Here is a 112587-nt window from a genome sequence, read left to right on the forward strand (position 1 = left end):
TTTTTGTGACCCTTCTATTTCTTGATGCAGATCAAGATACCCATGCGAAACCATTCATCCTTTTTACGCTGTTGATCTAGATCATAACCACAGCTCCCGCACTCCCATAAACTTCAACTATAGATTTTTTATTCACGTGCTTGTTTACGTGCTAATTTTTCGTACTTGTGGAGAGAACAATTATGTTGTGGACAATGATTAAAGATCCGGTGGTGTGGGGTTCGCTGTTAGGTATAGGTATTATTGTTGGAATGATGGTGTACTACACCTATTTGTTTATGCACAACAGCGCGGCTGGAAAATAAAGCTGGTTGCTTTAAAAGGCAGAGGCAGTCAGGCCTCTATCTTCAAAAAATAGAGTGCAGCTACTGTTTACCAGCCATTACCGGCACATCAAGCAGTACCAGTAAAGCAGCTTTACCGCCATACTCTAATGGGGCCTGGTGAAACGCTTTAACGTGGGGATGTTGAACCAAGTAATGGGGCAGGGCGGCTTTCAGTACGCCTTGACCAAAGCCGTGCATAATACAGGCGCAGTCTACAAGGTCTTTTCTCGCGGCGTAAATGAGCGCGGCAATTTCATCTTTTGCCATTTCTCTGGTCAGTCCGTGAAGATCTAAATGTAGCTCTGGCGAAAAATCACCTCGTCGCAATTGCTTTAACACGTGGGTGGGCACATCACTGCGGCAATAACGCATCGGGCCTTCTTGTGGCAATACGGCTTGGTACATGTCTGAAAAGTTAAACGACGCAGCAAGTTGTTTACTGTGTTTAAGATTTTTAGCCGACGACTGTTGTTTCTTTTTAAACAGCTCTACTTGCTTATTTGGCTCTACTTTATCTTGAGCCAACGGCTTTACGCCAGCCATGGCGTCGGTAAACGAAAAGGTCTCTTCTTGAACAGCAGGCGCGTGCGTACTTTGCTGCTTTTTCAACGCTTTCAATTCTTTTTTAAACACTTTCATAATGAATCTAATCTGCATTGGGCTTTCAAAGAAGTAAGAAGCTTCTATCAAAAGCGAGCGTTAATAAAATACCTTTCGACGCTGCTGCACCCACAGTTAATTATGTGAATTAGCATGAAGTTTGGGTATGATACCAGCTTTCAAAATATTGATGTACCCAAACGCTATGACCGATAAGTTTTACCTAGAAGAAGCCATTGACGATCTGCATACATTGCTAGATATGACCCGATGGGCAACAAGCCGTTTTAATGACGCTGAACTCTACTTTGGTCACGGCACTGACAATGCGTGGGACGAAGCCACAAGCTTGGTATTGCAAGCCCTTCACCTTCCACACCCTATCTTATCGTCAGTGGGAGAACATATATTGTCTTCTCGCCTTACAAAAAGTGAGCGTGAGAAAATAGCAGAGCTTGTATTAAAGCGTGTACAAACACGCATGCCTTTGCCCTACATTACTAACGAAGCATGGTTTTGCGGCATGCCGTTTTATGTTGACGAACGAGTGCTAATTCCTCGTTCACCCTTTGCTGAGTTAATTCAAAACCACTTCTCGCCGTTTGTAGAAAACGAACCGTCGAACATTCTTGATATGTGTACTGGGGGAGCCTGCATTGCAATAGCACTTGCACATGCTTATCCAGAAGCGCAAGTAGATGCGGTGGACATTAGCTCAGACGCACTTGAAGTGGCAGATATCAACATACAAGAGCATGGCCTTAGTCATCGCGTTTATCCCATTCAGTCTGATTTATTCACAAGCCTTGAAGGGCAAAAGTACGATTTAATTATTTCAAACCCGCCGTATGTTGATGCACAAGATATGGCAGATCTCCCAGAAGAGTATCATCATGAGCCAGAACTCGCGCTAGCCGCAGGAGAAGATGGCCTTGATTTGGTAGATACCATGTTGCGTCAGGCCCCTTCGTATTTAAATGATGGTGGTTGGCTATTTATCGAAGTGGGTAATAGCGAAGTGCACATGAATGAGAGATTTCCTGGCTTAGAAGTTATTTGGTTAGAATTTGAAAACGGCGGCCAAGGCATCTTTGCTGTGAATAAAGACACACTGGTTCAGTATTTTAGTAGTAAGGATTAATGGTTAATTATGTCAGGTAACAGCTTCGGAAAACTTTTTACTGTAACCACGTTTGGAGAAAGCCACGGTATTGCCATTGGCGGTGTTGTAGACGGATGTCCTCCAGGGTTGGAAATTACTGAAGAAGACCTTCAGGTTGATTTAGACAGAAGAAAGCCGGGAACCTCTCGCTATACTACTGCTCGTAGAGAAGATGATGAGGTACAAATCCTTTCAGGCGTTTTTGAGGGCAAAACAACGGGAACCAGTATTGGCCTGTTAATTAAAAACAAAGACCAACGAAGCCAAGATTACGGCAATATTGCCGACCGGTTTCGTCCAGGCCACGCCGACTATACCTACGATCAAAAATATGGCAGCCGCGATTATCGCGGAGGTGGTCGCTCATCTGCTCGCGAGACAGCTATTCGCGTAGCCGCGGGTGGTATTGCAAAAAAATACCTTAAAGAAGTTCATGGTATCGAAGTGTTGGGTTACCTATCTCAATTAGGCCCCATTGCCGTAGAGAACGTTGACCACTCTATTACCAATACCAATCCTTTTTTCTGTCCAGACGAGAGCAAACTAGACGCTCTCGACGAATACATGCGCGATTTAAAGAAGTCTGGTGACAGTATTGGCGCGAAAGTGTCAGTGGTCGCTAAGAACGTGCCTGTAGGACTTGGTGAGCCAGTGTTTGACAGACTAGATGCAGAAATTGCTCATGCCATGATGGGTATCAATGCGGTTAAAGGCGTTGAAATTGGCGACGGATTTGACGTTATCAATCAAAAGGGCAGTGAGCATCGCGATACGCTGACTCCCGACGGCTTCGCGTCTAATCATGCCGGTGGTGTACTTGGTGGTATTTCTACGGGGCAAGACATTGAAGTTCACATGGCCTTAAAGCCAACGTCGAGTATTTCTGTGCCAGGTACGACCATCAATAAGCAAAACGAAGAAATTGATATTGTGACAAAAGGCCGCCATGATCCCTGCGTTGGCATTCGCGCAGTGCCTATTGCTGAGGCAATGATGGCGCTAGTGTTGATGGACCATCTATTGCGCCACCGCGCACAAAATATGGGCGTTGTATCAACGACAGCACCTATTTCTGGCAGCCGTTAAACGCTACTGTCTATCGTTTAAAACACTTGGCTTCCAATCTTACATTGTTGGCGCCCTAATATTACGTTAGTGGCGCTTTTTTATATGGTCGGTGTAAATGGAACTTATACATATGGAGATACGCATTGACGCTTTCTAACCATTCTTCGGTTACCAGTAAAAAGTCTCTCATTATTTTAGCATTAACCTATTGGCTCTACTTTGGTCAACTAGGTGTACTTGTTCCCTATTTAGGTATTTTTTTAGACGGTCGAGGCTTTTCGTCGCAGGACATTGGTGAGCTATTTGCTGTTATTACGTTAGCGCGTATTTTAGGGCCCGGACTGTGGGCAGGTGTGGCAGATAAAACGGGCAATGCGGTTGGCATCATGCGACTTGGCTGCCTGCTAACAGTGCTCACCTTTAGCTCGGTGTTTTACTTTTCCAGCTTTTGGGGGCTCACTCTTGCCTTCGGTCTTATGATGATGTTTTGGACTGCAGTATTGCCTCAGCTGGAGGTGATCACAATGAACGCAGTCTCTACGAGTACCGCTAACTACGGGCAAATAAGACTGTGGGGCAGCATTGGTTTTATCTGCTTGACCGTGACTGCGGGTAAAGCCCTCGATATGTTTTCCACCGAAACTCCGGTGTATGTCAGTGTTGGGGTGCTATCGCTACTATTCGTTAGTACATTATTTATTACCGCGCCGGCTAAGAAATCAGAAACTGAAAGTGAGCCTGGAAGTATTTGGACGTTCGTTAAGCAAAAACCGTTTGCGGTATTTATTTTTGCCTCTGCATGTCTACAAATTAGCTTTGGTGCTTTCTATGGCTTCTTTGCATTGTACATGCGAGATCTCGGATACTCTGGTCAGCAAACCGGCGTGTTTATCGCACTTGGTGTGCTGGCTGAGGTGGGCATATTCTTGGTTGCCAGACATCTTATTAGCCGTTTTGGCGTGTGGAATTTGCTGTTTGCGAGTATCGCGTTGACGGCTCTGCGATGGTACTTGCTTGCCGACTTTGCCCAACATATATCGGTGATTGTGCTTAGCCAAGTTATTCACGCATTAAGCTTTGGATTGACTCACGCGGTGTCTGTGCACTTTATTCATCAGTATTTACCCGCAGCATTTCACAGCCGCGGGCAAGCCGTGTATATCAGTATTGCCTTTGGTTTAGGGGGCGCGTCTGGTAATTACCTTGCAGGTCAGCAGTGGTCACAAGGCACCAATGCCTATGAAACCTTTTTAACTGCAGCCGTTTTCGCTGCAGTGGGGGCCCTGTCTCTCTTCTTGTGCTCTAAAAAAGTGATGGATGGTAAGGCACCTCAACAAGCCAAATCAACCCATTAAATTGAATGCCAAGCTTCAGAAGTCCAAGTTTTCACAAGGCCAAGTTTCAGAAGGCCAAGTTTCAAAAGACTAAGTATCAGAAGAAGCGGGGCTAGGGCATTGTGAAATCACGTCGACTTCACCGCTTTTTTGCTCTTGCTCTAACCTGACATCAAATTTCCACAGTCGATGCAAATGACGCATAACTTCCTCTTTTGACTCGGCAAGAGGGATATCGTGTTGAGGGATGTAGCGTAATGTTAAGGAACGGTCGCCGCTTATATCTACGTTGTATACCTGAATATTAGGCTCTAAATTGCTCAAGTTATACTGCGCCGAGAGCTTTTCTTTGATTGTGTGGTACCCCTTTTCATTGTGAATAGCACTTACGCTTATAAACGATTTTGAGGTGTCGTCTTCAAGAGCGAATAGCTTGAAGTCTCGAATAATTTTTGGAGATAAGAACTGACTAATAAAACTTTCGTCTTTAAAGTTCTGCATGGCAAAGTGTACCGTTTCTAACCAGTCCTTCCCTGCGATGCAGGGAAGATAGTAATAATCTTCTTCAGTGGGAGATTGGCATACCCGTTTAATATCCATAAACATAGAAAAGCCCAACGCGTAGGGATTGATGCCGGAATAATACGGACTGTTGTATTCCGGCTGCATGACCACGCTTGAGTGACTGTGCAGAAACTCCATCATAAACCTGTCGCTTACCAGTTTGTCGTCGTACATCTTATTTAGAATGTGATAATGCCAAAAACAGGCCCATCCCTCATTCATTACTTGGGTTTGCTTTTGCGGATAAAAATATTGCGACACCTTGCGCACTATTCTTACAATTTCGCGCTGCCAAGGCTCTAATAACGGTGCATTCTTTTCAATAAAGTAGAGCAGATTCTCTTGTGGTTCACTAGGAAAACGACGGGGGTGTGTATTATGTTTTTGTGCGTTCTCCGGCAGTGTTCGCCATAGCTCATTTACCTGTGATTGTAGGTATGTCTCGCGCTCTTGCTGACGGTTCTTTTCTTCCTGAAGGGATATTTTCTGAGGTCGCTTATACCTGTCTACGCCAAAGTTCATCAACGCGTGGCACGAATCAAGAATATTTTCCACATCCTCAAAGCCAAATTTTTGTTCGCATTCGGCAATATAGTTTTTAGCAAACACTAGGTAGTCGATGATTGAGCCAGCGTCGGTCCAGGTTTTAAACAGATAGTTGCCTTTAAAAAAGGAGTTGTGGCCGTAGCATGCATGGGCCATAACTAACGCCTGCATGGTAATGGTATTTTCTTCCATTAAATAAGCAATACAGGGGCTTGAATTAATGACTATTTCATACGCTAACCCCATTTGTCCTCGTTTATACTGCTGCTCAGTCTGAATAAACTTTTTACCAAACGACCAGTGGGTGTAGTTGAGCGGCATGCCGATGCTGGCGTAGGCATCCATCATTTGTTCTGCGGTAATAACTTCAATTTGGTTGGGGTAGGTGTCGAGTTTGAATGCTTTTGCTATTCGGTCAATATGTTCCTCGTACTCACCAAGCAAGTCAAAGTTCCAATCAGGTCCATCACTAAGCTTATAAAATTGATGGGATAAGGGGGGAGTCGACATAGAATGCTCCTTAACTTGCGTCAGCATCTGCGCGCTTAAATATCTCTCTAAACACGGGATAGATATCAGCTTGAGATTCAATATGCTTACACATGAAGTTGTCGTGGGACGCGCTTACTTGCTCAAACCCTTTCCATAAGCTTTGATGGGGCCGTTCAGTAATCTCAATGTAAGTGTAGTAGCGGCAAACGGGTAATAAATGGTGGGCAAGCAACGCACTGCATTTTGGCGAGTCGTCGGCCCAATTATCACCATCAGAAGCTTGAGCCCCGTAAATATTCCAAAGGCCGTCGCTGTATCGTTCTTCTATGATGTCTTTCATCAGCTTCAATGCGCTTGAAACAATGGTGCCCCCGGTCTCCTGTGAATAAAAGAACTCTTGTTCGTCTACTTCTTTAGCCTGTGTATGGTGGCGAATATACACCACGTCCACATTTTCATAAGTACGACTGAGAAAAAGATAAAGCAGAATATAAAATCGCTTCGCCGTCTCTTTTGTAGCTTGATCCATTGAGCCAGATACGTCCATTAAACAGAACATCACGGCCTTACTGCTAGGAAGCGGTCGTTTGTCATAATTTTTAAAGCGCAGGTCAAAGGTATCAATAAAGGGCACTTTGGCGATTTTGGCTTTTAATGCGGCAATATCCGCCTCTAGAGCGATTCGCTCTTCCGTTACTAAATGCGAATTAGCATGCATGCCTTCATCTATGCTGTCAGTATTATTGCCTTCGTTGCCTTTTAATTGCTCATAGCGTTCCTCTAATTCTCTAAGCTTGCGTTTGTCTGCTGCAGTTAACGCAATGCGCCTGGCCACAGAGCCTTTTAGCGAACGCACAATATCTAAATTAGAGGGAATGCCATCGGTCTGATAACCTGCTCGATACGTTTCGTACTGTGTAACGTGATTGAATTGGTTTTTTTGTAGGTTAGGCAATTCAAGATCTTCAAACAGAATGCTTAAATACTCGTCTTTAGAAATAGAGAAGACAAATTCGTCTTGCCCCTCGCCGTCGTTGCTGGCGTCTCCGTCTCCATTGCCCCGGCCAGCTCCTTGAGGGGGACGTTCAATTCTATCTCCCTCTGAAAACTGGTCGTTGCCGGGATGGACCATATCCCGCCGCCCGCCTTTACCAGTGTGAAATACAGGTTCTGAAATATCCCGTGTAGGAATACTAATTTGTTCACCAGATTCCACATCGGTTACCGAACGCTTACCCACTGCGTCTGACACCGCCCGCTTTATTTGCTGCTTATAGCGTTTAATAAAGCGCTGCCGGTTTATCGTGCTTTTGCCTTTGCTGTTGAGCCTTCGGTCAATAAAATGGGCCATAAACACCTACTTACATAATGATACTCATGTATTAAACTTCGACCTCATACAGAGGAAACTAATACAATGAAAATCCACATGAGTGAGAATTCGATAGGCAGAGAGAAAGCGCGTCTTTATGACGCTTTTCTCACTCGGAGATACCATTCGCAGAGTAATCTTACTTGCTTTTGCGTATAGCCTTTTTCGGTCATGCGGTTAACAAAGTCGTCATGCTTCTTTTGCTCTTCAGTGGAGCCTTTTGTGTTAAACGAAATGACGGGCAACAAATCTTCAGTATTTGAAAACATTTTCTTTTCAATTACGGTGCGCAATTTTTCATAGCTGGTCCACGAAGGATTGTTGCCGTTGTTATTCGCTCTGGCGCGAAGCACAAAGTTTACGATTTCATTTCTAAAATCTTTTGGGTTGCTTATTCCCGCTGGCTTTTCCGTTTTTTCAAGCTCTGCATTTAGCGCCTCACGGTCGAATAATTGACCAGTTTCGGGGTCTCGATACTCTTGGTCCTGGATCCAAAAGTCAGCATACGTGACATAACGGTCAAATAAATTTTGACCGTATTCCGAGTAGCTTTCTAAATAGGCCGTTTGTATCTCTTTTCCAATAAATTCTACATAGCGTGGCGTAAGGTATCCTTTCAAAAATTCGAGGTATCTGTCTGCAACTTCTTGATTAAACTGTTCGCGCTCAATTTGTCGCTCTAAAACGTAGAATAGGTGCACAGGGTTTGCTGCCACTTCTTGGCTGTCGAAATTAAACACCCTAGATAAAATTTTAAACGCAAAGCGAGTTGAAAGGCCTTCCATGCCCTCATCAACTCCCGCGTAGTCTCTATACTCTTGATAAGACTTCGCTTTTGGATCTGTGTCTTTTAGGCTTTCTCCGTCATACACCCGCATCTTAGAAAATAAACTTGAGTTTTCAGGCTCTTTAAGACGGGAGAGAACAATAAATTGAGCCAAACATTCCAATGTGTAGGGGGCACAGGGCGCACCGTGTAACTCACTGGTGTCCAACAGCTTTTTATAAATCTTAATTTCTTCACTCACTCGCAGGCAGTAAGGCACTTTGACAATGTACACCCTGTCTAGAAACGCCTCGTTGTTTTTGTTATTGCGAAAGGATTGCCATTCAGATTCATTAGAGTGAGCCAGTATCAGACCATCAAACGGCAATGCCGAAAATCCCTCTGTCGGATTGTAATTACCTTCTTGCGTTGCTGTAAGCAGAGGATGTAACACCTTGATAGGTGCTTTAAACATTTCTACAAATTCCATCAGCCCCTGATTGGCTTTGCATAGAGAGCCGGAATAGCTGTAAGCGTCTGGATCATTTTGAGCGTATTGCTCTAAGCGGCGAATATCTACTTTTCCTACTAGCGCAGAAATGTCTTGGTTATTTTCATCACCAGGCTCGGTTTTTGCGATACCAGTTTGGTCGAGTATTGAAGGATAAACCCGAACAACTTTGAACTGGGTAATATCGCCATTAAATTCATGTAGACGCTTGCGCGCCCATGGCGACATGATGGTTTTAAGGTAGCGCTTGGGAATACCGTATTCTCGTCTTAAAATGTCACCATCTTCATTTTCATCAAATAGACAGAAAGGGTGATCATTAACTGGCGAGCCCTTGAGCATATAGATTGGAACATTTTGCATTAACTCTTTCAGTCGTTCGGCCAACGACGATTTACCGCCGCCAACAGGACCTAGCAAATATAAGATTTGTTTACGCTCTTCTAATCCCTGTGCGGCATGTTTTAAATATGACACGATTTGTTCAATCGCCTCTTCCATACCATAAAATTCTGAAAAAGCTGGATAGCGAGAAATGACGCGGTTAGAAAAAATGCGACTGAGTAGTGGATCGCTGGCGGTATCAATCCGCTCAGGTTCACCAATGGCTATTAAGAGACGTTCGGCGGCGTTGGCATATGCCAGAGAATCTTCCTTGCAGATTTCAAGGAATTCTCCAATGGTAAACTCTTCCTGTTTACGCTCCTCATAGCGACTTTGATAGTGCTCAAAGATACCCATAAATACCCCTTAGAAAACGGAACCCCGTACTTTCATGTTAGTAGGTATTCTTAAAAAGGTAAGGTTTTGTAGGTTAACTTTTTTAGAGAGTGTTTGTCGCTGAACACAAAAAAGCCTCGCTAGTGCGAGGCTTTCATATTCAGCTATTTGTAGCGATTTATTTCTATTCAGAGAACGCTCTGTGTAGCGCTCACCCTGTCTAGAAAGAAAGGTCGCTTACGCTAGGTTGCTGTTCGCAAATTCCCAGTTTACCAGTGCCCAGAAGTTTTCTAGGTACTTAGGACGAGCATTACGGTAATCGATGTAATACGCGTGTTCCCAAAGGTCAACAGTTAGGATTGGCGTTAGCGAGTCGCCTGAAATAGGTGTTTCAGCATTGCTTGTATTAACAATGTCTAGGCTGCCGTCAGCTGTTTTTACTAGCCACGTCCAGCTTGAACCGAAGTTGTTCACTGCTTTGTCATTAAACGCTGCTTGGAAGTCAGCGAATGAGCCCCATTTTGCATTGATTGCGTCAGCTACTGCACCTGTTGGCTCGCCGCCGCCATTTGGGCTTAGGCAATTCCAGTAGAAAGTATGGTTCCAAACTTGAGCTGCGTTATTGAATACACCGCCTTCAGAAGCCTTAATGATTTCTTCTAGGCTCTTGCTCGCCATATCAGTACCTTCCACTAGGCCGTTAAGCTTAGTTACGTAGGTAGCGTGATGCTTGCCATAGTGGTACTCAAGTGTTTCAGCAGAAATATGCGGTTCTAGTGCATTTTGTTCGTATGGTAATGCTGGTAATTCAAAAGCCATGTCGGTCTCCATGATTAGTTTATAGATATAACGCTATTAACCCTCTAAAGCCTGCAAATAGAGGACAACGTGCTAATTTAGCTCACTAATATCGTTATGTGTATTGTTTCGAAATAAAGGGTTTCGAAATAAAGCATAACGTAGAAGTGGGGATAAAGTCTTATAACTCAATGACAAAATTATGAATTTTTTGTCTATGCTTGAGAGAAGTAAATAACAATATAATAGATAGCCACGTGACCTTTCAACAGATCACTTTATAACGCGTGTTTTATTGGCGCTGTTAAAGCGACTGCCGCGTTACTTTATTCATTAGTAAGCATATTGGCGGTTATGTTAGACACCGGATAACGTCACAATAAGATAATTTGTGTTATTCTGCCCTTGATAAATGTAATGAGCATTCCCACTTCCTGAGTATTAACTATTCCGCTGAGAGGATCCAATGGACAATACTGAAAGCCAATCGACGATTGACAGAATTAAGCAACAAATTGAAGAGAACCCAATCCTACTTTATATGAAGGGCTCACCTAAGCTTCCAAGCTGTGGATTTTCTTCACAAGCTTCACAGGCGCTCATGTCATGTGGTGAGGCCTTTGCTTATGTTGATATTCTGCAGAACCCAGACATCCGTGCAGAGTTGCCTAAGTATGCAAACTGGCCAACGTTTCCACAACTTTGGGTTGATGGCGAGCTAGTAGGCGGGTGTGACATCATTATTGAAATGTTCCAGCAAAACGAGCTGCAGCCTTTAGTCAAAGAAACGGCTGAAAAACACAAAACTGAAGAGTAATTAGAAAATCTTAATTCTCTATTGAAAAGCCGGCTTTAAGTCGGCTTTTTTGATTAAAACCACCCAAAAACACACCGCTTTCAATTCCGCTAAAACTATATAGACAAGCCAGAAAAATAAATCCTCTACGCCTTGAAAAAATATTTTTATTTTATCGAAAAAGGTTTGTTTTTTAACACGTTACCCTCTATAAAAAACCTGTGCTGACACAGCAGTCGTCAGTGTTGAAGGTCTAATAAAAAAATACTTTATCGTAATCACTCTGGTTATGGTTTAAGGCGCAAAAGCGCCAAAGCTGATAAAGAAAACTCCGGGAAAACACCATGAAAACACACTTGTCTTTATTGACTAAAAACGTACGCAGCGTACTAGCTGCTTCTGCTGCGTTTTCCGTTATTGCTGCCGCGCCTGTTTATGCGCAAGAAGCAGATGACGAAAAGAAAGCGGAAGATTACGAACAAATTGCGGTTGTTGGTTCACGTGCAGCACCACGCTCAATTGGCGATTCAGCAGTGCCAATTGACATCATATCCAGTGAGGATTTTAAGCAACAGGGTGCCACTGATATGGTATCTATGATGCAAACGGTGGTTCCTTCATTTAACGTGAACGACCAGCCAATCAACGATGCATCAACATTAGTACGCCCAGCAAACTTACGCGGCATGGCAGCGGACCATACTCTTGTTTTGGTCAATGGTAAGCGTCGTCACCGCTCAGCAGTTATTACTTTCCTTGGTGGCGGCCTTTCTGACGGTGCACAAGGTCCAGATATTTCAGTTATTCCAGCATCTGCATTAAAGCAGGTAGAAGTACTTCGTGACGGCGCCGCTGCACAGTACGGCTCAGATGCCATCGCAGGTGTTATCAACTTCGTCCTTAACGATGCATCAGAAGGCGGCACGTTTGAAGCCCGTTACGGCTCGTTTTATGAAGGCGATGGTGACATGATCCAGCTTTCAGGCAACATTGGTCTTCCACTGTCTGATGCGGGCTTCATCAACCTTTCTGCAGAATATCGTACTGCAGACGATACCTCTCGCAGTGTGCAGCGTGATGACGCAGCAGCACTTGTTGCTGCTGGCAACACCTTTGTCGCAGACCCTGCACAAATATGGGGTTCGCCTGAAATTAAGCACGACATTAAGCTGTTCGCGAATGCGGGACTAGAGCTATCAGACTCTTCAGAAGCCTACATGTTTGGTAACTATGCGGTGCGCGAAGTTGAAGGTGGCTTCTACTACCGTAACCCACACACTCGCGGCGGTGTTTTCGCTAATGACGGCTCGCTTCTTGTGGGTGACTTAACTGGTGATATGTCGGGCAACTGTCCAACAGACATAGCCCCGGGCGCAAACGTGTTGACGAACGACCGTTATATCAATGAAGTGGCGAACAATCCTGATTGCTTTGCGTTCAACGAAATTCTTCCTGGCGGCTTCACACCACGCTTCGGCGGTGAAGTAACTGATATGTCTTTGGTATTCGGTACGAAAGGCGAATTAGACAACGACGTGACGTATGACGTTAGCGTTAACTTAGGCCAGAACGAAGTTGATTTCAAAATCAGCAACACAATCAACCCGTCGCTTGGTCCAGATACACCGTTTGAATTCAGCCCAGGTCGTTACACGCAATCTGAACAAACGTTAGATATAGATTTCACTAAACCTTTCGATGTTGGCCTATACGAGCCACTTTTCGTTGCAACGGGTTTCCAATACCGTCACGAAAGCTACGAAAGTTTTGCAGGTGATACCGCGTCCTATGAAATAGGTCCATTGGCGTCACAAGGTTTTGGCATTGGTTCAAATGGTTTCCCTGGCTTAGCAGCTAATAGCCAAGGCCTTGTGTCTCGTCATAACATTGCATTTTATATTGATGCAGAAGCATACATCACTGAAAACTTCATGTTGGCAGGTGCGCTTCGTTATGAAGATTTCTCAGACTTCGGTGACACCACAAAAGGTAAAATTGCGTTCCGTTGGCAAGCTCTTGAGAACATCGCGTTTCGTGGTGCTTACTCAACTGGCTTTAAAGCGCCAACACTTGGACAAAGTAACGTTCGTAACGTAACAACAGCGTTCGGTACTGGCGGCGAGCTTATCGACCGTGCGACACTTCCACCAACGGATCCAGTATCGCAGCTTAAAGGCGGTGAACAGCTCACTCCTGAAGAATCAGAAAGCATTACTTTTGGTATTGTTGCACAGTTTGACAGCGGGTTATTTATCACAGCTGATTACTACAATATCGAACTTACAGACCGTTTAAGTACTGCTTCGGGCATTGCGCTTACTGATGAAGATATTGCGACCTTGATTTCTCAAGGTATCAATGACGCGTCTAGCTTCTCTGAAATTAGCTTCTTTACCAATGACTTTGATACCACAACGGAAGGTGTTGACGTAGTGGCAAATTACAGCATGGAAATGCTGGGTGGAGACACTAAGTTCTCACTTGCTTATAACTGGACATCAACAGTAGTTGACCGCGCGTCTGATAATATTTCAGATTTCCGTATTCGCATGCTAGAAGACAACCTTCCAGCGGTACGTTACAGCGCAACGGCTAACCACACAAACGGTGACTGGCGTTTCCTTACTCGTCTTAACTATTTTGGCAGCATCTTTGAAGATCACTTAGACTCAGCCCTTCCTATTAATAAGGTGGGTTCTGAATTTACCGTTGATTTAGAAGTAGCGTATAGCTTTACAGAAGACTTTACGCTTACTGTTGGCGCCAAAAACGCGTTGGATGAATACCCAGACGAAAATACGCAATATGCAGGCATTGCTGGGTCGTTATACCCAACAACAGCACCTATTGGTATTAATGGTGGATTCTACTACCTACGAGGCATGTACACGTTCTAACTTGTACGTCTAATAAAGGGAGCTTTTGCTCCCTTTTTACTTACCAAAAATCCGTATTTAAAGCGTGAAAAGCCTGACAAACACAGGCATGATTAGGGACTATAGATTTTAGGTGTTATCCCAAAATCTATATTTCTTGAACATCTGTAAGCAATTCGAAACACATTCATTAGAGATTTATGACCAGAAAGTCGACAGTAGCTGAAACCTTCTTAAAATACCGCAGCAAGTTAATGCGCGCGGTAGGCACTATTGTTGGTACTGATGATATTGAAGATATAGTGCAAGAAGCATTTATTAAGAGCTACGAGGCCGAACTAAAACAAGAAATACAGTATGAACGGACCTACATGCTTAAAACTGCGCGTAATTTAGCGCTTAACCATGTGTCAAAAGCTGAAAATAAAAACAAACAGCATTTAGACGATATGGATATGTTGCCTTATGAGTTGATAGGCCACAGCTTAGAAAAAAATGTAGAAAGTAAAGAGCGTTTCATTCACTTTTGCCGAGCCACAGACACGCTGTCTGCGGATGTGAAACGCGTATTTTTATTGAAAAAAGTCTATGGCATGCGACAGAAAGAAATTGCCGAACTCGTGGGGTTGAGTGAAAGCACTGTGGAAAAGCATGTCGCCAAAGGTCTTTTAATGTGCTCTCGGTATTTGGCCGACCTGTCAAAAGATACTTCGTCACCCCAAGCACCTTTAAGTGCGACTCAGGACATAAGCAGTAGTTGATATGAATAACATTCGCCAATTTTCGAGTAAAGAAGATATCCAAGAGCATGCCTGCTTATGGGTAAGCCGCTTAGACCGCGGTTTGAGAGATGAAGAGCTCGTGGAACTTGATAGCTGGCTTAGCGAGAGTAACGCGCATCGTCAGTCTCTTATTGAAGCGGCTAGCCTCTGGGACGATATGTCTGTGCTCAACGAGTTAAGTGGCTTGTTTCCCGAGTCTCACATGCGGAAAAGTGATGGAAACAGAGCAAAGCGCCAAAACGCTTCTCAACATCGTGGTAAGTGGAGTATTGCCGCAGCCTTCTTGGTAATGACGTTAGCGATTGGGGCGATTGTTCAGCAAGTGTGGTTAGACAATACACCTGAGTTTGCCGCCATAAGCGAAAAAGTAGAGACGAGTATCGGTGAGCAAAAAAATATTATTTTGGCTGACGGGTCGGTGCTGCATTTAAATACGAATTCCATCGTAACGGTAGACTTCTCCCAAAACGCTCGCTCTATTGTATTACTTAAGGGTGAAGCTCACTTTGAAGTGGCCCACGACACATCTCGCCCCTTCTCAGTAACTGCAGGTAACAACACGGTTACCGCGGTAGGAACAGCATTTAATATGCAGTACGTTAACGATAACGCCTTCGAATTGGTTGTGACAGACGGTAAGGTGTTAGTTAAAGATCGGTTCAGAGATTCCACGTCTGCCGAATCTTTGTTTGGTAAGAAGCCTGTTACCGAGGAAGGTCTGCTTATGTTCGCGGGTGAGAAAGCCACGGTGCAAGGCAAAGTGGAGGCTCGCGAAAGTATGTCGAAAAACGATATCGATGATGATTTAGCTTGGCAGCAGGGCATGATCGTATTTAAAGGCGAGCCTTTAGAAGCGGTACTTGCTGAGATAGGACGCTACACGCCGGTGCGGTTTAACATAACAGATGAACGCCTACGTAAACGCCGGGTTGCTGGCTACTTTAAAGTGGGCGATATCGACGGCTTACTGGCAGCGCTGAAAAGCAGTTTTAATATCAATTATGAAAAAATAACCGATACTAGTATTCAGTTATCTGTCGCATCTTAGGCCGTTTTGATAATTGCTAGTAAGTAGCCTAGCAACGTGAAAAATAAACAAAAAAGAGCGGAATACGCTAGTGCTATATAAAAATAATTAGCGCGGTGCTATTGGCCTATTGGCATCCGCTTATTGAATGTGACAATATACGAAAGAATAACAGCACATCGATATTTTACCTTGCAGTACATGCATTTCGCAGACATTACTCATTTTATGAAACGTCAACTTTTTAGTTGGCGTTTTCGTGCTGTGGATTCTCACCACTGTGCTCACAAAAGCGTCGGTCGCAGCGCTAATCCCGGCGCTCATCCTGGCTCCCATGATAGCGCCGCTCGTAACGCCCATGACAGCAACAAGAAAACAAGCCAAGTGGCGCTGGCGATATGCATAGCCTTTTCAAGCATGGGGTGGCAAAGCGTAAGCCATGCTCAGCAATCTACACCTGCAAGCCGCGATAGTGAGGCCCTATCGCTATCGGAAGCGCCCTCATTTACGTTTTCGGTGCAATCCCAATCGGCAGATGAAGCCCTAACCGAGTTGGCTAAGCAGGCAAATACCACACTCCTTTTTCCTTTCGATTTAGCCAAGCGAGTTAAAACTAACCCGCTCAATGGCACCTACACGCTGAATGAAGCACTAGAGCAGCTACTTGAAGGAACCGAACTAGCGGTAATTGCTGATGATTTAGGTGTGCTAAGCATACGCTCGCGAGCATCTTTAGTGGCTAAAAAGCCCGTTGAGCGCAAAGAAGAAGAGCAAGAGGATAATAGTAACGCCCTAGAACGCATTGCTATTGTTGGTACCAGAAATGCGCCTAGAAGCGCCGTTGATTCGCCGGTACCGCTGGATATTATTGGCGCTAAGTCGTTAAGCTCTCAAGGCAATGCAGACGTACTGTCAATGCTCAGCGTTATGGTGCCATCTCTTAATGTGAACGATCAGCCAATCAACGACGCAAGCAGCTTGGTAAGGCCAGCAAATTTACGCGGCATGTCCTCTGATCATACCTTGCTATTGCTCAACGGTAAGCGCCGGCATCGTTCTGCGGTCATCACCTTTTTAGGTGGCGGGTTGAGCGATGGCGCACAGGGCCCCGATATTTCAGTTATTCCAGCGTATGCGTTAAAGCAGGTGGAAGTATTGCGAGATGGAGCATCAGCGCAGTATGGCTCAGACGCTATTGCCGGTGTCATTAATTTTGTGCTTAAAGATGATAGGGAAGGAGGAAGCTTTGCCTTGAAATCAGGTGCCTATGGCGAGGGAGATGGTGCTTTATTCCAATTTCAGGGTAATCGGGGCTTTGCATTGGGCGACACTGGTTTTATCAATGTCACTGGTGAATATCGTCAACAGGGCGGAACGTCGCGCTCGGTGCAGCGAGACGACGCTATAGCGCTGATGGAACAAGGTAATGGTTTTATTCAAGATCCCGCGCAAATATGGGGAGCGCTTGATGTTGACAACGATATGAAGCTCGCTATTAACGCAGGTTATAGTCCGTCTTCCACCACGGCCTTATACGGTTTTCTCACTGCAGCTACTCGAAAGCTTTCAGGGGGATTTTACTATCGCAACCCCCAAACACGAGAAGGGGTGTTTAGCCGCACTGATACTGAAACCGGAGCACGGCGATTAATTGTTGCCGACTTAGATGGTATCGATTCTGGCATACAGTGCCCTTCAATTACCCTCACGGATAACAATGTGCTACAAAATCCCACCTATCAGCAGATTGCGGATAACAGTACAGAGCTTGGCATAAACTGCTTTGCGTTTAACGAGATTTATCCAGGTGGATTTACGCCAAGCTTTGGCGGCACTATTAAAGACGCTTCGTTGGCAGTGGGGCTTAGAAAAGAGCTTCCCTATGATTGGGCTTTCGATGTGAGTGCGAGTTTGGGTTACAGCAATGTAGACTATGAGATTTCTAATACGGTGAATCCCTCCTTAGGTCCACTTTCTCCTACGTCATTCAACCCCGGCGGCGTGTCTCAAGTCGAACGCACGCTCAATTTGGATTTTTCAAAGTTAATTCAGACTGTATTCGACGACCCTGTGAGTATTGGGCTTGGCATAGAGTGGCGAAAAGAGACCTATTTTCAAAAAGCAGGCGATGAGAGTTCATATATTGCTGGGCCTTATGCATTTGAGCCGCCGCTAGGGTTAAACGAGGGATTTTCAATTGGCTCCAACGGTTTTCCCGGCTATCAGCCTCAGTCTGCTGGAAACTGGAGCCGCAGTAATTGGGCTATGTACGCCGATATTGAATTTTTCGTTACCGAAGCACTACAGTTTGGTGTTGCCTCACGCCTTGAGCACTTTAGTGACTTTGGCACTACATTTGATGGCAAGTTGAGCACGCGCTACAAGCTTACCGATCTTTTTGCTTTAAGAGGCTCAGTGAATACAGGCTTTAAAGCGCCCACTGTAGGGCAGAGCAATGTTATTAACGTGACCACGGCCTACGGCCCCAACGGGCTAGAAGACCAAGCCACACTGCCGCCTACAGATTTAATATCTGTACAGCTTGGCGCAACACCACTGACACCAGAGGAATCGGTCAATTTCAGTGTAGGTGCGGTAATGCACGTGAGTGAATATTTCTTTGCCACCGTCGATTATTTCAATATTCGCTTGGAAGATAGGATCAGCACTACGTCAGCTATCCCGCTCACAGAAGATGACATTAGTGCACTTATTGCCGATGGGCGACCTGATGCGGCTAAATACAACGCTGCAAAATATTTTACTAACGATTTTGATACTAAAACACAGGGTGTTGATGTTGTTGTAAATTATCAATTTGCAGCAGGAGAATGGCAAAACAATCTGCTGTTTGCCTACAACTGGACCGATACGCAGGTAGAGCGAGTGACGTTATACCCAGCATTGGTCGATGGCGCGCTTCAGCTTACGCCAAATTTGACCAATGCGCGGATACGCATGCTGGAGGATAATTTGCCGGCCCACAGGGGAAGCATTACTCTCGAACAAGCTATTTCGTCATTCGCATTTACATGGCGTTTAAACTACTTTGGCTCATTTTATGAAGATCACTTAGATGCATCTGCAGGCTTTGATATATACGGTAGTGCAAGACTGACCATGGATGCGCAGTTTTCGTGGCAAGTGTCAGAGGAAACTCGTTTTACAGTAGGGGCGCAAAACTTATTCAATACGTTGCCAGATACTAATATTTTCAAGGGAGAGGTTGGTGCTTTGTATCCGCCGACTACGCCGGGCGGTATAAACGGAAACTTTTTCTACGCAGGTTTGGAGTTTGAATTTAAGTAGTGAAATGAAAAAAAGCCGGGCTCAATGCTGCTGGCTATGATTTGAAACTCGCTATGGTTTGTAACTAGCTATCGATTGATATCTGCGAAGCGTCGAAGCGATTATTAGCCCACGTTTTTGAATAGGGATTCGTCGATGATTGTTTGGTCAATAATTTGCTGAGCCATGCCGATACATTTGCCGCACTGAGAGCCAAGCTCTAAATGCTCACGTAATTCACGCATGTTGCCTACTCCGTTAGTCTCAACAGCAGCACGAATACTTTTATCGGTTACCCCGTAGCACATACATACAAACATTATCGAATACTCCAAATGAATCTGTAAATGATAATAATTGTTATTCGTGCTTTTGGCAAGGCTAGTTGAGAATAATTTTCATTAAATACGACTAATGGTTTACTGAGTCCTTTCGTTTCCCATACTGCCTTTAACTGCCGTGCTTGATAAGGCGTACTTTTATAGCACGCCCAGATTCATCAATTATTCTTCTTCAGCAAGGGGCCAGCCGCCCAGTGACTGGTAACGATTTACCATATAACAGAATAGCTCTGTGGTTTTTTGTGCATCATATAGCGCGCTGTGTGCTTCGTTTTGGTCAAAGTCTATACCGGCAGCTCTACACGCTTTCACTAGTACCGTTTGGCCAAGCGCTAAACCTGCAAGACTTGTGGTATCAAAAGAGACAAAAGGGTGAAATGGTGTGCGTTTTATATTGCATCGGGCTATGGCTGCATTCACAAAGCCTTGGTCGAAGGCGGCGTTATGAGCCACAATGACCGAGCGCTGACAATCGGCATTCTTTTGCGCCTTGCGAACGCCTTTGCATAACTCTTTCATTGCATCGCTTTCTTCAATAGCACCTCGAAGAGCACAATTTGGATCGATACCATTAAATTCTAACGCGGCAGGTTCAAGGTTTGCGCCTTCGAAGGGCTCAATGTGGTAATGAAAGGTTTCGTCTGGGTGTAACAGGCCATTTTCATCCATTTTTACCGTTACAGCAGCAAGCTCTAACAACGCATCGGTTCCAGCGATGAAACCCGCTGTTTCAACATCAATCACGACGGGAAAATAACCTCTGAAACGCTGAGATAAAGTAGGCATTGCGGTTGAAGACATAGATTCTCTTTTCAAGACAAGTGAATGTGAAGTGTCGTGAGGATAATCGCAGACACGGGTAACAATAGAACGAGATTATCGCAAGGATAATAGGCAAGTGCTAGCACGAATTAGCGCTGCACTTTTTTAAGCAATTTATAAACCTGCGGCGTTAGCATTGTTAAATACCGGTTTTTCACTGCTTGGCAAATCGCAACGCACGGTGTTAGAAAGGGTAATGCGCTCCTATAGAATGTAAATTAACAAATCACGTCTAAACTTTTTTGTGCTTAAGGCGATATACTGTTTATAGTTCGTATTTGCAGGTGCTAAGACAGGTACTCAAGCAAGTATCTAAGCAAGTACCTAATCAAGTACTCAAGCACGCGTGGCTGCGTTGTTAAATTTTCATTTTCTAGGCTTTTGTTATGCTATCGACATCTAAAATAGTGTGGAATTTTAAAAGAAGAGTTTCGTTTACGGGGCTCCCTTATATTTGCATGCTAGTTGTCACCGCGGCCGTTGTGATGAGCTCGACAGCAGCGCATGCGGCCATGCGCCAATACTCAGCAACAGTGGAAACGTCTAACTGGCAAGTCGATACAGAATCTCGTTTGCAGTGTACGTTAAATCATGAGCTGCCTGGATACGGTGATGCCATGTTTACGAGTGTGGCGTCTAAACAGCTGAATATGGAATTTGAGCTTGATATGCATTTGCTGCCCAATCGTTTTGATGTTGCTGCGGTGTACTCTGTGCCGCCAAAGTGGATGCCGGGTGTCGCACCAAAAACAATAGCGGACATGACAATGAGAAAGCAGTACAACGGTGACTTGCCTCAAGATGCGGCATGGACCATGCTTTCAGAGCTCGAAAAAGGGTTCTGGCCCACTATTTATTATCAAGATTGGTATAATAAGTACGACAAAGTGAGCGTGGCGCTTAATGCGAGCAATTTTACCGGCGTTTACAGACAATTCGTGGAGTGTGTTTCTAACCTGCTTCCTTATACCTTCGATGATATAGCCTACACTGTATTATCTTATCAAAATAATAGTACAGAGCTGACTAAGTACTCGCAAAAGCGACTGACAATGATAGGCGAGTATCTGAAAGAAGATGGTGAGTTAGAGCTCGTGCTGCTAGACGGTTATACCGATAGCTATGGCGGTCGTTGGAACAACGAGCAGCTTTCTATTAGAAGGGCGAATGAGGTTAAAAGTTACCTTACTGCTATTGGCGTACCTAGCGATCGTATTCAACTAACAGGCCATGGCGAAAAGCGTTTTGTGGCGCCCAATGATACGAGAGAGTCGCGAGCACAAAATCGACGAGTTGTAGTACGACTTTCTAAGTCATAGCCAGTGGTTTATCGGGCGCCATCGACCTTTGAACGCCTTTGTTCACGCCATGCTATTACAGGAGGTACCTGGTCGGTAAATATGCCGTCTACCTTAACTATGTCGCGCAACGCGTCTAGCAGGTGCGGACCTGTTATTCCAGGTGGCGGTGCATCTTGACGATAGGTATAAGGGTGAATGGTCAAATTATTGCTGTGTGCATGTGTTACCCAGTCTGCAGCTTCAATTTTTTTTCTCTTTGCGTCGTCTTGATTGAAAAGCTGAGGTACCCAAGGCCCAATACCATTTGCGTATTTAGCGACTTCTGCCATTCCTTCTGCACTTCTTATCCACGTGTAGTCAGTACTGCTTTCTTTCCAATCATTTTCGCCAATTAACATAACAACTTTGCCTTTGTAGCCTAACTCATTGCGAATTCTTTTCACTTCACTAAAGTCAAAGCATTGTAAGTAGCTGTTGTCTTGTGCACCGTCTAAATTAAATGCTTGAAGCGCGTCTATAACAATGCGGCTTGCGTCTACTCCTTCAGCCAAGTGAAAAGCCGGTGATTTAACTTCTGGGTATACCCCTATGTTTTTGCCAAGCTGGCGGTTGAGTTCGCTTATTAAATCAAAGTGCTCATAAAGAGTCGCAATGCTAAAGCGAGGCGTCGTGGCGGAAAAACGTGATGGAAACACTCTGTTTTGGCTTTTATCTTCTCGTTCGTGCACGTTAAGCCTGCGTAACTCTGCTAATGTAAAATCCCGAGCATAAAACCTGTCGTCTTCTCGTGCTCTTCCGGGAAAGACAGTTTCCACATTGGTGACTGTCTCTAAATGTATATCGTGAAGCACAATGGGAATGTCATCTTTGGTGATCACAACATCCTGTTCAATAAAATCTGCGTTAAGTGCAAAAGCAAGCGTCGCTGCTTCAAGGGTATGTTCGGGCAAATAGCCAGAGGCGCCCCGATGAGCGATGACAGTAAATTCAAAGGCTTGGCTTTCACCGGATTTTTCTGGGCTTTGCCCTGCTGATAGGGCTTGCGCTTGTGATACTTCAGCAAAAGGCAAAGACATTAAGCAGAAAAATAAAAACAACGAAATTCCGTAGCGATTGTTCATCAATAGACTCAAAAGAATTCTCCAAAAGAATTGTGCGTAGTCGGGGCGCTTCATTTATCAGTTACACAGTCATAAATAGCGCTTTAAAAAAAGCCGGTAACTGTAATTGGATTAAATGGGACTAGCGACCTTCTATTAATTCAATGGCATAGCCATCGGGATCGCGGACAAAGGCAATAACGGTATTGCCGCCTTTTACTGGCCCAGGTTTGCGGTAAACGTCAGCGTCATTTTGCTCAAGGTTTTCGCAAAATGCATAAATATCGTCTACGCCAATAGCGATGTGGCCGTAAGCGTTGCCTTTGTCGTAGGTATTTTCTCCCCAGTTATAGGTGAGCTCTAGTACAGTAGAATCCTCCTCATCGCCGTAACCCACAAAAGCGAGGGTGTATTCGTAGTCTTTATTGTCAGATTGGCGCAACAGGCGCATGCCCATTAGCTCTGTGTAAAAGTGAAGTGATGCGTCTAGGTTTTCAACGCGAAGCATAGTGTGGAGCATTCTCATAGTCGTTCCTTTTATTTATTTTCTATTGATAACTTATTGATACGTTATCGAAACACTTTTGATTAAGGGTAATAGGTAATTGTTAATACTTGAAGACACAGTTTAAATTGCTGGGTTTTAATCGATGGGTTTAAATCGTACGGTCTATATTTGGGCGTGCCCTAATAAGCCGATAAGAAAATGAGCGGTTTATTGACGGCAGGCCTTTATTCATACCCTAATTTTCTCTCAATTTTCGAAAATAAGAGTGTTTTAAACGTAAATCACAGATTTTTTCAAACGAGGAGAAATTAAAATCAAATAAAAATCACATGAAAAAAATCAATAAAGACTATGTAAAACAGTCGCTTGTAATTTAATTTGGCTTTTTTTGGGGTGAGGTTGGTAAATCAATGGTGAAAAGGTTAGACATGCCCATGCTTTGCATGTATCTTACGCGGGCTTTAGATATGTTTTACGCTTTACCTAATACTGCTTTGTACCACTCTTTTATTCCTTCAATTGAAGTTTTATATAGATATACATCTGCTTTACTAGCTCGTTTATGTCTATCGCTATCGGTGATTTCACCACTTAAACATCAATTTTTTAAAAGGTATATATTATGTCTAATTCTGTAAACGGTACAGTAAAATGGTTTAACGAAGAAAAAGGTTTTGGTTTCCTAACTCAAGACGGCGGCGGTAAAGACGTATTCGTACATTTCCGTTCAATCGCTTCTGACGGTTTCAAAACTCTTTCTGAAGGCCAAGCGGTAAGCTTCGAAGTAGAACAAGGTCAAAAAGGCCCACAAGCAGCTAACGTTGTTGTTCGATAAGCTAAAAGACGCTTAGAGTCTTTGAAGTGATTAGGCTCTCTTATGAGAGCCTAATATAAAGTTTTTGAAATTTCTTACTACCAATTGCTGACCACAAAAGGAATACTAAAAACAACAATATAATAATGATAAAAGAAGTAATTAATTTGCACATCCAATCTATAAAAAATTCCCCAGTACAAACTCCAATTTCCAATATTTCAGTCTATAAAAACAGCATTGCTTTTACCGAAGTAAACAGCAAACGTCATATTGAATTCAGTTCTAAGAAAGAAACTAGAGCCTACCTTAATTGGTTGTTGAACTTTTCATAACGCTTTCAGTGTTAATTAAATTCGTATTTGATTAGCTAGCCTAGCTCGAGAAAAGTGCTTAATACACACTCACAAGCCAAATTTCCAAAAAGCCCGTGTTAGAAGCGTGTAAATAAAAGCTCGTAGGAATAACAGCGTAAGAAAAACCGCATAAAAGAAACCACGAAATAGAACAGCCAACGTCCGTGTTAACTGTTATCTCGTGTCTTGATGCTACTTTGCGCCTTTTAAGTCTACGTCTGTATCTGCCAAGAGATAGATACTAGCTGCATAAGCTGCAATATTTTGCGCGAGTTCGTCAGGATTGATTTTATCTAGCGTGTCATCAGGTGTATGGTGTAAGTCAAAGTAATCACGACCATTCTGATTCAGTCTGATAGTGGGTACGCCCTTCGCTGCTAATGGAATAATATCTGGGCCTCCGCCTGCGATGTCAGAGCCGCCTCGAATAATGCCTAATGGTGACAGTATCTTCGCGATATCGTCCACGAGTTGCGTTGCGTCTGAATTAACATTTGAAACTAACTGCCAGACTGTTTGCGCGCCAAAATCTGACTCAGTGGCCACCACGTGATTTGCTAAATTTGACTCGTGCTGTTTTGCATAGGCAAAGGCACCTAATAGACCCACTTCTTCAGCGCCAAACATAACAACGCGTATGGTGCGTTTAGGTCGCTTTGGAAGCTTGGCAATAAGCGCTGCAGCTGCAGTGGTAATGGCAACACCAGCACCGTCATCAACCGCACCTGTGCCCAAATCCCAGCTGTCTAAATGTCCGCCAATGAGTACAATCTCTTCTGGCTTCTCACTACCAATGATATCAAGGATAACATTGCCACTGCTCACTTCACCTTTCCACTTGGATTCACTGTGAAGCGACATGGAAAGCGGTTTATTGGCTTGATGAAGGCGGCGAAGATGGTCTGCATCTGGATTAGAAACAGCAATAACGGGTATGTTTGCCCATTCGTCGCCGTTTTTACTCATCATGCCTGTATGGGGAAAGCGGTGGGAGTCAGAGCCAACAGAACGCACAACAAGCGCACTTGCTCCACCACGCTGGGCATGTTGCCATCCAATGCGTCGACGCTGATTGGCTTGTCCATAGCCCGCACCAGTTTGGCTTTTAACCATGGCGTCGCCATCAACAAAGGCAATTTTTCCTTTTAGCTCGTTGTCTTTAATATCTGTTAAGGCGTGAATGTCGCGAAAATAGACTACATCGGCATTAACTTCACTCTCGCTTGGGGCAGCTCCGCCAAGGGCTGTTCCATAAAGCGGCTGTTGATAAGGAGAGGTGAGCGTAATATGTAAGTGACCACGATCCCAGAAAGGCATTGTGAACTCTTCAATAGATACCCTATCAAAACCTAACTCTTTCCCAAGCTCGGCACCCCAGTTCCTTGCACGAGCCTCAGCCTCTGAACCCCCTAATCGAGGACCGACTTCTGTTGTCAGTGATGTAACTATGTCATAGCCCATATCACTTTTAAGAGCGGTTTGTATGAGTTGTTCTGCGGTTTCTTTTTGTGAATCGGTAATGGGGGAGGGAGCGGCAAGTAAGGATGTGCTAAACACCCCCATTAATGCACTCAGTGTTACTGCTTTAAGTTGTAGCATGACATCTCCAAGTTCTTGTTTGTCAATTTTGTGTTTTTATTTTCGTTATTAGGGCGTATTTATCTTTGCTGTACATTTTTGAATCATGACTCAATCATAGCGACTGCAAAGTGAATGTCGATATTGCATGCTGCAAGAACGTGATTTTAGAGGACAGGTGGCTCCGATTTTTACGATTTGCGCTTAACGGGCTTTGCTTTCTTCTTAGCCGCTAGTGTTTTCTTCTTTTCTTGCTCTTTAATAACTTCATTGATGAAACTTTTTCGCCCAAACTCTCTTGTTATTAGGCATCGGTCTAACGAAAAGCCTCTGGCCGGGCAGTACTCACGGCCGTAAAAAATTATTTGTAGGTGTAAGTCGTTCCATCTTTCTCTAGGGAATAGGCGTTTAGCATCACGCTCTGTTTGCTCCACACTTTTGCCGTTTGATAAACCCCAGCGATACATTAAACGATGAATGTGTGTGTCTACCGGAAAGGCTGGAACGCCGAATGCTTGAGACATGACGACGGATGCGGTTTTGTGACCCACAGCAGGCATAGCTTCAAGAGCCGTAAAATCTTGAGGAACCTTGCCGTCATGCTGCTTAATAATCATGTCAGAGAGGTGCCAAATACCTTTTGACTTCATTGGCGACAGGCCGCAGGGTCTTATAATATTTTGAATTTCTTCAATGCTCATTTTGACCATGTCGAATGGGTTATTTGCTAAGGCAAAAAGCTTCGGTGTTATTTGATTAACACGTTCATCGGTACATTGCGCAGAAAGCAATACGGCGACTAATAGAGTGTATGGGTCGGTATGATCAAGTGGAACGGGAATTTCAGGGTAAAGGTCGTCGAGAATATCCATGATGGCCTGGACTTTTTCGTGTTTCGACAATGTTTTTACAGCTTCACCCATGAATGTACTCTCTTAATAATAATTATAGTTACTTGAACCCTGTTTAAAGGCCGGATCGCCGATGGCAAAGAACGGTCCGCTGATGGCTATGTTTCTGCGGTAATTCTCACCCGTTCAGCTTTCGCTTTCGGTGTTGTCTCTTTTTCAGCGATTTTTCCGTCTATCATGTTTTTGACTGCGATTAATAAGCCCATGGCTAAAAACGCGCCGGGCGGCAAAATGGCCAGTAAAAAAGGGCTGTCTGTTTTAAACAGCGTGATTGTCCAGTTTTGTGCGACCTCACCGAATAGCCTATCGGCACCGGTAAATAAGGTACCCGCACCTAAAATTTCCCTGAGACCGCCTAAAATTACGAGAACTGCGGTAAAACCAAGTCCCATCATTACGCCGTCGTAGGCCGAAGCGAGAGGTTGATTCTTGGAAGCAAATGCTTCTGCTCGGCCAATGATGGCACAGTTAGTAACAATGAGAGGGATGAATATTCCTAGTGCCAAATACAGATCGTAGGTATAGGCGTTCATTAATAGCTGAACAATAGTGACGAATGAGGCGATGATCATTACGAATACGGGAATACGGATTTCGTTGCGCACAATATTACGCACAAGCGACACAGTAACGTTGCTGCCGATAAGAACAAGCATGGTCGCCAAACCTAGCCCTAACCCGTTTATAAAGGTAGAGGTGACTGCAAGTAATGGACATAGCCCGAGAAGTTGGACTAAAGCCGGATTATTCTTCCATAGGCCTTGAAGCGATAAATCGCGAAAATCTGTCATGATGGCTGCTCCTGACTGTCGGCGTTTATATCATTACCGATTCGGCATTGATTGGGGGCGTCAAACAAGCGAGTCTGATTCTCTTCCACGTAAATCAGTGCATTTTTAACGGCATTAACCACCGCTCGAGGGGTAATTGTTGCCCCTGTAAATTGATCGAACTCACCACCGTCTTTTTTTACCTGCCACGGCGCGAGGTTATCACTAGAAAAGTCTTTTCCTGCGAATATTTTTATCCAGTCGCTAACGGCAAGCTCTACCTTATCACCAAGCCCTGGGGTCTCTTTATGCTCAACAACACGAACGCCCAGTACATTGAGATTAACATCAACGCCAATAACCATGTCGATGTTGCCGCTATATCCATCAGGGGCTGTGGCTTGTACAACAAGCCCACTGGGTTGACTGTTTAGGCGCGCTCGATATACAGCATGATTGCCAGGACCAAGGGCCGAAGAATCAATAACCGTACAGTCGGCGTAGAGCGGGTTAGTGTGCAGTGAACTTGGCACCACTTCGTTAAGTACACTCAAAAGTTTGCGTCTTTTTTGCTCTTCAATAGTGTCTTTTGTACCAAAGAAAGTAACGGCAATAAGTGCGGTAGTCACAATCGCGAAGGCACCTAGCATCGCGCCGTTTTTAATCAGGCTATCTTTTATCGGGTTATTTTTAAAAAAGCTGCCTTTTGACATTACTTAGCCCCCCGTTTGCTACTTACATTTTTGCCATAAACGCGTGGGCGTGTGTAGTAGTCAATTAAGGGCACTGCCATGTTCATAATAATAACTGCAAACGCTACGGCGTCGGGGTAACCACCAAACACACGGATAATAACAACCCAAAATCCAATAGCAGCACCAAAAATGATACGGCCCTTTGGGGTAGTGGATGCCGAAACGGGGTCGGTGGCAATAAAAAATGCACCAACAATGACAGCGCCGTTGAGTAAATGAAATAGAGGTGAAGCGTACAGGTCGCCGTTAACTAAGTGCAGTACGGCTGCGCAAACAAACACACTAATTACCATGCTGCCAGGAATATGCCAGCTAATGACGCGGGTTTTCACTAAGGCCAGACCGCCAAGTAGGTAAGCGAGACTAACCCAGCCCCAACCAGCACCTGCTGCATCAAACAGGCTACCGTCAAATGTGGGTTTCGCTAATGACTCTGAGTATGTGAGCCCCTGCGTTAAATCAGTTTTTAATGTATCTAGAGGCGTGGCCATAGTGACTCCGTCAACCATAGATGCGCCGCCGGCTACCGTTCTTAGTTGAGTAACATCATAGCCGCTGGTGGTAAATCCGGTAAAAATAAGTGATGCCGAGTCGAGAAAACTAGGTGTAATGGCGGCATGTGTTGCAGCAGGAAGCCACAAACTCATCGCTGCCGGAAACGAGATAAGTAGCACCACGTAAGCTATCATAGCGGGATTGAATATATTGAAACCAAGCCCACCGTAAACTTGTTTTGCAACGGCAATGGCAAAAAACACCCCAATAATAGTCATCCACCAAGGTAGGGTAGGTGGAATACTGATAGCGATAAGCAGGCCCGTTAGCACCGCACTATAGTCAGTAAGCGTTCTCTCAATAGGGCGCTTTCGCAAATACAATATCACGCCTTCAAATATGAGCGCGCTAGCCACTGCGATGACAGCTTGAATAAGCATGCCCCAACCAAAAAACCACGACTGCGCTATCATGCCAGGGATCATGGCATAAATGACTATGCGCATGACTTGGCCCGTATCTCGTTTTACGCGCTGATGTGGTGAGCTTGATAAACTTAATTTCATTTCAACTCTTTCTCTTTATCAATAGCTGCTTTTTTGGCTTTGGCTTTTGCCACCGCAGCTGCAATACGCGCTATTTTCGCATCTGCGGCACTTTTAGCATCTCCGCCACTGTTAGAATTTGCGGTACTATTCTTTTGTGGATGGTGATTTTGTGAACCGTGCTCTTGCGAACCAGTCTCTTCCTTATTACTCGGTGTGCTGATGCTTTCGTTTTTTGACACCTCAGCGGCTTCATTACTCTCTCTTTTGCTGATATGACGTTCTTCACCGCTGGTTTTGCTTATTGCACCGCTATTAATGCTCTGCTTTGCACTAGCTTTTTTCGCTTTTGCTTTAGCCACCGCAGCTGCAATACGGGCTTTCTTCTCATCAGCCTCACTTAAAGGCGTATCATTTACCCCAGTGTCACCCGTGGTGCTCGCAAGTTCCGCTTCTTTAGCGGGCTCAGCGTTAGAAAGCTCAGATTTAGAAGACTCAGATTTAGAAGGCTCAGCTTCAGAAGGCTTAGCTTCAAAAGACGAGGGCTCATCGCTAGATGGCGCAGATGACTGTTGAGCTGACTTTTTGGCTTTAGCTCTCGCTATGGCAGCAGCAATCTTCGCTTTTTTATCATCAACGTCTGCTGTGCCCGAAGATGACACCTCGGATGCGTTTGCCGCCCGAGCTTCCTTCTTCGCCTTTGCTCTGGCAATTGCTGCAGCAACTTGCGCCTTTTTATCACTACCCGATCCGTCGCTTGAATCGCCGCTTGATTTAGCGCTTGAATCGATGGCTGTTACCTGGGCGCTTTCTTGCGTCTTAGGCTCAGATTGACTTTGATTACTGACATTACTTTGTAGCGCTGCTTTTTTAGCTTTAGCTCGGGCAAGTGCCGCCGCCACTTTGTCTTTGGTGTCACTCGCCGGTTGTGCTGGTACGTCAGTGTTTGCCGGTTTAGCTTGATTTGCTGCCAGTCGCGCCTCTTTTGCTCTGCGATGCTTTTCTTCTCTTTCGCGTTTTTCCCGCTCTAGGCGCTCATTTCTGGCTTCAAAACGCTGCTTAGCTTTTTCAGCTTTATTCTTTTCATCTCGTTGGGTGCGAATGTCAGCTTTAGCCTGTCTGTAGTAGTGCACCAGTGGAATTTCACTAGGGCATACATACGCACATGCACCGCATTCTATGCAGTCGAATAAGTCGTACTCTTCCGCTTTGTCATATTCTTTGGCTTTCGCATGCCAAAACATTTGCTGTGGCAGTAAAGACGCTGGACAAGCATCAGCACAGGCGCTGCATCTAATACAAGGACGCTCAGCATTGTCGTCTACCAATTCTTTTTTGCTGGGTACTAGCAAGCAGTTTGTTGTTTTTATAATAGGAATGGTGGCATCTGATAAAGTGAACCCCATCATAGGGCCGCCCATTACTACTTTCGGTGCTTTTTGTTTTTTTGGATTGTACTGGGCCTGTTCAAGTAAATGAGCAACAGGTGTACCAATAAGTGCTTTGAAATTGCCTGGCTGTTTAACGGCTTCTCCCGTCACCGTCACCACTCTCTCTACGAGAGGCTTTCCCTGCAAAATGGCATCGGCTACTGCGTAGCAAGTACCGACGTTAAACATGACCACGCCGATATCAACAGGTAAGCCGTCGCGGGGAACCTCTCTGCCAGTGAGCACTTGAATAAGCTGCTTTTCACCGCCGGCAGGGTACTTTGTTTCCACACTAACAACTCGGTAAGCATCTTTGTCTTGGCAGGCAATGTTTAATGCCTGAAGTGCTTCCGGCTTGTTGTCTTCTATCGCTACAATAATGGCCTTGGGGTTAATAAGGTGCGCTAATATGTCGAGCCCTTGCCTAATTTGCCAGGCATGCTCTCTCATCAAACGGTCATCTGATGTGATATAGGGCTCACACTCAATGCCGTTTAACACCAAAAACTCTATAGGCTTCGATGTTGATGTTTTTATATGTGTTGGAAACCCTGCGCCGCCCATCCCAGAAATACCTGCTTGGCAGATATGGTTAATTAATTCGTTTTTATTGACCTCTGTGTAATTGGGAATAGGACTTAAATCACACCATGTATCATTTCCATCAGGTTTCAATGTGATACACATCTCAGTTAACCCACTAGGGTGGGCAACAACATGTGGTGCAATTGCGATAATTTCGCCGGATGTGGGCGCGTGCACCGGCACCGCAAACGGCGTTGCGCTTTGCGACAGTATTTGCCCTTTTTGCACCTTATCGCCCACTTCAACGCAGCACGCGCCATCAGAGCCAATATGCTGACGCATAGGGATAATAAGATGCGCTGGTAAAGAAGGCACTTGTATCGTCGTTGTATTGGATAGCGACTTTTTGTCGTCGGGGTGCACGCCACCTGGAAACGAATACAGCTTGTTGTTGTTCAGCGTTTCAATAATGGAATCAAAGCTTGGAGATAACACGATTAAGACACCATTTTTATTGGAATGTCACCTTTCGGTGATGAAGAAAAATCCCAGTTCCAGGTGGACGTTGTTTGAACCAATGGAACCATATCAATGCAGTCTACGGGGCAGGGATCAACACACAAGTCGCAACCGGTACATTCATCGACAATAACGGTGTGCATATGCTTAGCAGCCCCTAAAATAGCGTCTACTGGACAGGCCTGAATGCATTTTGTACATCCAATACATTCGTCTTCGCGAATGAACGCTACTTTTTTTGTATCTTCTTCACCGTGAGCAGCATCAAGGGGTTTAGCTTCAACACCCATTAAATCCGCAAGCTTTTTAATTGTTGATTCACCACCAGGAGGACACTTATTAATATCATCCCCGTTAGCGATGGCTTCGGCGTAGGGTTTACATCCTGGGTAGCCGCATTGACCGCATTGAGTTTGAGGCAGAACTTCGTCAATTTGCTCTACAAGTGGGTCGCCTTCAACATGAAAACGGATACTGGCGTAGCCAAGAATAAGGCCAAAGATAACGGCAAGAACACCAATAGTAATAACAGCAAATGAAATAGACATTACACTTTCACCAATCCGCTGAACCCCATAAAGGCGAGGGACATTAAACCTGCTGTTATCATTGCAATGGAGGCTCCTTTGAAAGAAACGGGCACATCTGCGGCCGCAAGGCGCTCTCGCATTGCGGCGAATAAAATAAGTACTAATGAAAAGCCAAGGGCTGCGCCGAATCCATAAATGAGGCTCTGCATAAAGTTGTGCTGTTCGGTTAGGTTGAGTAACGCCACGCCAAGTACTGCGCAATTAGTGGTGATTAGGGGGAGAAAAATACCCAATAGTCTGTAAAGCGTAGGACTCGTTTTGTGCACTACCATTTCGGTGAATTGAACAACTACTGCAATGACCAAAATAAAGGCAAGGGTGCGAAGATAACTTAGCCCGAGAGGAGCCAATAAATAGGTTTCAACGAGATAGCTTGACGCTGACGCTAACGTGAGCACAAATGTGGTTGCCATAGACATGCCCATAGCCGTTTCTAGCTTGCTTGAAACGCCCATGAACGGACACAAGCCCAAAAACTTCACCAATACGAAGTTGTTTACTAATACTGTGCCAATCAATAGCAGTAAAAAATCAGTCATGAAAAACCCAAATGAATAACCAATAGAAACGCTCAAGAAGGCGAGGGGATCTTTGGTAAATTTTATGCGCGCTCTAATCGCAAATAAATAAGAAAAAATAGCAGCGCTATTATCGCTTTTTACAGCCGTTTTAACAACTTGATTGAATTAGGGTAATTTAATGAATTTGGGTTAAATAATGAAAATATGGAGGAGTAATTCAAGAACTGAATAAAAGAGATGTATAAATACGGCATTGATGATGTGGGAGTTGCTTGGAGCCAATCAAGTGGCTCCCCCTCCCCGACTCGAACGGGGGACCTGCGGATTAACAGTCCGTCGCTCTAACCAACTGAGCTAAGGGGGAATTGACACTTAATTTGCTGCTGAAGTTGGCTCCCCCTCCCCGACTCGAACGGGGGACCTGCGGATTAACAGTCCGTCGCTCTAACCAACTGAGCTAAGGGGGACCTGTGCTTCAACGGGGGCGAATATTAAAGAGGTACTTAGTTGCTGTCAACAATATATCTAAAATATTTGTACTGACTGCACAAAAAATAACTTTTTAACGTCTTGATGCTTAATTTGTCACCAATGGGTTAAAATTAATGATTAATTAGTGAACGAAAGCCTCAATATCACCTTTATTACGTTTTTACGGTCACTTGAACAACACGCTTAGAATGTTTTGTTTTTTATATCCCATTACTTGAAATTACTATAACAAAATAGAATAAAAAAAAGCTTTGATACTGATATTATATACAGTCTTTAATAAAACTGTAACCTGAACGTAAGGATTAAAAGGTTAGTCACTACTTACCTTTTATTTTGCTTTTAGGTCATGAAATCCCGCCAACTATGGTCTTGCGTTAGTTATCCACTAAATCTGTGGATAACTATGTTGATAGATTGATTTGGTGCTAATTCATTGCACGATCCTTGTCCTTTTGATCTCTGTTTTAAATTGCATGTAACTTATAAATAATAAGTAAAAACAATAACCTGAATTCATATTCGCGATCTCAGTATAAGATCGAAATAGATCTCATGGACAAAATTTAGCTTGTGTGTTAATTCAACGACTGACTAAATGCTATGCAGCTAAATTTATGTTTTATCAAAGGTTGTTACATTACTGTAACAAGATTTACGTGTTGCTAAACCTTCGAATTTTGAGTGCAAAGGGCTAAAAAGCCAGTTTTGCTGACGTATAAGGTAGGAATATGCTGCCGGCATCGATAGCTGATAGAAAATAGATGATTAAAAATAGGGTATTTTACTAACAAAGATTAATTTTGGTGGCTAAATATACATTTCGACCAATTCGTCCCCAAATCTAGCTCGAGCTGAAGAAATAATGCTGTTTTGCATATTTGGTACCAGCGAAGTTAGCGTTCTAAAAATTGTTAACATGTGGCTCAGTATCAAAGGAAGGCCAGTATTTACTGAAGCCTAGTATCAAGTAAACAGAAAGGGTCATACTCCTCTTTCACTCTAATAAATTGCAGCAGACGTTTTCAACCCATAGTTCATCGTGTTGACGTGGCGTAACGATGGGTACTCTTTTACACTGATGTGTCGATGGTGCGTTTGCCAAAATCGGTAATGCAAACCCGGCAATGCACGCGCAAACGGCTCGCGTACATAGAACATCATCATTACACGTACCGTCATCGCATTGTGCGGTTTATACACGTAAAATTATCAGTGAGCGCTTAAACACCATGAATCAGGAGCATAAGTGATAAAAAATAAGTCATCCTCAAAAGCGTCTAATCTTTTAGAGGGAAATATAGCGTCCACGTTAAAGCGTATGACCATCCCCATGATTTTGGGCATGATAATGATGATGAGCTTCGGCTTAATTGATACGTTTTTCGTTAGCTTGCTAGGCACTGAGCAATTAGCAGCGATAAGCTTTACATTCCCAGTGACGTTTACGGTGATCAGTTTAACTATCGGCCTGGGTATCGGTACTTCTGCAATAATTGGCCGGCTGCAGGGCAGTAAGGAAATAGAGAAGTCGAAACTTTACGCCACCGGTTCTTTAATGCTGTCAGCAATGTTGGTTGGCGTGTTGGCTACCATAGGTTTCTTTTCTATAACGCCGGTATTTTCTTTATTAAACGCTTCTGAACGACTCATGCCATATATCTCTGACTACATGGGGCTTTGGTACGTGTCGAGCGTATTTCTTGCTCTACCAATGGTTGGAAATAGCGTATTGCGCGCCTGCGGTGATACCAAAACACCGAGCATAGTGATGGCTTCTGTTGGCGGTTTAAACGCTTTGTTAGACCCTTTATTTATCTTTGGCTTTGGTCCAATTCCCGCGATGGGAATTCAGGGCGCGGCACTTGCCACATTTATTGCATGGCTCGTGGGAGCGTGTTGGATAATTTATATACTGGCAGTACGCCGCAAATTAATGCTGCCTCGTTTGCTGACGCTGAGTGAACTTCGCAGCAGCAGCCGAGACATTCTGAAAATTGGTTTACCCGCTGCAGGTGCCAATATGCTCACGCCAATTGCTGGTGGCGTAATGACTGCAATAGTGGCGAGTTATGGCGCAGAAGCGGTTGCCGCGTGGGGAGTGGGGAATCGAATGGAGTCTATTGCAAGTATCGTTGTACTCGCGCTATCAATGACATTGCCTCCTTTTATCAGTCAAAACGTAGGCGCACTGCAAATTGAGCGAGTGAAACGCGCCTATTCCATTACCTTGAAGTTCGTATTGATATGGCAGTTTATTGTCTTTTTGGCTATGTGGGGATTATCAGGGTGGATAGCGCAAGCTTTTGCTCATGAGGCTGAAGTGGGTAGTTTAATACAGTTGTTTTTAATGATTGTACCCCTAGGTTATGGCATGCAGGGAGTTATTGTTCTGACTAATTCATCGTTAAATGCAATGCATCGTCCGATGACCGCACTTGTTCTCAGTGTCATCCGCTTATTCGTTTTTTTCGTACCCATTAGCGTTTTAGGAAGTTATTTGTATGGTCTAAAAGGATTATTCGTCGGTAATGTGATTGCTAATGTGGCAATGGCAGGTGTATCACTCTTTGTATTTAAAAGAGCTGTAGCGCAGGCCGTAACTAAAGAGCATGCTAATTTAGTTGACGCCAACCCAGTTAGCCCAAAATAAAGGTGTAGTAATGAGTAGAGGTTTCGAACTTCATTCGAAATATAAACCCGACGGTGACCAGCCCGCTGCGATTGAGGCGCTAGTCGACGGATTGGAAAGTGGTTTAGCAGGTCAAACACTGCTTGGTGTGACGGGCTCTGGTAAAACTTTCACCATGGCCAATGTGATTAAAGAAGTGCAGCGTCCCACGCTTATTCTTGCTCACAACAAAACATTGGCAGCTCAGCTTTATGGGGAAATGAAAGACTTTTTCCCCAATAATGCAGTTGAATATTTCGTGTCTTACTACGATTATTATCAACCCGAAGCCTATGTGCCGAGCACCGATACATTTATTGAAAAAGATGCGTCGATAAACGATCACATAGAACAGATGCGTTTGTCTGCGACAAAAGCGCTTATGGAGCGTCGCGACGTTGTCATTATTGCAAGTGTTTCCGCCATATACGGCCTAGGCGACCCCGAATCCTACATGAAAATGCTGCTACATCTTCGCCAAGGCGACACGATGGATCAGCGTGACATACTGCGCAGACTTGCTGAACTTCAATACAAACGAAATGATTTGGCGTTTGAGCGAGGCACGTTTCGCGTTCGCGGTGATGTGATTGACATTTTTCCTGCTGACTCTGAAAAGCAAGCCGTTCGCGTAGAGCTGTTTGACGATGAGATAGACAAGATAAGCTTATTTGATCCGTTAACGGGTGCGGTAGACAAATCTGTAGTGCGGGCAACGGTTTTCCCTAAGACTCACTATGTGACGCCAAGAGAAAAAATTCTCAATGCGATTGAGCATATCAAAGTTGAATTGGGCGAGCGCAAAACGCAGTTGCAAGAAGCGAACAAACTTATTGAAGAGCAGAGAATTTCTCAACGTACCCAATTTGATATCGAAATGATGATGGAATTAGGATATTGCTCGGGTATCGAGAACTATTCTCGCTACCTCTCTGGTCGTGCACCAGGTGAGCCACCTCCAACCTTACTCGATTATTTTCCTGCCGACGGGCTCATGTTTATCGATGAGTCTCACGTGACCGTTTCTCAGGTTGGCGCCATGTACCGTGGCGATCGCTCTCGCAAAGAAACATTAGTTGAGTTTGGTTTCAGATTGCCATCGGCCCTTGATAACCGCCCGCTGAAGTTTGAAGAGTTTGAGCAAATTTGTCCTCAGACTATTTATGTTTCTGCCACACCTGGCGATTACGAGCTGAAAAAAACCGAAGGTGACATTGTTGAACAGGTGGTGCGACCTACCGGGCTACTCGATCCAATTATTGAAGTTCGCCCCGTGGCTACGCAGGTGGATGACGTGTTGTCCGAAATCCACAAGCGTGTTGCGCTAGATGAACGGGTGCTTATTACCACGCTAACAAAACGCATGGCTGAAGATTTAAGTGAGTACTTAAACGAGCACGGCGTTAAGGTGCGATACCTCCATTCTGATATCGATACGGTAGAGCGAATTGAAATTATTCGCGACTTACGCCTAGGCAAATTTGATGTGTTGGTGGGCATTAACCTGCTAAGGGAAGGGTTGGACATGCCGGAGGTGTCATTAGTTGCAATCTTAGATGCAGACAAAGAAGGCTTCTTACGTGCAGAGCGCTCGTTAATTCAAACCATAGGTCGTGCCGCCCGCCATTTAAATGGTCGCGCTATTTTGTATGGAGACAAAATAACGAAATCTATGCGCAAAGCGATAGATGAAACTGATAGGCGTCGCGAGAAGCAGTTAGCACACAATAAAGCCAACAACATCACGCCAATGCGCTTGAATAAGCCAATTACGGATATTATGGACTTGGGAGAAGGTGCACATCCTGCGTCTGGTAAGGTTCGACTGCGTAAGGTTGAAGAGAAGAATAAACAGAAAAAAGCGGCGAATGCGACGGATCTTATGGACCAAATCGCAGAGCTTGAAAAACAGATGTTCGAATATGCCAGAGAGTTGGAGTTTGAAAAAGCAGCTTCCCTTCGCGATGATGTAGAGGCTTTAAGAAAGCAAGTCGTTGCTTTGTCTTAAGCACTTTGATTGTCTTAAGCACTGTGCAAGCCGCGTGTTTTTCAGTATAAAGCTGAATAACATGCGGTAGGCGGGCAAGTCGTTAAAATGTACAACATTGCGATGAAAAGACTCAATTTGTCGTTGTAATAGCCTGTGTTGTTTCATATAGTTAGTGAAAGAGTATCAATAACTATACCTAAAACAGGTGCTACTATGTTAAATCGTCTCCAAGAATCGGATATAAAGTTACTGCGCGTTTTTTATGCAGTAGCAAGTTGTAATGGATTTACGGCGGCTGAACCCGTTCTACGAATGCAGCGACCAAATATAAGTGCGGCAATCAAAAAGTTAGAGGAACGGCTAGATCTTGTGCTTTGCCACCGAGGGCGGGGCGGGTTTCAAATGACCAAAGAAGGCGAGGTTGTTTTTCAAGAAACCAAGCGCATTTTTAATGCATTCGATAACTTTGTCTTTAACCTCAAATCGTTACACGATGATTATTCGGGACACATTACCCTTGTATTAATGGCTGGTTTGCCACTTTCAATGCATTTAGCAGTGAGTAAAGCGGTTAAAAGCACCATGAAAAAGTTTGATGATATTCACGTGAATATTCAAACTCGTCTTTACAACGAAGTAGAGCATGTGGCGCTATCAGGTGAGTGTCATTTGGTAGTGTCTACCTACGACATGGTGAAACCTGAATCAGTGACTTTCCACCCGGTAGGCTTGAATGTTGAAGGCCGGTTGTATTGTTCTCCTACCCATGTGCTAGCGAAATATCGAGATACTGAGCTTCCTGATAATGTGAATATTGAAGATTATCCCGCTATCGGAATTTCTGGGCTGTCATCAGCGAACTATATTGAAGATGAGTCGAGGCTAGCCATTCAAACATTCTCAGACTCTTTTGACGCTTCAATGTCGGCGATAATGACAGGAGAGTATGTAGGCCTTTTACCTGATTATATGGCAAAAGAGCAGGGCGCCGCGCTAGGGCTTGTACCTATCGCCAATGGCAGCCTATTTAACTTCAGTCATGAATTGTTTGTGATGAACGGTAAAAATACCCGATTGAACCCCGTGTTACGCCACTGCATTAAAGAGCTAAGCTACTTTATTGCTGAGAGCCAAAAGTAGTCGCATTCTTTCGTCCTCTCAAAAGTGCTTGGATTTGCGTTCTAGCAATGACTAACTTGGCGCTAGCACTGACTAACTTGGAGCCAAGCAGTGCAAGCCATTAAGAAAGTGAGTCTTTTTTACAGTGTAAAACTGCTTTCTTTCTTTTTGGGTTTGTACGGCTGCTTTATGCTTCATCAGTTATTGGAAGTGCCTATTGTGGTGAGTGCCGCCTCAATAGGGCTTATAGGCAGCTTCCTTCCCACGACCACGCAATTTCAACACCATCCACAGGCTGCCATGTATGCAGGCGCGTTTGCGGGCATGTGCTCGTCTGATGTTATTAATTCCCCTTATGAACTTGTTGTTATTAGCCTCATTGGGGCGGCAATTTACACATCGCTAAAAAATCATTTTATTGGCGTTGGGGGAAAGCTAGGTGCAATCGCCTTTGTCTCTGTCGCAAGTGTCGTGCTTTGTACAATGGTGATTAGTAAATGGTGATTAGCAAATGGGTGATTGAATAGTGTTAGTGTTACTCTTTGCTATTTTAGGGGGTGTTATTACGTATAAGCTGTCTATTTTACCTTGGATGAATGCTATTCGAGCAAGCAGTACCTGTACGTTAATATGTTACTTACTGTTGGCTTACACAGCAGGCACAGAGACGGCTAATACGTATACCAGCATCTTTTTTGGCGGAAGCTTTGTAGGAATGACATCATCTCATCGCCTTTCAAGTAAAGGCGTCGTGGCGGCGGCATGTTTATTTGGTGTTATTAGCTCGCTGTTGTTGCCCTTTCTTGAGGGCGTTGGCGGAGCATTAGGTGTTTGCGCGTTCATTTCAGTGTCAGCAGTGCACCTCATTAAAATGATAGCGACACGCCTATCTATTAAAATGAGAAACCCTTGAAAAATAAAGCAGGGGGGGGGCGACTTTGTTCAGCGAGAAGCGCCCAGCTAGAAGCATCCAATTAAAAGCGCTTAGGCCTCTAGTTGGACGCTACATGAATAAATTAACTGTTACTACTCGTACTCTAACGGGTCGGTGGTGTTATTGTCTCTGAAGGCTTCTAGTCGTTCTTCACAAGCACCGCACTTGCCGCAGGCTTTTTCTCGGCCGTTGTAACATGTCCACGTCTTGCCGTAATCAAGCCCCATATTTAACCCATCGGTTAAAATAGCCGTTTTACTTTCATCAATGTAAGGGGTAACAATTTCCACAGGCGTGTAGTTTGCAATACCGCATACATCATTCATTCGATGTACAAATTCTGGTCTGCAATCTGGATAAATTGCATGGTCTCCAGCGTGGGCACCATAATACACTTCTTTTGCTTCTAGGCTTACTGCGTACCCTACTGCAAGAGAAAGCAAGATCATGTTGCGGTTAGGTACAACAGTCTGCTTCATGCTTGGCTCTTCGTAGTGACCCTCAGGAACCTCAATATCAGAAGTCAGTGCAGAGCCACCTACCAGTGAATTAATTGCACTAATATCAACAATCTTATGAGGTACGCCTAGTGAATCACACACACTCGCGGCATAATCGAGCTCTTTCTTATGGCGCTGACCATAATTAAAACTAAGGGCATGTACTTTCTTTCCTTCACGCAGTGCTTTATGCAGCACAGTGAAAGAATCCATACCCCCAGAGTAAATAACAACAACGTTTTCTGACATAGATTTTCACGAATTAAGAAATAATGTCAGAATTTTATGTGATCCTTGGTAAAATCCCAACATACAATCGTTAAAGGACGTCAATTTGTCTGTATTAAGCACATTAAACATCAATGAGATGTTCGAAACTATCCAAGGAGAGGGGGCACACACTGGGATCCCCTCTATTTTTGTTCGTCTTCAAGGTTGCCCTGTGGGTTGTCCGTGGTGCGATACAAAACACACCTGGGAAATTAAAGAAGACCTTATTGTTGCCCCGCGGCAGATCATTGATCAGGCCGAGGAGTCTGAGACCTATTTTGTGGCAGACGATGAATCTTTGCTTTCGCTGTTCAAACAAGAAGGCTACGTAGCGACTCACGTTGTTATAACCGGCGGTGAACCCTGCATGTACGATCTGCGGGGGCTGACAACTATGCTGCACAATAATGGCTTTACCACGCAAATTGAAACTAGCGGTACTTTTGAAGTACTCTGCGATGATCGAACCTATGTAACAGTGTCGCCAAAAATTAACATGCGTGGCGGCTTTGAGGTGCTGACAAGCGCATTAGAGCGCGCTAACGAAATAAAGCATCCTATTGCGATGCAAAAGCATATTGATGAACTTGACGCGCTGCTTGCAAATGTTTCTTTAGAGGGCAAGCAGGTATGTCTGCAGCCCATTAGTCAGCAGGCAAGAGCAACACAGCTCGCTGTTGAGACTTGTATTGCAAGAAACTGGCGGCTATCTTTACAAACACATAAATACATTGGTATTGAGTAAATGGGTATTGGTTGCCTTGAGAATGATTAGAGACTGCAAAAAACAAATAAGAAATTTAGGTTTGTTGAAAGTGTTGATGCTTACGCTCTCGCTAGTAGGACTTAGTGCGCACGGCGCATTGTGGACAATCACTTATCCGCGCCCTATAGATGATACCGATGAACGAACCCAATACCCCATCGCATTGCTTAAACTCGCACTGGATAAAACCGGTGTGAACTATGAATTACTGCCCTCTGACAGAATTTTGCTTACGGGTAAAGCCATGCGACAGCTGCGCGAAAACAGAGAAGTGAGCGTGGTATGGAGTATGACAGACATCCAGCGTGAGAAGGACCTAACCGCCATTAGAATACCCATTGCTAAAGGATTAATTGGGTTACGGGTATTTGCCATTCAAGACCAAAAAAGTGCAAAGTTTGCTCAGGTTGAGTCCATAGCCGATATGCGTGAGCTTATTCCTATTCAGGGTGAGGATTGGCCTGATACAAAAATACTGCAAGCCAGCGGATTCAATGTATTTACCGTTCCAGAATTTGATAAAGCTTACGACTTCCTTAGCCAGGGAAAAGGGGATTTCTTCCCTCGCTCCGTTATCGAAATTACCCCAGAGTTAGACAAACTAGGCAAAAGCGCCAGCGTGTCACTTGAGCCTTCCCTTGCCATTTATTACCCCACGGCCATGTACTATTTTGTGAGCAACAATAACAAAACGCTTGCACATTTAATTGAGACCGGATTGCAACGGGCCATTGAAGACGGTTCTTTCGACACACTTTTCCAGTCGACTTATATGCCCATTCTCGACGAAATAAATATGGATGAGAGAACGATTTTTACTATTGAAAACCCGCTTTTACCCAACGACACACCCTTGTCGAATGAGGCGTTGTGGTATAAAACAGCAGCCGAAAAATAAAAATAATGCATAAAAAACGCGACCATGGGTCGCGTTTTTTGTTACTCGAATATGCTAGCTAAAGAAAAAGCTTACGACTCTCCAGAGTGAACACCTTTCATTGAGCGACCTGACGGATCTGCATTATTCTTGAAGCTTTCATCCCACTCCAATGCTTCTGCGGTGCTACAGGCAATTGATTTACCACCGGGAACACAACGTGCAGCGCTTTCTTGTGGAAAGTAGCTTTCGAAAATAGTGCGGTAGTAGTAGCCCTCTTTTGTATCCGGCGTGTTGTAAGGGAAGCGGAACTCTGCTGTTGCCAACTGCTGGTCGGTTACTTCGCCGTCAACAAACTCGCGAATAGAATCTATCCATGAGTAGCCTACGCCATCACCAAACTGCTCTTTTTGACGCCACAAGACCTCGGCAGGCAAGGTGTCGCCATTGTCAAAAGACTTACGTAAGATCCACTTTTCCATTTTTCCATCAAGACACATTTTGTCTTGTGGGTTTAAACGCATAGCAACATCAATAAAGTTTTTGTCTAAGAAGGGAACACGTGCCTCTACACCCCATGCTGACGTTGCTTTGTTTGCACGAGCACAGTCAAACATATGGAGGCGGTCTAACTTACGCACGGTTTCTTCGTGGAATTCTTTTGCATTTGGCGCTTTGTGGAAATACAGGTAGCCACCAAAAATTTCATCAGCACCTTCACCAGATAAAACCATTTTGATACCCATGGCTTTAATCTTACGCGTCATGAGGTACATAGGCGTGGCTGCGCGAATCGTCGTGGTGTCGTAGGTCTCAAGATGAAAGATAACGTCACGAATGGCGTCTAGGCCTTCTTGAATGGTGAAATGAATCTCGTGATGCACCGTACCAATCATGTCAGCCACTTTTTTGGCTGCTTTTAAATCTGGAGCCCCATCAAGACCAACAGCAAAACTGTGTAGTCTTGGCCACCATGCATCTGTCTTATCTTCATCTTCGACGCGTTTGGCCACGTATTGCGCAGCAACCGCAGACACTAATGAAGAGTCTAAACCGCCCGATAATAGCACTGCATAAGGCACATCTGACATCATGTGTGATTTTACTGCTTTTTCAAAAGCAACGCGAAGCTCGTCTAAATCTGAACTATTGTCTTTAACGTTTTCATAGTCCATCCAATCACGCTTGTAATATTTAGTCAGTTTACCTTCTTTGCTCCACATGTAGTGGCCTGGAGGAAATTCACTAATTGTTTTACATACACTGGCAAGTGCTTTCATTTCAGAAGATACATAAAAGTTGCCGTGTTCATCGTAGCCTGTGTATAGCGGAATAATACCAATATGATCCCGAGCAATCAGGTATGCATCTTGTTCTTCATCGTAAAGAATAAAGGCGAACATGCCTTCTAGTTCATCAATGAAATCAATGCCTTTTTGTTGAAATAAAGGCAGTATCACTTCGCAATCCGAGCGAGTCTTAAATGGATAAGGCTCGTCTAAATCAGCTGCTAGTTGCTTGTGATTATAAATCTCGCCATTCACTGCAAGGATATGTTTGTCGTTCTGGCTGATAAGAGGTTGAGCACCTGTATCCACGTCGACGATGGCTAATCGTTCATGACAAAGAATGGTATTGTCATTATTCCAGATACCCGACCAGTCAGGGCCACGGTGGCGCAATAATTTAGATAAGTCGAGGGCTTGGGTTCTGAGTTCAGACACATCGGTTTTGATATCAAGGATACCGAAAATACCACACATAAAACGGATTCTCTCTGTTCGCTGGTTTAAAAAAATGGGTTATTTCTGTCGGGTACTCGTTGAAGAGCAGCGAAGGATTATTATTTTTGATTTGTCTGATTCGCGTGTCTTGAATGTGCCAGTCTGACAGGAAATTGCAAGTACATTGTGATGATAAAATGGAATTTATTGGTTCTTTTTAGCGAAGTTACAATGATAAATGCAAAAGTGTCCTATTTTGCGTAAAAAACCATCTTTTAGCTTTATGCGTTGAGTTTTCGTTTGCACCAGTAAAGAACTATTATCACCGGACTATAGATAATGGGCAGTGGCAAAAGCGTGCTTATAAAAGCGAACTTACAAAGGCGTAAGTACAAAGGAGTAAGTACAAAGGCGAATCTACGGAAAAGCACCAATAACGATGTGTAAAAAAGAAGTGCCCCGACACGTCGGGGCACTGTAGCTTTACTCGGAGCCACTTATGCCGATTAAATCAGGCTTAAGTTAGCTTCTCTTCGCATATTAGATGTTCTGACGTTTAATGACGACAACGTCGATTAATACTGGCGCTGAAATTCACTACCTTCATTCCATTTTGGCCACATTGGCGCATTCGCCACATTCACACCTACATCGAATAACATTTGAGTGTCTTGAACAATGCCGCCCATATCCCAATTCTCACGATACTCGTCGCACACTTGGTGATAGCAGCCGGTCACAATCACGTTCATTCGCTTTCGGTATTTAGCTGTTTCTTCATCAGCAGGCTCGTTGCCGCCTTCAGCATACAGTGCTGGAACGCCTTGCTTAGCAAAGCTGAAGTGATCTGAGCGGTAGTAATATCCCGCCTCAGGCTTATCTTCTTGGGTTAACACTCTGCCTTGTTTTTTTGCTGCGGCTCTAAGATAGGTTTCAAGTTCTGATTTACCCATACCTACAACGGCAACATTTTTGGTTTTACCCAAAACATTCATGGCATCCATATTTATGTTTGCCACTGTTTTTTCTAGTGGAATAACAGGGTTAGCTGCATAGTATTTACTGCCTAGTAACCCTTGTTCTTCTGCAGTAACCACTAAAAACGATACTGAACGTTTGGGTCTCGGCGTTAGTGATGAATACGCCTTGGCCATCGCTATCATTGCAGCTGAGCCGGTGGCATTGTCATGGGCGCCATTGTAAATTTGATCGCCTTCTTTGCTTTCATCTTTGCCAAGATGATCCCAATGGGCAGTGTAAATAATATGGTCATCAGCAAACGCAGAGCCTGGTAATGTGGCTATGACGTTATTACTTTCTGATTTTTTGAACGTGTTTTTAACGGTTACCGACGCGGTTATGTCCATGGCCTTGTTGTAAGGCCCTGACATTGCCTTTGCTTTTTCAGCATCAAAGTCCAATCCAGCATCGCTAAATACTTGTTTGGCGGCATCTAGAGTCAGCCAGCCTTCAACAGCAACGCGACTTGCGCCTTTGTCTTCACTAACTAGACCATACTGCGGGCCGCTCCAGCTGTTGGCAACAACCGACCATCCATACGATGCGGGGGCCGATTCGTGTACGATAATAGCTGCTGCAGCGCCTTGGCGGCTGGCTTCTTCATATTTATAGCTCCAACGACCATAATACGTCATTGTCGTACCCTGAAACTTTCCACTCTTTGGGTTTTCAAACCCTGGATCGTTTATGAGGATAACAACCGTTTTCCCTTCAACGTCTAGACCTTCGTAGTCATTCCATTTATATTCTGGTGCGTTAACACCATAGCCTACGAACACTAATTCAGAATCCTTCAGCGAGACCGAAGCTTGTTCACGCTTTGATGATGCCACCATATCTTCTTTATAAGCGAAGCGGTTGTCACCAATAGTCATTGTCATATCAGGGTTCGCGGTGATTTCCATTAACGCTACCTTCTGCAAATAGCTATCGCCATTTCCAGGTTCAAGACCTGCTTCTTTAAATTGGCTAACAAGGTAATCAATGGTTTTCTTCTCACCTTCTGTCGTGGGTAGGCGACCTTCAAATTCATCAGATGAGAGTATTTTTAACGGCTCTCGAATATCTGCATCGGAGATACTGTTGTACACCGAGTCGAAGTTTGTCGTTTCTTGTGCTGTGGCTAACGTATCAGTGTCGCTAACCTTCGTTTCACTGTCGTTGGAAGGGGTACATGCACTTACGCTTAATAGCGTAGGAACAAGTAAGGGCAAGAATATTTTTTTCATTATTAGTCTCTATTAACCGTCTTAGTTTGCTCTACAATAGACCCCAGTATAGAGAAATCCACAAAACGAACCAATAGGTGTTATGCAATCAACAGATATTCCTTTTAGTAAAACGTATTTATCGCAATGTGCCTCGTTAAGTGTTACCCGCCTTTTGACAGAAATGAACTTGATAGACCTCAGAGAGTTTCCTTCGGCAAAGCAGTTAAATGCATTAACGCAATACTTTCATTCCAATTGGCAGGGGCCTCACTTTGTAGCGCAAAGCGAGCTTGGCGAGGATGATACGCGATATTACGAAACTATCATTGGCGAAGATAACCGTGTCCCTACACGGGAGGATAGTTGGCACGACTTGTTCAACGCACTTATCTGGATACAGTTTCCTAACACGAAAGGCTTGTTGAATACGCTGCATGTGAACGATATAAATGAGTTTGGAATTAGTCCCCGTACGGCGAGACGCAATCGCATTACTCACTTCGATGAATGTGGCGTAGTGCTGGCAGTGGAAACCCCCAAAGACAATAATACGGCCGATTTAGAAGCGTTTTTAACGTCACTAGCAACGCACAACTGGCATGAAGTGTTTATAAAACAGCGCAACAAGTGGGCAGGAGATGTCACGCCCTTCATTTTTGGCCACGCAAATTTAGAAATGATGCTAAACCCTTTTATTGGATTAACTGGCAAATGGTTAGCGGTTGCAGTTCCTGAGGGCTTTAGTCAGTTGAGTCAGTGGCAACAACGAAGTGAGTTGGATAATGCCATGGTTAAGCGAATCGCCCAATTAGATGACTTTCAGCAAGCACCTATATTAAAACCTATTCCTTTACTTGGCGTGCCAGGATGGCATCACCCGCAGTCTGACAGTTTTTACGATAATGAAGAGTATTTCAGGCCGGCTAGAAAGGGGGCTAAACAAACAATACAGCTACCGCTGTGGAGACATAGCCAATACTGACATTCTAACGCTATACGTGTTGTAAAATGCCTGTTTACTGGCACGACTCATAGAAAACGGTAGGGCCAGTATTTACCGGCCCTGAATGAGCAGACTAAAATGCAAGTATAGCAACAAGCCATATAGAATAAATCACGAGGTATGGAGCTGCGGCTACAATGGCGGCTTTTTGTCTAGAAAACGATGTCCATTGAGCAATACCGACCATCGCAAGATAAATTCCCCAAAACAGCTCCAGCCTTATAGCTTGAGCAAAGGCATACCACTGTGAATCCATAGGAATACTAAGCATAAAGCTAAGAGAAGTGGGAGCGAGTGTCGCTGGAGATATCTGATGATCGCTTGCGAAAAGCAGTAAGGCAACGCCAATCAAACCCGTTACAACATAGGGCATCGCCACCCACCACGAAAAGCCATACCAGTCAGTAAACCCAAAAACGTGGCTGTCGTCTGAACGAGTAGCAAGATTTAGGTATAAAGCATAAATAGCATTAACGATGGTAAGTACAAAAAATGCCCCAATCAGTTGGGACCACATTAGGCTTGTTCTTGTGAAAAAAGCACGCATTTGATCTTCTTCAGCAGGACTCATATCCCCCTGTGCGGCAATGTTTAAATTCGCGAACCATTCAATATCGACAAAATTCACATAAAGATATTGAAGGACTAGAGTAACGCCCATGACCATAAAAAACGGCATCCAGCTCCAGTTGTTATTCTCGCCAACGGCTTTGAACACCCCATTGGGTTTGAAAAATATATCGTTACACGCTTGAAACGGATTTGACACTGTGTGCATTCTAACTCCCTGAAAAAGTTTAGTTATTTTTATTGGTTTGTTGGCCTGTGGGCCGCTTTAAAGGTTTACAAATAAACAATTAAGCACGCATAGATTACTGAGTTGGTGAATTTAAGTACAGAGAAATGGGCACAAATTAGGTGATTATTTGTAAGTGACTATTTGTAAGTGATTAGCAGATCAGCATGCCTCTTGGTCAACACGCTCCTGTTTACCCACTCTTGATTAACGAGCTCTTGGTCAAAAAGCCGGGGTACAGGTTTACTTTTAAAATGCTAGGCAACAAAAAAGGAAGCCTTCGCTTCCTTTTTAGTTAAATTGTATGCCTACCCGTACGTTTCACCCTATATTTAACCGTAATTTCAACGGAGCTTCTAACCGTGATTTCAACGGAGCTTCTAACCGTACTTTTAAACGTATTTCCAACCGTGTTTCCAACCGTACTTTCTACCTTATTTTGAATAAGGCGCGATGCTGTACTCAAAAATAGGTGATGTTTAGCAGGCACAATACAATGGCGCTATAAACCAATGAGATGGGCAACCCAATTTTTATAAAATGAGAAAAACGGTAGTTCGCGGCATTATAAACCAATAAGTTAGTTTGGTAGCCAAAGGGAGATATAAAACTCGCACTTGCCGCAAAGGCGACGGCGAGAGCAAAGGGCATAAGTGGTGCACCTATAATCTCAACCAAGCCATAAGCAAATGGAAACATTAACGCCGCCGCTGCATTGTTGGTGACAAGCTCGGTGAGTAGAAGCGTGATGAGATAAATAGCAATCAATGCAATAAACCAGTCAGTGCTTGATAATAGCGGCAAGAGCGCCTCTGTAGTAACTGCAATCACGCCAGAGGTTTCTAGTGCGGTAGCCAAACTCAATGCACCCACTATGACAACAATCAAATTGAGGGGGAGATTGCGCTTCATTTCACCGTTAGACGTCACTTTCATAAACACTAACACTGCGGCTAAAAATAAGAGACCAATAGCTAAGTGAATAATATTTGATGCAGCAAGGGCGACAGTGGTTAAAAAGCCGCCTAGGGTTATCCACTCTTGCTTGTTCGTTAGCGGCCGCGCTATTTTCTGTTCAGAAAGTATAAAAAAGTTTTTGCTTAGGTTCTGCCGAGTCGCAAAATCAGGGCCGGCAGCGAGCAGTAAAAAATCACCAGATTTTAATTTTATCTCTCCAAGCTTTCCTGATAGCTGTTCGCCGTCTCTGCGGATAGCCACAACTGCCGCATCGAATAACGCTCTAAAGCCCAACTCTTTAATAGTTTGGCCAATAATTTGAGCGCGGTTAGAAACAACCACTTCGGTGAGGCTTTCCCGTAATACACCGTCTGTTTCTGCAAACATACTTAATCCTTTAATGTGGCTTAAGTTTTCTAACTTCTGCACATTTCCGGAAAATATGAGTTTGTCATGCTCGAGAATGATCAGATCAGGGCCAACAGGTGATATTAGATTTTTATCTCGAACAACTTCAACTAAGAACAGTTCAGGTAAGTTTCGCAGGTGGTTTTGCTCAACGGTTTTGCCGATAAGTTCAGAGCCTGCTTCTACTTCAGCCTCGACCATGTACTCAAAGTAGTTACTGTCTTTGTTGCTGATATTCGGCAAAAGTGGCAGCAATACAAACATCAGTAAGCCACAGCTTAATCCTGCTACTGTGCCATACAAGGTAAAGTCAAAGAAGTTGAAACCAGGGTGACCGTGTTCCTGCAAAAAACTGTCTACTATTAGGTTGGTAGAAGTACCGATAAGAGTAACTGTTCCCCCTAAAATAGCGGCATAAGACAGCGGGATTAGTAATCTTGAAGCAGGGTGATGTTGGTTTTGCTTTATCGGACCAATGAGACTGGCCACAATAGCCGTGTTATTTAACAGTGCTGATGAAATAAAGGTGAGCGAAAATAATCGCCAGTACGAGCGCGTGAAGTCAGCGGTAACGAGCTTTCTACCCAACCGTTTAATGAGTGCAGTTTTATCGATGGCACTACTGACCAAAAGTAACAAAACAAGGGTTATTAAGCCCTTGTTCGTTAAATTCGATAGAATGTCATCTAGCGATAATTGCTGCGTAACCAGTAAGCCTAACACCGCACCTGAAAATACGGTAGCTGGGCGCTGATTGGTAAAAATCAGCGCTAAAATCGTACTGGCAAAAATTGCCAGTACGATGAACTGGGTAACATCCATATATGTCCAGTCCTGCTTATAGCTTGGAAATATCCACAGCGTTCCAATGAGGGAAATGCTTGCGCACTAATTCATTGAATTCTAATTCAAACTCAGAGAAGTTTGGAGAAGTGTGCTGTGCATCACCTGAAATGGCATCAATCACCATACCCGCACCCACGGTGCCATTTGTGAGACGATCAATAACGATAAACGACCCCGTTGGGCGGTTGCGTTTGTAAGGGTCACAGGCAATAGGCTGGGTAAATTTAACGTCTACCACACCAATCTCATTGAGATTAAGGTGCATAGCATCAGTTTCTTCCAGTGTGTTCACATCAATTTGATTATCGATATGCGCTACAACGCCAGGCGTTGATTTGGTGGCAAACTTAAACAAATACTGCTTGTTGGGCATTAACGGTTCTTCTGACATCCACACAAGGTGTGTCTTGAACTGGGTAGACAGCAAAGGCAGGTTATCCGACTTCACAATCATGTCACCACGAGAGATATCAATTTCGTCTTCAAGGGTCAGCGTTACAGCTTGTGGCACGTAGGCCTTTTCTTGATCGCCTTCGAAGGTGACCACTTGCTTCACTTTTGACGTTTTACCTGAAGGCAATGCGGTAATTTCGTCACCGGGTGCTACCTGGCCTGAAACCACTGTGCCAGCAAATCCGCGGAAGTCTAGGTTAGGGCGGTTGACATACTGAACCGGGAACCTGAAATCATCGTGATTATCATCTTCACCAATTTCGATATTTTCCAACATTTCCATCAGCGGAATACCGTCAAACCACGGTGTGTTTTTACTGATACTCACTACGTTGTCGCCCTCAAGCGCTGATAAGGGTACAAATTGAATATCAGGAATATCAAGCTGTTCGGCAAACTTAAGGTAATCTGCCTGAATTTGCTCGTAGACTTCTTGTGAGTATTCCATCAAGTCCATTTTGTTAATAGCAACAATAACGTGCTTGATACCTAATAAAGACACTAGGAAAGAATGGCGTTTAGTTTGTACTTTTACACCACCGCGAGCATCTACAAGAATGATGGCAAGGTCACAAGTAGACGCACCGGTTACCATGTTGCGAGTATATTGCTCATGTCCTGGCGTATCTGAAATGATGAACTTACGCTTGTCGGTAGAGAAGTAGCGGTATGCTACATCAATAGTAATACCTTGTTCGCGCTCAGACTGAAGACCGTCTACTAATAATGCAAGGTCTACTTTTTCGCCTGTAGTACCTGATTTTTTACTGTCTTTAGTAATAGCAGCTAGCTGATCTTCATAAATCATTTTTGAATCGTGAAGAAGACGACCAATCAATGTACTTTTACCGTCATCTACGCTTCCGCAAGTTAGGAAACGAAGCATGTCTTTCTCTTCATGTTGTTCTAGGTAAGACAGGATGTCTTGTCTCAATAATTCGTTTTCGTTGTTCATGTTATGCGCTCACAAGGAAAAAGGGGTTTAATACAGATTCTTTCTGATTGTAGGTAAGATCTTCTGCATTGGAATCTAAAGGATTAGCCGGATCAAGGACAGTCACTTTCGCGCCTGCTGCAATCGCCACGGCATGTGCTGCTCCTGTATCCCATTCTGAGGTCGGGCCTAAACGTGGATAAAGATGCGCTTCACCCTCAGCGACTAAACAGAGTTTCAATGAGCTACCCATTGCAACTAATTCAGTCTCACCGTCAAGTTGCGCTAGCAGATTCTGAATTTCAGGGCTTTGATGAGAGCGGCTTCCAACGATTTTCCAAACGTCGTTTCCACTGTGCTTTGTCGCCGAAATAGGTGCAAACTCACCATTTATTTCAGTCCAAGCACCATCACCTACAATACCTACGTAGCTTTTATTTAATGCAGGAGCGTAAACAATACCCATGGTTGGTTTACCATTTTCAATCAGGGCAATGTTTACCGTAAATTCACCATTTTTCTTGATGAACTCTTTTGTGCCGTCAAGAGGGTCAACCAGCCAATATGACTGCCATTGCTTACGCTCGTCCCACGAGATATCAGCCGATTCTTCAGAAAGAATAGGTAAGTCTGACTCTGCGGTAAGTGCATCAACAATCACGTTATGAGCGGCTAAGTCAGCTTCCGTCAGGGGGCTGGTGTCTTGCTTTTCATAAATGGCAAAATCATTTTCATAAATCGCCATTATTTTATCGCCTGCCTCTTTGGCAATGCGCAGCACAGTTTGTGCTAAAGAATTAATTGGCAGTGTCATTTACACTAATCCTTTTTCGTGAAGCAAAGTGTATAACCGTTCAGCGGTTTGCTCTGCAGGTTCTTCCTGATACGTTAGGTGTACTTCCGGCGACTCAGGTGCTTCGTAGGTAGAGTCGATGCCGGTGAAATCTTTGATTTCGCCGCTGCGGGCTTTCTTGTACAAGCCTTTAGGGTCGCGCTGCTCACAAACCTCAAGGGGGGTATCAACGAAAACTTCTACAAACTCCGTACCTTCAAGCAAGCTGCGACAGTAATCACGGTCTGCTTTAAATGGAGAAATAAACGCAGTCAGCACAATGGTGCCCGAGTCTACAAATAACTTGGCCACTTCACTGATGCGACGAATATTTTCAACTCTGTCTTTATCGCTAAAGCCTAAATCGCCACATAATCCGTGGCGCACATTATCGCCATCAAGCAAATAGGTATGCTTTTGCTTTTCGTGAAGCTTTTTCTCAAGCAAATTAGCCAATGTAGATTTGCCAGAGCCACTTAGCCCCGTTAACCAAAACACTCGTGGACGCTGATTCAATTTTTCAGAGCGTGTCACTTTATTCACTTCATGTTTATGCCAAACAACATTGTCGGTGGCCATTAGAAGTACCCTTCCATCTTTTTCTTCTCCATAGACCCAGAGCTATCGTGATCAATAACTCGACCCTGTCGCTCTGAGGTTTTGGTAAGCAGCATTTCTTGAATTACTTCAGGTAAGGTTGCCGCTGTTGACTCAACAGCACCGGTCAATGGATAACAACCTAGCGTACGGAAGCGAACAGAACGCATTTCAGGTACTTCGCCTTCTTCTAACGGCATGCGATCGTCATCTACCATGATTAGCACGCCGTCACGCTCTACTACAGGACGCGGCTTAGACAGGTACAACTGTGGAATATCGATGTTCTCAAGGTAGATATATTGCCAGATATCTAGCTCTGTCCAGTTAGACATTGGAAATACACGAATACTCTCGCCTTTGTTTACCTGTGAATTATAGATGTTCCACAATTCTGGGCGTTGGTTCTTTGGATCCCAGCGATGGTTGCTGTCGCGGAATGAGTAGACACGCTCTTTTGCACGAGATTTTTCTTCGTCGCGACGGGCTCCACCAAACGCTGCATCAAATTGATACTTGTTAAGTGCCTGCTTAAGAGACTGTGTTTTCATGATGTCAGTGTGTTTAGCTGAACCGTGTGAAAACGGACCCACGCCATGCTCAACACCTTCTTCATTAATATGCACTAGTAAATCGAAGCCGTGCTTTTCGGCTTGCTCATCACGAAATTTAATCATTTCTTGAAACTTCCACGTTGTGTCAACGTGAAGAAGTGGGAATGGGATTTTACCAGGTGCAAAGGCTTTACGTGCTAAATGAAGCAGTACCGAAGAGTCTTTTCCTACCGAGTAAAGCATTACTGGGTTGTCAAACTCAGCAGCAACTTCTCGGAAAATTTGGATGCTCTCGGCTTCGAGTTGTTTCAAATGCGTGATAGACGGGATACTTGCAGTCATTTTGAAGTCCGATTTATGTTATATAAAAAAAAGTTATATGCGGGTTGTTTTTCTGCATAGAAAGATAACATATTTAATTTCAAAAGTAGTATGCCATTTTGCTATTTAAAATAGCTTTCTTATGCCGTAGAAAATAATTGCTATACAATTTAGGCATAAGCGCTATTTTCGCCCATCAGAAAGTAAAAAAGCCCCAAACTGTTTTTGCAGTTTGGGGCTTTTTAAAAGTCATAGCATTATCGATTATCTTGCATTGAACTGCTTTTGGAATTCATCGAATGTCTCGGTTACACCTTCACGGGGCTTACCTGATTTGCTGAGTATCATTATGGTTAAGCTTGAAAGCACAAACCCAGGCACAATCTCGTACATCCAAGCACCTAAAGCCTGACCATTAATGGTGACAGGAAGATAAATCCACAGTAACACCGTTACCGCGCCTACAATCATGCCGCCTAGGGCTGCGCGACGAGTCATCTCACGCTTAAACAGACTAAACAGTACTAGCGGGCCAAATGCTGCGCCAAATCCAGCCCACGCATTACTCACCAATGTCAGTATGGTGCTGTCTCTGTCGTAGGCTAAGAATATTGACACCAACGCGACCGCTACTACGCTAAGGCGACCAGCAACCACTAGCTCTTTATCAGAAGCATCTTTTCGTAAAAAGGCTTGATAGAAGTCGCTAGTTAATGAGCTAGACGTTACCAGCAGTTGTGATGAAATTGTACTCATGATCGCCGCTAGAATAGCCGCAAGTAAAAAGCCACCAATCAACGGGTGAAAGAGAATTTGTGATAGGTAGATAAAGACGGTTTCAGGATCAATCTCGTTACCATTGCCCGTGATATAGGCTAACCCAAACAAACCTGTCATTAATGCGCCGATGATAGACACTATCATCCAACTCATACCGATGTTTCGAGCCGCTGGAATATCTTTCACAGAGCGAATAGCCATGAAACGGACAATAATATGAGGCTGTCCAAAATAACCTAATCCCCATGACATTAATGAGACAATGCCAATAAAGGTAATCGTTTGATTAGTAGAGGCATCCATAAATGCATCAAAAAGGGCAGGGTTAATGTTATCTAATGCGTCGATAGACGCACCAATACCGCCTAATTCACTGATGACCACCGCTGGCACCATGATGAGCGAGACAAACATGATACAGCCTTGCACAAAGTCGGTCATGCTTACGGCCATGAACCCGCCTACCAGCGTGTAGGCAACTACAACCCCTGCAGTGACATACAAGCCAGTTTCATAGCTCAGTCCAAAGGATGTTTCAAATAATTTACCGCCGGCTACAACGCCAGAAGAGGTGTAAAGGGTAAAGAAGACAACAATTACTACAGATGCAATAACTCTAAGAAGACGAGAGTTATCAGCGAAGCGATTTTCAAAATAATCTGGAATAGTAATAGAGTTATTTGCAACTTCGGTATAAATGCGCAGTCGAGGAGCCACGAGTAAGTAGTTGGCTAGTGCGCCAAGGGTTAAACCAACAGCTATCCAGCCAGCAGAAAGTCCTGAGACATACATTGCACCAGGAAGACCCATTAGCATCCAGCCACTCATGTCAGATGCACCAGCAGACAAAGCGGTTACTGCGGGACCCAACTGTCGACCACCAAGCATATACCCTTCAACATTGGTATCAGTTTGCCGGTAAGCAAAAAGACCGATACCCAACATTACAACAAAATACAAACCCAACGAAATAATCGTACCAGTAGCCATATATGTTCCCTATGATTTTTCTTCCATGCTATCACCAATATTTAGGAGTCTCCACGTAAGTAGTTACTCACCGGTTATTTTCTGAGCAGCGGGTTTTAGATTGAAGTGTTGATTATGTAAGCTTTCCCCGTATTTTTGGGGAAAAGACAGGCTGGAAAACGATCAGAAACTAGGCCAGTGAGCTAAAACCAATGAGCTAAAACCAATGAGCTATGAATAATGAGCTATAAATAGTCACGCTTTAGGCATGGGCGAGGGTGGTAGATTCAACCCTTGAGCGTCCGCTGTTTTTTGCTTTATACAAAAGCTCGTCGCATATTTTGATGACCGACTCTGAGCTGATAGACCCGTTCAGCGCCACTACACCACTTGAAAACGAAACGGTAAACGCCTTGTCTGTATGCTCCCAATGGGCGACACGAGAAAACGCGTAATTTAACTCATCGAGTACGCTTTTCACTTCTTGCTCACTGGAGTTCTCAAAGTAGATTAAAAACTCTTCGCCACCATAGCGGCAAAGCAGGTCCGATTTGCGGATACGCTTGCGTATGGTTTGGCTAAAGGTATTTAATACTTCATCACCTACGGCATGACCGTATTTGTCGTTGATGCGCTTGAAATGGTCGATATCAATAAGGGCGAGACACGATGCGGGGTGTTTCTTTAGCAAGGATTTTAATTGTTTTAGCATGGCACGGCGAGTTAAGGCGCCAGTGAGTGAGTCGGTATCTGCCTTGGTGTCGCTTTTCCTTTTCGCTATCCATAGCCATGTAGTCAAAATTGAACAAATAATGGTTATAAGAGCGAAAACCGTAGTGCGCAGCTTTTCTTTATCACCTGCCAATCCTGTATTTTCTTTTTGTAAGGTGGCAAGCTCTTTTTGACGGTATTTGGCAAGCTCTATATCTCGGGAAAGCATGTTTAATTTATTGCTGGCTGAAAGTTGAAACTTTTCATCATGATAATTTACTATCATTTCGCGATACTTTTCCTGATACAAAAATGCATTTTCTGCATCTCCCCGAACTTCATATATATGCTTTAGAGCAAGAAATTTGCCTAATAACGCCTTTTTTTTATACGGAACAGTCATTAGCTTTTCATTTATCGCATCTTCATAAGCAAGAATTGCCGCCATGAACTCCTCATCACTACCTTTTATCGCTGTATAAATTGCGGTGGCGGTAGGTATTACATCAAGAGAGAATGATGGAATGTCAGCGCTAGAGTTTATGATGCGGGAGGAGATTTCAAGCAGTCTCTCCCTATCTCCTTCCGCTAATCGCGAAGCATATATACTCATCCTAAGCATATCAATATAGACACTTTTGAAGTTTTTCTGGGATGGTTCAATTGAATTGGCTTCTTTAAGAAGCTCCAGCGCCTCAGTAAATTTACTTAGCCTGTTTAAGGCACTTACCGCTAGAGTAAAGTCACTGGTATCTAAAGTTCCAAGTTTCTTTTTTAAAGAGATCTGCATTCGAGTATGGTAAGCAGCTTTACTGGGTATATTGAGGTCTAGGTAACTGTCTGCAAGCAAATAGTGCACACCCTGTTGGTCAAATTCCATTTCAAGTTTGTTATCGAATTTGTCAATAGGAAGATAGGGCAATGCATTTTCGTATTCTTGAATTGCTCGTATCGGTGATGAGTCAGAATATTCTATGGCCAGCCATAACGTTGCAATTGCTATAGCTTTAGTATCACCTGAGAGTAGTAATTCTTGCTTTAGATCGTCGAGCGCAGGGATTGTTGCACTGAGCCGTTTCAAAGAGCCTTGATAGTCGTTAATACCTTTTATGTAAATGTAATAGCCCCTTAATGCTGCATAAACCCTAATGTTGAACTCTTTTAAAGTCTGCCAGTGCTTTTCCAGAAGAGCTCTTTTAATAACGATAGGAAGGCGAGGTGTGTTTTTATGCTGAACATTAGACAGTGCCATTGTATGACGAAAAACGACACTGATATCGGATTCATCAGACTGAATATCGCTTTGGTGCAGTTTTAGGAGAATTTCTTCATTTGAGTGTTTAGAAGGGTAGTTCCACTCATAAAGAACGGCATGCGCGAGGTTAGCATAAGCATTTACCTGATTTTTCATGCTGGTATCATTGCTAGAAGCTAGGGAAGGGAACGTTATAAAAAGCATGAGTATGCACTTAAGCGCTAGCTTATTTGCACAATGACATAATAACGTTACTGCTGTGCCTTTGATGCTACCAGCGAGTTTTTTTGATCTACGGCTCACTTACTGCTCTTAACTCTATACTGCTTAGGACGAATTGAACTTGTCTCAATAGATAATTATGCACGCTCGCAAAGCTACAATTTGTAGCCTATGTGCGACACTACTTAATTAGTCTAAAGTATAGAGTTTACAGCGCTTGGTTGCACCTTAAATTTTTAAAATGAACATAAGGCTATGTTTGCTACCAAGTCGACGACGTTGGCAGCAAATTAGCGTAAGTAGAAAGAAAAGCTATAAGCGGTTGAAAAGCTAAATACTTTTCTGTTTGCTTAAGCAGAAAACTGAAGTCTATTGGCAACCGCGTCTTTCATAGTAGATAGGTCGCTGCCTTTATTACCCACGACAATTATATTGGCCTGTTGCATTTTGAAGCTCTCGCCGTGAAAGGAGTCATCTTCAAATTCGCTTGGCACTTTAAAATTGTCACGACTTGGCACCACAAAAACTGACATTTTACCCTGCGGTGTATCGACAATAAGGTGCAGGCTCTGTACGGTGCTGAGGTGGCAGTAGTTGGCAACCTCTACACCATCAATCATAGTGTCGAAGCTAGCGCCAAAGCTCGCCAGTTTCGCGTTTACCATATTTAAATCAACGGGTAATAGGGAGTGAGATTCCTCTACATCAGCATATTGCATATGAGCCAGCGCATGGTCGCCCAAACTAATGGACTGCTGCTGAAGCATAGTGAAACTAATCCCCACAGCAAATGCGACAGATGCGGCTATCGCCACATACCAGCGGCTTCTTTTCTTGTAGCGGCTAAATTCATCGGCCGATTGCTGCCAAATAAGTTTACTCGCTAAATCTTCTGGTACATCAACTTTAAGAGTTTGCTTAAGCTTATTGTCGAATGCTTTTTGTTCCTGCCAAAAAGCGCGCTTTTTCTCATCTGCATTCGCAGCAGCGACTAAATCGCTGTCAGTTGTATTAGGATCAGCGTAAATTCTACGTCTAAATTCTAATTCATCCATTAGCTTGACCTCTATGTTGATTCTGTTTCTCCAGCGCCTCTTTTAACTGATTTCGAGCCCGAAAAAGCCGTGTCATTACTGTGTTTTTGTTGAGATCTAATTGAGTCGCTATTTCTTCACCGCTAAAACCAAATAACAGCTGCAGAATAAGCGGCTCTCTATATTCAATGCTTAAGGTACCGAGTAACCTATGCAGTTCTCGTTCTTTAATATCGCCTTCAGCTTGCTGAGTGTCGTCGTGAATGAAAACATCATCGATATCTACGAGCTCTAACTGTTTTCGTTCGAAGCGGCGGGCATTTTCACGGCGCAATATAGTGATTAACCAACCTTTGGCTGCTTTTTCGTCGTTTAAGGCGTCGAGAGAACGCCATGCCCGTAGGAATGTTTCTTGAACAATGTCTTCCGCCACACTTCTGTCTTTGACTAACCAGTAGGCATAACGAAATATATCGGCGTGAAATGCTTTCACTAGGGCTTCGTATCTTTGATGCTTTGCTTTCATACTCGATAAGACCTGAGTGTTATCGATTTTATTTCGAGCAAACATAAAATAAATTCCAAAAAGGGTTAATTTTTTTAACGTCTCACACCAAATACCGACTTAAAGAAACCTAAAAGACATCTTTTGAGCAAAAAAAAGCGCCATGCTTTAAGCGACGGCGCTTCTTAGAACTCTATTTGGAAAATACAGAACGTTTACATAGCGCTTTGGGTTGCTATCCAGCTATCGATGTTTTCCTCAAGCATTGAAAGCGGGACCGGTCCATACTTTAATACTTCATCATGAAAACCTTTCCAATCGAAGTTGTCGCCGAGCTCGTTCATTGCTTTCTCGCGCAACTCCATAATTTTCAATTTTCCAATCATGTACGCTGTGGCCTGCCCAGGCATAGCAATATAGCGTTCAATAGCCTTTTGTGCATCATATTCTGGGTTCGGCGTATTTTCTACCAAGTAATCGACGGCTTTTTCGCGAGACCATTTTTTTGCATGGATGCCGGTGTCTACGACAAGACGACAAGCACGCCAGAGCTCCATGGCTAACCTACCAAAGTCAGAATAGGGGTCTTCATAAAACCCCATATCTTTAGCAAGCTCTTCAGTGTAGAGTCCCCAGCCCTCGGTGTAAGCGGTAAAGCTTAAGAACTTTTGGAACTGCGGAATACCGTCGAGCTCTTGAGCAATGGTACGCTGCATATGATGGCCTGGAATGCCTTCATGATATGCCAAAGCCTCTAACTGGTAAGTTGGCATCGCTTTCATGTCGTATAGGTTAGCATAGTAAATACCTGGTCTACTGCCATCTTGTGCCGGGCTCTGATAGAAAGCTTTCCCCGCCGACTGCTCTCTAAACGCCTCAACGCGTTTTACTATCATTGGCGCTTCGGGAAGTATTCCAAAATATTCAGGGATCATTTCTCTCATATCATCGATAGCTTGCTTAGCATCGTCTAGATATTGCTGTCTGCCCTCGGGAGTAGAGGGAAGGTAGAACTGGTCGTCTTCGCGCATAAATACGAAAAACTCTTGCAGCGTACCTTCAAATCCTACTTCTTTCATAATGCCGCGCATGGCGTTGTGAATACGTTCCACATTTTCTAAACCTATGTCATGCACTTCTCGGGCAGTAAGGTCGGTGGTAGTGAACCAGTTTAGACGGTTTTGGTACCACTTATCGCCATCAGGCAAACGCCATACACCATCGCCTTCAGGTGATAATGTTTTTTGGTGCTCAAGCTCATTGATAAAACGGGTATAGGCTGGTTTAACTGAAGCCGTAAGTGCGCGTTTAGCGTCTGTGAGCAGCGTTGTCTTTTCACTGTCACCAATGTCCAATGCATTCACTTTGTTTTGGAAGTCGTTCAATAATGTTGAAGGGGTGTCTGAGTCATCAAATGGCGCCCCCTTTATTACATTTTCAGAGGCATCCACCATTTGGTCATAAGCCCATTTTGGCGGAAATACGCCTACTTTCTCTCTTATCTTCATTTGGTCGATAACTTGATCAAAGTAGGTACTTACATTAGTTAGTCGGCCGATATACGCCACTGCATCTTCTTTGCTCTTCACACTATGAATGTTAATTAGGAAGCTTGGGACTTGGGTATGAGCCGCTCTGAATTGATGGACAATATATCTATGATGACGAAACTCGTCATTGGCCAAGTCTCTCTCAATTCCAAGCTTGTATAAACGCAAGCTTAAATTTTCTTGGTCACTCAGTTTTAGCGTGTCGAAACTCTCTAGTGTCTTAAGCCTGTTCTTCGCTATAGCAATACGCGCGTCTTTCTCGTCTTCGCTAATGTCATCCCACTTGTCATAGTCCCACTTTTTTCCTAAGTAGCTTTGAAAAAGTGGTGAGCGTTTAAGGTCATCTTCAAATGAGTTTTCAAAAAAAGTAGCAAGACGTTGGGATTCCGTTTGCCCTGACTCGCTTTGTGATTTTACTTCCGGCGCTTGGGATTGCGGTGTTTCATTGGCAGGTGAACAAGCCGTTAGCGTTAAAAGTGCTAACGCAACTGGTGTTAGTGAAAAGAGTGACGTTTTCATGTTATCTCCCGGTAGTGGTTGGCCGCACTATTGTTGGTGCGGCTATTTTTATTGTTTTGTTATCTTCTGTCGTTTTTACAAATTTACCGTATTCACTCACAGGCGCTATTAACTAGCGCTAGTGCGTGGCACGATTTACTCGCTTACACTGTTTACTGACGATGTAGGGTAAAGCTTAGAAAGTGTAGCGCCTTTACTTTTAGCGTGCATAAAATGCGCTTTTCTAGCCGCCTCAACTTCTGACATCAGTTCAGACAGAATTTGATTAATACTGTCTGTGCTTTTAGCATTATTAGACTTTGAAAAACGGGCTTGTTGTAATTTATCCAGAGGCCCTCTAATCGCTACTGTGTCGCTTGAGTCTTCTGGCATTGGCCGCCCACTCTCATTGCCATTTAAGGCGCGAAGCCATACTTGTAACGCGCTATCAATTTGTGAAATATCTTTTGCTTTCAGTATGCTAATAAGGACGTTATACGCTTTCTTTTCAACGCTAGAATTGTGTTGATGGTTCAATACGGCTGACGTAGACATGCTACTTCTATTCTCACTCATTTGAGAGCCTTGACGACTTCTCTTTATAAACAGTACCAAAACAACAAGGGTAACTAACCAACCCAATGCCAGCACGCTAATGAGTAACCAAAGTGTTGTTGTATCGCTTGATTCTGCAATCTTCGGCTCATTTGGCTTAATGTCAGAAGCGGCATTTGAAGGCGTTTGGGCCACATAGGGCGTTTCATCTTCTGGGGCTGCTTGGGGCGGGGCACTATCGGTTTGCCCAGAGGCCGCGAGCACGTTAATTGAGCGGGGCGGAATAGTCGCATACTCTGTTTGCTCAGTGAGCGTATTGAACCAAGGAATAGTCACCTCTGGCAAAACCATTTTGCCAGGCTCCGTAGGAATAATAGCTAGCGAGCTCTGTCGCTGAGCAATCAGGTTTTGATTTTTTTCAACTGTAGTCGTGTTTGATTGATCTGGGTATAGCTTGAACGTAGGCGGATAGAATTCCGGTATTTCAGGCAATTGCTCTTCAACCACACCGAGTGCGGTGAGAGTGACTATTCGCGTAACAGGCTCGCCAACAACAAAATTGTCACCTTGCGGCCACTCCTCATCAATTCTCACCATTTCCGATGGAAGCCATGCATAATCAATATCACGAGGAATAGGGTTTATATTTACGACAATATCTGGCCCCACACGGTTAATTTGTTGCGTGCGGTTAAAAAAGCCAAACCGTTGATTTGTATTTGCCGCCATCACCTCGCCGGTAAATACAGGGCCTCGTAGCGTGAATTCTCCAGAAGCTTGAGGTACCACTGCAAATTGGCGCTCAATAATTTGATAACGTCTTCCATTTAATATGTCAGCGTATTGCTTATCATCACCTAGTTGCCTTATTTCCGCATTCTCCATTTCCGGCGCCTGCAAACTACCTCTTTCAATATTGCTAGAGAGGTGTAATTTTACGGTGTAGAGTAATTGCTGATTAAGGTACGCCTCGTTCTTGTCTATGTCAGTGGTAACGAAATAATCCCTTGCTACATTACTTTGTTCCTGTACTGGGATCACTGAAACTTCAATGGGTGTTGTCGTTTTATCTTCTATGCGCAAAGAAGGAATGGTAAATGTCCCTTCTTTTCGAGGAAACAGGGTAGTCGTCCAGGTGGTGGTGCGCTTCGCATCAAAATTCACTATAGAGGTTTGACTGCTCACCGACGTTCGCCCCACCACAAAGTCCTTTAACAATGATGAGCTATCGAACGCATCCCGATCGGCGCTGCCGTTTGCCGTAACTGTGAGTCTTATAGCTTCGTCTAACATCACCGGGTTGCGATCGATAGTGACTTCAACTGACTCAATATCAGCCTGCACGTGAAAAGTGACGAAAAAAGTACAAATTAACGTTAATACTGTAGATTTAGATAAAGCTTTCATCTACCAATCTCTCCGGTTTGATGGCATGCGCTGCCTTTTGCGTTTCTCAGCCTCTAGCTGCATTTTTCTTTTTAGCAAAAATGCAGGATCATCGGGTACTCTTCGCATTAGGTTTTCCATGCGTTGCATTTCTTCTTTTTCTGCATCCGTTAGCGGTTGCTCTTGAGCTCCTGCGGCTATATCTTCAGCGTCTGCTTGGTTGTCTTGGGTTTCAGCAACCTCACTATTTTGCTGATTAGACTCAGAAAAATTTTCGCTTTCTGATGGTTCTCTCGCAGCTTCTTGCTCATCATTTTGTTCGTCTGATGGCTGTTGATTGTTTTGCTGCTGAGATTGCTCTGAATCTTGATCTTGTTCCGAGCCTTTGCTTTGGTCTGAATTTTCTTGTTTAGCTTTGTTTTCAGGGCTATTTTCATTTTCAGAGCTGTTCTCGTTTTCAGAGCCTTGAGATTGTTCCCCTTGCTCTCCCTGTTGGTCGCCTTGTTGCTGATCTTGCTCTGACTGATCACCATCCTGTTGCCCGCTCTCTTGATTACCCTGCTCTTGATTCTCCTGCTCTTGTTGCTGTTGATTGAGCAACTCCTCTAGCAGTGATTTATTGGCCTGAGCATCTTCATGATCTGGCTGCTGTTCTAACACCTCATTGTATTTTTGAATAGCTGCCTCAAGTTTTCCGAGCTTGGCAAGGGCATTGCCTTGATTGTACAGACTGGCAATGCCGGGGACGTCTTGATAGGCAGCTAATGCCTCCTCAAATCGGCCAGCTTTATAGAGTGATGATGCTTTCCAGTTATTGTCTTCAAACTGCTCTGCAGCGTCCTTAAACTGCGCTTGCTGGTAACTATTTAACCCTTCTTGGTCTGCATTTAAAAATGGAGTTTGCCACCACGATAGAGGGGTATCTGATGCGGTGTCAGTTTGGGCCTGCGGCTCTGCAGATGCTTTTGCAAATGTTTGCTCAGATGTCTGTGCGTGTGCTACCTGGCTATCAAAGGGAGTTAGCACTCCTACTATGACAAAAAAGAGTAAACCTCGGCGAAACGCAAAGGCAGCGAAAGGCAAGATGAGCAATATAAGGTATGGACCAGCTTCTTTCCATTGGTCGCCCTTTGAATCACTTTCTTCTTCACTCGTGTCGTTAGCGTCACGCTCTAACAATGACACTGTGCTTAGCGCCTCAATATCGTCATCGTTTGAGGTAAAGGATTCAAGCTGGCCGCCACTTGCTCTGATGACGCCACGGATCACATCCTCTTTTAGTTTAGGAACGACGATGCTTCCAGATGTATCTTTAAGCAGTTCGCCATTTAGCTGTCTAATTGGTGCGCCTTCAGCAGTACCCACCGTCAGAGCGTTCACTGTAAATGGAATGCCGCTCACGTATTCCTGAAGCTCTTGTTGCTGACCAAACTCAATACCATCTGTTATCCAGTAAATTGCCCCGTTGTTAAAGCCGGCATTGGTTAGCAGTTCGACGGCCGCTTCTATACCAAGGAGTGGATCGCTACCAGGTACCGGCATGATCTCTGGGGATAAACTGGGAAGTAGACTAGTAATGTTCGCGGCATCTTCAGTTAAAGGGCTTATAACGAAGGCGTCGCCAGCATAGGCCACCAACCCCATTTCGCCCTCGGAGATCGTGTTGACTAAATCGATGGCCTTGTATTTGGCGCGAGTGAGCCTGTCTGGTGTCATATCCGTTGCTCGCATTGACATCGACATATCAATAACTACCACATGACCCATTTTAAGCTGATAAACCGGCTGGGGAAGGCGTTCCCATGTTGGACCTGCAAGCGCTACAACGGCAATACACCATGTGAATGGAAGTAACCAAAGTGGTGGACGTTTTCCTTTTTCCACTTTTCCCACAACCATATGGTTATAGAGGTGAGCGGGAATCACCGATTGCCAGCCCGAATACTTCGCAGAGCGAGTTCTTAGCCACACATAAAGCACTAACAACGGGATTGCACTGTAAAACCACTCAGGTCGAATAAAGTGAAGGTTGTTTAAGAAATCAAAGTTGTTTAAAAAATCCGAGTTGTTTAAAAAGTCAGAGTTGATCACGCCTGCTTCTCCACGCTTTCTTTATCGGTGCTTTTTAAGCTCAGACCACCAAACAGCGACTTTAAAAATGCACATATTACCCATAACATCGAGCCTAATAGAGCGAAGGCTAACGGGTAGTAAAACAATGCCGTAAGCGGGCGCATTTTGCGAGTTTCACCTTCGATAGGCTCAAGAGTATCAAGCTGTTGATAAATGGAATTGAGCTCTTCAGCATTGCGAGCGCGAAAATACTGCCCGCCAGTAGAACTAGCAATATCCGAAAGCATCGTTTCGTCTAGCTCTTGGGAAGGGTTTATTTGTCGGCTGCCGAAAAAGCTTTGGATGAGCATTTTGTCAGCGCCTACACCAATCGTGTATATTTTTACGCCTTTATTGATTGCCAGTTCCTTTGCTTGTTCTGGTGTGATGTTACCTGCTGTGTTTTGACCATCAGTGAGAAGAATGAGCACGTTATTTGATTCATCTTTTGCATCAAACCGTTTTACCGCCAAGCCTATTGCATCGCCAATAGCAGTCTGTTCACCGACTAACCCGATAACGGCTTCACTAAGAAGTGTAGATACGGTTTCTCTATCGTACGTGAGAGGCGCCTGAACATAGGCTGTATCAGCAAATAGAATGAGCCCTAACCTGTCACCCACTCGGCGTTGAATAAAATCGTACACCACAGACTTTGTCATTGTTAGCCGATTAACCTGCCGGCCATTTAACTGCATATCGTCTATTTTCATGCTGCCGGATAAATCAACCGCAAGCATCATTTCTCTGCCTTCATTTGGAATGCTGACGGGCTCACCTAGCCACTGGGGTTGAGCGGCAGCCGTGACTAACGCTAGCCATATAAGCGTTGCTGTTGCCAGCGCTACCTTACTCTTTTTAACCGTTCTGTCTTCATTGTGTTGCTCGGGACGCAGCCTAGGCACTCGAAGAGCAGCCAACGAAGGTTCTGACGCCTTAGGTACTAGAAACCTCACTATCAAGGGCAAAGGCAGTGCAAGAAATGCCCACCACCAATTGAAATCCAGCATTATAATGTTGCCTCTAAATACGACGGAATACGATGTTGCCTTGGAAATTTTGCGTTTTTAATCCACATTTTTACAGCATCATGGGAGACAGCAAAATCAGTATGCTGTGCACTATTTCGATAAAGGTTCGCATGTAACGAAGTCAGGCCTTCATTAAGGGTTTGCGCGTTTTTAGGGCACGAAGCTAACAGAAAATCTCGCCACTGCTGATTATGCAGGCTACTGATGCGTTCTTTAGGAAAGTAGGAAAGGGCGGTTCGCTTTAATAATGTATTTAACTGAACAGGCCAATCATCGGCATGCTCTGATATTGTCCCTAATGCCTTTAATGCTTCCTTGCGAGGTCTGTTAAATGCAATTCGACGTTTTATGAAAACAATGAGGGCAATCAATACAACCACACTCAATAGCATTAAAAGCCACCATCCCCAATCGAGTGGCCACCAATCAACGCCCGTAGGTGTTTTAATGTCTCGCAACTGAGAAAGTGGATCTTGTTCTGGTGATGCTTGTAACGCCATTACACTTTCTCTCTTTGCATACTTTGAAGTTGCTCATCTAATGGATAGGCGCTAGAGACGTGATAGCGTGCAATGCTCATCTGTTTGAGCGTTTGCGTAATTGCTGTGTTTTGTTCTTCGCGCCATTCACTGTAGCTGAGCGTTTCCTTGCTATCGCCAAGTACCCAACGCTGATTCACAACGCCATCAGACACGTTTACGCTTTGCAGCGCGTTGGTTTCTGGCAACTTGTGTTCGAAGGGATCATCGACAACGATAGCTCTCACTTCACAATGACGTGTGAGGTGCGTTAAATGCTGCTGTGCCGCTGTGCTCATGTTTTGAAAATCAGAAACTAAATAAACCAAACTACCTGGCTTAGCCAAACGCCTTGCTCTAGCGCAAGCGTCAGAAAAAGCGTCTCGGTCGCGAGCAGTATTCGGCTGCTCCCCATGAGCACCTTGGCTTAATGCTATTAGCTCATGGCAAACGTGAAGTACGGCTTTTTTTCTACTTAATGGCTTTATTTCTTTGTGACTATTTTGATTAAAAACCAAGGCGCCTACTTTGTCTCCTCGAGCGGCGGCAGACCAACTTATTAGCGAAGAGATATGCGCTGCTTGAACGGCCTTTGTCAGTAGTTTCGTGCCAAACCCCATGGAAGGAAGGTAGTCGCAGAAAATAAAAACAGGACGTTCTCTTTCTTCTCTATAAATTTTGGTATGGGTTTTTCCAGTTCTCGCAGTTACGCGCCAGTCGATGGCTCGAATATCGTCACCAGGCTGGTAGTGGCGGGCCTCATCGAATTCCATGCCTCTACCTTTATGCTTGGTGAGATAGCTCCCGCTTAAGCGCGCTTGTGGCACCTTTTTGGGAGTTAAGTTCATCAGTTTTGCCAGCTGCTGATAGCGCAGTAACTCTGCTGTCGTCAGATTTACCCCATCGCTTTTTAACTTCTCTAATTGCGAGTGAATGTTTGACATGGCTTATGGTACGGCAACGGTAGCGACTATTTTATCGAGTACATCATTGACAGTAACGCCTTCGGCCTCTGCCTGATAAGACAAAATAATTCGGTGTCTCAGTACATTGTGAACAACGGCTTGAATATCATCAGGTCCAACAAAGTCACGGCCGCTAAGCCAGGCGTGGGCGCGAGCACAACGATCTAGCCCGATAGTAGCTCGTGGACTGGTTCCCATAGCAATCCAATGAGCAAGACTGTCGTCGAAAAGCCCGGGTTTGCGCGTAGCCATAATAAGTTGCACTAGGTAATTTTCTAACTCAGGTGCCATGTAAAGAGACAGTGCCTCTTTACGAGACGCGAAGATATCGTCTTGACTCAGTGTTGGCGGTGTCACCGGCGGTTGCGATAGCGCCTCTCCTCGAGTAAGTCGTAAAATCTCTAATTCAGTATCTGCATCGGGATAGTCAATATCAACATGCATTAAAAATCTGTCGAGCTGTGCTTCAGGGAGTGGATAGGTTCCTTCCTGTTCTAGCGGATTCTGCGTTGCCATCACCAAAAATAGAGGAGGCAAAGGGTAAGTTTTACTTCCTACCGTTATCTGGCGCTCTGCCATGGCTTCTAATAACGCAGACTGCACTTTAGCAGGCGCTCGGTTTATCTCATCGGCAAGTACTAAATTGTGGAAAAGAGGGCCTTTCTGAAAAACAAACTCCCCTGTCTCAGGGCGGTAAATGTCTGTTCCCGTTAAATCAGCAGGCAACAAATCCGGTGTAAACTGAACTCGATGAAAGTCGCCATCCACGCCATTGGCCAGGGCATTTATAGCACGGGTTTTAGCAAGACCTGGCGGTCCTTCCACAAGAAGGTGTCCATCGGCGAGTAGCGCTATTAAAATACTTTTTGTTAATGCATGTTGACCGATAATTTGCTGATCAAGGTAAGCATGTAATTGTTTAAATTGCTCTGCTGCCATATTGCCATTTTTCCAATTAAATTCTAGTTATCAGGAAGTGCCCGTGACGCTTATGAGGAAATGTCGACCACTTTGCACAAAAAAAGCGTAGTTTCTGAGGTCATCACCTAGACTTACCTAAACAATGACACAAAACAGACTGTGTTTCTCATATAAGGTTCATTTTGCATTACTTCAAGTCACTTATGTGGATGAAAATAAGAAATGCCATATTAAATTGCGAAGAAATTTTGGTGAGGCTGATAAGAAACACGATCTACACGCCCTAATCTAGCTAAAAGGTAGTCTGCCCATATTCTTTGCTTGATAACCGTTATTCTCTTCGCATTATTTGCTATTTTGTTCATAGTTTGTAAAAATCGATGTTATTACAGGTCAGACCACTTAGGTCAGGTGTCGATAGCACTTGCTGAGGGTCACTAATTTAGGTGCATTATGTCCACAAAACAATCAGTTACAACCCGAGAGGGTGATCGTATCGCTATTGTCGCGGGGTTACGTACTCCTTTCGCAAAGATGGCGACATATTTTCACGGCGTTCCCGCTGTAGACCTAGGCAAGATGGTCGTGAACGAACTTCTTGTTCGCCACGGAATTCAAAAAGAGTGGGTGGATCAGGTTGTCTATGGACAAGTAGTGCAAATGCCTGAAGCGCCAAACATTGCTCGTGAAATTGTATTGGGCACTGGCATGAATGTGCATACTGATGCGTACAGCGTCTCACGAGCGTGTGCCACAAGCTTTCAGTCTACGGTTAATATTGCCGAAAGCATGATGGCGGGACACGTTCAGGTTGGTATTGCAGGTGGCGCCGACTCTACGTCTGTATCTCCAATTGGTGTGTCTAAGAATTTAGCCAGAGCGTTGGTTGATTTGCAAAAAACAAAAACTCTTGGTCAGAAGCTGAATATTTTCAAGCGCCTTGGTCTTAAAGATTTAGCCCCTGTACCGCCTGCAGTTGCAGAGTATTCATCGGGACTGTCCATGGGACAGACTGCAGAGCAAATGGCGAAGTCTCATGGTATTAGCCGTGAAGAGCAAGATAAGTTGGCTCACCGCTCGCACAGCTTCGCAGCGCAAAGTTGGGAGGAAGGCAAGTTATCAAGTGAAGTAATGACTGCTTATGCCGAACCTTATAAAGGTGCTCTTGAGCGCGACAATAATGTGCGTTTCGACTCAAAGTTAGAAAGTTACGCCAAACTACGCCCTGTTTTTGACAAGAAGTACGGCTCTGTGACTGCGGCTAACGCCACGCCACTTACCGACGGTGCATCTGCCGTTATCATGATGACAGAAAGTCGTGCTAAAGAGCTAGGATATACTCCACTTGGTTACATCAAGAGCTATGCATTTTCTGCTATTGATGTGTGGGAAGACATGTTGATGGGACCTTCTTATGCTACACCCATTGCGTTAGATAGAGCCGGCATGACGCTAAACGACCTTACCTTAATAGAAATGCACGAAGCATTTGCTGCGCAAACACTTGCCAATGTAAAAATGTTTGCAAGCGATAAATTCGCCAAAGAAAAGCTAGGGCGAAGCAAAGCCACGGGCGAAATTGATATGGACAAGTTCAATGTAATGGGCAGCTCGATTGCTTACGGCCATCCATTTGCCGCTACGGGAACTCGTATGATTACGCAGATGCTAAATGAGCTAAATCGTCGTGGAGGCGGAAGTGGCCTTCTTACAGCATGCGCAGCCGGTGGTTTAGGCGCAGCTATGATTGTGGAGACAGAATAATATGAGTCAGGAAAATATGAGCCAAAACACAGAAGTGAACGAGGCAGCCACGCCCACCACAGGTGCGTTTACGTTGACTAAGCAGGACAACGGCGTTGCTATTTTAAGCATGGATGTGCCTGGTGAGAGCATGAATACGCTAAAAGCCGAGTTCGGCGATGAAATTAGCGCAATGCTAGATGATATTGAGCAAGACAATAGCATTAAAGGCGTAGTCGTTATTAGCGGTAAGCGTAATTCGTTTGTTGCTGGCGCCGATATCTCTATGCTTGCTGCGTGCAAAACAGCCGAAGATGCAACAGCAATTGCTGCTGGTGGCCAAGCTGTGTTCGACCGAATTGAAAATATGAAAGCCACATTTGTCGCTGCCATCCACGGACCTGCCTTGGGTGGCGGTTTGGAACTGGCGCTTGCTTGTCACTATCGCGTGTGTACCGACGCACCAAGCACGCAAGTTGGCTTACCAGAAGTACAACTTGGCTTATTACCAGGAAGTGGCGGTACCCAACGTCTTCCGCGTCTCATTGGTATACAGCAAGCGATGAAAATGATGCTAACAGGTTCGCCAGCTAGAGCGAAACAAGCTAAGAAGTACGGCATTGTTGACGAAGTTGTACCAGAAAGTGTCTTGCGTAAAGTGGCTGAGCAATTTGCGCTTAAGCGCAAGCCAGAGCGCGAAGCGCCGCAAAAAGGGCTAATGAATAAAGTATTGGAGACTACCGGTCCTGGTCGCAATATGATGTTCAAAAAAGCGCGTGAAGCCACGTTTGCTAAAACTAAGGGCAATTACCCATCACCAGGTTATATTATTGATGTTATTGAAACTGGCATTAATGATGGAATGAAAGCGGGTTTAAAGGCAGAAGCAGAAGCATTTGGTAAATTGGTGATGACGCCAGAGTCATTCCAGCTTCGCCAAATATTCTTTGCTACTACCGAAATGAAAAAAGAAAACGGTGTAGAAGGCGTTACCCCTGCAAAGATGAAGAAAGTGGGCGTTCTAGGCGGTGGCCTGATGGGCGGCGGTATTGCCTTTGTTACATCAACAAAGGCTGGCGTGCCTGTGCGTATTAAAGATGTGCGCGCAGAAGGTATTGCTAATGCAATGAAGTACAGCTATGACATCTTAAATAAAAAGGTGAAGAAGCGTTTTATTCGCAACAGCGAAATGCAGAAGCAATTGGCCTTGCTAACGGGAACATTGGACTATAGCGGTTATAAAGACATTGATATCGTTGTAGAAGCCGTTTTTGAAGATCTGGATTTAAAGCAAAAGATGGTGGCTGACATTGAAGAAAATTGTAAAGAAACAACAATTTTCGCATCAAATACGTCATCTATTCCTATCACGCAAATTGCTGAGAAAGCTGCCCGTCCAGAAAATGTAATTGGTCTGCACTATTTCTCCCCGGTAGATAAAATGCCGTTGGCGGAAGTGATTGCTCATGACAAAACATCAGATGATGTCATTTCATCTACGGTTGAGTTTGCGAAGAAGCAGGGTAAGACACCAGTTGTGGTTAAAGACGGCGCAGGCTTTTATGTGAATCGTATTTTAGCGCCTTACATGAATGAAGCGGCTAACTTAATTTTAGATGGCGAGCCAATTGAGCATATTGACAAGTCTTTAGTGAAATTTGGGTTCCCAGTTGGCCCGGTCAAGCTGCTTGATGAGGTTGGTATAGACGTAGGCACTAAGATTATTCCATTTTTAGTGGAAGCGTTTGGTGAGCGTTTCACCGCGCCTTCTGCATTTGACAAAGTGTTGTCTGATGGACGTAAAGGTAAGAAAAATAAGAAAGGGTTTTACGATTACGAAGGTAAGAAACCTGGTAAAGAAGTAGATGAAAGCATTTATGAATTATTAGGGCTATCGCCGTCGAGCAAACTCAGCGAGAAAGAAGTGGCCGAGCGCTGTGTTCTAATGATGCTAAACGAAGCTGCTCGCTGTTTAGATGAAGGTGTAATTCGCAATGCCCGTGATGGTGATATTGGTGCTATCTTCGGTATTGGATTCCCGCCGTTTTTAGGTGGTCCGTTCCGATACATGGACACGCTTGGCATAAAGCATGTTGTAGCTAGGCTAAATCATTACTCTACAGCTGTTGGTGATAAGTTCGCGCCAGCTGATGTACTGGTGAAGATGGCGGAAAGCGATAAGTCGTTTTACTAACATCTAATGAAGTACGATATAAAACGGGGCATTTAATCAATGCCCCGTTTTTTTTAGTCTTTTTTAAGTAAGAGCTTTTTTAAATAAGAGCTTTTAGTCAGAGGCCTTAGTTGAACCCACAGCAAATTGCTAAAGCACCGGCTTTGCAAGCTTACCCTTAGCTACTTCAAGTAAGTTTGAACCTTAAAATAAAGCAGGGTTAATAATGCTGCGGCAAAAAAATACTTCGATGTGAATACATACTCACCTTTAGACACTGCGAAATACATTACCATCACCCAGCAGTACACAATATTCACAACGATCAATCCTTGGCCAAATCGATAAAGCTTTTTTGTGGGTTTAATGAATTGCATTGTGAAATCTCGATGTAAAGTCTAGACCCGACTTCACAATGGATCTTGAGCCTAAACTTGCATTCGCGGCATTTGCATAAAAAATTTCTTTCATGATTCAGTCTGCTTACTTGTTTAATAAATAGGATGAAACGACCTAGAGTCGTTTTTTAAATTCAAAACTTATTTACTCGTGATGAGTTTAAGAAGGGTAGTGGATTCAATACAATTTATTAACTGTTCGTCAGCCTAGAATTAATATAGAGCCATTTCCGTGCGGAAGGCTTTTTGTTAGTAATTAACGCCAAAAGATAAGTTTTGGTTACTATAGAGTTGCTTAAATGTTGAATGCAGGGCGTTCGTCGATTTTCGTTCATGTAGCTGTAATTTGTGCTGGTTTATTGAGCATTTATGGTTAGAATCGCCCTCGTTTTCTTAAGATATTGCCGGTTTATCAGTCAAAACGAAACTTCATATTGTAATGACAATACTGATGTCAAAAAAATGGCGTCTCATTTAACGGAGACCGTTATTACTGCAACCATCTTGATGGCGATCATTTTTATGGCGATACAATGTTCAAAGTGAATGATGTTACCGTTTTAATAAACAGGCAATGGTTACTTGATATGGTTTAATCAAAACCCTTCGAAATTGTGGAGATGTAGAGTGTTGTCACTTATCCTCGTATGTATGATATTTAGCGCCTATTTTTATGTAGAGGCGTTTAAGTGGGGTATGAATGCCAGACGCTGGGCGGCGGCAGGTTTACTCCTAGGCCCTGTAGTGCTTCCTATGTTCTCTATTTCGCGTCATATCCATTGGCGCAACGCTGTAGGCTACAACAACTTCTTTATTGCCGCATAAGCGCTTACAGGACGCTTTGACTTAATTTAGTGAAATGTGTGGGATGGAGTGAGTAGAGGCCGAGTGATTCGGTAAAAGCTAGGCATAAAAAAGAGAGCCGAGGCTCTCTTTTTAGAATCTGTTTTAGTGGACATTACCAACCAACACCACGGCCACCCATACCAGTGCGAGGCTTTGGAACATAGCTTTCTGTCGCTACTTCTTTTTTAGTCTCAGGAGCCTGTTTGGCGCCGTCTTGCTTGTCAGCAGCAACTGGGGTAGCGGTAGATAGTACTAGTGCAACAGCGTACTCTTTTAACATGTCTTTTCCTCTGATTTTTTAATTTTTTTTAAACGAACAAACAAAGTCTATTTGAATTTTTATTGTCGACTCTTACCGACATTTATATCTTTGCTAAACTTGTGCCAGTTTTTAAAAATCTTTAAAAAACAGAGGTTTGCTTGAGTTTTGTTAGTTTTTTGACGGTTTTTCAATACCAAAGTCTATTAAACTTTTGCCTAATAGGCGGTAAATTGCCGGAATGGATTGTGAGGATGAGGCAGACCTTAGCCTGCCGTAATACGCATTTTCGAAGGTTGAGAATAGTAAGCTGTTATCTACTGTAGGTTTGCGTTGCCAAGGATAGTATTTAGCTGATGATTTTCGGTAAGTAGTTTTTCAAAGCGCTCTGCATTAAGTGGTTTACTGTAGAGAAAACCTTGCAGCATTTCACAATCATAACGGCGCAGGATATTAAGCTGAGCCTCTTCTTCTACGCCTTCAGCAACCACTTTAAGTCCGAGGTTGTGGGCAATATTTATAATGGCTGCTGCCATATGACGGTCAACGCTACTCTTTGCGATATCATCGATAAACGCTTTATCGATTTTAAGGGTGTTTAGTGGGAAGCGCTTGAGATACGCAAGTGACGAGTAACCAGTGCCGAAGTCGTCAAGGGCCAAGTGAATACCTCGCTCTCGCAGGCGGGTCATCATTTGAAGGCCATTTTCCGGGCTCTCCATTAAAGTACCTTCGGTTATCTCGCATTCTAAATGAAGCGGAGATAGCCCCACGTCACTCAATATTCGGTTGATGCGCTCGTCCAAGTCAGGTAATTCAAATTGCTTTGCAGAGATGTTGACCGCTACGCGACCGCTAAATAATCCCTGACTGACCCAGCGCTTTGTATCGGCGCAGGCTTTTCTTAAAACTTGTTCGCCAATCTCAATGATTTGACCAGTCTGCTCAGCAAGGGGAATGAATTGGCCAGGGCTTACAATCCCTTTTTGAGGATGCTCAAACCGCACCAGAGCTTCCATACTGACAAGTCTACCCGACGTTATATCTACCTTAGGCTGATAGTACACGGTGAAGAGGTCGTCTTTGATCCCTTGTCTAATTAGGTTTTCGATTTGAAGTTGTCGTACGGCATTTTGATTCATTTCACCGCTAAAGAACTGATAGCTGTTGCCACCGTTGTTCTTAGCAAAATACATGGCCGTATCGGCATTTTTTAGCATTTCTTGGGGGGACATACCGTCATCAGGGAAAAATGCGATCCCTATACTAGCGCCAAGTACAAATTCCTGCTTGTTAATAATAAACGGCCGCGACAGGGTATCCAACACGTTTTGTGCATAGTGCGTAACGGTGTGAATATCTGCATTATTCTCCATCAAAATACTAAATTCATCGCCGCCGAGGCGATAACAGGTGGCTGTCTTACCGGTAATTCTCTGTAATCGTTTAGCAATTTGTTTGATTAAAATGTCACCGGTTTGATGGCCGAGCGAGTCATTTATTTTCTTGAAATTATCCATGTCCAAACAAAGAAGCGTGTGCTGCTCGCCTTTACGCACTAAGTTTTGATGACTGGCCTGAAAGAACGACCTATTTGGTAACTCAGTAAGTGGGTCGGTGTTGGCAAGTTTAAGCAGTTCTTTCTCGGTGTTTTTACGCGATGTAATATCACTAAAAACGCCCACAAAGTGGCTGATTTTTCCGTCTTCATCATGCACGGCATCTATATTAAGCTCAATCTCAAAACGTTCGCCATTAACGCGCACGCTTTCAACCTCGCCACTCCAGTTGCCTTTGCTCTTTAAGGTTTTCTTAATTTCTTCTGTAAAGGCATCTGGGTATAAATGAAAATGCATGTAGCTGGCTAGCGCTTGGTCTCTAGTTTCACCGGTATAGCCACAGTAAGCATTGTTAACACTAATAAACTTAAATTTAGTGTTTGAAATAAACACCCCTTCAGAGATGTTTTCAATGGAGCGCTTAAATAAATTTAACTGCTCTTCAGCTTCCTTAAGGTGATTAATATTCTTCAGCGTACCCGTCATGCGAATTGGTTGTTGATTGTGATCTCTCTCTACAACCTTCCCTCTATCGAGTATCCAAATCCACTGATTTTTAAACGTTTTCGCTCTGTAGGCAAGTTCGTAGAAGTCGCTTTTCCCTTCTAAGTGCTCTCTCAGTGAGTCTTTAACGCGTTTAAGATCGTTAGGGTGTATGTTGGCATCGTAAGCCCCTGTGGTTCGTATATCATCTTGAGGGAAATCTAGGGTGCCCCAGGTATTCGCCCGATACACTTGACCTCGGTAAACGTCCCAATCCCACAATTCATCCCCTGAACTCCACAGCGTTAACTTTAATCGTTCTTCAGACTCTTTTATCGCTAGCTGATTGGCTTTTCGAATTTGAAATTGTCTAACCAGAAATGCAACAATTACTACCGTGACTAGCGCATAAAATACAAGGGCCACTGCGTGTAACCAAGGCGGGCGTTCAATTTCGATGTTCAAAGAGCGGCTTTCAGACCATTGTTTGCCAGGTTCTTTCGCCTGAACTTCAAAGGTATAGCGACCAAAGCTGATATTGTTGAACTGAGCAACTCTTCCGTCGTCGATATAAATCCAGTTTGCGTCTAAATTACTTAGACGGTAGCGGTAGGATACCTGAGAAGGGTAAACTGGATTTACTAATGCAAAAGAGAGACTGAATCGCGTTTCATCATGCTCTAGGTAAACTCTATCGTTATATCTGACGTCTTGGCTATTCGTATTTCTTTGAGCTTGACTGGCAGCGGAGCTCTGCTGAACATCATCTTCCTTAGACGCCCCAAATACGTTCAATTGGCCGAGTTCCGGAATTAAGGTTTTTTTCTCCATTCTTTCGCCAGTTTCAAGTCGTTTAGAGATTTTGTTGTACCCTCTAATTCCACCGAAATAAATAGCGTCGTCTCTCGAGACAAATACCGATGACTCTCCTAGACTATTGTAGTCTAGTTCGGAGTATGGAACGAGAGACTCTTGGTCGAGCGAAGGCAGTGCAATTTGGTGAACGCCGGCAGCGTCGGCGTACCAAATACTACGACCAACACCTATAGATGAAATAATATATCCATTTCCATCGTCTCTACTTTGTCTTTTGACGATCTTTAACGAATTTTTATCAACCATCAACACACCGTCCGAGCGTGTGGTCAACCAAAATGCTTCCTTCGTCTCATAAATAGAGTACACCTGAGATTTTAGTCCCTCCTTTTGTGATATGTGGCCAATTACCTCTTGAGAGAAAGGTGATACGATTGTGATGCTCTGTTCGTTGCGAAGCCAAAGGCGATTTAAGCTATCTGTGAAGACAGGAACCATTGTATTAGACAACCCGTCGATAGACAGCTGGGTGGGCATAAGTTCTCTATTCGGATCTGAAAGGGCCCGCGTGTCTATTGATTGTGTTGAAAGCTTTTCATGCCATATCCAAATCATATCGTCATGAAAGTGGATATGATCGATAATATCGCCCTCAAATAAGTGTGCAAGCTCAATAATTCGTCCATCTTTTTCTTTATATGCAAATAATCCGTTCGAAGAGGCAGCCCAATAATTTCCCTTGGCGTCAATTGCTAAGTCCCAGTAATTTGTTTGTGTTTCAATGTCATCTGATTGCTCTAAATAGACTATTTTTCCTGACTCTTTCGAAAACTTAGCAAGGCCTCGTTTCTGCGTAACTAGGATAAGTTCGTTATTTTTGTTCTCTGCCAAAGCCCAGACGGTGGCAAAATTATCTTCGGTTTGTCTAGAAGAATTATAAACTGGCTGATAATGCACGCTTGCATACTCAGGGTGATATCTGAATGCGCCTTGGCGGAATGTTCCAGCCCAAACTACACCAGTTCTATCTACAGTCACCTGCATAATTACTGCAGCAGGGAAGCCGGTTGACTCATAATTGTCTGAATTTAAATGAAGGGATTTGAACTGAGTATTGCTAGAAATTTCTTGTGTTGTGGCTCGGCTTAAAACAAAGAGACCAGAGGTAGTGCCCATCCAGACGTCGCTTTTATTAATCGTAATATTCAAAACATTGAGGTCGCCATCAAAGCCTAAGTCAGCACCATTTTTTACAAGGATTGTTTTACCGCGGGCATTGACGATATTTATGCCTTCTTTGGTTGCTAGCCAGTAGTTGCCGTTAATAATCTTAATGTCGTGTAACGCAGCGGAATCAAGGGTAATTCCCCATGGATTTACCTTGTCTAAACTTGATAACTCCCCAGTTTCTTTATCGAGTATTTTTGCACCAAATTCATTCGATCCAATCCAGGTGCGGTTGGCCTCATCCATTATCACTTTTACAAACGTCCGTTCATCAAATACTTGTTTTGCAGAAGTAATATTGTTTTGACTTTTATCAAATTGGTAAAGAAACTTTTCGTCAGCGAAGAGAATTTTGCCAGCCTTTGATTCGCTAATCGCGGTAATTGAATTAGACTTGATTATAGAGTTGTCTTTATTAAACACCTCAAAGTTATCGGTGTCCGGTTTGTATTTCGCGAGACCATTATTCGTCCCAAGCCAAAGTATGCCGTCTGAGTCTAAAAATAATGTCTGGATAAAACCTGATGGAATTGAATTTGCGTCGATATCTGAAGGATGGTACTGCTTAACTTCATATCCAGAATAGCGGTTAAGACCGTTTGAGGTTGCTAGCCATATAAAGCCTTTATTGTCTTCGACTATATCTAGTACAGCAGTGTCAGACAAGCCTTGGCGTTTGCTTATCTCTGTAAATTTAAGATCGGATACTTCTATTGCGTGTGCAGAAGAGCATAACCCTGAAAGCAGCAACAAGAAAACAGACACAGTTTGTAATAGGGTTGAACGCACCTAAACACCTTTGGCTTACGCCGATTGTTTTTATTTTTTATGTTTTATTTTTACAGCGTCCTAGTCGCATCCCTAACAACTAGAGGAATAAATATGCCGAATTAAGGCACTCTCCACAAGGACTTTTTATAAAAGCGAAAACAACGGCTTACTTATTAGCCAGCCACTAAGGTTAGAATAAGTTTGTATCGGCAAGAATAAAGAATTGTTTATCAATGATATGGAATTTTATGTTTAAATTCCGCAATGCTATTAATGGTGCGTTTTTCCCAGGTTGGCATAGGGTCAAATTTGCCGTCTGAATAGAGCACTATTTCGCCACAACGCTCTCTTTTAGCGAGCTGGTCGGCAAAGTCTTGAATATGTTCAAACGTGAGTTTTTTCACACACTCTGCCAGTTTTAAATTTCTGTTGAACTCCAAGTCCTGTGTACCAAGGCTTACCCATAACCTTTGTGACTTCATAGAGAGGGTTAGGTCCCGTTCTTCGAGCTGCTTTAAAAGGTTCTGTTGAATGGTGGGCCAATAAAATCGATAAAACTCTATTTCATGTAGCTGTTGATATAAAAACGTGGTCATGGCGTCAAGCAGAGGTTTTGGACCTTTTTCAGGGCTTTGAATATAAAAGGCAATGCCAGGGTGCTGATTGTGCGGTACGTAACCAGTACCCACGATGTAACCAAGCTGTTGTTCAGTGCGCAGTGAGTTGAAAAACGGGGCTGCCAGCATCTGCTCTAAAACCATACACAAGGCAGTGTCAGATAAGCTTGCTGAAGGTGCTTGTAAGTATAAAACAACTGCACCGTCATCGTGTTTACAGGAAACTTGATGATAAAGAGTTTCACCAACGGGAAGCTTTGATACTGCTCGAGACAGTGGGCTACCCTGTGAATGCTCGCACAAGCGATAAGTCGATGTTGCAAACTGTTCTGCTTCGTTGCTAGTCCAGTTCCCATGCATAAAGGCTTCAGCAAAGAAATGCTTAAACGCGCTTTCTCTAGCTACGAGCATATCGTCATAGCAAGTGTCAGACATCACGTCTAAAAGCTCAATTGGTGCTTGCGTATTGCGCTGAATAAGTACGCTCAACCTCGAAAATAGGCGGTTAGTAGGCTTGTTCAGCAATGAATTATGAAGTGCTTGTTCCTGTAAATATTTGTGGTGCGAGAACGCCCGCTCATCAGGTATGAAATTAACCACCGCGTCCATCAATTGACTAGCGAGCAGGGGCTGTTGATTGGTAAAGCCTCGTGTGTGAAGTGTAAATCCCGCTTGATGCCCGTAAATACGATAATGTAGCCCCGCAATTTCAGCACGGTAATACTTTGCTTGTAAGTGATCGTTAAGCGCCCCCAACCAAATCCGCTTAGCGGCTACTGCCGTGAGAGATTCAGAAAAGCTTGTGGCGTCAAAAGAGATATAAATATCCCCTTTAGGACTGTGAAACTGTTGGTCTTGCGCAAACCAAAACTGATAGCCTTGTTTATCAATAAGTTTATTAGGAATGTGAAAGCCAGACTCTGGAAGCACGAGTTGGTACTCTTCGCCTAGATAAGGATTTGGGGGCGGAAGCTCGAGCTCGCCTAATAACGACGGCGAATCTAATGACGCTTTTACTTCTAGAGGTATGTCTTCAACGCTATACTTTGCCTCGTAAAACGCACACGTTTTATCTACCGGTACATCTTTAGAAATTACTTTTAAGCGAAGGTTTGCCGGTTTGAGGTGAGACAATGCATTAAGTATGACGCTATGGTCAAAGCTGCCTATTGTCGCTCTCAATTTGTTCAGTTCTTTAGGTGAGAAAACAAACTGATGCTGGGCGTACTCTGTGATTAGGTTCAATGGCTTTATATTTTCTTCATACTCTAATGCTAGCGCGTCAAGTTGTGCTTTTTCTTGATATCGCCATCCCTCAGTCGACGCTTGCTTAATCAATTCGATGTAACTAAATAAGGCTTGCAGCACCTTATATTTATTGATTAGTCCTTCATTCGTAAGCTGAAAGCTAACATTGAAGTCCTTAAAACCATCGCCCTCAATACCTGCTCCAGCAATGAGGTTTAACGCCCAGTCACGCTCTTTTAAAAACGCTAAGAGGCTACCTTCACCTTCATCGCCAATTAAGTGGCTTATATAGTTAAGCGGCTTACATTCATAGTCGTTTTGCAACGGTGGGAGAGCAAAGGTCACAATCATTCGCTTTGCCGACTGCAAAGGTTGAATATTAATTTGAATGCCTAATTCACTCTCGCGATAAAGGGGAGGCCATTGGTCGTCAGCGAGCTCACCTGCATTAAAGCTACTAAAACATTGATGTATCAATGCGTTAAGTTGGTCTATCGGCATAGGGCTCGCTATGCATAGGCACAAATTGTTGCCGCAATAGCGCTCATTGTGCATTGCCTTAAGACGTTGCTTAAGTTCGCCCGCGGTATGTTTTGAAAACGTATCGCTATTGCCCACTGAAAACTTTGAGAATGGGTGCTGTGGGTTGCAGGTTTCTTTGTGAATTTGATAGAGACGTCTTAAATCATCCTTTTTCTTGAACTCGAACTCAGCGTGAATGTTTTTTACCTCATTGCTGATAGATAACTCTTCAAATAATGGCTGGCGCAGTATGTCGGCAAAACCGGGTAGGGTTTGAGCAAGAGAGCCTGCACGACAACTGTAATGATAGTTGGCGTATTCAGTGCCTGTCCACGCATTGAGCGTGCCGCCGTGCTGCTCAATAAAGTCGTTAATGGCATTAGGTTTTGGAAAGTGTCGGCTGCCCATAAACAACATGTGTTCAAGTAAGTGCGCAAGTCCCTGACAATCATGTGGGTCGTAAAAATGTCCAGAGCGCACCGCAATTGATACGTGTGCCTCTTCAGCATCGGGAGTATGGCATGCCATAACGCGCAGTCCATTTGGCAGCGTTATGTGATGAGCATTCTCAAACTTGATTGTGTTTTTCATGTCATCTCAGTGCGTTGTTTAACTCCCAACTTCTGGAGAAAGGATTTAAATATACATAGCAATACGAATAGATGATTAAAATAACCATTATTCAACGGTTAGCGCTAGTCGTATTATCATGTCTCTGATATCTTTACGGTATCTTCACTAATACTATGCGCAATGTTATGTCAGGTCAAAGTAGCAACGATGACATTTATATCTTTATTATGCGTCATGGAGAGGCCGAATCACCTCGGTTAGATGATAAAAGTCGCCAACTCACGGAAGTAGGGCAACAACAGTCAAAGTCTGCAGCGCTCTGGTTAGCGCAGCACTACTGCATTGATGGTACTGTCGATTTAGCGTTAGTGAGCCCTTATCGGCGTGCTAGGCAAACTTATGAAAAAGTGTCTTCGACTATCAGTAGCGACAAGCTAGAGATTAATGAAGATATCACCCCAGAAGGCTCACCAAGGCTGGTAAGCGACTATATCAGCGCTAGAATACACGCTTCGGTTAATGCTAAACGTCCCATCAAAAAACTCTTAATTGTAAGTCACATGCCCCTTGTGAGTTATCTAGTAGATGAGGTTTGCAGCTTATACACTACTAGTCTCTTTGCCACAGCGTCTATCGCGGTGGTCAAATACTCACTGAGCAGCATGAAAGGCAGTTTGGTAACTCACTATCAAGGCTTTTAATTCGCACTAATTCCTTTTGCCCACATAGCCTTAGATCAAGGCGCTATATTTTCTTTGACGATTAGTTAAGTTAATTGCGCTACCGCCGATAACTTTTTTGAGAGTGTCAGTGTGTATATTATCGAAGGGTTGGGAAATGGATAGTAAGTCTATTCCTGAGCTCCTCAAGCGTTCACTTCAGTCGCATATGGCTGAGGCTGATTTGCGTGAAGATGAGGAGACGCAGGATATTATTGCAAAGTTGTCTGTATTGTCAGACAAGGTTGCTGCAGCGAAAGCAAAAGCCCTTGAAAAAAGAGCCCAGCGATTAGTGCATGAAAAAATCGCCGATGAAAAGCTTTCCGACTAGGGACGCTTTATTGATAGGCTGCTTATTTTAAGATTAAAGAGTAAAGGAATTTTTGCCAAAAAAAGGATTTGTGTTCAAAGCGCATGGATTGACACACTGGCCAGCACTTTCTCAGACCAGCGCTTTGTCAGAACAGCGCTTTCCCGACCAGAATGATCCGAGGTGGGAGTAACTAGGGCGTGATGCCCTAGATAGAGGTGTTGTTTTTCTCAGCGCTGTAAAATTCCGGCATCACACGCACGGTTTTAATCATGTTTTCTGTAATGTCCACAATTTCCAATGGATAACCAGCAAGCCTGACGCTCACTTTGTTCTCCGGTATTTCTTCTAAGTATTCTAACAACAATCCATTCAACGTTTTAGGGCCTTCAATAGGCAGGTTCCAATTCATCTCTTTGTTCAATTCGCGAACGTTGGCACTGCCATCCACCAACACCGACCCATCCTGCTGTACATGAGCTTCCTTACTGTGATCGGGCACCATGCTGGTGGTGAAATCGCCAATAATCTCCTCAAGAATATCTTCGAGCGTGACTAAGCCCATAATATCGCCGTATTCGTCAACGACTAAGGCTATGCGCTCCTTTTCCGCTTGAAACTTATACATTAGGGTGTGCAGGGGCGTTGACTCTGGAGTGAAATAAATTTCGCGCACAGCGCGCAGCAAGCTCGATTTAGTGAACTGATCTTTAGACAGCAATCGAAGGGCATCTCGCACATGCACAAAGCCTACTGCATCATCCACACTATCGCGATATAGCAGTACGCGGGTATGCTGCGCATGAGTTAGTGCTTTTTGAATTTTTTTCCAATCATCATTGATATCAATCGCAAATATTTCAGCTCTTGGCACCATAATGTCTTCGGCGGTCACACTTTCAAGGTCGAGTATGCTCACCAACATGTCTTGGTGTTTTTTCGGTATCATTGTACCTGCTTCAAACACCACGGTACGCAGTTCTTCTCTGCTTAGTGAGTCATCATTACCATTCGCTGGGCTTATTCGAAGTATGGCTAGAATACCATTTGTAATACCATTGATGGCTGCAACAAAAGGGTACAAAACGGTAAGTAATGGCAAAAGAATTAACGAACTAGGGAAAGCGATTTTTTCAGGGTAGAGCGCAGCGAGGGTCTTTGGTGTGACTTCTGCAAATATGAGCAGTATAAGGGTTAAACCAAACGTAGCCGCCAAAATACCCCAGTAGTCTCCAAACAAGCGAATGCATAAAACCGTGGCTAACGAAGACGCCGCAATATTCACCAGGTTATTGCCGATAAGAATAAGTCCAATGAGTCGGTCTGGCCTGTCGAGTAGTTTTTGTACTCGCATTGCCGCTCTGTTCCCTTCGCTTTGAAGGTGCTTGAGTCGATAGCGATTTATCGACATCATCCCAGTTTCTGAGCTAGAAAAATATGCAGATAATAATATGAGTACGCCGAGCGCAATAAACAGCGTACTCGTTGATATGTCGTCCAAAAAGGTGGCTTCCTATCTAATGCTGGTCTTCAAATGTAATAAGTTGAAGGCTGGGTTTCAAGCAAAAAAAGGGCAATAAAGTATTATTGGCTTCAATCCGCTCGTAAAATTACCGCGCAATGGTATTCCCGATATTAGCTTACAGCAAGAACTCTCGCACTAGCTTGCTACCAAAGTAAGCCAGAGTGAGCAATATCACGCCAGTAATTGTCATTAAAATGACTTGTCTTCCACGCCATCCTCGTAACTTTTGTCCAATCACAAGTACCAAGAAGACAACAAGTGCTGCGGCGGATAACACGGTCTTGTGAGCATAAGTCTTGCTAAACATATCCTCTAAAAAAACAAATCCGCTAAGCAGTGATACGGTAAGCAGTGATGTCCCGGCAAGCAATAACTTGAATAAAATATTTTCTACTAACATAAGGGGAGGGAGTGAGGAGTGTAATAAGGCAGCACCCTTTTGCTTGAGTCGATAGGTGATGTAAGACATTTGAAGCGCGTATAAAAACGCAATGACAAGGGTGCAATAGGCGAATAAGGATAAGCTTATGTGCACGACTAAACCCGGCTGTAATTCAATATGCATGATGTAAGAAACGGGAACAAAAGCAGCAGACAGAACAGCAAGCGCAGCAAACCCAAATACTACGGGTAACAAAATGAGGTTAGGAATGGAGCGAGCAAAAAGCAGCATTGAAACGGTGATGATCCAAGATACCAAAGACAGCACGTTGGTTACGCTCATGTTCTGGCCGGGGGCAATGATGATCACGCTGATAAGAAAAGCGATGTGAGCGATAGCACCTAAGCTGGCCAAAGAAAGGGCGAGGCGTTTATTAGGGCCTTCGTGGTGTACAAATTTGCCAATTAAAACGGCTGCGGCCAAGGTATAGAGTAGCGCAGCGGAAATGGCGAAAAGCGTATTCATTATACTTCCTGTGATACGTGGGTGAATCGTCACCGAATAAGTCGCTATTGATACTGCAACTTTAGGCTAAATTCAACCACCTCCTTGATTTTGTTTGCTTCAATACCACTTATTACGTAATAAAATAGCGGCGGGTGGCCAGGGCGTGTTGACCTTTGATGTCAATTTTTGCAAAGGTCAGACGCTCAAATAATACAGTAAAAACAAGGCGTAAATTTTAACGCATTTGCGGGTACGTTCGCTGTGCCTTTTACGATACAATACGGACATTGCGTCTGAAATCAAAAGAAGTTTCATACTATGTTTGAGAATTTATCTGAACGCCTAGGCCAGACATTACGAAATGTAAGTGGCAAGGGGCGTCTTACAGAAGACAATATTAAAGAGACCTTGCGCGAAGTGCGCATGGCGCTATTGGAAGCAGATGTGGCTCTGCCGGTAGTGAAATCTTTTGTTGCTCAAGTAAAAGAAAGAGCCGTCGGTACCGAGGTAAGTAAAAGCCTCAAGCCCGGTCAGGTGTTTATTAAGATTGTACAATCTGAACTTGAAGCTGTTATGGGGGAAGCGAATGAAAAGCTAAACCTAGCCACCCAGCCTCCCGCCGTTATTCTAATGGCTGGTTTGCAAGGTGCTGGTAAAACCACTTCAGTAGGTAAATTAGCTAAGTACCTCACCGAGCGTGAAAAGAAAAAAGTGATGGTGGTGAGTGCCGACGTTTATCGTCCTGCGGCGATAAAGCAGCTCGAAATGCTAGCGAACGAAGTGAATGTAGGTTTCCACCAGTCGAGCATTCTTCAAAAGCCAATTGATATCGTGGAAAGCGCAATTGATGAAGCCAAGAAAGGCTTTTACGATGTGCTTTTAGTGGATACTGCCGGTCGACTGCACGTCGACAACGACATGATGAGCGAAATACAAGAACTGCATAGCTCTGTAAAGCCCATCGAAACCCTGTTCGTTGTCGATGCAATGACCGGTCAGGATGCTGCCAACACGGCCAAAGCATTCAATGATGCCCTGCCGCTTACCGGCGTTATCTTAACCAAGGCCGATGGTGATGCGCGAGGCGGTGCTGCGCTGTCTGTTCGCCATATAACCGGCAAGCCAATCAAATTTATTGGTATGGGTGAAAAGGTTGATGCCTTAGAGCCATTCCACCCTGAGCGTATAGCGTCTCGTATTTTAGGTATGGGTGACGTACTTAGCTTAATCGAGGAAGTAGAGCGCAAGGTTGATAAGACCAAAGCAGAAAAGCTCGCGAAAAAAGTTCAGAAAGGGAAGGGCTTCGACCTAGCTGACTTTAAAGATCAGCTTGAGCAGATGAAGAACATGGGCGGCATGATGGGAATGCTTGATAAGCTTCCTGGCATGGGTGGCATGTCAGAGAAGATTAAAGATCAGGCCAATGATAAGCAGTTCAATCAAATGGAAGCCATCATTAACTCAATGACACCCGCGGAACGCGCTCGTCCTGACATCATCAAAGGCTCTAGAAAGCGCAGAATAGCGACTGGCTCTGGAACGCAAATTCAAGACGTAAATCGCCTGTTGAAGCAATTCACGCAAATGCAAAAGATGATGAAAAAAATGTCAGGCGGTGGTATGAAGAAGATGATGCGTCAAATGAAAGGCATGACACCGCCAGGTGGTGGTTTTGGTGGTCCGGGAGGGCCAGGCGGTTTTGGCGGTGGTCCAGGCGGATTTCCACCAAGATAACGGCTAACGCGTTTGATGAAATACAAAACCTCAATAATGGCCAATTATTGAGGTTTTTTACTTAAGAAACTGAAACAGGAATTCTATGGCAGGCTTAAAACGAATTATTCTTATCGACACTCATCTTCCGGGTGTCGTTGAACTCAAGCTTGATGGACACACAAATATTTGTGGTACCAATGCGTCAGGTAAAACAACGCTTCAACGACTTATTCCCGTTTTTTACGGTGAGTATCCAAGTCGTGTTGTCCCTGCGACACGAGACAGCTTCGAGCGCTGGTACCTGCCTCGCCTTTCTAGTTTTATTATTTACGAATACGCCCGTGCAGACGGCGATTTATGCCAAGCGGTGTTAAGTTCAAATGGCACCGGAGTGAACTATCGTCTCATCGGTAAGCCCTTTGAAATAAGTGACTATCTGATTGAACAAAAGAGCGGTAAACATGCGAGTGTCAGCAGCGCTGAATTAGCGCGAGCGATGAAGCGCAACAACGTGATGGTAACGAGTTTACTTAACACTAAAGATTTTCGCGCAATTATCCAAAACGACCACGGCGTGCTGAATCAAAGTAATACTGCACGTGAAGTGCTCGGCTACGCCAAACTGTTTAGTTTGTGCGAGTCATCTAAGCATATGCGTCATATCGAAAAACTTGCCAAAGCGGTGCATTCTAAAGAAGGAAAAATGGAAACGATCAAGGCAATGATCGCAGCCATATTAGAAGAAGATGGCGTCACACCGCCTACCTCAGGATTAAGCCGCAACCGCGTAGATGATTGGATTAAAGAATGCCACCTAATTAAGCAGTTCGATAAAATAAGGCCAGAGTTTTCGAGGCTAGAACAAGCGGACATGGCCTTAAGCAACACCGAACTTCAGCTGGCAACGCTTAAGCATACCTTTGAACTGGATAAAACGTATCTATCTGCTCGCGTAGAAACTACAAAAAACGAGCTCGATGAAAATAACTTTCAACGCAAGCAAACCGACAGTGAATGGGGCGATAATCGCGACCATCTCAATCAAGTCATATCATCTGCACGTGCTGACGTGGAAAAATATACGATTGAGCTTGAAAATGTTGAAGGTGAATTTGATAAGTGGCAAGAAGAGGACATCGAGCAACTTAAAGAAGACGTGGGCAATCTACCTCAGTGGTATAGCAAGAAAGAGCTTAGTGTAAGCCGCTATGCGCTGCTTACTGAAAAGCACCAGGACATAGAGTCGGCTTACAACAAGCGGTTAGCCGAACTCGGTGAAAACCTCTCCGCTACTCTAGATGAACTTTCTCAGGCGAGACAAGAAGCTGCAGAGCACAAGTCTTTACAACAGCAAAATGAGCGTGAGGCGCTGGCGAAAATTAGCAACGACTACAGCGAGCAGTTAAATACGCTACAGAGCGATTTTTCAAGCAATGTTAACGAACTTAAAGTATACGAAGCAGAGTTAAAAGCGTCTCTGAGTAATGCTGGGTACAACGAGTTTGAACAATCTCAGCTGGATATTTTAGATGCAGCAATTAAAGAAGCGTCGATTAATGAAGATACTGCACGAGCGGAGCTTCGCCAGTCCCAGCAAACACACACAAAAGCCTGTGAATATCGTAAAACCTGCTCTCAAGCATTAGATAAAGCACGCGCTTCGTTTCAGCAGGAAGAAAAGTCGGTTAATAAAATTAATGGCTTGCTGTATCCAGGCGAAGGGTCTTTGCTCGAATTTTTAAGAGCGAATGTGGACGACTGGGAAGTATCCTTAGGTAAAGTGATTCGCCCAGAATTGTTGGACCGCACTGATTTAGCGCCCCACATGGAAGAACAAGCCGATACGTTCATGGGAGTGAAGTTAGCGCTTAATGAGCTAGATACACCGGATTATGCTTCTACAGAACAAGCATTAAAACAGCAGCTTAAAGATGCTGAGATTCGCCAAGCAGCTGCATTGGCAGCGCAAAACGAATGTGAGCAGCGATTGGCCAAGGCCAACGAAGATGTGCGCAACACAGAGTTATCACTTACACAAAAAGACAATGTGGTTAAAAGTGCCGAAGCTAGCCGAAAGCGTGCTCAACAAGACAGAGATACGGTGCTTAGTGAGTACCAGCAAACCTTGTCAGAGAGAAAGCAGAAGGCGAAAGCAAAGCTCGAGGCTAATCAACAAAGCCAAAAACAAGTAAAAGCGCAATTTGAACAAAGCCGAGACGAAATCAACGACCAGCAAAGAGAAGCTGAGACGGAACATAAGTTTCATTGGCAGCAGCTGATTTCAGATACAGACGCTCGATTATCTCAACTAGACAGCGACATGCGTAAAGCTAGAGAGAGCGCAGCTCAAGATCGCAAAGATATGCAGCACTGGTTAGAGAGTGAATTGAATAATCGAGGTGTTGATGTTGACGAAATTGGCCAGCTTAAAAAGTTGATCAATCAGTTAAAAGAAGATATTGCGCGCACAGAAACTCACCGTCACAAAGTCGCAGACTACGAGCGCTGGTATACCAATGTGTTCACTAAACAAAAAGTGGTGTGGCAAGAAGGGTTGTCTAAAGCTCGCAAATCATTAGGTGAGTCTGAGCGCAGCCTTGCAAGCAAGCAAAGTGCGTATAAAACGAAAAGAGAGCAGTTAAAAGAGCAGCACACACAGCTAGAAAGCACGCTTAAAACCACCACCGAGCACCTTGAGCAAGTTAAAAACTTGAGCAAGTCGTTGGCTAAGCTCACGCTGCAAGCTAGCGATGATACTGCTGAGATTAAGCACGACGAAGTGAGTATTGGCCAGCGCATATCAGAAGTGCAAAGTCAGCTGCAAGAGCGTGACAATCTACTCAGTGATATTCGCGCTTATGTGGAACGATTTGATCAGCTTATTGCGGCGCAGGCCGGCACAGGGCTCTCTGATACGTGGGAACGCGCAAGAGAAGAATGCGCCACAATTAACGCGCATGGCGTCAAAAGTTTTGATCATCGACGCATGGTGTCTCATTTATCACAGCTGCTCAATGTTATTGTGCCTCAAAAGCTGCAAGGGCTCAGAGAGCAGGGCAGGATCTTTGGTGCCGATTTATCTCAGTACTACTTTGTATTGGCAGATATCGATAAGCGCATCGTATCTCAAAGTCGTCGAATTACCCAAGAGGTGGATGGTGAGCTGTTCCTTGATGGTGTGTCAGACTCCGCTGTTAAAATCCGTTCTCGTATCAGTGAACTTGAATTTTGGCCAGAGCTTGAGCAATTCAGAAAGCATTATGAATTCTGGATGGAAGAAGGGGCAAATGAACTGCCTGAAGAAGAGTATGGCCAAAGCATGCGCAGAGTCCTTGATATTCTAGGGCGAGCCGCACTCACAGGTGGTATCAGCAAATTACTCGATATTGAGCTGCATCTGCGGGAAGGAAATAGCGACCTGGTTATTCGAACCGATCGCCAGCTTAATGAGTCGTCCAGTCACGGAATGGCTTATCTTATTTTATGTAAGTTCTTATTGGCATTTACTCGCTTATTGCGTCAAGACGCGGGTGCAACTGTGCATTGGCCTATTGATGAGCTCGGTACGCTACACCAAAGCAACGTGAAAAAGATATTTGATGCGTGTCAGAACAACAACATCAGCGTAGTGGGCGCATTCCCTAATCCAGAGTCAGAAGTACTCACGCTGTTTGAGAATCGGTACCTTATCGACAAAGTGACACGCCAGTTACAAGTGGTTCAACCAAAAGCGAGCAGCATAGCAGCGCGTATAAAAGCCAAAAAGCACAGTGATGCAGTAACACAGGAGCCGTCGTTATGATGACAGAACAAGGTCGCGTGTTAAGCGCATTGTTGCAAGGGACTTTTATTTGCCAAGTTACTGATGAGGAAGCGTGGCGCTTTCTTAAAAGTCGTGACAACGCGGCAAAGCTAGAACCGCATTTAACGCTGCTCAATCGCACTCTCTCAACCACAGCAGAAGGCGAAGTATTTTTTGCCAGCTATTCCACTATTGGTGAGCAAGAGCGCAAAGTGCTTACGCAGCAGTTCCAAGATACGGCGTCTAACCTAGTGCCTCTCATCGAGTGGCTGTTACTAGTTCAGCAGGCCAATGAATCTGATATGCCCATTACTATGGGCAGCGCTATTCGACTCAATGAATTGCAAGGTAGCATTGAAGATACGCCCGCCTACGGCGAGCAATTAGAGAAGATATCTCGTTACCGAATGTTTGGCTCTACCAGCGTTAACGTGGACGGCCAGCTTAAGCAGGTGTTTAAGCGCCTCACTGAGCTAGGCTATTTAATTAAGCCAAACCCAGATAAACAAATTTATTTGGGTACAGGAAAAATTGAACACCTTTATGAAACTTTACGCTTTATTGATGAAACTGAAGCATTGAGCCTGTCTGAGCAAGCGGAGGCTGCGGTATCTCAAGGTAACCTGATATGAGCCAGGTATTACTTCAAGCCGGAACTAAGCTGCTCAATGCATTAGGTCGCCACAGCGACCTGATCATGAAAGCGTATATTAACGGCTCTGTAAAAGAGCAGGATCACAGCAGCAAAGTACTTGAGCAACTTGTTCAACTAGGCGTACTGTGGCGCCCAGAAGCGCAAAGTGAACTGCGTTTAAAAAGTGCTGTACGCACTCTTTTAGAGGGCAGTTTACAAGACGAGAGAAATCGTACGATAAATGCCAACGTTGGGGCATCACTCGCGAGTTTAAAAACCCTGACTGAACACTATAAAGAAGCACTCCATTACAATAAATTCAACGAAGCCGCCGCGCACATGAGCGATCTGACAGAGCACGTTTATCAGCTGTCGGAAACGCTGAGTAATAGTGTAAGAGTAATGTTTAGTCGAATTAATAATGAATTTGGCTATGTCTCTTCGGTAGACGCGAAAATTCGAGAGAATGAGTTAGCACAACAACAAGTTACCGACTTACTTGCGCAACTTGAATGCTTTCGGTTCGATGAGCTCAGTGAAATTGCGGGGTCGAATCGTGAGCTTAGGCATCTGCTGGTGGTATCGCTACAGCAGCGATTTTCGAAAGCCGCCCAAGAGCTCTCGGTTGTGCAAGCACGACTTCTTGATTTACTGGGCCGATTTAGAGAATTTCAAGGCCGAACCCGGCTTCTTAAAGGCTTTCTGTTGCATATGGAGCAACAGCCTGATTTTGCTCCAGGCAATTACGCAAACCTGACCAATGTCCCTGTATTATTTAATCACAGTGCTGCCACAATTTCTCAGGCGGCCGCAGACGTGAACAACGTGGAGCATGAGAGTGATTACCATGACATGGTGGCAACGCTTACGCATATCCACAAAAAACGCGGAACCCAAGATGACGGCAAGCCCGCCGATATTGATGTTACCGAACAAACTACGCTGTCTCTTGAAAAAGAGCCTTTGCAAAAAGCCGTTGAAGCTTATTTTTGTGATGTTATTGACTCTGGGCAAGCAAAGACAGCTTTAGATTATTACGAGCAGCAGCAGCTCGAGTTTGACCCTGAAGTATGGCTTTACCAAGTGATTGGTGGTTATCAGGCGTTAGATGATGAAGAGAAGCAGTTTTTTGCTTTAGAGCCTCACGGCATGAACGATAAGATTTACACCGGTAATTTTTATATTAGTGATATCACATTAGGCTTGCGCTAAACCCTAAAAATATTTGATGGCAAGCGCTTGATATTACTCAGCGGCGTCTCTATTTTAAAAAAATATTTACAAAAAGTTCACGTAGTGAGCTATATAATTTAAGTGGACGTAATCATGCTGTCATCACAGTGTTGTAGCTTTGTACACAGTGATAGCAGCGCCCACGTTAGCTCGGTCAGTGCGACCATATGATGTTCTAAATTATATTTCTACAGGACGTAGAATCGTTGTGGTGCTGGTGCGTACAGTACGAAGAGGAAGATGTTATGCAATTATCAGAACAACAAAGTTTTAACCAAGCCCTTATCCAACTATCTGTTTTGCTTTATCAAGTAGATGGTGTAGTGACATTATCAGAGCAAGACTACCTCAGTGACATTGTGGATACACTTTCATGGGAAAGCCCAATTTGCCCAGAAGCCTTCCTCAATGACACAATTTATCAAACACGAAAGGCCATAGATACGGGAGACGCAGTCTCTTACATGCGCAGCTTGAAAAATGCGCTTTCCTTCGACGCTGATAAAACCCTTGAAGTGGCAATGGCCATAACTGGGGTAGATGGAGAGCGAAGCGAAGCTGAAACCGAGCTTCTTTCACTACTTACTCATAAAGTGCTCGCTAAAGCCCTTGTCTCGGGTAGTGAGACCGTTCAGTAGAAGTGAATCTATACATAAATCGTATCGCTGTGTATTAAAGGCACAGCGGTACAACAACCCCTCCTTTTATGGTGCTTATGCCTCAACATGTTAGCGAAAATAAAATAGGGCAGAGCCTATCAGCATTGGTACTGTTTCCGCTGCTTACGAGCTGTCATTCTTTCGACGATGCTCAAAGCGACGCCAGCTTTAATGCCAGCACTCAACCGTTCCCCACTCAGGTTGCTCCTTTTGATAATTATAAAGAGCAAGTCTTAAACTATTTGAGCGCCAATCGCAGCTTTGTTGGAACAGACAAAAGCGCTGAAATTGCTATGAATATGCCATTTGAGTGCGGGATTTCAGTTAATGATAAAGGCCTGTTTCTCGTACATGGTTTAGGCGACTCTCCGTACTTTTTTAGAGAGCTAGCCGCCACCTTGTGTGAAAAAGGGTTGAGAGTGCGCGTAATGTTATTACCTGGGCATGGTTCAAAGCCTGGCGACATGCTTTCGGTGAGTTACGAGCAATGGCAAGTAGAGACAGATTTTCAGCTTGAACAATTTGCCTCTACGGTTGAGCAGCTTTATGTGGGTGGGTTTTCAACAGGGGCTAACCTCACCACCATTAGCGCCTTTGATAGAAATGATATTAACGGGATGATTCACTTTTCCCCAGCGTTTAAATCTCGTTTTTTCGTATCTAAACTAGCTCCTTATATTGATACGCTTTACCCTTGGCCGAATGTGGAAGCTGAAGACAATCCAAGTCGCTACAATTCTACCGCCATGCCCGGTTTCGCGGCTTACCAAGAAAGCGTGAATGCACTAGCGCGCAGGTTTGATAATGGCAATGGGAATAAAACGTCATTAGATGTTCCCGTGCTAATGGTATTGGCAGAAAAAGACAGTGTTGTAGATACACAACATGTTGCTCAACGCTTTAAAGAAAACTTTACCAATGATAAAAAGTGTCTACTTTGGCAGGGCGAGGAAGCCCCAGACGTATTTATTGATAATCCATCGATGTCTGGGCAGCTGCTTATGCAATCAATGAATTTGCCAGAGGAGCGTATAAGCGCCGCATCGCATATGAGTTCGTTGTTTTCTGCTAGAAACTCGCTGTACGGCACGCAAAGCACATTTAAAATTTGTGATAACGGCCAAGGGAGTGAATCAGAAGCGCGCTGTAAAGAAGGTAAAGCAGGTGAAGACTTATGGTATGGCCCTTGGGGCTATGACGATGAGGATGCCAACCGTGTTTACGCAAGGCTAACCTACAACCCTTACTTTGATGCGATGATAGATAAAATAGTGGCATTTACAAGCGATGAGTCTGCGGGTGATTTTTGCACTCTCTAGAATTTTTGCATTGCCTTTGTTTATCAACACTTCGTTTGTATTGAGTTTTCAGTACACTGCCTAACACCATCCATGGTTGTTGAGCATGGTGTATATTTTGTGCGCTTGATGCATACCCCTGTGCCAATAATCGTATCAGGCTCAAAGTTACCACCTGTTTCTCCCGACCCAGTACCACCACCATTGAATATCGTCTCTTGCGCAATACTTTCAATATTTTTGAGTAAGCAATTCGATACTGCGGATTGCGTCAGATCAACTGGGTGCCCACCACCACCCATGAAAGTAGACAATGGAAAACCATCTACTCTTGATGCTGCTTTATCTAACTCGAATCTAAAGTCCAACTCTCTCTCACCAGATGCGCTTGCATTCCCAACAAATAAGACTTTATAAATGAGTTTGTTATCAGTGCCGCCATATGATTTTTTTACAAAGGAGTCTAAGTTGTTATATTCCCAAGAAATATCGGCACCGCCTGCATCAGCCGATATTTGAACCCCAGCACCGTTAAATCTTACTTCTTCATATACATCGTTCCAGCCTCTTGTGACTATTGTTCGAGCTAAGTTCTTTGTTAGCTCTCGCAGTACATCTTTTTCTGCTGTAGGTTTAAAAATAACGGATGGGTGGTTATTACACGAATTGTCAGCATTAGTGCTATAAGTGTTAGTTTTGTGAGACGGAGAATATCGACTGGATGATAGGTTTTGAGCCGAATTAGAGAACCCATTTATTGCATCACGAAACTCTTTATCTATCTCATAGAATGCTCGAAGGGCAGCTGATTCATTTGCATTGATGCTTTTGTTTTTTACAGTAACTTTTACTGCGTCTGTATATTGGTTGTGATTTGTAGCTTCAATCTCAAACTTGAATGCCTGTGAACTAATAGGGTTAGCCACAATGACAATATTTAATGTCGTGTTGCATTGAAATGTATCATCGAACGTGGGCATACCATTTGACCCTGAAGTACAAGCTATCGGCTTGAACCTCTTTTGGGCTATGTTATACGCGTCGTCGTAATCGCACGTGTCGCAAGAGTACGTTTTTGTCAGTTGGCCAGCAAAAACTTGACTCGATAATAGCCAAACTAGTGATAACAGTATTCTTTTATTGATAACCATTTCCTTATAGGTTTTTACATTTAACAATCATCTGATTAACATTTGGCAATCGTATGATTAACATTGAAGTTATCATGTTTTGCAGATGTTCCGCAAACACTGCGACCACATGACTATAAGATTAACCCTGATGAACTGAAATTTTGTTTTTAAATAAACGAATATAGTGTCTAGGGTTTGTAATGCACATGATTTTTAAAATATTTATCACCATCAAAACAAAAAGGCCGCTCTTCAAGAACGACCTTTCAATTAGCTAAACTTATTTTACTGTTTTATGCTTTTGGGAGTTACGTATGTGGCTGAGCTTCTTCTAATTCCCTTTCAAGCTGGTCACTAGCATCAGCTCTAGGCTTAGTAAATCGGGCTAGAGCAAGATACAGCACAGGAGTGAGGTATAGCGTGAAAACAACCGCAATACCTAGGCCGCCAAATACCACCCAACCAATAGCATTTCTTGCTTCCGCACCAGCGCCAGTGGATAGAATTAATGGAAGCCCACCTAAAATGGTAGACACCAATGTCATCATAATAGGTCTTAAACGTACCGTGCCTGCTTCCACAATAGCATCGTAAACAGAATACCCTTTATCCCGAAGCTGGTCGGCAAACTCAATAAGTAATATGGCGTTTTTCGCCAAAAGGCCAATGAGCATGACTAAGCCAATCTGTGAGTAAACGTTTATTGAAGTACTGGTTAAGAACAATGCATAAACCGCCGCTGCAATACCAAAGGGAACAGTCAGCATGACTACTACTGCACTGTTAACACTCTCAAACTGTGCAGCCAATACCAATAGCACAATAACAAATGCCAGTACGTAGGTAAGTGCGACTTGCTTAGACGTTTCTTCAAAAGTTTGTGCTTCACCTAAAAAGATAAGGCCAATACCATCTGGCAATGTATCTTGAGAAATAGCACGTATTTCTTCAACCACATCACTCAGCGCCTTATCTTCAGGCAGCTCAACTTCAAGCTCAATGGCTCTACGTTGGGCCTGACGCTCCAATTCTGCTGCTACGCCTTCTTCGCTAATGTAGGCCACGCTCGATAGTGGAACTAGGTTGCCATCAGTACTCTTCACGTAGAGGTTAGTCAGATCTGAAGGCGCCATCGTATTTCTATTGCTGGTTTGAAGCATGATGGGAATAGACTGATCGCCTACGTTCAAATCGGCAATGTCATCGCCATTTACCGCGGCGCGTAGTGCACTAGAAATGTCATTTAACGGCACACCAAGCTCTTCAGCACGTCGTCTGTCGATATTCACACGCAGTTGTGGCTGAGTAGGGTCATAACTCACCCGTGGACGGCCTAAATAGGGTAGCTTAGTTTCTATTTCAGTGGCAAAAGTCTGCGCTGCCTGATAAATATTTTCATACGTATCACCGGTTAACGCCATTTCCAAACCGCCGCCTTGTCCGCGAAGATTCAAACTATTTCCGCCAAATGCGTTTCCAGGTGCGCCAGGAATAGCCTGCAGGCCTGGGCGAATTTCATTGACCACATCTTGTAGCGACATATCGCGGTCGTCCCAATGCTTCAGGGGCGCGGTAATAAAGACAATGTTCGGATCCCATTGCCCAACCACGGTGTACATAGAATCTATTGTGCCTTTTTCCACATAAGGAAGCAGCATCTCTTCCATCTTCTCGGCTTGTCTATCCATAAAGTTAAGACCGGCACCGTCAGGACCACGAGCAAAAATGCGTATCGTTCCACGGTCTTCACTAGGCAGTAGTTCATTATCGATATTACCCGATAATATGTAGGCGCCACCGCCGGCTGCTAGACTTAATACACCAACAACCCAACCATATTTTAGCGCTTTTAATAGCGATGATTGATACAGCGAAAGACACGCGTTACCAAATCGGCCAAAGGTGGCGTTAAAAAAGCTTTTGCCGTTTTCTTTTGGCTTTTTGACTGCAAGACGGGCAGTTAGCGCAGGCACCAGTGAAAGGGCAACGAACGAGGAAATGATCACTGCGCCGGCTAATACACCGCCAAATTCTCTAAAGAGTTTACCTGCCGTAGATGGCAAAAACGCAATGGGGATAAATACAGATGCAAGTACTGCGGTTGTTGCCACTACCGCAAAAAACACTTCTCGTGTACCAATCACCGCAGCTGCCCTTGCGCCAAGGCCCATGCTGCGACGGCGCTGAATATTCTCTGACACAACAATAGCGTCATCCACAATCATACCGGTGGCAAGCACAAGCGCTAGCAAGGTCAAAATATTAATGGAAAAGCCCATTGCCCAGATTATTGCAAGCGCACCTGCTAAAGACACTGGAATGGATAGGGCGGGGACGAGCGTTGCGCGCCACGAGCCAATAAAGACAAGTAACGTAACTATCACTAGCGCCACAGTGAGGCTAAGTGAAATAACCACTTCTTTCACCGAGTCACGGATAAATTCGGCGTCGTCTGCGGTGACCACAATATCCATATCAGTAAAGCGTTTGTCTAGTTCACCCACCATTTCAAGCACTTCATCAGAGATTTCAATGGTGTTAGAGCTGGCTTGACGAATAACCCCCAAGCCAATAACCGGCATGCCGTCTAATCGCACCATACTGGTTGAATCTGCTGGGCCAAAATATACGCTTGCTACATCGTTAACCCGTATGTCGCCTGATATAACGATATCGCCAACATCTTGGGCTGATACGGATGTGGCGTCAGCTCGAACAATAAGAGCCTGTTCAGATGATTGAATACTGCCGGCGGGTACATCAAACGGAGCTAAAACAAGCGCGTCGGACACGTCTCTCATCGACAGTCCAAAGCTGGTTAATCGCAGTGGATCGACTGACACTCTAAGCACGCGCTCCCTTTCACCGCGCATGTTAACGTCAGCAACCCCTGGAATACTTAAAAATAAGGGGGCGACATCGGTATTTACTCGTTCGGTGAGTGTTTCCATATCAAGTGTTTTACTCGATATAGCTAAGCTCACAACAGCTTGAGCGTCGTTGTCAGCGCGAATAATGGCAACCTGTTCAACATCTTCAGGAAGCTGTCGCTGTACGCGGCTTACTGACTCACGGGTTTCGTTCGCGGCGTCCTCTAGGTTAACACCAGGGCGGAACTCAACACGAATACGGGCCGAGTTTTCTTCGCTTTGCGCTGAAATGTTTTTTACACCACTTACCCGCGCTACCGCACCTTCAAGGCGACTGGTTACTTCTGCGTCAACCGTTTCAGGTGATGCACCAGGGAATGTCGCTGTAACTGTTACTCGCGGCGTATCTACATCAGGAAGTTCGCGAACCTCAAGACCGCTTAACGCTGCAAACCCAGCAATAGCGATGAGCAAATTTAAAACAACAATAAGTACTGGACGTCTTATCGCTAGCGATGGAAGGTCGTTTGCCTGTGAAGAAAGTTGTTTATCACTCACCGGCTGGCCCCCCGGCTATTTCGGTAGTGATAGATTGGCCAGTTCTCAGGCGCTGTACACCCTCAGCAATAAGTGTGTCACCATTAGTGATATCACCCGATACCAATATTATGCCACGAAGACGTTGATGAACACTTACGTCTAATTTTTGTGCTTTGCCATCTACCGCAAGCCAAATGTAAGCACCAGTGGCACCCCATAATAAAGCTGATTCTGGAACTGCGGCAAATCGGTCGCCCTCAATGGAAAGATTAACTCGAAAACTCATGCCTGGTCTGAATTGATCAGATGAATTGTCCAAAAGAGCTCGTGCTCGTAGTGTTCTGTCGGTTTCATTGATACGCGAATCTACCTGCGCAATCTCTGCTTTCACGCTTTTTTCTTTATCACTCCACGGCTCCAAGGTAACCTGCGGACCATCTAGCAATACTGCTAGGGCTGCTTCGGGGGCCTTAAAGTTAACAAACAGCTTGCTACGATTGTCCAGCGTGGTGATCATCGTCTGCTCATTAATACGGTCGCCCACTTCCACGTCGGTAAAGCCAACAACGCCGTCAAAGGGCGCAACAATACGACGGTCTTCTAAATCTGTCTTTGCATCTTCTAACGCGACTTCTGCTAAATCACGCTGTGTCTTGGCAAGGTCAAGTTCATTTACCGGGATTGCCCCTTTTTTGTAACTCGATGCAAGACGTTCGACGGTACGCTGGGCGTCAGCTAGGGTAAGTTCAGCGCGCTTTAATGCAGTTTTTTGTCTGCGGTCGTCAAGGCGAACAAGTACTTTTCCTTCCTCGACATTTTGACCGGGCACAAAATTAATCTCAGTAACCTCGTCGGCTACAGCGGAATAAAGCACGATAGACTGCACTGCTTCAGCGCTACCTACCGCCTCAACCTTGCGAGTCTCGTTCATGAATTCGATAGGTTTTGTTACAACCAACTTGGCTTGTCGGTCACCCATGTATTGACCGTGTGCGAACGGCATAAACAAAAATAAAGAAAAAAGACCAATCCATGTCTTCATTGTGCGAACCACTGACTTGTTCATTTTGTAACCCATTAGTTATAAGTTTTTTGTCTTTTAATTAGACTTTTGGCTAGTGCAAATTTATACCGTATAGCACCATAGGCGGTTCAGCTAAGCAATTGCAGTTCAGCGTATTCCCTATACAGGGTATCGCTTTTCATCAAAGAGGCATGATCCCCGGTGGCCACTATGCTTCCTTTATCCATTACAACAATGCGGTCGGCGTGTTGAACCGTTGCTAGTCGATGAGCAATCACAATGCTGGTTTTCCCTTCCATTAAGCGGTTAATTGCCTGTTGAACCATTCGCTCACTCATGGCATCGAGGGCACTGGTTGCCTCATCAAGCAGTAAAATAGGTCGGTCGGCTAAAATAGCCCTAGCAATGGCAATACGTTGTTTTTGCCCACCTGATAATTTAATTCCGCGTTCACCAAGCTGGGTGTCGTATCGGTTATCAAGGGCATCAATAAATTCATGGGCGAAAGCGAGCTTTGCCGCTTTAACCACATCCTCATCAGTGGCTTCGGGTTTTCCATAGCGGATGTTGTCCATCACAGAGCGGGCAAATACCACGGGCTCTTGGGTTACTACGGCTATTTGATCACGTAATTGTGCTAATGGCAGGTTGTTGATGTTGGTTTCGTTAAATACAACGCTGCCTGATGAAGGCTCATAAAAACGCATAAGAAGCTGAAATAATGTCGTTTTGCCTGCGCCGCTAGGGCCAACCAGCGCCAGTTTTTCTCCAGCGCGGATATTGAGGTTGAGGTTAGTAAACAGTGCTTTACTACTTGGGTAGCTAAAACTGACGCTGTTGATGTTTATAGCAGGGGATGCGTTTTCCGCTAATGTGACAACCGTTTCTTCATTGTCTGTATTACTTGAAGGGGGCTGAATATCTGATTCAGCTTGGATAAGTTGATAAAGACGCTCGCTGGCGCCCACGCCGCGCTGCACTTCTCCTATAACTTCACTTATTGTAGCGACGCTGCCACCAGCCATTACTGCATAGAACAAAAAGGCGGATAGTTCACCGACGGACATTTGCCCTTCTAGCACTTGGCGTGCGCCAACCCATGCGATAAAAATAATCGCCGTCATGCTTAAACACATTATGCAGCCAATAAGCAGCGAACGATAATGTATTCGGTGTTCAGCGGCACCCATGGCAGCCTCTACTCTTGAGGCAAAATGAGAGCGTTCTTTATTTTCTGCCGTATAAGCCTGCACTGTCATGATTTCATGAAGACTCTCATCTATGTGTGAGCCTAGGTCTGCCACTTTGTCTTGACTAATTTTGGCAAACTTCCTGACTTGTGGAGCAAGTACTTTAATAGGCACTAATACCGCAGGTACTGCCACAATAACGCACAGCGTTAACAAGGGGCTCGATATACCCATTAGAATCAGAGCACCAATGAATGTAATCACAGAACGCAGAGTCATTGACAGGCTCATACCAACGACGGTCTGGATAACCGTGGTATCACTGGTAAATCGAGAGATAACCTCACCGGTTCTCAATTCGGCAAAAAACGACGGGGGCAATGACAGCAAATGAGAATAAACCTGGTTTCTTATATCCGCGCTTACTCTCTCACCTAGCCATGTCATTAAATAGAAACGAGCATAGGTAGCAATACAGGCTACCAAGGTTATACCTAGTACAACAACGGTTGCCTGATTCAGCGTATCAGAAGCGTTGTCCACAAACCCGTTGTCGATAGCATATTTGATCCCTTGGCCAAGCATTAGCCAAGCAACAGCGGCCGTGAGCAAGGCGACAACTGCACCCGCTACTCTTTTTTTGTAATGGCTTAAGTGAGAGCCAATCCAATGCAAAACCTGTTTAGTGGACACTTCATCAAGTGGAGTCGTCAAAATAGCCTCTTTTTAAAAAACTTCGGGGGGTTGTTCACGTTGCTCTGCAGTCGCAACATGCGGCGCAGTAGAATTAAGTATACGTGTTAATGGCCCCAGTTGATTTGCACATGCGACTACATTTGCAGTAAATCAGTTGGATGGGAATTGGCCCCTAGGGCGTGTTGAACTTTGCTGTACGTTTTTGCAGCGGTCTGTGAGCTATTTATCCTGCGTTAAATGGTTTCGATTTAGCCCACTAGACCTTCAACCATTCGCCTTGTCTAAATAGCTCACAGACCGCTGTCCGAAGGGGGCGTTATGGAAGCATTTTACTCTTTGTCGCCGCTTTTAGGAACAAAGTACTTGTTTGCTGCTGTCAGCGTTGTCTCAGGTTTGCTTACATGTTGAATGTAACCCGCGCTAAAACAATCTTGGGTGTGGAAGGTGTTTAGTTTATGCTACAAAAAACAAATAAGGTTGCAGACACTTCTGTGTTAAACCTTTCACTTATGGAGCACCCTGGTGAATTTTATTGAGCCACTATTTCAAAAAGTCCAGCGAATGTGGGTGGGGTTTGTAGAGCTACTTCCGCTACTTGCAATTGCACTCGTGGTTCTCATCATCACATGGCTGATGGCTCGAATTCTCACTGCTGTCCTAAAGCGGTCTTTAAAAAACTCGAAAATCCGCCGTTCATTGTGCGAATTATTCGCCAGTCTTATAAAGGTAACGGTATGGACGGTGGGCTTTCTCATTGCCATTACTATTATATTTCCTAGTCTCACCCCAGCGAAGTTACTTACCGTATTAGGGTTGGGCTCTGTAGCAGTAGGCCTCGCGTTTAAAGATATTTTCGAGAATTTTTTTGCGGGAATATTGATTATGCTACGCAAACCCATGCGTATCGGAGATTTCGTTGAATGCGAGAGCATTAAAGGGAAAGTTGAAAAAATAACGGTTCGAGAAACCTATCTTCGCAAAACGGATGATCAGCTCATCATCGTTCCCAATAGCTTTCTGTTTAAAAACCCGGTCTATGTGCTCACTGACCTGTCACTTCGTCGCTTTGACCTTGTTGTTGGCGTTGCCTATGGTGAAGATGTCGACACTGCCCGTGAAGTTATTCGTAGCGCATTAGAAGGGCTCGACGATATAAATCAACAGCAAGGTGTTGAAGTTTACGCCCGTGAATTCAATTCATCGTCTCTCGATTTCACCGTTCGCTGGTGGGCAAACTCACGACCTATCGATATGCATAAAAGTAGGGATATCGTTGTAACAGCAATTAAGAAAGCGTTAGACGAAGCAGGTATTGAAATTCCATTCCCTTATCGCACGCTTACGTTTAAAGAGCCGCTGCCGCTTAGCAATCACAATGATAATGAACCTGTATGATGGCAGCAGATGCTATTACTCACCTATTTAATCGCTTATATTAAATAGGTGAGTTGACTGTTTCACCTAACCGTAAGGATGCTAAAAGATGACACCAAAGATGAATAGAAAAATAAAAAAGGTGGCTAGCCTAACAATCGCTACAAGTTTTTTGTGCGCAATTAGCTATACCAGTATGGCCGATACCGCAACTGAGAAAAAAATCACGCAGTACATTGACCAATCTCTTGAGCAGTCAAAGACAACGTTAGAAAAGACGGTGAACATCAATAGTGGCACAATGAATTTTGACGGTGTTAAAAAAGTTGGCGCTATTTATCGGTCTGAATTTGATGCAATGGGCTTTGACACCCAGTGGGTTGATGGCGCCGAGTTTAATCGAGCAGGGCACTTGGTAGCCAGCTACGGTAATACAGGGCCGAAAATACTGATGATTGGTCATTTAGACACGGTATTTGCAAAAGATGATGCATTTCAGACTTACCGCCCTGTAGACGAGACTCATATTGCTGGCCCTGGTATTACCGATATGAAGGGTGGGGATGTGATAATTATTGCCGCCTTGCAGGCGCTCAAAGCACTCGACCTGCTAGATAAAGTGAGCATAAAAGTAGTGATGACTGGCGATGAAGAAAGTAGTGGGCGTCCACTTTCATTATCGAAAAAAGCGCTAATTGATGCAGCTGTTTGGGCAGACATCGCATTGGGTTTTGAAGATGCTGATGGCGATATTAAAACCGCAGTAGTTGCTCGGAGGGGGTCAATAGGATGGCAGTTAGATGTGGCGGGTAAACCTGCTCATTCTTCTCAAATATTTACCGACAGCATAGGTTATGGGGCTATTTTTGAAACTGCGCGTATCTTAAACACATTTCGAGAAGAACTAGCCGGTGTTGGCAACATCACCTTTAATCCAGGGTTAATTGCGGGAGGAACCGAAGTAGAGGTTAAGGCCGAAAATTCTATTGTTCAAGGCTTTGGAAAAACAAATGTGGTAGCCAAAGAGGTGACTGTAAAAGGTGGAATTCGCACACTGACCCAAGATGAGCTCACTAAAGCAAAGCGTGTGATGCAAGACATAGTGACTAACAATTTAGCGCACACGTCGGCAACGCTTACCTTCGCTGAAGGGTATCCACCAATGGCGCCAACCGAACAAAATTACGCTCTTTTAAAAATGTATAGCGACGTGAGTGAGTCGTTAGGCTACGGACCGATTGCGCCAGTAAACCCGCGCAATGCAGGGGCGGCTGATATTTCATTTGCCGCAGACCATGTCGACATGGCTATAGATGGCCTCGGATTGATGGGAGATGGCGGCCACACGAAAGATGAAGTTGCCGACATGTCTACATTTGCTCAAAACATTCACAAGGCAGCTGTGCTCATATATCGATTAAGCGAACAAGGCCCCCCAAAACACGTCACCCCAAAACAAGGCCCCCCAAAACAAGGCACCCCAAAATAGGTCGTGCATCTTGTTCAAAAGTGAGTGTAGACCTTTAGTGCACCACATTACTTAACGTGTAAGTTTGACCCAAAATTCAAGCGGGCCGCAAGACCGGCATTACAGGCCCGCTAAATCCCATTTATCCCGCATTATTACTTGCATTCGAACACCACATCCGTATAATTCGCCAGCCTTCTATCAGGCGCTTACTTTTTGCGCGTGATAAGAGGGTTTAAGTTAACGGTAACGCTACAACGAGTTCGAGGCATTTTATGGTTACTATTCGTTTACAGCGTGGTGGCGCGAAAAAGCGTCCATTTTATCAACTAGTGGTTGCTGATAGCAGCCGTGCAAGAAACGGTCGTTTCATTGAAAACATCGGTTTCTTCAACCCAACTGCACAAGGTCAAGCGGAACGTCTTCGCATCGATCTTGAACGTGTAGATTACTGGGTTGGCGTAGGCGCGGGCTTATCAGATCGCGTATCTAGCTTGGTAAAAGAAGCGAAAAAATCTGCAGCGTAAGCTGTTTTAACTGGTGAGTATAGATGAGTCTAGCGTCTGACAAAGTGATTGTTGGCAAAATTGGAGCGCCTTACGGCGTTAAAGGTTGGGTCAAAATCAACAGCTATACAGAAAAGCCAGAGGGCATTTTCGAGTACACGCCTTGGTTTCTTGGTGAAGAAAAAGAATGTTCGATTGATCAATGGCGAACGCACGGCAAAAGCCTAGTTGCAAAGATTGAGGGTGTAGAGAACCGAGATGATGCTGAACGCGTCAAAAACTTGGATATTTACATTAACGCTTCGCAACTTCCCGACTTGGGCGACGATGGCATTTACTGGCGAGAGCTCACCGGCATGAAAGTGGTAACTACGCAAGGTTACGACTTAGGTGTGGTGAAAGAGGTATTTAACACAGGTGCTAACGACGTTATTCACGTTAAAGCTAATGTAGGCGATGCCTTTGGTCAAAAAGAAAGACTTGTGCCTTTTGTATTCGACGAAGTCGTACACGAGGTAGATAAGGAAGCGAAGGTCATTAAAGTTGACTGGGACCCGGGGTTTTAAGTGACACCGGAAAAGTGGTTCGGAGTTATTAGCCTTTTTCCAGATATGTTTTCCCCATTTACCCAACAGGGTGTAATAGGTAGGGCAGTTAAATCTGGTAAGTTATCGGTTGATACCTTCAACCCCCGTGACTTTACTCATGATCGCCATCGTACAGTAGACGATCGCCCCTACGGAGGCGGACCCGGCATGCTTATGATGGTAAAACCGCTAACTGACGCAATACACGCTGCCAAGAATATTGGCGGTGAAAACAGTAAGGTGATCTACTTATCACCCCAAGGAAAACCCCTTGATCAGGCTGGCGTTAAACGCTTGGCCAGTATCGAACGCACAATTTTAATTTGCGGTCGATACGAAGGAATCGACGAACGCGTAATCGAAAGCCACGTAGATGAAGAAGTCTCCATTGGTGATTATGTGTTAAGCGGTGGAGAACTTCCGGCGATGGTCTTAATGGACGCAGTTGCCCGATTGGTTCCCGGCGTGCTAGGGCATAAAGCCTCAGCAGTAGAAGATTCCTTCACAGACGGTCTTTTGGATTGCCCGCACTATACGCGGCCAGAAGTACTAGAAGGTCAAAAGGTGCCCGAGGTGTTATTAAGTGGTGATCACGAAAAAATTAGGCAGTGGCGACTGATGCAGTCTTTAGGTAGAACTATGCAACGTCGCCCTGATTTGTTAAATCACCTAGCTCTGACTGAGGAGCAGATGCGTTTGCTTGAATTATTCCAAGCGCAGCTGCGGCGAGATGACAGTTAACTAGGACGAGAGGATATGATGAGCAAAGTCAGTCAAGATATCATCAAAAAAATTGAGCAAGCACAGCTTAAAACTGATGTACCTGAATTTGGTCCAGGTGACACAGTAATTGTTAAAGTTCGCGTTACCGAAGGTGACAAAGAGCGTCTTCAGGCTTATGAAGGTGTTGTTATCGCTAAGCGTAACCGTGGTCTGCACTCGTCTTTTACCGTACGTAAGATTTCTAGCGGCGAAGGCGTTGAGCGTGTGTTCCAAACACACAGCCCGCAAATCGCTTCTGTTGAAGTTAAACGTCGCGGTGCGGTTCGTCGTGCTAAGCTTTATTATCTACGTGAGCGTTCAGGTAAATCTGCACGTATCAAAGAGAAGCTTAACTAAGATTATTAATTCTTGCGTTATTGTTAACTTCGAAAAAACCCGCCTTGTGCGGGTTTTTTTGTGGCCATTAAAAATTAAGATGTGAGTTTTAGGTTTGACAAGCGGGTAGCCGAGTTATAGCTTCAATATATGGTTAGTTAATTTTTGAAGCACTGAACCATTGTTTAATTTATCAATAAATAGTCTGTATCACTGTTTCGCGAAACCTAGCGTGGTCCTTCGGTTAGGTAAAAGAAGGCACAAAGCATGTTTAGCCATGTTGTTGCTGTTCGCAAATACTTCCCTTTTAAGTGCAACCAACGACATATCCCCAAGCGTTGTCACTGCCTACACCTATCATCTAAAACCTCCTTACATCATCGACGAAAAATTGAAGTCAGGTTTGTATTTCGATTTGCTCTCATTGATAAGTGACGATGAAATCGAATACAGACTCGCCTACATGCCCAGAAAAAGAATAAATAAACTGCTTGAGCGGGGTAATCTAGAGGGCGTCATTTTAGGTGTGAGTCCCCATTGGTTCTCAGACAGTCAGCAAAGTAAATACCTATGGACGTCAGCGTTTATAGAAGACAGGGACGAAATTATATCCCACGTTGATACGCCGTTTGAGTTTCGTATCGATACGCTAAGTGATAAAACCATGGCTGGTGTGAGAGGGTTATTTTATGTTGGGCTTAACAAAGCAGTGGTAAGTGGACGGTTGGAGCGATTTGATACTGAGTCTGCAGAGCAAATAATCGATATGGTCTATCATCAAAGAGTCGATTTTGGTGTAGTTAGTAGAAGCACCTTAGAGTATCTACATGAAAAAACCAAATATATAGATTCGCTTCATATCTCAACTATCCCTCATGAGAGCTATTTAAGACACGTGCTAGTGCCAAAACACTTAAGCCCCGTTGCAGCGCATGTAAATAGAAGGCTAGGCACTCAACTGAAAACCGAGGCATGGCAAAAAATGATGAGTCACTACTCATTGAGTAAAAGAAAGTCCTTGAGTATAGGAAGGTCATTGAGTAAAGGAAAGTCCTTGAGCATGGCAGAGTCGTTGAGTATAAATGAATCACAGAGCTTGGCGGAATCATTGAGCATAAATGAATAATCTACCATGTCTGAAACAGAAACTTACTTTAAAGGACAACACGACCTAAATGCGGTGGAGAAAAGTCACAGCGCCTTTCCCCAGCCACTCTTATTTATTTTGTCATAAGCGATAGCGATTCAATAAGGGGTTTGTTTTCGGTGTCTATGGTATGAACAATATGTTTGTGCAACCGTTTTTTGTGTTCACCGAAAATACCACGCTTTTTATCAAATGTTTTTGCGTATTCCACTGCCCCAAGCATTAACGCCTCTTGGCTGTCATAGGCTTTTTCTATGACATGGTCTTGCTCGAGTTCTAGACCAGACACTCGTCGACCCGACAGTTTCATCTCATTAAAACGGTAATAAGGCATGGCCTTTTTTACAAACTCAATCATGCCGGGTAAAAAGGGGATAGATAAATCAACTTCGGGAAAACAAAAGAACCCTTTGTCTGAACGCATAAAACGAAAGTCACATGCACAAGCAAGAATGGCTCCATTGCCAAAAGCATGACCGTTAATGGCGGCGATCACAGGTAGGGGAAACAACAGTAAGGTTTTAAATACGTCATCCATACTATGCATAAACGCTTTAATTTCATCAAACTGCTGCGCCTTCATTGCAGGCATTAACCAATCGGTATCTATACCTAAACTAAAGCATTTTTCATCATTTGATGTGATGACCAGTGCTTTACAGGAGGTGTTCTCGATAACGCGCTGTAAGCTTTTTAACATGTCCTGAGCATAGGCGGGATTGTGTCGGTTCTCACCATTTTGCATCAATAGAATGGCCACATCACCATCATACGTTAACGCTATATTTTCCATTCGTAGTCTCTTTTACTTTATTGTTTACCATATTCTTCTATAAATATAAGCAAATGAAAAATTTAACCTAATGATATTTACTCATTGATGCACGCAAACCACTGCAGTCTTATTGTAAATTTGCACAACGGGACGCTGGGCAACCACCACGCATAAGAGCGAGCTCACGTTACGGGCTCACGTTACGGGCTCATTTTACGAGCACGAAATACTAGCAAGACGGTTGCCGGTCTGCGGTAGGTGCTAATGAAATGGACGGGTCCCAAATACGCTGCCAAATAGACTGCATGTCGCTTAAGTCGGGCCGTTCACTGAATTTTTCAAATGAACCCACCTCAACGCCTGAATCCGTTTGTTCGGCAACCTTAAAGTTAAACGCATAGGCACATTCTACTCCCATTCTTAAGTCTGAGAGAATGATGTCATCATTTTGTAATCGCACAGAATATAACCCCTTGGTAAACCATTGTAAGCGTTTTATGCCCCATTCAGATTGCACGGGAATAAGTAATTTAGGGGCGGTAGGGTAGGCGTCAATACTGACATCCTCTACCGCATCAAAAACAGAGGTATAGATTTCATAATACTTGTCTTCAGCGACTACCACGATACGCCACAACAGTGTTGTGAGCGGCGCAGGTGTACTCATGTAGTGCTGTGACTGAATACCTTGTTTGGCTAACGCCGATTCAACGTTGTTATCAATAATAAGTTTGCCAATAAGTGACCAACCTAAATAGATGCAACTTACAAGTAAACCGAATGCATTGGCTCGCGCTTTTGTTATGTTTTGAATCTTGGGCAATAACACCATGATTAAGCCAACAAGCAACGGAACAGTGACAAATGGGTCGATAATGAAAATATTCGATATGGCAAAAGGATATTCGGTTATAGGCCACAACAACTGAGTACCATAAACCGTAAAGCTATCCAAAACCGCATGAGTAGACAAACACAGAAACACCAACCAAAACCAACGATGTTTGAATCTTGATGTGTCTTTGTGAATGTGTGTGAGTAACCACACAATTAAGGGGCTGATAAGCAAGTGGACTAACAGCGAGTGGCTAAATCCGCGGTGGTAGGTAAATGCTTCAACAGCACCCTCGTAGGGTAAAAAAACATCTAAGTCCGGAACGGTGCCAAGTATTGCGCCCCATAAAGCGGCCTTTCTACCCACTTTGTTTCCAAGTACCGCATAACCAACTGCGCCACCTAATGCCGCTTGTGTGAGAGAGTCCATATAGCCCACTTAATTTCTAATTTTATACTCATACGACATGAGCCCCTCATCAGGCCAATTTTCTTATAAAGCAGCCAGATCTTTTCGAGTAAGTATCACATTTGGAGCAAGTCTCACATTTTCAATAGCGTTAGGTTTTTATCTTCTTAGCCTGGGCATCTTTGTTTATTGTAACCGCAATATCACCGTTTAACTTAACTAACACATCAGTGCCCTATCAGCCTATATCACTGACATACTAATCTCATACCACAGAAAACCCGTAAGCTCACAGTTGGTTGATTTATACTCGCCGTGGGTAATAAAACACCAGTTTGACCCTTCATTCGCATCCCATCTAACCTAGATCAAAGTATTATGCGTTATTGCTTGCTTCCTTAGTGGTTAATTGTTAAAAAGTCAACGACGTTAAAGAAATATAGAAAAAGCTGGTTGTACAATAAGGTTTACATGCAGGTTGCATACTCTTTTGGCGTTTAATATTTTTTTTCATTTTTTAGTTAAGAGAGCTTTCCATGATAAAGGACACTGTTAATAATGTTCACGTAAGTGCAGAAGATGTGCTTATTACTCCCGATGCGTTAAGTGCTGAACTGCCTGTTTCAGACAAAGCGTTAGCGGCTATCTCAGATTCACGCCAAATTATTTCAGATATTATCCATCGACGTGATCATCGTATGCTTGTGGTATGCGGCCCTTGCTCTATCCATGATGTTGAAGCGGCTAAAGAGTATGCGTTGAAGCTAAAAGAGCTTCACGAATCATGCAAAGACACGCTATTTATTGTGATGCGGGTTTATTTTGAAAAGCCTCGCACTACGACAGGCTGGAAAGGTTTAATTAACGACCCACATATCGATGGCACGTTCGATATTGAAACTGGCTTACGCAAAGCCCGAGAACTTCTAATTTGGTTAGCAGAATTAGAGCTGCCGGTTGCAACCGAAGCACTCGATCCTATAAGCCCTCAGTACCTTGCTGAACTATTTAGCTGGTCAGCCATTGGTGCACGTACTTCAGAGTCGCAAACTCACCGTGAAATGGCGAGTGGCTTATCCATGCCAGTGGGCTTTAAAAACGGTACAGACGGCGGTTTAGGCATTGCTATTAATGCACTCAAATCAGCTGCATCTGGGCATCGTTTCATGGGTATTAATAAGCAAGGCCAGGTAAGTATCATTGGCACTAGCGGAAACCCGGATGGTCATATTATTCTTCGCGGCGGTAAGCAGCCTAATTACGACTCTGTTTGCGTTTCTGAGTGTGAACTTGAGATGCAAGATGCGAATCTTACGGCAGGTTTAGTGGTTGATTGCAGCCACGCCAACTCTTCAAAAGATTACCGTCGTCAGCCTTTAGTGGCGCAAAATGTGGTCAATCAAATTTTGGAAGGTAATCAATCTATTATCGGCATTATGCTTGAGAGTCACTTAAAGCCTGGCAATCAAAAAGCAGAAGGTAAGAAGTACGAGGAGTTAGACTACGGTGTTTCAATTACCGATGGCTGTATTGATTGGGAAAGCACTGAAAACCTCATATCTCAAACCAGAGATAAATTGATAACTGTGCTACCCTTACGTCAAAATAAGCGCACAGTAGCATAACGAATTACTAGGGCGTGTTGATCTTTGCTGTACATTTTTGCAGCGGTCTGTGAGCTATTTAGACAAGGCGAATGGTTGAAGGTCTAGCGGGCTAA

86 protein-coding genes and 2 tRNA genes are annotated in these 112587 nt (G+C 44.2%); 38 read left to right on the plus strand and 50 right to left on the minus strand.

Going from position 1 to position 112587, the window contains the following annotated elements; genetic code table 11:
• Window positions 1–182 precede the first annotated feature (182 nt).
• Window positions 183–305: a DUF3149 domain-containing protein gene (locus JV36_RS19580; RefSeq protein ID WP_152561496.1), complete on the plus strand. Its 123-nt coding sequence runs from the start codon at window positions 183–185 to the stop codon at window positions 303–305.
• 60 nt (window positions 306–365) lie between these two features.
• Here JV36_RS19580 and smrB read toward each other — a convergent pair whose 3' ends face one another.
• Window positions 366–965, minus strand: a complete 600-nt coding sequence (gene smrB / locus JV36_RS0108455; protein ID WP_081926583.1) for an endonuclease SmrB — start codon at window positions 963–965, stop codon at window positions 366–368.
• Window positions 966–1131: 166 nt separating this feature from the next.
• Here smrB and prmB point away from each other — a divergent pair, with 166 nt between their 5' ends.
• From prmB to JV36_RS0108470, 3 genes are all read left to right on the plus strand, one after another.
• Window positions 1132–2067: a 50S ribosomal protein L3 N(5)-glutamine methyltransferase gene (gene prmB / locus JV36_RS0108460; protein WP_032094588.1), complete on the plus strand. Its 936-nt coding sequence runs from the start codon at window positions 1132–1134 to the stop codon at window positions 2065–2067.
• A 9-nt stretch (window positions 2068–2076) separates the two neighbouring features.
• On the plus strand, window positions 2077–3174 hold the full coding sequence (aroC, locus tag JV36_RS0108465; RefSeq protein WP_032094486.1) for a chorismate synthase: 1098 nt from the start codon (window positions 2077–2079) through the stop codon (window positions 3172–3174).
• A gap of 125 nt (window positions 3175–3299) precedes the next feature.
• The gene (locus tag JV36_RS0108470) at window positions 3300–4511 is read left to right on the plus strand and encodes an MFS transporter (protein ID WP_032094487.1); all 1212 of its coding nucleotides are present in this window, start codon (window positions 3300–3302) and stop codon (window positions 4509–4511) included.
• Window positions 4512–4580: 69 nt separating this feature from the next.
• Here the strand turns inward: JV36_RS0108470 and JV36_RS0108475 are convergent, their stop codons facing one another.
• The 4 genes from JV36_RS0108475 to sodB form a co-directional block, all read right to left on the minus strand.
• Window positions 4581–6110, minus strand: a complete 1530-nt coding sequence (locus JV36_RS0108475) for a SpoVR family protein (RefSeq protein ID WP_032094488.1) — start codon at window positions 6108–6110, stop codon at window positions 4581–4583.
• 10 nt (window positions 6111–6120) lie between these two features.
• Window positions 6121–7443 (minus strand): YeaH/YhbH family protein, encoded by a 1323-nt coding sequence (locus JV36_RS0108480; RefSeq protein WP_032094489.1) that lies wholly within the window; start codon window positions 7441–7443, stop codon window positions 6121–6123.
• A gap of 116 nt (window positions 7444–7559) precedes the next feature.
• Window positions 7560–9482 (minus strand): PrkA family serine protein kinase, encoded by a 1923-nt coding sequence (locus JV36_RS0108485; RefSeq protein ID WP_032094490.1) that lies wholly within the window; start codon window positions 9480–9482, stop codon window positions 7560–7562.
• A gap of 216 nt (window positions 9483–9698) precedes the next feature.
• Window positions 9699–10280, minus strand: coding sequence for a superoxide dismutase [Fe] (gene sodB / locus JV36_RS0108490; RefSeq protein WP_032094491.1), 582 nt, complete (start codon window positions 10278–10280; stop codon window positions 9699–9701).
• 445 nt (window positions 10281–10725) lie between these two features.
• Here sodB and JV36_RS0108495 point away from each other — a divergent pair, with 445 nt between their 5' ends.
• From JV36_RS0108495 to JV36_RS0108515, 5 genes are all read left to right on the plus strand, one after another.
• Window positions 10726–11076, plus strand: coding sequence for a Grx4 family monothiol glutaredoxin (locus JV36_RS0108495; RefSeq protein WP_032094492.1), 351 nt, complete (start codon window positions 10726–10728; stop codon window positions 11074–11076).
• Between the two features lie 323 nt (window positions 11077–11399).
• The gene (locus JV36_RS0108500) at window positions 11400–13952 is read left to right on the plus strand and encodes a TonB-dependent receptor plug domain-containing protein (protein ID WP_032094493.1); all 2553 of its coding nucleotides are present in this window, start codon (window positions 11400–11402) and stop codon (window positions 13950–13952) included.
• Between the two features lie 179 nt (window positions 13953–14131).
• The gene (locus JV36_RS0108505; RefSeq protein WP_032094494.1) at window positions 14132–14692 is read left to right on the plus strand and encodes an RNA polymerase sigma factor; all 561 of its coding nucleotides are present in this window, start codon (window positions 14132–14134) and stop codon (window positions 14690–14692) included.
• A 1-nt stretch (window position 14693) separates the two neighbouring features.
• A complete protein-coding gene (locus JV36_RS0108510; protein WP_032094495.1) occupies window positions 14694–15761 on the plus strand; it encodes a FecR family protein in 1068 nt (355 codons plus the stop codon).
• Between the two features lie 396 nt (window positions 15762–16157).
• Window positions 16158–19049 carry a TonB-dependent receptor gene (locus JV36_RS0108515; protein WP_052010022.1) on the plus strand — a complete coding sequence of 964 codons (2892 nt, stop codon included), beginning with the start codon at window positions 16158–16160 and terminating at the stop codon, window positions 19047–19049.
• Window positions 19050–19153: 104 nt separating this feature from the next.
• Here JV36_RS0108515 and JV36_RS0108520 read toward each other — a convergent pair whose 3' ends face one another.
• On the minus strand, window positions 19154–19348 hold the full coding sequence (locus tag JV36_RS0108520) for a bacterioferritin-associated ferredoxin (protein ID WP_032094496.1): 195 nt from the start codon (window positions 19346–19348) through the stop codon (window positions 19154–19156).
• A 183-nt stretch (window positions 19349–19531) separates the two neighbouring features.
• A complete protein-coding gene (gene rnt / locus JV36_RS0108525; protein ID WP_235207799.1) occupies window positions 19532–20170 on the minus strand; it encodes a ribonuclease T in 639 nt (212 codons plus the stop codon).
• Window positions 20171–20649: 479 nt separating this feature from the next.
• On the opposite strand from rnt, the gene JV36_RS0108530 reads away from it, so the two are divergent.
• Window positions 20650–21510 (plus strand): flagellar protein MotY, encoded by an 861-nt coding sequence (locus JV36_RS0108530; protein WP_032094497.1) that lies wholly within the window; start codon window positions 20650–20652, stop codon window positions 21508–21510.
• A gap of 8 nt (window positions 21511–21518) precedes the next feature.
• Here the strand turns inward: JV36_RS0108530 and glpQ are convergent, their stop codons facing one another.
• Complete coding sequence (gene glpQ, locus JV36_RS0108535; protein WP_235207800.1) at window positions 21519–22625, minus strand: glycerophosphodiester phosphodiesterase; 1107 nt, start codon at window positions 22623–22625, stop codon at window positions 21519–21521.
• Window positions 22626–22734: 109 nt separating this feature from the next.
• Window positions 22735–23118, minus strand: coding sequence for a lactoylglutathione lyase (gene gloA / locus JV36_RS0108540; protein WP_032094498.1), 384 nt, complete (start codon window positions 23116–23118; stop codon window positions 22735–22737).
• A 604-nt stretch (window positions 23119–23722) separates the two neighbouring features.
• On the opposite strand from gloA, the gene cspE reads away from it, so the two are divergent.
• Window positions 23723–23935, plus strand: a complete 213-nt coding sequence (cspE, locus tag JV36_RS0108545) for a transcription antiterminator/RNA stability regulator CspE (protein ID WP_032094499.1) — start codon at window positions 23723–23725, stop codon at window positions 23933–23935.
• A 527-nt stretch (window positions 23936–24462) separates the two neighbouring features.
• Here cspE and JV36_RS0108555 read toward each other — a convergent pair.
• From JV36_RS0108555 to JV36_RS0108600, 10 genes are all read right to left on the minus strand, one after another.
• Window positions 24463–25833: a M20/M25/M40 family metallo-hydrolase gene (locus JV36_RS0108555; RefSeq protein ID WP_326938214.1), complete on the minus strand. Its 1371-nt coding sequence runs from the start codon at window positions 25831–25833 to the stop codon at window positions 24463–24465.
• A gap of 206 nt (window positions 25834–26039) precedes the next feature.
• Window positions 26040–26771, minus strand: coding sequence for an endonuclease III domain-containing protein (locus JV36_RS0108560; RefSeq protein WP_032094502.1), 732 nt, complete (start codon window positions 26769–26771; stop codon window positions 26040–26042).
• Window positions 26772–26857: 86 nt separating this feature from the next.
• Entirely contained in the window at window positions 26858–27550 is a 693-nt protein-coding gene (locus tag JV36_RS0108565) for an electron transport complex subunit E (protein WP_032094503.1), read from the minus strand.
• Complete coding sequence (rsxG, locus tag JV36_RS0108570) at window positions 27547–28242, minus strand: electron transport complex subunit RsxG (RefSeq protein WP_052010015.1); 696 nt, start codon at window positions 28240–28242, stop codon at window positions 27547–27549. Before rsxG ends, JV36_RS0108565 begins: the two co-directional genes overlap by 4 nt.
• Window positions 28242–29345 carry an electron transport complex subunit RsxD gene (rsxD, locus tag JV36_RS0108575; protein WP_032094504.1) on the minus strand — a complete coding sequence of 368 codons (1104 nt, stop codon included), beginning with the start codon at window positions 29343–29345 and terminating at the stop codon, window positions 28242–28244. Before rsxD ends, rsxG begins: the two co-directional genes overlap by 1 nt.
• The gene (rsxC, locus tag JV36_RS0108580; RefSeq protein WP_032094505.1) at window positions 29342–31774 is read right to left on the minus strand and encodes an electron transport complex subunit RsxC; all 2433 of its coding nucleotides are present in this window, start codon (window positions 31772–31774) and stop codon (window positions 29342–29344) included. Before rsxC ends, rsxD begins: the two co-directional genes overlap by 4 nt.
• A 2-nt stretch (window positions 31775–31776) precedes the next feature.
• Window positions 31777–32346, minus strand: a complete 570-nt coding sequence (gene rsxB / locus JV36_RS0108585) for an electron transport complex subunit RsxB (protein WP_032094506.1) — start codon at window positions 32344–32346, stop codon at window positions 31777–31779.
• Entirely contained in the window at window positions 32346–32927 is a 582-nt protein-coding gene (gene rsxA, locus JV36_RS0108590) for an electron transport complex subunit RsxA (protein ID WP_032094593.1), read from the minus strand. Before rsxA ends, rsxB begins: the two co-directional genes overlap by 1 nt.
• 269 nt (window positions 32928–33196) lie before the next feature.
• Window positions 33197–33273: transfer RNA gene (locus JV36_RS0108595), tRNA-Asn, on the minus strand.
• A gap of 26 nt (window positions 33274–33299) precedes the next feature.
• Window positions 33300–33376, minus strand: a tRNA-Asn gene (locus JV36_RS0108600).
• A 1346-nt stretch (window positions 33377–34722) separates the two neighbouring features.
• Between JV36_RS0108600 and JV36_RS0108605 the strand changes: the two genes are divergently transcribed.
• The 5 genes from JV36_RS0108605 (at window position 34723) to JV36_RS0108625 (ending at window position 40094) form a co-directional block, all read left to right on the plus strand.
• Entirely contained in the window at window positions 34723–36054 is a 1332-nt protein-coding gene (locus JV36_RS0108605) for an MATE family efflux transporter (RefSeq protein ID WP_442853188.1), read from the plus strand.
• Between the two features lie 10 nt (window positions 36055–36064).
• Window positions 36065–38080 (plus strand): excinuclease ABC subunit UvrB, encoded by a 2016-nt coding sequence (gene uvrB, locus JV36_RS0108610; RefSeq protein ID WP_032094508.1) that lies wholly within the window; start codon window positions 36065–36067, stop codon window positions 38078–38080.
• 195 nt (window positions 38081–38275) lie between these two features.
• Window positions 38276–39202, plus strand: coding sequence for a LysR family transcriptional regulator (locus JV36_RS0108615; RefSeq protein ID WP_032094509.1), 927 nt, complete (start codon window positions 38276–38278; stop codon window positions 39200–39202).
• 90 nt (window positions 39203–39292) lie between these two features.
• Window positions 39293–39685, plus strand: a complete 393-nt coding sequence (locus tag JV36_RS0108620) for a hypothetical protein (protein ID WP_326938213.1) — start codon at window positions 39293–39295, stop codon at window positions 39683–39685.
• Between the two features lie 22 nt (window positions 39686–39707).
• The gene (locus tag JV36_RS0108625; protein WP_032094510.1) at window positions 39708–40094 is read left to right on the plus strand and encodes a hypothetical protein; all 387 of its coding nucleotides are present in this window, start codon (window positions 39708–39710) and stop codon (window positions 40092–40094) included.
• A gap of 113 nt (window positions 40095–40207) precedes the next feature.
• On the opposite strand, the gene queC is transcribed toward JV36_RS0108625, so the two are convergent.
• Window positions 40208–40864, minus strand: a complete 657-nt coding sequence (gene queC, locus JV36_RS0108630; protein ID WP_032094511.1) for a 7-cyano-7-deazaguanine synthase QueC — start codon at window positions 40862–40864, stop codon at window positions 40208–40210.
• 118 nt (window positions 40865–40982) lie between these two features.
• Here queC and queE point away from each other — a divergent pair, with 118 nt between their 5' ends.
• Complete coding sequence (queE, locus tag JV36_RS0108635) at window positions 40983–41630, plus strand: 7-carboxy-7-deazaguanine synthase QueE (protein ID WP_032094595.1); 648 nt, start codon at window positions 40983–40985, stop codon at window positions 41628–41630.
• Between the two features lie 76 nt (window positions 41631–41706).
• On the plus strand, window positions 41707–42549 hold the full coding sequence (locus tag JV36_RS0108640) for an amino acid ABC transporter substrate-binding protein (protein ID WP_235207812.1): 843 nt from the start codon (window positions 41707–41709) through the stop codon (window positions 42547–42549).
• A 71-nt stretch (window positions 42550–42620) separates the two neighbouring features.
• Here JV36_RS0108640 and asnB read toward each other — a convergent pair whose 3' ends face one another.
• Window positions 42621–44291 carry an asparagine synthase B gene (asnB, locus tag JV36_RS0108645; protein WP_032094512.1) on the minus strand — a complete coding sequence of 557 codons (1671 nt, stop codon included), beginning with the start codon at window positions 44289–44291 and terminating at the stop codon, window positions 42621–42623.
• A 536-nt stretch (window positions 44292–44827) separates the two neighbouring features.
• Window positions 44828–46501 (minus strand): M28 family metallopeptidase, encoded by a 1674-nt coding sequence (locus JV36_RS0108650; protein ID WP_032094513.1) that lies wholly within the window; start codon window positions 46499–46501, stop codon window positions 44828–44830.
• Between the two features lie 82 nt (window positions 46502–46583).
• Between JV36_RS0108650 and JV36_RS0108655 the strand changes: the two genes are divergently transcribed.
• Window positions 46584–47465: a DUF3025 domain-containing protein gene (locus JV36_RS0108655; RefSeq protein WP_032094514.1), complete on the plus strand. Its 882-nt coding sequence runs from the start codon at window positions 46584–46586 to the stop codon at window positions 47463–47465.
• Between the two features lie 94 nt (window positions 47466–47559).
• Here the strand turns inward: JV36_RS0108655 and JV36_RS0108660 are convergent, their stop codons facing one another.
• The 17 genes from JV36_RS0108660 to JV36_RS0108740 form a co-directional block, all read right to left on the minus strand.
• On the minus strand, window positions 47560–48264 hold the full coding sequence (locus JV36_RS0108660; protein ID WP_032094515.1) for a YIP1 family protein: 705 nt from the start codon (window positions 48262–48264) through the stop codon (window positions 47560–47562).
• Window positions 48265–48744: 480 nt separating this feature from the next.
• Window positions 48745–50469 (minus strand): SLC13 family permease, encoded by a 1725-nt coding sequence (locus tag JV36_RS0108665; protein WP_032094516.1) that lies wholly within the window; start codon window positions 50467–50469, stop codon window positions 48745–48747.
• Window positions 50470–50485: 16 nt separating this feature from the next.
• On the minus strand, window positions 50486–51901 hold the full coding sequence (gene cysN, locus JV36_RS0108670; protein ID WP_032094517.1) for a sulfate adenylyltransferase subunit CysN: 1416 nt from the start codon (window positions 51899–51901) through the stop codon (window positions 50486–50488).
• Between the two features lies 1 nt (window position 51902).
• On the minus strand, window positions 51903–52694 hold the full coding sequence (cysQ, locus tag JV36_RS0108675; RefSeq protein WP_032094518.1) for a 3'(2'),5'-bisphosphate nucleotidase CysQ: 792 nt from the start codon (window positions 52692–52694) through the stop codon (window positions 51903–51905).
• Complete coding sequence (gene cysC, locus JV36_RS0108680; RefSeq protein ID WP_032094519.1) at window positions 52695–53291, minus strand: adenylyl-sulfate kinase; 597 nt, start codon at window positions 53289–53291, stop codon at window positions 52695–52697. It lies immediately after the preceding gene.
• Entirely contained in the window at window positions 53291–54205 is a 915-nt protein-coding gene (gene cysD / locus JV36_RS0108685) for a sulfate adenylyltransferase subunit CysD (protein WP_032094520.1), read from the minus strand. Before cysD ends, cysC begins: the two co-directional genes overlap by 1 nt.
• 243 nt (window positions 54206–54448) lie before the next feature.
• The gene (gene putP / locus JV36_RS0108690) at window positions 54449–55954 is read right to left on the minus strand and encodes a sodium/proline symporter PutP (protein WP_032094521.1); all 1506 of its coding nucleotides are present in this window, start codon (window positions 55952–55954) and stop codon (window positions 54449–54451) included.
• Window positions 55955–56195: 241 nt separating this feature from the next.
• Complete coding sequence (locus tag JV36_RS0108695; protein ID WP_160173343.1) at window positions 56196–58055, minus strand: GGDEF domain-containing protein; 1860 nt, start codon at window positions 58053–58055, stop codon at window positions 56196–56198.
• Window positions 58056–58471: 416 nt separating this feature from the next.
• Window positions 58472–59176 (minus strand): DUF3379 family protein, encoded by a 705-nt coding sequence (locus JV36_RS0108700; RefSeq protein WP_032094522.1) that lies wholly within the window; start codon window positions 59174–59176, stop codon window positions 58472–58474.
• The gene (locus tag JV36_RS0108705; protein ID WP_032094523.1) at window positions 59169–59726 is read right to left on the minus strand and encodes a sigma-70 family RNA polymerase sigma factor; all 558 of its coding nucleotides are present in this window, start codon (window positions 59724–59726) and stop codon (window positions 59169–59171) included. The genes JV36_RS0108700 and JV36_RS0108705 overlap by 8 nt, the downstream gene beginning before the upstream one ends.
• 149 nt (window positions 59727–59875) lie before the next feature.
• Entirely contained in the window at window positions 59876–61729 is a 1854-nt protein-coding gene (locus tag JV36_RS0108710; protein ID WP_032094524.1) for a DUF885 domain-containing protein, read from the minus strand.
• Between the two features lie 135 nt (window positions 61730–61864).
• Window positions 61865–63670, minus strand: coding sequence for a BatD family protein (locus JV36_RS0108715; RefSeq protein ID WP_032094525.1), 1806 nt, complete (start codon window positions 63668–63670; stop codon window positions 61865–61867).
• Window positions 63671–65740, minus strand: a complete 2070-nt coding sequence (locus JV36_RS0108720; RefSeq protein WP_235207801.1) for a VWA domain-containing protein — start codon at window positions 65738–65740, stop codon at window positions 63671–63673.
• Window positions 65737–66771, minus strand: a complete 1035-nt coding sequence (locus JV36_RS0108725; RefSeq protein ID WP_032094526.1) for a vWA domain-containing protein — start codon at window positions 66769–66771, stop codon at window positions 65737–65739. Before JV36_RS0108725 ends, JV36_RS0108720 begins: the two co-directional genes overlap by 4 nt.
• Window positions 66771–67292 (minus strand): DUF4381 domain-containing protein, encoded by a 522-nt coding sequence (locus tag JV36_RS0108730; RefSeq protein WP_052010017.1) that lies wholly within the window; start codon window positions 67290–67292, stop codon window positions 66771–66773. Before JV36_RS0108730 ends, JV36_RS0108725 begins: the two co-directional genes overlap by 1 nt.
• Window positions 67292–68254, minus strand: coding sequence for a DUF58 domain-containing protein (locus JV36_RS0108735; RefSeq protein ID WP_032094527.1), 963 nt, complete (start codon window positions 68252–68254; stop codon window positions 67292–67294). The genes JV36_RS0108730 and JV36_RS0108735 overlap by 1 nt, the downstream gene beginning before the upstream one ends.
• A 3-nt stretch (window positions 68255–68257) precedes the next feature.
• Window positions 68258–69214, minus strand: coding sequence for an AAA family ATPase (locus JV36_RS0108740; protein ID WP_032094528.1), 957 nt, complete (start codon window positions 69212–69214; stop codon window positions 68258–68260).
• Window positions 69215–69649: 435 nt separating this feature from the next.
• On the opposite strand from JV36_RS0108740, the gene fadI reads away from it, so the two are divergent.
• From fadI to JV36_RS0108760, 3 genes are all read left to right on the plus strand, one after another.
• Window positions 69650–70960, plus strand: coding sequence for an acetyl-CoA C-acyltransferase FadI (fadI, locus tag JV36_RS0108745; protein ID WP_032094529.1), 1311 nt, complete (start codon window positions 69650–69652; stop codon window positions 70958–70960).
• Between the two features lies 1 nt (window position 70961).
• On the plus strand, window positions 70962–73133 hold the full coding sequence (fadJ, locus tag JV36_RS0108750) for a fatty acid oxidation complex subunit alpha FadJ (RefSeq protein WP_442853183.1): 2172 nt from the start codon (window positions 70962–70964) through the stop codon (window positions 73131–73133).
• A gap of 1004 nt (window positions 73134–74137) precedes the next feature.
• Window positions 74138–74335 (plus strand): hypothetical protein, encoded by a 198-nt coding sequence (locus JV36_RS0108760; RefSeq protein WP_032094531.1) that lies wholly within the window; start codon window positions 74138–74140, stop codon window positions 74333–74335.
• Between the two features lie 133 nt (window positions 74336–74468).
• Here the strand turns inward: JV36_RS0108760 and JV36_RS19770 are convergent, their stop codons facing one another.
• The 3 genes from JV36_RS19770 to JV36_RS0108770 form a co-directional block, all read right to left on the minus strand.
• On the minus strand, window positions 74469–74636 hold the full coding sequence (locus JV36_RS19770) for a hypothetical protein (protein WP_200883140.1): 168 nt from the start codon (window positions 74634–74636) through the stop codon (window positions 74469–74471).
• 296 nt (window positions 74637–74932) lie between these two features.
• Window positions 74933–79489, minus strand: a complete 4557-nt coding sequence (locus tag JV36_RS0108765) for an EAL domain-containing protein (protein WP_032094532.1) — start codon at window positions 79487–79489, stop codon at window positions 74933–74935.
• 212 nt (window positions 79490–79701) lie between these two features.
• Window positions 79702–82449, minus strand: coding sequence for an insulinase family protein (locus tag JV36_RS0108770; protein WP_032094533.1), 2748 nt, complete (start codon window positions 82447–82449; stop codon window positions 79702–79704).
• Window positions 82450–82616: 167 nt separating this feature from the next.
• Here JV36_RS0108770 and sixA point away from each other — a divergent pair, with 167 nt between their 5' ends.
• Window positions 82617–83132: a phosphohistidine phosphatase SixA gene (sixA, locus tag JV36_RS0108775; RefSeq protein ID WP_235207802.1), complete on the plus strand. Its 516-nt coding sequence runs from the start codon at window positions 82617–82619 to the stop codon at window positions 83130–83132.
• A 136-nt stretch (window positions 83133–83268) separates the two neighbouring features.
• Window positions 83269–83481 (plus strand): hypothetical protein, encoded by a 213-nt coding sequence (locus tag JV36_RS0108780; RefSeq protein WP_032094535.1) that lies wholly within the window; start codon window positions 83269–83271, stop codon window positions 83479–83481.
• A 187-nt stretch (window positions 83482–83668) separates the two neighbouring features.
• Here the strand turns inward: JV36_RS0108780 and JV36_RS0108785 are convergent, their stop codons facing one another.
• Window positions 83669–84961 carry an HlyC/CorC family transporter gene (locus JV36_RS0108785; RefSeq protein ID WP_032094536.1) on the minus strand — a complete coding sequence of 431 codons (1293 nt, stop codon included), beginning with the start codon at window positions 84959–84961 and terminating at the stop codon, window positions 83669–83671.
• Window positions 84962–85100: 139 nt separating this feature from the next.
• Window positions 85101–85892, minus strand: a complete 792-nt coding sequence (locus tag JV36_RS0108790; protein ID WP_032094537.1) for a cytochrome C assembly family protein — start codon at window positions 85890–85892, stop codon at window positions 85101–85103.
• A 300-nt stretch (window positions 85893–86192) separates the two neighbouring features.
• On the opposite strand from JV36_RS0108790, the gene ffh reads away from it, so the two are divergent.
• The 6 genes from ffh (at window position 86193) to JV36_RS0108820 (ending at window position 95237) form a co-directional block, all read left to right on the plus strand.
• Window positions 86193–87608, plus strand: coding sequence for a signal recognition particle protein (gene ffh / locus JV36_RS0108795; RefSeq protein ID WP_032094538.1), 1416 nt, complete (start codon window positions 86193–86195; stop codon window positions 87606–87608).
• A gap of 85 nt (window positions 87609–87693) precedes the next feature.
• Window positions 87694–91392 carry an ATP-binding protein gene (locus JV36_RS0108800; RefSeq protein WP_032094539.1) on the plus strand — a complete coding sequence of 1233 codons (3699 nt, stop codon included), beginning with the start codon at window positions 87694–87696 and terminating at the stop codon, window positions 91390–91392.
• Window positions 91389–92024: a hypothetical protein gene (locus tag JV36_RS0108805; RefSeq protein WP_032094540.1), complete on the plus strand. Its 636-nt coding sequence runs from the start codon at window positions 91389–91391 to the stop codon at window positions 92022–92024. The genes JV36_RS0108800 and JV36_RS0108805 overlap by 4 nt, the downstream gene beginning before the upstream one ends.
• Entirely contained in the window at window positions 92021–93238 is a 1218-nt protein-coding gene (locus tag JV36_RS0108810; RefSeq protein ID WP_032094541.1) for a hypothetical protein, read from the plus strand. The genes JV36_RS0108805 and JV36_RS0108810 overlap by 4 nt, the downstream gene beginning before the upstream one ends.
• A gap of 266 nt (window positions 93239–93504) precedes the next feature.
• Window positions 93505–93897, plus strand: a complete 393-nt coding sequence (locus tag JV36_RS0108815; protein ID WP_032094542.1) for a TerB family tellurite resistance protein — start codon at window positions 93505–93507, stop codon at window positions 93895–93897.
• 77 nt (window positions 93898–93974) lie between these two features.
• Window positions 93975–95237, plus strand: a complete 1263-nt coding sequence (locus JV36_RS0108820) for an alpha/beta hydrolase (RefSeq protein ID WP_081926585.1) — start codon at window positions 93975–93977, stop codon at window positions 95235–95237.
• A gap of 23 nt (window positions 95238–95260) precedes the next feature.
• Here JV36_RS0108820 and JV36_RS0108825 read toward each other — a convergent pair whose 3' ends face one another.
• From JV36_RS0108825 to JV36_RS0108840, 4 genes are all read right to left on the minus strand, one after another.
• The gene (locus JV36_RS0108825) at window positions 95261–96196 is read right to left on the minus strand and encodes a hypothetical protein (RefSeq protein ID WP_152561497.1); all 936 of its coding nucleotides are present in this window, start codon (window positions 96194–96196) and stop codon (window positions 95261–95263) included.
• A 461-nt stretch (window positions 96197–96657) separates the two neighbouring features.
• Window positions 96658–99777: an efflux RND transporter permease subunit gene (locus JV36_RS0108830; RefSeq protein ID WP_032094544.1), complete on the minus strand. Its 3120-nt coding sequence runs from the start codon at window positions 99775–99777 to the stop codon at window positions 96658–96660.
• The gene (locus tag JV36_RS0108835) at window positions 99770–100825 is read right to left on the minus strand and encodes an efflux RND transporter periplasmic adaptor subunit (protein WP_032094602.1); all 1056 of its coding nucleotides are present in this window, start codon (window positions 100823–100825) and stop codon (window positions 99770–99772) included. Before JV36_RS0108835 ends, JV36_RS0108830 begins: the two co-directional genes overlap by 8 nt.
• 86 nt (window positions 100826–100911) lie before the next feature.
• Window positions 100912–102687, minus strand: a complete 1776-nt coding sequence (locus JV36_RS0108840; RefSeq protein WP_052010018.1) for an ABC transporter transmembrane domain-containing protein — start codon at window positions 102685–102687, stop codon at window positions 100912–100914.
• A gap of 504 nt (window positions 102688–103191) precedes the next feature.
• Here JV36_RS0108840 and JV36_RS0108845 point away from each other — a divergent pair.
• The 7 genes from JV36_RS0108845 to JV36_RS0108875 all read left to right on the plus strand — a co-directional run bounded on the left by JV36_RS0108845 (window position 103192) and on the right by JV36_RS0108875 (window position 108828).
• Window positions 103192–104064, plus strand: a complete 873-nt coding sequence (locus tag JV36_RS0108845) for a mechanosensitive ion channel family protein (RefSeq protein WP_152561498.1) — start codon at window positions 103192–103194, stop codon at window positions 104062–104064.
• A gap of 88 nt (window positions 104065–104152) precedes the next feature.
• The gene (locus JV36_RS0108850; RefSeq protein ID WP_235207803.1) at window positions 104153–105532 is read left to right on the plus strand and encodes a M20/M25/M40 family metallo-hydrolase; all 1380 of its coding nucleotides are present in this window, start codon (window positions 104153–104155) and stop codon (window positions 105530–105532) included.
• A 254-nt stretch (window positions 105533–105786) separates the two neighbouring features.
• Window positions 105787–106038: a 30S ribosomal protein S16 gene (gene rpsP / locus JV36_RS0108855; RefSeq protein ID WP_032094545.1), complete on the plus strand. Its 252-nt coding sequence runs from the start codon at window positions 105787–105789 to the stop codon at window positions 106036–106038.
• A 23-nt stretch (window positions 106039–106061) separates the two neighbouring features.
• The gene (gene rimM / locus JV36_RS0108860; RefSeq protein WP_032094546.1) at window positions 106062–106583 is read left to right on the plus strand and encodes a ribosome maturation factor RimM; all 522 of its coding nucleotides are present in this window, start codon (window positions 106062–106064) and stop codon (window positions 106581–106583) included.
• A 45-nt stretch (window positions 106584–106628) separates the two neighbouring features.
• On the plus strand, window positions 106629–107345 hold the full coding sequence (gene trmD / locus JV36_RS0108865; protein ID WP_052010028.1) for a tRNA (guanosine(37)-N1)-methyltransferase TrmD: 717 nt from the start codon (window positions 106629–106631) through the stop codon (window positions 107343–107345).
• An 18-nt stretch (window positions 107346–107363) separates the two neighbouring features.
• Entirely contained in the window at window positions 107364–107723 is a 360-nt protein-coding gene (rplS, locus tag JV36_RS0108870; RefSeq protein ID WP_032094606.1) for a 50S ribosomal protein L19, read from the plus strand.
• Window positions 107724–107979: 256 nt separating this feature from the next.
• Complete coding sequence (locus JV36_RS0108875; RefSeq protein ID WP_032094548.1) at window positions 107980–108828, plus strand: hypothetical protein; 849 nt, start codon at window positions 107980–107982, stop codon at window positions 108826–108828.
• Window positions 108829–108922: 94 nt separating this feature from the next.
• Here JV36_RS0108875 and JV36_RS0108880 read toward each other — a convergent pair whose 3' ends face one another.
• Together JV36_RS0108880 and JV36_RS0108885 are read right to left on the minus strand one after the other, a co-directional pair.
• Entirely contained in the window at window positions 108923–109642 is a 720-nt protein-coding gene (locus tag JV36_RS0108880; RefSeq protein ID WP_032094549.1) for an enoyl-CoA hydratase/isomerase family protein, read from the minus strand.
• 211 nt (window positions 109643–109853) lie between these two features.
• Entirely contained in the window at window positions 109854–110888 is a 1035-nt protein-coding gene (locus tag JV36_RS0108885) for a metal-dependent hydrolase (RefSeq protein WP_032094550.1), read from the minus strand.
• Between the two features lie 515 nt (window positions 110889–111403).
• Between JV36_RS0108885 and JV36_RS0108890 the strand changes: the two genes are divergently transcribed.
• Window positions 111404–112492 (plus strand): 3-deoxy-7-phosphoheptulonate synthase, encoded by a 1089-nt coding sequence (locus JV36_RS0108890; RefSeq protein ID WP_032094551.1) that lies wholly within the window; start codon window positions 111404–111406, stop codon window positions 112490–112492.
• The last annotated feature ends 95 nt before the right edge of the window (window positions 112493–112587 follow it).

Origin of the sequence: Alteromonas sp. LOR (assembly GCF_000753865.1) — a bacterium.
GTDB lineage: Bacteria > Pseudomonadota > Gammaproteobacteria > Enterobacterales > Alteromonadaceae > Alteromonas.

Bases quoted from the DNA above. Each gene is read 5' to 3' on its own strand.
- fadJ (WP_442853183.1), top strand. From the start codon at position 70,962: ATGAGTCAGGAAAATATGAGCCAAAACACAGAAGTGAACGAGGCAGCC.
- JV36_RS0108805 (WP_032094540.1), top strand. From the start codon at position 91,389: ATGATGACAGAACAAGGTCGCGTGTTAAGCGCATTGTTGCAAGGGACT.
- sodB (WP_032094491.1), bottom strand. From the start codon at position 10,280: ATGGCTTTTGAATTACCAGCATTACCATACGAACAAAATGCACTAGAA.
- queE (WP_032094595.1), top strand. From the start codon at position 40,983: ATGTTCGAAACTATCCAAGGAGAGGGGGCACACACTGGGATCCCCTCT.
- JV36_RS0108710 (WP_032094524.1), bottom strand. From the start codon at position 61,729: ATGAAAACGTCACTCTTTTCACTAACACCAGTTGCGTTAGCACTTTTA.
- JV36_RS0108515 (WP_052010022.1), top strand. From the start codon at position 16,158: ATGGGGTGGCAAAGCGTAAGCCATGCTCAGCAATCTACACCTGCAAGC.
- trmD (WP_052010028.1), top strand. From the start codon at position 106,629: ATGTTTTCCCCATTTACCCAACAGGGTGTAATAGGTAGGGCAGTTAAA.
- smrB (WP_081926583.1), bottom strand. From the start codon at position 965: ATGAAAGTGTTTAAAAAAGAATTGAAAGCGTTGAAAAAGCAGCAAAGT.
- JV36_RS0108725 (WP_032094526.1), bottom strand. From the start codon at position 66,771: ATGCTGGATTTCAATTGGTGGTGGGCATTTCTTGCACTGCCTTTGCCC.
- JV36_RS0108875 (WP_032094548.1), top strand. From the start codon at position 107,980: ATGTTGTTGCTGTTCGCAAATACTTCCCTTTTAAGTGCAACCAACGAC.
- JV36_RS0108820 (WP_081926585.1), top strand. From the start codon at position 93,975: ATGCCTCAACATGTTAGCGAAAATAAAATAGGGCAGAGCCTATCAGCA.
- queC (WP_032094511.1), bottom strand. From the start codon at position 40,864: ATGTCAGAAAACGTTGTTGTTATTTACTCTGGGGGTATGGATTCTTTC.
- JV36_RS19770 (WP_200883140.1), bottom strand. From the start codon at position 74,636: ATGTTAAAAGAGTACGCTGTTGCACTAGTACTATCTACCGCTACCCCA.
- cysQ (WP_032094518.1), bottom strand. From the start codon at position 52,694: ATGACACTGCCAATTAATTCTTTAGCACAAACTGTGCTGCGCATTGCC.
- JV36_RS0108825 (WP_152561497.1), bottom strand. From the start codon at position 96,196: ATGCCCACGTTCGATGATACATTTCAATGCAACACGACATTAAATATT.
- JV36_RS0108510 (WP_032094495.1), top strand. From the start codon at position 14,694: ATGAATAACATTCGCCAATTTTCGAGTAAAGAAGATATCCAAGAGCAT.
- JV36_RS0108655 (WP_032094514.1), top strand. From the start codon at position 46,584: ATGCAATCAACAGATATTCCTTTTAGTAAAACGTATTTATCGCAATGT.
- prmB (WP_032094588.1), top strand. From the start codon at position 1,132: ATGACCGATAAGTTTTACCTAGAAGAAGCCATTGACGATCTGCATACA.
- JV36_RS0108485 (WP_032094490.1), bottom strand. From the start codon at position 9,482: ATGGGTATCTTTGAGCACTATCAAAGTCGCTATGAGGAGCGTAAACAG.
- JV36_RS0108530 (WP_032094497.1), top strand. From the start codon at position 20,650: ATGCTAGTTGTCACCGCGGCCGTTGTGATGAGCTCGACAGCAGCGCAT.
- JV36_RS0108475 (WP_032094488.1), bottom strand. From the start codon at position 6,110: ATGTCGACTCCCCCCTTATCCCATCAATTTTATAAGCTTAGTGATGGA.
- JV36_RS0108780 (WP_032094535.1), top strand. From the start codon at position 83,269: ATGGATAGTAAGTCTATTCCTGAGCTCCTCAAGCGTTCACTTCAGTCG.
- rplS (WP_032094606.1), top strand. From the start codon at position 107,364: ATGAGCAAAGTCAGTCAAGATATCATCAAAAAAATTGAGCAAGCACAG.
- JV36_RS0108890 (WP_032094551.1), top strand. From the start codon at position 111,404: ATGATAAAGGACACTGTTAATAATGTTCACGTAAGTGCAGAAGATGTG.
- fadI (WP_032094529.1), top strand. From the start codon at position 69,650: ATGTCCACAAAACAATCAGTTACAACCCGAGAGGGTGATCGTATCGCT.
- JV36_RS0108730 (WP_052010017.1), bottom strand. From the start codon at position 67,292: ATGGCGTTACAAGCATCACCAGAACAAGATCCACTTTCTCAGTTGCGA.
- cspE (WP_032094499.1), top strand. From the start codon at position 23,723: ATGTCTAATTCTGTAAACGGTACAGTAAAATGGTTTAACGAAGAAAAA.
- asnB (WP_032094512.1), bottom strand. From the start codon at position 44,291: ATGTGTGGTATTTTCGGTATCCTTGATATCAAAACCGATGTGTCTGAA.
- JV36_RS0108735 (WP_032094527.1), bottom strand. From the start codon at position 68,254: ATGTCAAACATTCACTCGCAATTAGAGAAGTTAAAAAGCGATGGGGTA.
- JV36_RS0108815 (WP_032094542.1), top strand. From the start codon at position 93,505: ATGCAATTATCAGAACAACAAAGTTTTAACCAAGCCCTTATCCAACTA.
- JV36_RS0108885 (WP_032094550.1), bottom strand. From the start codon at position 110,888: ATGGACTCTCTCACACAAGCGGCATTAGGTGGCGCAGTTGGTTATGCG.
- JV36_RS0108495 (WP_032094492.1), top strand. From the start codon at position 10,726: ATGGACAATACTGAAAGCCAATCGACGATTGACAGAATTAAGCAACAA.
- putP (WP_032094521.1), bottom strand. From the start codon at position 55,954: ATGGCTACTGGTACGATTATTTCGTTGGGTTTGTATTTTGTTGTAATG.
- JV36_RS0108705 (WP_032094523.1), bottom strand. From the start codon at position 59,726: ATGTTTGCTCGAAATAAAATCGATAACACTCAGGTCTTATCGAGTATG.
- rimM (WP_032094546.1), top strand. From the start codon at position 106,062: ATGAGTCTAGCGTCTGACAAAGTGATTGTTGGCAAAATTGGAGCGCCT.
- JV36_RS0108505 (WP_032094494.1), top strand. From the start codon at position 14,132: ATGACCAGAAAGTCGACAGTAGCTGAAACCTTCTTAAAATACCGCAGC.
- JV36_RS0108560 (WP_032094502.1), bottom strand. From the start codon at position 26,771: ATGGGTGAAGCTGTAAAAACATTGTCGAAACACGAAAAAGTCCAGGCC.
- uvrB (WP_032094508.1), top strand. From the start codon at position 36,065: ATGAGTAGAGGTTTCGAACTTCATTCGAAATATAAACCCGACGGTGAC.
- JV36_RS0108770 (WP_032094533.1), bottom strand. From the start codon at position 82,449: ATGAAAAACACAATCAAGTTTGAGAATGCTCATCACATAACGCTGCCA.
- sixA (WP_235207802.1), top strand. From the start codon at position 82,617: ATGTCAGGTCAAAGTAGCAACGATGACATTTATATCTTTATTATGCGT.
- JV36_RS0108650 (WP_032094513.1), bottom strand. From the start codon at position 46,501: ATGAAAAAAATATTCTTGCCCTTACTTGTTCCTACGCTATTAAGCGTA.
- ffh (WP_032094538.1), top strand. From the start codon at position 86,193: ATGTTTGAGAATTTATCTGAACGCCTAGGCCAGACATTACGAAATGTA.
- JV36_RS0108700 (WP_032094522.1), bottom strand. From the start codon at position 59,176: ATGGATGAATTAGAATTTAGACGTAGAATTTACGCTGATCCTAATACA.
- JV36_RS0108665 (WP_032094516.1), bottom strand. From the start codon at position 50,469: ATGGATGTTACCCAGTTCATCGTACTGGCAATTTTTGCCAGTACGATT.
- JV36_RS0108850 (WP_235207803.1), top strand. From the start codon at position 104,153: ATGACACCAAAGATGAATAGAAAAATAAAAAAGGTGGCTAGCCTAACA.
- rsxG (WP_052010015.1), bottom strand. From the start codon at position 28,242: ATGTCAAAAGGCAGCTTTTTTAAAAATAACCCGATAAAAGATAGCCTG.
- JV36_RS0108605 (WP_442853188.1), top strand. From the start codon at position 34,723: ATGACCATCCCCATGATTTTGGGCATGATAATGATGATGAGCTTCGGC.
- JV36_RS0108640 (WP_235207812.1), top strand. From the start codon at position 41,707: ATGCTTACGCTCTCGCTAGTAGGACTTAGTGCGCACGGCGCATTGTGG.
- cysD (WP_032094520.1), bottom strand. From the start codon at position 54,205: ATGACTGCAAGTATCCCGTCTATCACGCATTTGAAACAACTCGAAGCC.
- JV36_RS0108810 (WP_032094541.1), top strand. From the start codon at position 92,021: ATGAGCCAGGTATTACTTCAAGCCGGAACTAAGCTGCTCAATGCATTA.
- cysN (WP_032094517.1), bottom strand. From the start codon at position 51,901: ATGAACAACGAAAACGAATTATTGAGACAAGACATCCTGTCTTACCTA.
- JV36_RS0108695 (WP_160173343.1), bottom strand. From the start codon at position 58,055: ATGAAAAATCAGGTAAATGCTTATGCTAACCTCGCGCATGCCGTTCTT.
- JV36_RS0108715 (WP_032094525.1), bottom strand. From the start codon at position 63,670: ATGAAAGCTTTATCTAAATCTACAGTATTAACGTTAATTTGTACTTTT.
- JV36_RS0108790 (WP_032094537.1), bottom strand. From the start codon at position 85,892: ATGAATACGCTTTTCGCCATTTCCGCTGCGCTACTCTATACCTTGGCC.
- rsxD (WP_032094504.1), bottom strand. From the start codon at position 29,345: ATGAAATTAAGTTTATCAAGCTCACCACATCAGCGCGTAAAACGAGAT.
- JV36_RS0108500 (WP_032094493.1), top strand. From the start codon at position 11,400: ATGAAAACACACTTGTCTTTATTGACTAAAAACGTACGCAGCGTACTA.
- JV36_RS0108480 (WP_032094489.1), bottom strand. From the start codon at position 7,443: ATGGCCCATTTTATTGACCGAAGGCTCAACAGCAAAGGCAAAAGCACG.
- JV36_RS0108555 (WP_326938214.1), bottom strand. From the start codon at position 25,833: ATGGGGGTGTTTAGCACATCCTTACTTGCCGCTCCCTCCCCCATTACC.
- cysC (WP_032094519.1), bottom strand. From the start codon at position 53,291: ATGGCCACCGACAATGTTGTTTGGCATAAACATGAAGTGAATAAAGTG.
- JV36_RS0108880 (WP_032094549.1), bottom strand. From the start codon at position 109,642: ATGGAAAATATAGCGTTAACGTATGATGGTGATGTGGCCATTCTATTG.
- aroC (WP_032094486.1), top strand. From the start codon at position 2,077: ATGTCAGGTAACAGCTTCGGAAAACTTTTTACTGTAACCACGTTTGGA.
- rsxA (WP_032094593.1), bottom strand. From the start codon at position 32,927: ATGACTGATTTTTTACTGCTATTGATTGGCACAGTATTAGTAAACAAC.
- rpsP (WP_032094545.1), top strand. From the start codon at position 105,787: ATGGTTACTATTCGTTTACAGCGTGGTGGCGCGAAAAAGCGTCCATTT.
- rsxB (WP_032094506.1), bottom strand. From the start codon at position 32,346: ATGTCTATTTCATTTGCTGTTATTACTATTGGTGTTCTTGCCGTTATC.
- JV36_RS0108565 (WP_032094503.1), bottom strand. From the start codon at position 27,550: ATGACAGATTTTCGCGATTTATCGCTTCAAGGCCTATGGAAGAATAAT.
- JV36_RS0108615 (WP_032094509.1), top strand. From the start codon at position 38,276: ATGTTAAATCGTCTCCAAGAATCGGATATAAAGTTACTGCGCGTTTTT.
- JV36_RS0108660 (WP_032094515.1), bottom strand. From the start codon at position 48,264: ATGCACACAGTGTCAAATCCGTTTCAAGCGTGTAACGATATATTTTTC.
- JV36_RS19580 (WP_152561496.1), top strand. From the start codon at position 183: ATGTTGTGGACAATGATTAAAGATCCGGTGGTGTGGGGTTCGCTGTTA.
- gloA (WP_032094498.1), bottom strand. From the start codon at position 23,118: ATGAGAATGCTCCACACTATGCTTCGCGTTGAAAACCTAGACGCATCA.
- JV36_RS0108740 (WP_032094528.1), bottom strand. From the start codon at position 69,214: ATGGCAGCAGAGCAATTTAAACAATTACATGCTTACCTTGATCAGCAA.
- JV36_RS0108835 (WP_032094602.1), bottom strand. From the start codon at position 100,825: ATGAACAAGTCAGTGGTTCGCACAATGAAGACATGGATTGGTCTTTTT.
- rnt (WP_235207799.1), bottom strand. From the start codon at position 20,170: ATGTCTTCAACCGCAATGCCTACTTTATCTCAGCGTTTCAGAGGTTAT.
- JV36_RS0108800 (WP_032094539.1), top strand. From the start codon at position 87,694: ATGGCAGGCTTAAAACGAATTATTCTTATCGACACTCATCTTCCGGGT.
- JV36_RS0108520 (WP_032094496.1), bottom strand. From the start codon at position 19,348: ATGTTTGTATGTATGTGCTACGGGGTAACCGATAAAAGTATTCGTGCT.